The 115,343-nt window shown below is 44.9% G+C and carries 109 protein-coding genes, 1 tRNA gene, 4 pseudogenes, 1 riboswitch and 3 other annotated features (2 of these 118 cut by a window edge); of the genes and pseudogenes, 20 read left to right on the top strand and 94 right to left on the bottom strand.

Features of this window, described 5'->3' with window-relative positions:
• From relA to comN, 7 genes are all read right to left on the bottom strand, one after another.
• On the bottom strand, positions 1-2,005 hold the 5' portion of the coding sequence (gene relA / locus ACMX2I_RS07645; RefSeq protein WP_289347787.1) for a GTP diphosphokinase. Its footprint begins 200 nt before the window's first position; 2,005 of the gene's 2,205 nt are visible here — the first part of the coding sequence; the start codon lies at positions 2,003-2,005; the stop codon falls past the left edge of the window.
• A 167-nt stretch (positions 2,006-2,172) separates the two neighbouring features.
• Positions 2,173-2,685, bottom strand: a complete 513-nt coding sequence (locus ACMX2I_RS07640; RefSeq protein WP_087992280.1) for an adenine phosphoribosyltransferase — start codon at positions 2,683-2,685, stop codon at positions 2,173-2,175.
• Between the two features lie 5 nt (positions 2,686-2,690).
• Positions 2,691-5,051 carry a single-stranded-DNA-specific exonuclease RecJ gene (gene recJ, locus ACMX2I_RS07635; RefSeq protein ID WP_414956614.1) on the bottom strand — a complete coding sequence of 787 codons (2,361 nt, stop codon included), beginning with the start codon at positions 5,049-5,051 and terminating at the stop codon, positions 2,691-2,693.
• Between the two features lie 66 nt (positions 5,052-5,117).
• Entirely contained in the window at positions 5,118-5,450 is a 333-nt protein-coding gene (locus ACMX2I_RS07630) for a LapA family protein (protein WP_414956613.1), read from the bottom strand.
• Positions 5,451-5,526: 76 nt separating this feature from the next.
• Positions 5,527-6,024, bottom strand: a complete 498-nt coding sequence (locus ACMX2I_RS07625; RefSeq protein WP_087992283.1) for a cation:proton antiporter regulatory subunit — start codon at positions 6,022-6,024, stop codon at positions 5,527-5,529.
• A 160-nt stretch (positions 6,025-6,184) separates the two neighbouring features.
• Positions 6,185-8,398: a protein translocase subunit SecDF gene (gene secDF / locus ACMX2I_RS07620; protein ID WP_414956612.1), complete on the bottom strand. Its 2,214-nt coding sequence runs from the start codon at positions 8,396-8,398 to the stop codon at positions 6,185-6,187.
• Positions 8,399-8,436: 38 nt separating this feature from the next.
• Positions 8,437-8,733: a post-transcriptional regulator ComN gene (gene comN, locus ACMX2I_RS07615; protein WP_087992285.1), complete on the bottom strand. Its 297-nt coding sequence runs from the start codon at positions 8,731-8,733 to the stop codon at positions 8,437-8,439.
• Positions 8,734-8,849: 116 nt separating this feature from the next.
• Between comN and spoVB the strand changes: the two genes are divergently transcribed.
• Positions 8,850-10,406, top strand: a complete 1,557-nt coding sequence (gene spoVB, locus ACMX2I_RS07610) for a stage V sporulation protein B (RefSeq protein ID WP_414956611.1) — start codon at positions 8,850-8,852, stop codon at positions 10,404-10,406.
• A gap of 3 nt (positions 10,407-10,409) precedes the next feature.
• On the opposite strand, the gene ACMX2I_RS07605 is transcribed toward spoVB, so the two are convergent.
• Entirely contained in the window at positions 10,410-11,066 is a 657-nt protein-coding gene (locus ACMX2I_RS07605) for a DUF421 domain-containing protein (RefSeq protein ID WP_414956610.1), read from the bottom strand.
• A 196-nt stretch (positions 11,067-11,262) separates the two neighbouring features.
• On the opposite strand from ACMX2I_RS07605, the gene ACMX2I_RS07600 reads away from it, so the two are divergent.
• Complete coding sequence (locus ACMX2I_RS07600; protein ID WP_202327061.1) at positions 11,263-11,652, top strand: TIGR04086 family membrane protein; 390 nt, start codon at positions 11,263-11,265, stop codon at positions 11,650-11,652.
• 68 nt (positions 11,653-11,720) lie between these two features.
• On the opposite strand, the gene yajC is transcribed toward ACMX2I_RS07600, so the two are convergent.
• The 9 genes from yajC to iolG all read right to left on the bottom strand — a co-directional run bounded on the left by yajC (position 11,721) and on the right by iolG (position 19,175).
• A complete protein-coding gene (yajC, locus tag ACMX2I_RS07595) occupies positions 11,721-11,987 on the bottom strand; it encodes a preprotein translocase subunit YajC (RefSeq protein ID WP_087992289.1) in 267 nt (88 codons plus the stop codon).
• A 40-nt stretch (positions 11,988-12,027) separates the two neighbouring features.
• Positions 12,028-13,173, bottom strand: a complete 1,146-nt coding sequence (tgt, locus tag ACMX2I_RS07590; RefSeq protein ID WP_414956609.1) for a tRNA guanosine(34) transglycosylase Tgt — start codon at positions 13,171-13,173, stop codon at positions 12,028-12,030.
• Between the two features lie 26 nt (positions 13,174-13,199).
• Positions 13,200-14,228 carry a tRNA preQ1(34) S-adenosylmethionine ribosyltransferase-isomerase QueA gene (gene queA / locus ACMX2I_RS07585; protein ID WP_202327060.1) on the bottom strand — a complete coding sequence of 343 codons (1,029 nt, stop codon included), beginning with the start codon at positions 14,226-14,228 and terminating at the stop codon, positions 13,200-13,202.
• Positions 14,229-14,257: 29 nt separating this feature from the next.
• A complete protein-coding gene (locus tag ACMX2I_RS07580; RefSeq protein WP_087992292.1) occupies positions 14,258-14,458 on the bottom strand; it encodes a DUF2905 domain-containing protein in 201 nt (66 codons plus the stop codon).
• Positions 14,451-15,455, bottom strand: coding sequence for a Holliday junction branch migration DNA helicase RuvB (gene ruvB / locus ACMX2I_RS07575; protein ID WP_072183425.1), 1,005 nt, complete (start codon positions 15,453-15,455; stop codon positions 14,451-14,453). The genes ACMX2I_RS07580 and ruvB overlap by 8 nt, the downstream gene beginning before the upstream one ends.
• Before the next feature lie 10 nt (positions 15,456-15,465).
• Positions 15,466-16,071 (bottom strand): Holliday junction branch migration protein RuvA, encoded by a 606-nt coding sequence (gene ruvA, locus ACMX2I_RS07570; protein ID WP_087992293.1) that lies wholly within the window; start codon positions 16,069-16,071, stop codon positions 15,466-15,468.
• Between the two features lie 138 nt (positions 16,072-16,209).
• Positions 16,210-16,722: an intercompartmental signaling factor BofC gene (locus ACMX2I_RS07565; RefSeq protein WP_087992294.1), complete on the bottom strand. Its 513-nt coding sequence runs from the start codon at positions 16,720-16,722 to the stop codon at positions 16,210-16,212.
• A gap of 47 nt (positions 16,723-16,769) precedes the next feature.
• Entirely contained in the window at positions 16,770-18,077 is a 1,308-nt protein-coding gene (locus tag ACMX2I_RS07560; protein ID WP_202327058.1) for an MFS transporter, read from the bottom strand.
• A gap of 72 nt (positions 18,078-18,149) precedes the next feature.
• Positions 18,150-19,175, bottom strand: coding sequence for an inositol 2-dehydrogenase (iolG, locus tag ACMX2I_RS07555; protein WP_414956608.1), 1,026 nt, complete (start codon positions 19,173-19,175; stop codon positions 18,150-18,152).
• Positions 19,176-19,411: 236 nt separating this feature from the next.
• Between iolG and ACMX2I_RS07550 the strand changes: the two genes are divergently transcribed.
• Positions 19,412-20,062, top strand: a complete 651-nt coding sequence (locus ACMX2I_RS07550) for a phosphotransferase (protein WP_414956607.1) — start codon at positions 19,412-19,414, stop codon at positions 20,060-20,062.
• 40 nt (positions 20,063-20,102) lie between these two features.
• Here ACMX2I_RS07550 and ACMX2I_RS07545 read toward each other — a convergent pair whose 3' ends face one another.
• Positions 20,103-20,225, bottom strand: a complete 123-nt coding sequence (locus ACMX2I_RS07545) for a hypothetical protein (protein ID WP_148962226.1) — start codon at positions 20,223-20,225, stop codon at positions 20,103-20,105.
• Between the two features lie 274 nt (positions 20,226-20,499).
• On the opposite strand from ACMX2I_RS07545, the pseudogene ACMX2I_RS07540 reads away from it, so the two are divergent.
• Positions 20,500-20,696, top strand: a pseudogene (locus ACMX2I_RS07540) (DUF5412 family protein); the annotation flags it as partial.
• A 295-nt stretch (positions 20,697-20,991) separates the two neighbouring features.
• Positions 20,992-22,446, top strand: a complete 1,455-nt coding sequence (locus ACMX2I_RS07535) for an alanine/glycine:cation symporter family protein (RefSeq protein ID WP_414956606.1) — start codon at positions 20,992-20,994, stop codon at positions 22,444-22,446.
• A gap of 40 nt (positions 22,447-22,486) precedes the next feature.
• Here the strand turns inward: ACMX2I_RS07535 and ACMX2I_RS07530 are convergent, their stop codons facing one another.
• The 6 genes from ACMX2I_RS07530 to nadB all read right to left on the bottom strand — a co-directional run bounded on the left by ACMX2I_RS07530 (position 22,487) and on the right by nadB (position 28,864).
• Positions 22,487-23,209, bottom strand: a complete 723-nt coding sequence (locus ACMX2I_RS07530; protein WP_414958308.1) for a YebC/PmpR family DNA-binding transcriptional regulator — start codon at positions 23,207-23,209, stop codon at positions 22,487-22,489.
• A 101-nt stretch (positions 23,210-23,310) separates the two neighbouring features.
• The gene (locus ACMX2I_RS07525; protein WP_414956605.1) at positions 23,311-23,907 is read right to left on the bottom strand and encodes a YhcN/YlaJ family sporulation lipoprotein; all 597 of its coding nucleotides are present in this window, start codon (positions 23,905-23,907) and stop codon (positions 23,311-23,313) included.
• Between the two features lie 146 nt (positions 23,908-24,053).
• The gene (gene safA, locus ACMX2I_RS07520) at positions 24,054-25,241 is read right to left on the bottom strand and encodes a spore coat assembly protein SafA (RefSeq protein WP_414956604.1); all 1,188 of its coding nucleotides are present in this window, start codon (positions 25,239-25,241) and stop codon (positions 24,054-24,056) included.
• 114 nt (positions 25,242-25,355) lie between these two features.
• On the bottom strand, positions 25,356-26,462 hold the full coding sequence (nadA, locus tag ACMX2I_RS07515; protein WP_333517225.1) for a quinolinate synthase NadA: 1,107 nt from the start codon (positions 26,460-26,462) through the stop codon (positions 25,356-25,358).
• Positions 26,449-27,318: a carboxylating nicotinate-nucleotide diphosphorylase gene (gene nadC / locus ACMX2I_RS07510; RefSeq protein ID WP_414956603.1), complete on the bottom strand. Its 870-nt coding sequence runs from the start codon at positions 27,316-27,318 to the stop codon at positions 26,449-26,451. Before nadC ends, nadA begins: the two co-directional genes overlap by 14 nt.
• Positions 27,272-28,864 (bottom strand): L-aspartate oxidase, encoded by a 1,593-nt coding sequence (gene nadB, locus ACMX2I_RS07505; RefSeq protein WP_414956602.1) that lies wholly within the window; start codon positions 28,862-28,864, stop codon positions 27,272-27,274. Before nadB ends, nadC begins: the two co-directional genes overlap by 47 nt.
• Positions 28,865-28,966: 102 nt before the next feature.
• Between nadB and ACMX2I_RS07500 the strand changes: the two genes are divergently transcribed.
• The gene (locus ACMX2I_RS07500) at positions 28,967-30,154 is read left to right on the top strand and encodes an IscS subfamily cysteine desulfurase (RefSeq protein WP_414956601.1); all 1,188 of its coding nucleotides are present in this window, start codon (positions 28,967-28,969) and stop codon (positions 30,152-30,154) included.
• Complete coding sequence (locus tag ACMX2I_RS07495; RefSeq protein ID WP_414956600.1) at positions 30,114-30,656, top strand: transcription repressor NadR; 543 nt, start codon at positions 30,114-30,116, stop codon at positions 30,654-30,656. The genes ACMX2I_RS07500 and ACMX2I_RS07495 overlap by 41 nt, the downstream gene beginning before the upstream one ends.
• A 24-nt stretch (positions 30,657-30,680) precedes the next feature.
• Here the strand turns inward: ACMX2I_RS07495 and pheA are convergent, their stop codons facing one another.
• Genes pheA through spo0B form a run of 4 tightly spaced genes read right to left on the bottom strand, consistent with a single transcriptional unit; the run spans position 30,681 to position 33,954 of the window.
• Entirely contained in the window at positions 30,681-31,538 is an 858-nt protein-coding gene (gene pheA / locus ACMX2I_RS07490; RefSeq protein WP_414956599.1) for a prephenate dehydratase, read from the bottom strand.
• 16 nt (positions 31,539-31,554) lie between these two features.
• Entirely contained in the window at positions 31,555-31,998 is a 444-nt protein-coding gene (thrR, locus tag ACMX2I_RS07485) for a transcriptional regulator ThrR (RefSeq protein WP_003222630.1), read from the bottom strand.
• A gap of 57 nt (positions 31,999-32,055) precedes the next feature.
• Positions 32,056-33,342: a GTPase ObgE gene (gene obgE / locus ACMX2I_RS07480; protein WP_414956598.1), complete on the bottom strand. Its 1,287-nt coding sequence runs from the start codon at positions 33,340-33,342 to the stop codon at positions 32,056-32,058.
• 33 nt (positions 33,343-33,375) lie between these two features.
• A complete protein-coding gene (gene spo0B / locus ACMX2I_RS07475; protein WP_414956597.1) occupies positions 33,376-33,954 on the bottom strand; it encodes a sporulation initiation phosphotransferase Sop0B in 579 nt (192 codons plus the stop codon).
• Between the two features lie 62 nt (positions 33,955-34,016).
• Between spo0B and ACMX2I_RS07470 the strand changes: the two are divergent.
• Positions 34,017-34,155 (top strand): annotated as a pseudogene (locus ACMX2I_RS07470) (hypothetical protein).
• Between the two features lie 118 nt (positions 34,156-34,273).
• Here the strand turns inward: ACMX2I_RS07470 and rpmA are convergent.
• The 16 genes from rpmA to valS form a co-directional block, all read right to left on the bottom strand.
• A complete protein-coding gene (gene rpmA, locus ACMX2I_RS07465) occupies positions 34,274-34,558 on the bottom strand; it encodes a 50S ribosomal protein L27 (RefSeq protein WP_003152662.1) in 285 nt (94 codons plus the stop codon).
• Positions 34,559-34,570: 12 nt separating this feature from the next.
• On the bottom strand, positions 34,571-34,909 hold the full coding sequence (locus tag ACMX2I_RS07460; RefSeq protein ID WP_003229669.1) for a ribosomal-processing cysteine protease Prp: 339 nt from the start codon (positions 34,907-34,909) through the stop codon (positions 34,571-34,573).
• A gap of 2 nt (positions 34,910-34,911) precedes the next feature.
• Complete coding sequence (gene rplU, locus ACMX2I_RS07455; protein WP_087992308.1) at positions 34,912-35,220, bottom strand: 50S ribosomal protein L21; 309 nt, start codon at positions 35,218-35,220, stop codon at positions 34,912-34,914.
• A 13-nt stretch (positions 35,221-35,233) separates the two neighbouring features.
• Positions 35,234-35,307: a sequence feature (ribosomal protein L21 leader region), on the bottom strand.
• Positions 35,308-35,364: 57 nt separating this feature from the next.
• The gene (gene spoIVFB / locus ACMX2I_RS07450; RefSeq protein ID WP_414956596.1) at positions 35,365-36,228 is read right to left on the bottom strand and encodes a stage IV sporulation intramembrane metalloprotease SpoIVFB; all 864 of its coding nucleotides are present in this window, start codon (positions 36,226-36,228) and stop codon (positions 35,365-35,367) included.
• Positions 36,221-37,015: a stage IV sporulation protein SpoIVFA gene (gene spoIVFA, locus ACMX2I_RS07445; protein WP_414956595.1), complete on the bottom strand. Its 795-nt coding sequence runs from the start codon at positions 37,013-37,015 to the stop codon at positions 36,221-36,223. Before spoIVFA ends, spoIVFB begins: the two co-directional genes overlap by 8 nt.
• A gap of 154 nt (positions 37,016-37,169) precedes the next feature.
• Positions 37,170-37,976, bottom strand: coding sequence for a septum site-determining protein MinD (minD, locus tag ACMX2I_RS07440; protein ID WP_087992312.1), 807 nt, complete (start codon positions 37,974-37,976; stop codon positions 37,170-37,172).
• A gap of 1 nt (position 37,977) precedes the next feature.
• Positions 37,978-38,658, bottom strand: coding sequence for a septum site-determining protein MinC (minC, locus tag ACMX2I_RS07435; protein ID WP_087992313.1), 681 nt, complete (start codon positions 38,656-38,658; stop codon positions 37,978-37,980).
• Between the two features lie 51 nt (positions 38,659-38,709).
• Positions 38,710-39,228: a rod shape-determining protein MreD gene (gene mreD, locus ACMX2I_RS07430; protein ID WP_414956594.1), complete on the bottom strand. Its 519-nt coding sequence runs from the start codon at positions 39,226-39,228 to the stop codon at positions 38,710-38,712.
• Positions 39,225-40,097 carry a rod shape-determining protein MreC gene (gene mreC / locus ACMX2I_RS07425; RefSeq protein ID WP_087992315.1) on the bottom strand — a complete coding sequence of 291 codons (873 nt, stop codon included), beginning with the start codon at positions 40,095-40,097 and terminating at the stop codon, positions 39,225-39,227. Before mreC ends, mreD begins: the two co-directional genes overlap by 4 nt.
• Positions 40,098-40,127: 30 nt before the next feature.
• Positions 40,128-41,141: a cell shape-determining protein MreB gene (gene mreB, locus ACMX2I_RS07420; RefSeq protein ID WP_087992316.1), complete on the bottom strand. Its 1,014-nt coding sequence runs from the start codon at positions 41,139-41,141 to the stop codon at positions 40,128-40,130.
• A 91-nt stretch (positions 41,142-41,232) separates the two neighbouring features.
• Positions 41,233-41,928 (bottom strand): RadC family protein, encoded by a 696-nt coding sequence (gene radC / locus ACMX2I_RS07415; protein WP_414956593.1) that lies wholly within the window; start codon positions 41,926-41,928, stop codon positions 41,233-41,235.
• 36 nt (positions 41,929-41,964) lie between these two features.
• Positions 41,965-42,534, bottom strand: coding sequence for a Maf family nucleotide pyrophosphatase (locus ACMX2I_RS07410; protein WP_289347808.1), 570 nt, complete (start codon positions 42,532-42,534; stop codon positions 41,965-41,967).
• A gap of 151 nt (positions 42,535-42,685) precedes the next feature.
• Positions 42,686-43,684 (bottom strand): SPOR domain-containing protein, encoded by a 999-nt coding sequence (locus ACMX2I_RS07405; RefSeq protein WP_414956592.1) that lies wholly within the window; start codon positions 43,682-43,684, stop codon positions 42,686-42,688.
• A 133-nt stretch (positions 43,685-43,817) separates the two neighbouring features.
• On the bottom strand, positions 43,818-44,564 hold the full coding sequence (locus ACMX2I_RS07400; protein ID WP_087992320.1) for a prepilin peptidase: 747 nt from the start codon (positions 44,562-44,564) through the stop codon (positions 43,818-43,820).
• A gap of 135 nt (positions 44,565-44,699) precedes the next feature.
• Positions 44,700-45,992, bottom strand: a complete 1,293-nt coding sequence (locus ACMX2I_RS07395; RefSeq protein ID WP_414956591.1) for a bifunctional folylpolyglutamate synthase/dihydrofolate synthase — start codon at positions 45,990-45,992, stop codon at positions 44,700-44,702.
• 59 nt (positions 45,993-46,051) lie between these two features.
• Entirely contained in the window at positions 46,052-48,694 is a 2,643-nt protein-coding gene (gene valS / locus ACMX2I_RS07390; RefSeq protein WP_414956590.1) for a valine--tRNA ligase, read from the bottom strand.
• 59 nt (positions 48,695-48,753) lie between these two features.
• Positions 48,754-48,976: a binding site (T-box leader), on the bottom strand.
• Positions 48,977-49,141: 165 nt separating this feature from the next.
• Between valS and ACMX2I_RS07385 the strand changes: the two genes are divergently transcribed.
• A complete protein-coding gene (locus ACMX2I_RS07385; protein ID WP_087992323.1) occupies positions 49,142-49,333 on the top strand; it encodes a hypothetical protein in 192 nt (63 codons plus the stop codon).
• Positions 49,334-49,351: 18 nt separating this feature from the next.
• Here the strand turns inward: ACMX2I_RS07385 and cotN are convergent, their stop codons facing one another.
• From cotN to hemA, 8 genes are all read right to left on the bottom strand, one after another.
• Positions 49,352-50,377, bottom strand: coding sequence for a spore coat protein CotN (gene cotN, locus ACMX2I_RS07380; protein ID WP_414956589.1), 1,026 nt, complete (start codon positions 50,375-50,377; stop codon positions 49,352-49,354).
• A gap of 32 nt (positions 50,378-50,409) precedes the next feature.
• Positions 50,410-52,317 (bottom strand): LysM peptidoglycan-binding domain-containing protein, encoded by a 1,908-nt coding sequence (locus tag ACMX2I_RS07375; RefSeq protein ID WP_414956588.1) that lies wholly within the window; start codon positions 52,315-52,317, stop codon positions 50,410-50,412.
• A gap of 132 nt (positions 52,318-52,449) precedes the next feature.
• Entirely contained in the window at positions 52,450-53,742 is a 1,293-nt protein-coding gene (gene hemL, locus ACMX2I_RS07370) for a glutamate-1-semialdehyde 2,1-aminomutase (RefSeq protein WP_414956587.1), read from the bottom strand.
• A gap of 29 nt (positions 53,743-53,771) precedes the next feature.
• A complete protein-coding gene (gene hemB, locus ACMX2I_RS07365; RefSeq protein ID WP_148962249.1) occupies positions 53,772-54,746 on the bottom strand; it encodes a porphobilinogen synthase in 975 nt (324 codons plus the stop codon).
• Positions 54,743-55,531: a uroporphyrinogen-III synthase gene (hemD, locus tag ACMX2I_RS07360; RefSeq protein WP_414956586.1), complete on the bottom strand. Its 789-nt coding sequence runs from the start codon at positions 55,529-55,531 to the stop codon at positions 54,743-54,745. Before hemD ends, hemB begins: the two co-directional genes overlap by 4 nt.
• On the bottom strand, positions 55,521-56,462 hold the full coding sequence (hemC, locus tag ACMX2I_RS07355; protein ID WP_414956585.1) for a hydroxymethylbilane synthase: 942 nt from the start codon (positions 56,460-56,462) through the stop codon (positions 55,521-55,523). The genes hemD and hemC overlap by 11 nt, the downstream gene beginning before the upstream one ends.
• Before the next feature lie 36 nt (positions 56,463-56,498).
• Positions 56,499-57,329, bottom strand: coding sequence for a cytochrome c biogenesis protein (locus ACMX2I_RS07350; RefSeq protein WP_087992330.1), 831 nt, complete (start codon positions 57,327-57,329; stop codon positions 56,499-56,501).
• Positions 57,330-57,336: 7 nt separating this feature from the next.
• Positions 57,337-58,704: a glutamyl-tRNA reductase gene (hemA, locus tag ACMX2I_RS07345; protein ID WP_414956584.1), complete on the bottom strand. Its 1,368-nt coding sequence runs from the start codon at positions 58,702-58,704 to the stop codon at positions 57,337-57,339.
• A 227-nt stretch (positions 58,705-58,931) separates the two neighbouring features.
• Between hemA and ACMX2I_RS07340 the strand changes: the two genes are divergently transcribed.
• Complete coding sequence (locus ACMX2I_RS07340; protein WP_414956583.1) at positions 58,932-59,426, top strand: hypothetical protein; 495 nt, start codon at positions 58,932-58,934, stop codon at positions 59,424-59,426.
• Between the two features lie 26 nt (positions 59,427-59,452).
• Here ACMX2I_RS07340 and yihA read toward each other — a convergent pair whose 3' ends face one another.
• From yihA to ilvB, 13 genes are all read right to left on the bottom strand, one after another.
• Entirely contained in the window at positions 59,453-60,040 is a 588-nt protein-coding gene (yihA, locus tag ACMX2I_RS07335; protein ID WP_087992333.1) for a ribosome biogenesis GTP-binding protein YihA/YsxC, read from the bottom strand.
• Positions 60,037-62,361, bottom strand: coding sequence for an endopeptidase La (gene lon / locus ACMX2I_RS07330; protein WP_394715807.1), 2,325 nt, complete (start codon positions 62,359-62,361; stop codon positions 60,037-60,039). The genes yihA and lon overlap by 4 nt, the downstream gene beginning before the upstream one ends.
• Positions 62,362-62,539: 178 nt before the next feature.
• Complete coding sequence (gene lonB / locus ACMX2I_RS07325; protein ID WP_414956582.1) at positions 62,540-64,198, bottom strand: ATP-dependent protease LonB; 1,659 nt, start codon at positions 64,196-64,198, stop codon at positions 62,540-62,542.
• A gap of 153 nt (positions 64,199-64,351) precedes the next feature.
• Positions 64,352-65,614, bottom strand: a complete 1,263-nt coding sequence (gene clpX, locus ACMX2I_RS07320; RefSeq protein ID WP_087992336.1) for an ATP-dependent protease ATP-binding subunit ClpX — start codon at positions 65,612-65,614, stop codon at positions 64,352-64,354.
• A 271-nt stretch (positions 65,615-65,885) separates the two neighbouring features.
• A complete protein-coding gene (tig, locus tag ACMX2I_RS07315) occupies positions 65,886-67,160 on the bottom strand; it encodes a trigger factor (protein ID WP_087992337.1) in 1,275 nt (424 codons plus the stop codon).
• Between the two features lie 226 nt (positions 67,161-67,386).
• Positions 67,387-68,391: a DNA damage checkpoint antagonist DdcA gene (gene ddcA, locus ACMX2I_RS07310; RefSeq protein ID WP_414956581.1), complete on the bottom strand. Its 1,005-nt coding sequence runs from the start codon at positions 68,389-68,391 to the stop codon at positions 67,387-67,389.
• A gap of 118 nt (positions 68,392-68,509) precedes the next feature.
• The gene (gene leuD, locus ACMX2I_RS07305) at positions 68,510-69,109 is read right to left on the bottom strand and encodes a 3-isopropylmalate dehydratase small subunit (protein WP_414956580.1); all 600 of its coding nucleotides are present in this window, start codon (positions 69,107-69,109) and stop codon (positions 68,510-68,512) included.
• Between the two features lie 12 nt (positions 69,110-69,121).
• Positions 69,122-70,540, bottom strand: a complete 1,419-nt coding sequence (gene leuC, locus ACMX2I_RS07300; protein ID WP_414956579.1) for a 3-isopropylmalate dehydratase large subunit — start codon at positions 70,538-70,540, stop codon at positions 69,122-69,124.
• Positions 70,541-70,590: 50 nt separating this feature from the next.
• The gene (gene leuB, locus ACMX2I_RS07295; RefSeq protein ID WP_414956578.1) at positions 70,591-71,688 is read right to left on the bottom strand and encodes a 3-isopropylmalate dehydrogenase; all 1,098 of its coding nucleotides are present in this window, start codon (positions 71,686-71,688) and stop codon (positions 70,591-70,593) included.
• 20 nt (positions 71,689-71,708) lie between these two features.
• The gene (locus tag ACMX2I_RS07290; RefSeq protein WP_289347822.1) at positions 71,709-73,265 is read right to left on the bottom strand and encodes a 2-isopropylmalate synthase; all 1,557 of its coding nucleotides are present in this window, start codon (positions 73,263-73,265) and stop codon (positions 71,709-71,711) included.
• Positions 73,252-74,280 (bottom strand): ketol-acid reductoisomerase, encoded by a 1,029-nt coding sequence (gene ilvC, locus ACMX2I_RS07285; RefSeq protein WP_087992343.1) that lies wholly within the window; start codon positions 74,278-74,280, stop codon positions 73,252-73,254. The genes ACMX2I_RS07290 and ilvC overlap by 14 nt, the downstream gene beginning before the upstream one ends.
• Positions 74,281-74,303: 23 nt before the next feature.
• The gene (ilvN, locus tag ACMX2I_RS07280) at positions 74,304-74,822 is read right to left on the bottom strand and encodes an acetolactate synthase small subunit (RefSeq protein WP_003222543.1); all 519 of its coding nucleotides are present in this window, start codon (positions 74,820-74,822) and stop codon (positions 74,304-74,306) included.
• Entirely contained in the window at positions 74,819-76,543 is a 1,725-nt protein-coding gene (ilvB, locus tag ACMX2I_RS07275; RefSeq protein ID WP_414956577.1) for an acetolactate synthase large subunit, read from the bottom strand. Before ilvB ends, ilvN begins: the two co-directional genes overlap by 4 nt.
• A 121-nt stretch (positions 76,544-76,664) precedes the next feature.
• Positions 76,665-76,912: a binding site (T-box leader), on the bottom strand.
• A 425-nt stretch (positions 76,913-77,337) separates the two neighbouring features.
• Here ilvB and ACMX2I_RS07270 point away from each other — a divergent pair.
• The 3 genes and pseudogenes from ACMX2I_RS07270 to ACMX2I_RS07260 all read left to right on the top strand — a co-directional run bounded on the left by ACMX2I_RS07270 (position 77,338) and on the right by ACMX2I_RS07260 (position 79,290).
• A complete protein-coding gene (locus tag ACMX2I_RS07270; protein ID WP_087992345.1) occupies positions 77,338-77,664 on the top strand; it encodes a hypothetical protein in 327 nt (108 codons plus the stop codon).
• A 181-nt stretch (positions 77,665-77,845) separates the two neighbouring features.
• On the top strand, positions 77,846-78,301 hold the full coding sequence (locus tag ACMX2I_RS07265) for a GNAT family N-acetyltransferase (protein WP_414956576.1): 456 nt from the start codon (positions 77,846-77,848) through the stop codon (positions 78,299-78,301).
• Positions 78,302-78,465: 164 nt separating this feature from the next.
• Positions 78,466-79,290 (top strand): annotated as a pseudogene (locus ACMX2I_RS07260) (YsnF/AvaK domain-containing protein).
• Positions 79,291-79,354: 64 nt separating this feature from the next.
• Here ACMX2I_RS07260 and ACMX2I_RS07255 read toward each other — a convergent pair.
• From ACMX2I_RS07255 to sdhC, 12 genes are all read right to left on the bottom strand, one after another.
• Positions 79,355-79,428: transfer RNA gene (locus ACMX2I_RS07255), tRNA-Arg, on the bottom strand.
• 130 nt (positions 79,429-79,558) lie between these two features.
• Positions 79,559-80,068: a YfcE family phosphodiesterase gene (locus ACMX2I_RS07250; RefSeq protein WP_414956575.1), complete on the bottom strand. Its 510-nt coding sequence runs from the start codon at positions 80,066-80,068 to the stop codon at positions 79,559-79,561.
• A 15-nt stretch (positions 80,069-80,083) separates the two neighbouring features.
• Positions 80,084-80,680 carry an XTP/dITP diphosphatase gene (locus ACMX2I_RS07245; RefSeq protein ID WP_414956574.1) on the bottom strand — a complete coding sequence of 199 codons (597 nt, stop codon included), beginning with the start codon at positions 80,678-80,680 and terminating at the stop codon, positions 80,084-80,086.
• Between the two features lie 12 nt (positions 80,681-80,692).
• Entirely contained in the window at positions 80,693-81,430 is a 738-nt protein-coding gene (gene rph / locus ACMX2I_RS07240) for a ribonuclease PH (RefSeq protein WP_414956573.1), read from the bottom strand.
• A gap of 110 nt (positions 81,431-81,540) precedes the next feature.
• Positions 81,541-82,641 carry a spore germination protein GerM gene (gene gerM, locus ACMX2I_RS07235; protein ID WP_414956572.1) on the bottom strand — a complete coding sequence of 367 codons (1,101 nt, stop codon included), beginning with the start codon at positions 82,639-82,641 and terminating at the stop codon, positions 81,541-81,543.
• Between the two features lie 115 nt (positions 82,642-82,756).
• Positions 82,757-83,575 (bottom strand): glutamate racemase, encoded by an 819-nt coding sequence (gene racE, locus ACMX2I_RS07230; protein WP_289347829.1) that lies wholly within the window; start codon positions 83,573-83,575, stop codon positions 82,757-82,759.
• A 7-nt stretch (positions 83,576-83,582) separates the two neighbouring features.
• Positions 83,583-84,023 (bottom strand): MarR family winged helix-turn-helix transcriptional regulator, encoded by a 441-nt coding sequence (locus tag ACMX2I_RS07225; RefSeq protein ID WP_003222521.1) that lies wholly within the window; start codon positions 84,021-84,023, stop codon positions 83,583-83,585.
• A gap of 247 nt (positions 84,024-84,270) precedes the next feature.
• Positions 84,271-84,495 carry a spore germination transcription factor GerE gene (gene gerE / locus ACMX2I_RS07220; protein WP_003184172.1) on the bottom strand — a complete coding sequence of 75 codons (225 nt, stop codon included), beginning with the start codon at positions 84,493-84,495 and terminating at the stop codon, positions 84,271-84,273.
• Positions 84,496-84,610: 115 nt separating this feature from the next.
• The gene (locus ACMX2I_RS07215) at positions 84,611-85,054 is read right to left on the bottom strand and encodes an acyl-CoA thioesterase (protein WP_414956571.1); all 444 of its coding nucleotides are present in this window, start codon (positions 85,052-85,054) and stop codon (positions 84,611-84,613) included.
• A gap of 59 nt (positions 85,055-85,113) precedes the next feature.
• Positions 85,114-85,875, bottom strand: a complete 762-nt coding sequence (gene sdhB / locus ACMX2I_RS07210; RefSeq protein WP_087992358.1) for a succinate dehydrogenase iron-sulfur subunit — start codon at positions 85,873-85,875, stop codon at positions 85,114-85,116.
• 2 nt (positions 85,876-85,877) lie between these two features.
• Positions 85,878-87,638, bottom strand: a complete 1,761-nt coding sequence (gene sdhA, locus ACMX2I_RS07205; protein WP_087992359.1) for a succinate dehydrogenase flavoprotein subunit — start codon at positions 87,636-87,638, stop codon at positions 85,878-85,880.
• Between the two features lie 33 nt (positions 87,639-87,671).
• The gene (sdhC, locus tag ACMX2I_RS07200; protein ID WP_003222512.1) at positions 87,672-88,280 is read right to left on the bottom strand and encodes a succinate dehydrogenase cytochrome B558; all 609 of its coding nucleotides are present in this window, start codon (positions 88,278-88,280) and stop codon (positions 87,672-87,674) included.
• 292 nt (positions 88,281-88,572) lie between these two features.
• Between sdhC and ACMX2I_RS07195 the strand changes: the two genes are divergently transcribed.
• Positions 88,573-89,019, top strand: coding sequence for a YslB family protein (locus ACMX2I_RS07195; RefSeq protein ID WP_087992360.1), 447 nt, complete (start codon positions 88,573-88,575; stop codon positions 89,017-89,019).
• Positions 89,020-89,057: 38 nt separating this feature from the next.
• Here the strand turns inward: ACMX2I_RS07195 and ACMX2I_RS07190 are convergent, their stop codons facing one another.
• The 14 genes from ACMX2I_RS07190 to zapA form a co-directional block, all read right to left on the bottom strand.
• Positions 89,058-90,287 (bottom strand): aspartate kinase, encoded by a 1,230-nt coding sequence (locus tag ACMX2I_RS07190; protein ID WP_414956570.1) that lies wholly within the window; start codon positions 90,285-90,287, stop codon positions 89,058-89,060.
• Between the two features lie 127 nt (positions 90,288-90,414).
• A riboswitch (Lysine riboswitch) is annotated at positions 90,415-90,593 on the bottom strand.
• Positions 90,594-90,657: 64 nt separating this feature from the next.
• Positions 90,658-92,430: an excinuclease ABC subunit UvrC gene (gene uvrC, locus ACMX2I_RS07185; protein WP_202326997.1), complete on the bottom strand. Its 1,773-nt coding sequence runs from the start codon at positions 92,428-92,430 to the stop codon at positions 90,658-90,660.
• A gap of 135 nt (positions 92,431-92,565) precedes the next feature.
• Entirely contained in the window at positions 92,566-92,880 is a 315-nt protein-coding gene (trxA, locus tag ACMX2I_RS07180) for a thioredoxin (RefSeq protein WP_087992363.1), read from the bottom strand.
• A 324-nt stretch (positions 92,881-93,204) separates the two neighbouring features.
• Complete coding sequence (gene abfB, locus ACMX2I_RS07175; RefSeq protein ID WP_414956569.1) at positions 93,205-94,692, bottom strand: alpha-L-arabinofuranosidase AbfB; 1,488 nt, start codon at positions 94,690-94,692, stop codon at positions 93,205-93,207.
• Between the two features lie 213 nt (positions 94,693-94,905).
• Positions 94,906-95,883, bottom strand: coding sequence for an electron transfer flavoprotein subunit alpha (gene etfA / locus ACMX2I_RS07170; RefSeq protein ID WP_087992365.1), 978 nt, complete (start codon positions 95,881-95,883; stop codon positions 94,906-94,908).
• A gap of 35 nt (positions 95,884-95,918) precedes the next feature.
• The gene (gene etfB / locus ACMX2I_RS07165; RefSeq protein WP_148962274.1) at positions 95,919-96,692 is read right to left on the bottom strand and encodes an electron transfer flavoprotein subunit beta; all 774 of its coding nucleotides are present in this window, start codon (positions 96,690-96,692) and stop codon (positions 95,919-95,921) included.
• Between the two features lie 14 nt (positions 96,693-96,706).
• Positions 96,707-97,483, bottom strand: coding sequence for an enoyl-CoA hydratase (locus ACMX2I_RS07160; protein ID WP_394715787.1), 777 nt, complete (start codon positions 97,481-97,483; stop codon positions 96,707-96,709).
• Between the two features lie 14 nt (positions 97,484-97,497).
• Entirely contained in the window at positions 97,498-98,082 is a 585-nt protein-coding gene (gene fadR, locus ACMX2I_RS07155) for a fatty acid metabolism transcriptional regulator FadR (protein ID WP_087992368.1), read from the bottom strand.
• 110 nt (positions 98,083-98,192) lie between these two features.
• A complete protein-coding gene (gene lcfA, locus ACMX2I_RS07150; RefSeq protein ID WP_414956568.1) occupies positions 98,193-99,881 on the bottom strand; it encodes a long-chain-fatty-acid--CoA ligase LcfA in 1,689 nt (562 codons plus the stop codon).
• A 188-nt stretch (positions 99,882-100,069) separates the two neighbouring features.
• Positions 100,070-100,474 carry a DUF350 domain-containing protein gene (locus ACMX2I_RS07145; RefSeq protein ID WP_003222485.1) on the bottom strand — a complete coding sequence of 135 codons (405 nt, stop codon included), beginning with the start codon at positions 100,472-100,474 and terminating at the stop codon, positions 100,070-100,072.
• Positions 100,475-100,488: 14 nt separating this feature from the next.
• A complete protein-coding gene (locus tag ACMX2I_RS07140; RefSeq protein WP_414956567.1) occupies positions 100,489-102,846 on the bottom strand; it encodes an endonuclease MutS2 in 2,358 nt (785 codons plus the stop codon).
• 20 nt (positions 102,847-102,866) lie between these two features.
• Entirely contained in the window at positions 102,867-104,579 is a 1,713-nt protein-coding gene (polX, locus tag ACMX2I_RS07135) for a DNA polymerase/3'-5' exonuclease PolX (RefSeq protein WP_414956566.1), read from the bottom strand.
• Between the two features lie 72 nt (positions 104,580-104,651).
• Complete coding sequence (locus ACMX2I_RS07130) at positions 104,652-105,185, bottom strand: CvpA family protein (RefSeq protein ID WP_087992373.1); 534 nt, start codon at positions 105,183-105,185, stop codon at positions 104,652-104,654.
• 6 nt (positions 105,186-105,191) lie between these two features.
• Positions 105,192-105,449 carry a cell division protein ZapA gene (zapA, locus tag ACMX2I_RS07125; protein ID WP_087992374.1) on the bottom strand — a complete coding sequence of 86 codons (258 nt, stop codon included), beginning with the start codon at positions 105,447-105,449 and terminating at the stop codon, positions 105,192-105,194.
• A gap of 133 nt (positions 105,450-105,582) precedes the next feature.
• Between zapA and rnhC the strand changes: the two genes are divergently transcribed.
• Positions 105,583-106,524: a ribonuclease HIII gene (gene rnhC / locus ACMX2I_RS07120; RefSeq protein WP_414956565.1), complete on the top strand. Its 942-nt coding sequence runs from the start codon at positions 105,583-105,585 to the stop codon at positions 106,522-106,524.
• 34 nt (positions 106,525-106,558) lie between these two features.
• Here rnhC and pheT read toward each other — a convergent pair whose 3' ends face one another.
• Entirely contained in the window at positions 106,559-108,973 is a 2,415-nt protein-coding gene (gene pheT / locus ACMX2I_RS07115; protein ID WP_414956563.1) for a phenylalanine--tRNA ligase subunit beta, read from the bottom strand.
• 15 nt (positions 108,974-108,988) lie between these two features.
• Complete coding sequence (gene pheS / locus ACMX2I_RS07110; RefSeq protein ID WP_394715779.1) at positions 108,989-110,023, bottom strand: phenylalanine--tRNA ligase subunit alpha; 1,035 nt, start codon at positions 110,021-110,023, stop codon at positions 108,989-108,991.
• Between the two features lie 80 nt (positions 110,024-110,103).
• Between pheS and ACMX2I_RS07105 the strand changes: the two are divergent.
• Positions 110,104-110,311 (top strand): annotated as a pseudogene (locus ACMX2I_RS07105) (hypothetical protein).
• A gap of 66 nt (positions 110,312-110,377) precedes the next feature.
• On the opposite strand, the gene ACMX2I_RS07100 reads toward ACMX2I_RS07105, so the two are convergent.
• Positions 110,378-111,124 (bottom strand): TrmH family RNA methyltransferase, encoded by a 747-nt coding sequence (locus tag ACMX2I_RS07100; protein WP_414956562.1) that lies wholly within the window; start codon positions 111,122-111,124, stop codon positions 110,378-110,380.
• Positions 111,125-111,242: 118 nt separating this feature from the next.
• Between ACMX2I_RS07100 and sspI the strand changes: the two genes are divergently transcribed.
• The 4 genes from sspI to ACMX2I_RS07080 form a co-directional block, all read left to right on the top strand.
• Positions 111,243-111,458 (top strand): small acid-soluble spore protein SspI, encoded by a 216-nt coding sequence (sspI, locus tag ACMX2I_RS07095; protein ID WP_148962284.1) that lies wholly within the window; start codon positions 111,243-111,245, stop codon positions 111,456-111,458.
• 70 nt (positions 111,459-111,528) lie between these two features.
• Complete coding sequence (locus tag ACMX2I_RS07090) at positions 111,529-112,632, top strand: CdaR family transcriptional regulator (protein ID WP_414956561.1); 1,104 nt, start codon at positions 111,529-111,531, stop codon at positions 112,630-112,632.
• A 100-nt stretch (positions 112,633-112,732) separates the two neighbouring features.
• Positions 112,733-114,145 carry a glycolate oxidase subunit GlcD gene (gene glcD / locus ACMX2I_RS07085; protein ID WP_414956560.1) on the top strand — a complete coding sequence of 471 codons (1,413 nt, stop codon included), beginning with the start codon at positions 112,733-112,735 and terminating at the stop codon, positions 114,143-114,145.
• Positions 114,142-115,343, top strand: partial view of a (Fe-S)-binding protein gene (locus ACMX2I_RS07080; protein ID WP_414956559.1) — the 5' portion only. Its footprint extends 133 nt past the window's final position; the window shows 1,202 of its 1,335 coding nt (coding positions 1-1,202); its start codon is at positions 114,142-114,144; its stop codon lies beyond the right edge, outside the window. The genes glcD and ACMX2I_RS07080 overlap by 4 nt, the downstream gene beginning before the upstream one ends.

Raw genomic sequence — 115,343 nt, 5'->3', positions numbered from 1 at the left:
GGCGGTCATACCCAAGAATCTCTATCTCAACATTATATTCCTTGCGCTTTTGAACCTGCGACTCATGTTCCCACTCTACCGGAATCAGCCGCTCCAGGGCTTCATTCGTTTTGACATTCGGGCAATCTTCACGATGGACCGAAACCCCTCTGCCTTTTGTGATAAATCCGACAATATCGTCACCCGGTACAGGATTGCAGCATTTTGATAAACGGACAAGAAGATTGTCGATCCCCTTGACGCGAACGCCCGCTTCCCGTTTCCTGCCTTGCGGGTACGGCTTAGATTCCGCAGTGACTTCCTGAACGCTCTTTTCCTGTTCTTCCTGATCGCGCTGCTTTCTCTCTTTTTCCGTCAGGCGGTTTGCGACCTGCAAGGCTGTAATGCCGTTATAGCCGACCGCTGCGTACATATCCTCTTCATTTGAGAAATTAAACTTGTCAGCAACCTTCTGGATATTCTCCGGCGTTAAGACATCCTTCACTTCAAAATCCAGATTCTTAATTTCTTTTTCTACCAGCTCACGGCCTTTTTCGACATTTTCTTCGCGCCGCTGTTTCTTAAAGAATTGACGGATCTTATGCTTCGCCTGGGAGGTTTGGGCAAGCTTCACCCAATCCTGGCTCGGACCATAGGAGTGCTTAGACGTCAGAATTTCTACGATATCACCTGTCCGAAGCTTATGATCCAGCGTTACCATTTTTCCGTTTACTTTGGCACCGATTGTTTTATTGCCGATTTCAGAGTGAATCCGGTAAGAAAAATCAATCGGAACAGAACCGGACGGAAGCTCGATTACATCTCCTTTCGGTGTAAAGACATACACCATGTCAGAAAACAAATCGATTTTGAGCGATTCCATAAATTCTTCAGCATCTGTTGATTCATTTTGGAATTCTAAAATTTCACGGAACCAAGAAAGCTTTTTCTCAAAGGTTGCGCCTTCGGTGGCCGCTTTCCCTTCTTTATAAGCCCAGTGAGCCGCAACTCCGTATTCCGCAATTTCATGCATTTCAAAGGTGCGGATCTGCACCTCCAGCGGATCGCCTTTAGGCCCGATAACCGTTGTATGAAGCGATTGATACATATTCGGCTTCGGCATTGCGATATAATCTTTGAATCTGCCGGGCATCGGTTTCCAGCATGTGTGAATGATGCCGAGCACCGCGTAGCAGTCCTTTATGCTATTCACAAGAATGCGGACAGCCAATAAATCGTAAATTTCGTTAAATTGCTTATTTTGCAGCACCATTTTGCGATAAATGCTGTAAATATGTTTCGGACGTCCCGAGAAGTCAGCTTTGATGTGCACTTCTTCGACACGATTCTTCACTTCATCGACTACCTCTTCGACATAAAGCTCACGTTCTGCGCGTTTCTTCTTCATGAGGTTGACAATTCTGTAATATTGCTGAGGATTCAAATAACGGAGCGCCGTGTCTTCCAATTCCCACTTAATTTTGGAAATCCCGAGTCGATGCGCCAAAGGCGCAAAAATCTCCAGCGTTTCATTGGAAATTCTCCGCTGTTTTTCCTGAGGGAGATGTTTCAGCGTCCGCATATTGTGAAGACGATCCGCCAGCTTGATCAGTATGACCCGGATATCTTGAGCCATAGCGACAAACATTTTGCGATGATTTTCCGCCTGCTGTTCCTCTTGAGATTTATATTTAATTTTGCCGAGCTTCGTTACGCCGTCCACAAGCATTGCCACTTCTTCGGAAAATGCTTCTTTCAGGTCATCAAGCGTCACATCTGTATCTTCCACGACATCGTGAAGAAATCCGCCCGCGATTGTGGAAGGATCCATTTCAAGATCCACGAGAATTCCCGCAACCTGAATCGGATGAATAATATATGGCTCGCCCGATTTGCGGTATTGCTCGCGATGAGCATCCTCAGCGTACAGATATGCTTTTTCGACAAATGCGATATGCTCATCAGATAAATAGCTGCGCGCTTTATCAATAACTTGCTCGGCAGTCAATACTTGTTCGTTCGCCATGGAATCACCTTTTTTAGAATGTAAACTGTATTGTAGTTTATTATCAAGAAAAAAACGAAAGATGTAAAGAGCAGAAGTTCAAATCGCCAAATATTATATAAAATAAATGCAAAACAATAGGAAAAAAGCACCCTGACATGGAGTGCTTTTTCGTTATGCGATTATCCTTAGTATTTCATCAATGTTAACATGTCATAATCTTTAAGCTTTTCTCTGCCGTCAAGGTAAGAAAGCTCGATTAAGAAAGCGATACCAGCAACCACGCCGCCAAGTTCTTCAACAAGTTTGATTGTGGCTTCAATTGTGCCGCCTGTCGCAAGCAGGTCATCTGTAATGAGCACACGCTGACCCGGTTTAATCGCATCTTTATGGATCGTTAATACGTCTTTTCCGTATTCCAAGCCGTAATCCACTTTAACCACTTCACGAGGCAACTTGCCTTCTTTGCGGACCGGCGCAAAACCTACGCCAAGCACGTAAGCAACGGGACAGCCGATAATAAAGCCGCGCGCTTCAGGGCCGACGACCAAATCAATTTGTTTTTCTTTCGCATATTCAACAATTTGGTCTGTGGCATAGCGGTATACATCGCCTTTATCCATCAATGTCGTAATATCTTTAAATTGCACGCCCTCTTTCGGGTAATCCGGTACAATTGTTACGTATTGTTTTAAATCCATCTGTTTTATGTCCTCCTCGTACTTTCATAAGCCTCTGAATCTTGTTTCATCAGCTTATTCAGCCATTCCTTCAGCTCTTCAGCAGAAGAATAATTCAGCTTTTGATCCAATTCCATCAGCTGCTTCTTCGCCTGATAGGTTTGTGAGTCTGTTAAGTCGCGTTTCTTGACTCCGCTAATCACAGACAGCACACCATTCTCTATTTTAACAAAACCGAGATCAAAAAACACCTTTGTCATGAAATTGATTGTTTCAACGGACCAGCCCTTATGTCTCGCAAGCTCTGAGCCGTGTTGTTTCACGTCAAAAGAACCTCTTTTCAGAAGAAACCCATAATACCATTTAAAGTGGTCTCTTGCTGGAAAAGCTGATAAAAAGTGATCCTCTTGATTAAGAAAAATAAAATATATCCGCTCAGGCATCTTGCCTTCCAGCAAATGTGCGAGCATGTCCAACGAAGGCGGCGGATCCAGCAGTACAATATAAGCACCATCTAGATCTAACGCCTTCGCCTGATCTTCAGAACTGATGACGCGCACTTCGCGGCGAAGATCTTCAGTCTGAAGAAGTGTTGTTGAGTCTTCTTTGAAAGAGACAATGGCCCGTTTAGCAGATGGAAGGGCAGAAACTGTGTCTTCCCACATCCGTTTCCCCCTTAAATCAAACAGCTGCCATTCAGAAACAGCGGCATCCTTAATCATAAGCTGCGGTTTTTTTCTATTGTTCCATTCGTTGATAGACATCTCACCGACAATTGAAATTCTTGAGCCGCGGACGATGCCTTCTTCAAGCTCACCTTTATTAAAACCGACGCAATCAAGCTGAGATGACTCGTTTCTGACCGTCATTTTGACATGATTTTTATTTGCTCCAATCTTCCGGACGTCTTCCAGCACAGCGTTTTCTACGAGAACGTGCGGTTTCGGGTTCAGCATGCCAAAGGGGGACAGCAGGTTCATTTCTGTAATGCTATCAACCGAAATGTCCTCGACACCGCAGACGAGATCTACTTCCTGTACAGGAATGAAATCCTCTTCCGTAAGCGTATTGTCCGCTATTTGATTCAGCCTGTTTCGCAAATCCGGCACATCTTCGGCATTCAGCGTCATCCCCGCCGCCATTGGATGGCCGCCGAAATGAGGAAGAATATCTCTGCATTCAGAAAGGCTTTCGAATAAATTAAAACCCCTGATGCTCCGGGCCGAACCTTTAGCGATCCCTTTTTCTTCATCAATGCCAAGCACAATGGCCGGGCGGTAGAAACGGTCCACAAGCTTTGAAGCCACAATTCCGACGACTCCCGGATTCCATCCGGCTTTGGCCACGACGATTGCAGTTTGATCGAGGCTTTGCTGTTCAACCATTTCAATCGCTTCATCCGTCATTTTGCTGACCATCTTTTGGCGCTCTTTGTTCAGCTGGTCAATTTCAGCGGCAAGCTCTCCCGCTTCAAACGAATCCTCTGTCATGAGCAAATGAACAGCGGGATCCGCCTGTTCAATTCTTCCGACGGCATTCAGCCTTGGTGCAAGCTGGAATCCGACTGTTTCTTCGTTCGCTTCTCCGATGTCTCCGCCTGACAGCTTGATCAGCTCTTTTAAGCCCAGCCGATTCGTCTGACGAAGCCTTTCAAGTCCCAGTGTTGCAATTAATCTGTTTTCGTCATGCAACGGGACAAGATCGGCAATGGTGCCGATTGCCGCCAGGTCAAGCAATTCATCTGGGAGTTCGCCCAATAAAGCGTGGGCAAGCTTAAACGCGACTCCGACTCCGGCCAGTTCTTTAAACGGGTAGGTGCAGCCCGGCTGCTTCGGGTGGACGATCGCGTAAACATCCGGAAGTTCCGGTCCCGGCTCATGGTGATCTGTAATGATGACATCCAGTCCGAGTTCCTTTGCCACCTTTGCTTCATATACAGCGGCAATTCCTGTATCAACCGTAATAATCAGAGAGAAGCCCCTTTCCTTAATCGAACGAAATGCCTGTTCATTAGGGCCGTAGCCTTCTTTAAAGCGGTCAGGTATATAAAAATCAACTTGAGCCGACAGCTTTTGCAGTGTGTGCAACATCACTGACGTACTGGTAACTCCATCGGCATCATAATCGCCATATATCATAATCTGTTCTTGTTGTGAAATCGCCTGTTTTATTCGCTCTGCCGCTTCTTTCATGCCCTTCATTTCAAAAGGATCATTAAAATCGGCATCCTTTGTATGTAAAAACAGCCTTGCGCTTTCTGCTGTATCAAAGCCTCTTTTTACAAGCAGGGACGCAACAAGAGGTGTTATATGCAATTGTTCTGTGAGTGATTTGACCTTATCCTGATCTGGTCGCTGGATTTCCCATCGCATTTTTGACGCTAACATAAATTCACCCCTCAACCACCCTATTATACTAGAGCAGGCTGAGGGGTTTCAAATATTATTCGAAAACTAGTCTTTTTTCTCAAGTCTGGCTGATGCATCCTGTGTGTCATTCAGGTCAGCTTGCAACGTATCCTCTTGTTTATGTATCGTTCCTTGTACAGTTTTCTTTTCTTTCCGCAGCGCTTTTATTTCCCGCTTTAGTTTCATCACCTGAAAAACGCCGGCAGAAAATACGATCAGCGCGCCCATTAAAACTGAGCCCAAAATAACTAAAATAAGCGGCCACTCCGATCTGCCAAACAGGTAATCAACTTCTACCGATTTTACATTAATCACTGCAAAAATAGCGACAATTAAGGTAAAAATAAGTGCGAAAATAATGGTCCATTGTTTATTCATTCTCTTCCTCCAAAACTTCAGAATATTAGGCAACTTTCCCTGTCAAGGCTTGTTTTAAACATGGCTTGACACTAGGTCAAGCCTCATTTGCGGTTAATTTTTCCCGGATCAACCTCTTCAATCCGTTTCCCTCACCGGAAATCACAAGGGTATCTCCCTCATCAATAACTATTTCCGATCCCGGATTCAATTGTTTTTCCTGATTCTTCTTAATGATCGCAATGACAGTCACATGATATTCCTGTCCTGCGTTCAAATCACCAATTGTATGATGAATGGCAGGCGCTCCCGCCTCTGCTTTACACCACTCTATGATTAAATCATTAAGGGCTGCCTCGACGCTTTCTAATGCTTTCGGTTTATATGCCATTCCGCCGAGAATGGCAGAAATTTGCCTGGCTTCAGCATCGTCAAATTGGACGGAGGCCACACATTCTTCATGATCATTTTCGTCAAAATAGTACAACTCTCTCCGGCCGTCATGATGAATGATAATTGAAATTTTATCGCAGTTTCTAGTGATGATTTCAACTTTATGCCCTATGCCCGGCAGCACTGATTCACGAACCCTCATAGATAAACCCTCCCACATATCTGAAAACCAGCCACAAATACTCTTTAACACCATTTATATGTTTAAATGTAAGCGCATGTCATTATAGCAAATGTCTATTTTAAGTTCAATGAAACTTCAAAAAAACAAGCTGCCCTGCAAAGGACAGCCTGACATTTTTTTATTGCACCGAATCTTTTTTCAGTTCTTTCCCTTTCCATACAAGCCAAATTTGTGCGGCGATATAGAGGGATGAATATACACCTGTTAACAGCCCGATTAACAGTGCGACTGAGAAGTTTGTAATAGAGGCCGCTCCAAAGATCAACAGCGCCACTACAACAATAACTACAGTCAGTACAGTATTAACTGAACGCGTAAAGGTTTGCTGCAGGCTTAGATTTACGATATGGTTCAGGTCAGCAAACGTTTTCGGCTTACGTTTTTTCATATGCTCGCGAATCCTGTCAAATGTAACAATTGTATCGTTTATCGAATAACCGATAATCGTCAGGACGGCGGCAATAAACGTCACATCTACTTCCAGCCTTGTAATGCTGAAAATGGTGAGGATGAAGAAAGCGTCGTATAACAGTGAAGCAATAGCAGCAATCGCCATTTTGTATTCAAACCGGATCGAAACGTAAATAATGATACCGATAGAAGCGATCGCGACTGCGTACAGAGCACTTCTTGCCAGCTCTTTACCGACTGTCGGTGAAACTGTGCTGACATTCGGCTCTGTTCCGTATTTGTCTTTGAAATACGTTTTTACTTTGGCAATCGTTTCTTTATCTGGGACCCCGACAAAACGTGCAACCCCAATATTGCTCTTGTCACCAGAAAGAACAACTGTATCAGGGTCCATGCCAAGTGATGCAAAATCTTTCTCCACCTGCTCTGTCGTCAGCTTATGGTCGCTTTGCACTTCAATTCGTGCGCCGCTTGCAAAATCAATGCCCAGATTCAGCTTAAACACAAGCAGAATGATAATCCCTATAACAGTGATGGCACTGGATAATAAGAGGAAAAATTTACGTTTGCTTGTGAAATCCCATTTTTGGAACGGCGTATACGGCTCGGTATTTTCATCTGTATGCTGAATATCCATGATATGTTTCTTTTTGACGCCGAACCAGCCTTTTTTCCGATCAAACCATCTGCTCTCCACAAGAAGCGACAGCAAAAATCTAGATAAGAAAACCGCTGTGATAAAGCTTGTTAAAATCGACAAAATCAGCATTGTCGCAAACCCTTTTACAGAGCTTGTCCCAAAGATGAAAAGCACAACGGCGGCAATAATTGTTGTAATATTCGCGTCAAGAATCGTCGCGAATGACCGTCTGTTTCCTGAACGGAAGGCAGAGCGGACTGACTTTCCTAGCTTAAGTTCCTCTTTAATCCGTTCATAGGTGATGATATTCGCATCAACAGCCATCCCGACACCTAATATCAGCGCGGCAATTCCCGGAAGTGTGAGTACAGCGTTCATCCAGTCAAAGACCTGGAGAGTAATATAGATGTAAACTGACAGCGTAATCACCGCAATAAATCCAGGCAGACGATAATAGAAAAGCATAAATAAGAAAATAATTGCGATTCCGATAATGCCTGCAAACACGGTATCCTGCAGCGCCTGCTGTCCAAATTGCGCGCCTACTGATGTTGAATATTTTTCAGTCAGTTTTACAGGAAGCGCGCCGGCGTTTAAAATGCTGGCTAAATCTTTCGCTTCTTGAGCTGTGAAATGCCCTTCAATTTTTACATTAGTTGTATTTAGCTCCTGACTTACATTTGGAGCGGATACATATTTAGGATGCTCTTTTTGAACTTCTTTCTTAAAAGAATCGCCTTTTTCGTAATCCAGCCAAATGACAAGCTGGTTATTGGGCGCCATGTTCATGACCTTTTTGGTCACTTCGCCAAATTTGTCAGCATCTTTCAGTTTGATGGTGACAATCGGCTCATTTGTTGTGCCGTCATATGTTTGTTTAGCCCCGTTTTCGACGAGGTCAGCACCGTTCAGCAGTTCCTTATCATTTGCATCTCTGAAAGAAAGCTGCGCTTCAGTGGCCAAGATTTCACGTGCTCTGTTTTGGTTTGTCACCCCAGCGAGCTGAACGCGAATCCGGTTATTTCCTTCAATTTGAATGTTCGGTTCACTGACACCGAGAACATTTGCCCTCCGGTTCAACGCCTCTACTGTGCTGACCAGAACGTCTTTTGTGATTTTGTCACCTTTTTTTACGGGCTGTACATCATACAGCACCTCAAATCCGCCTTGCAAATCCAATCCTAACGTAATATTGTTAGCGGCAGGCTTCGTAAAGTAGCCCAAGCCCGTGCCGATCAATAAAACGAGAAGGAAAAACGCAATCAAGCGTCCTTTTTTCATTATGTATATCCTCCCTTAAACCTATGTGAATCAGCCTGCTATCTCAGCAGTTCTTCCAATGCTTCCTGGCCTTCTTCACTTCCCAGCCAATTAGACGTTTTAAATGACTCAACGGTTGCATAGTTCATAAATTCGCCAATTTTCACTGATAAAATATCGCTCGTCAGTTCATAAATGTGCAGTTCCGTTTTCTTTTTCCACTTCTTATGTGTTAAGTAAGACCACAAACTTTCGAGTTCAACATCATCATACCCGAGAATCTTAAACTCTTCCAGTTTGCTGTAAAGAAACGGCCTGACGTGGTCTTTATATAGATCGGCGGGATGCTTCTCCATGAATTCCACGCTCCTTTTTTTATTGTTTTTCAAGAAGACTTGTCATGCTTGGACGATATATACGCATATCTTTATTGTATATGATTACAGGTAGTTTGAGAAGGCAGGGGGTAAAAATGGCGAAACAGACGTTTTTAAGGGGCACTCTTATCCTGATCGCAGCAGGAATGGTTACAAGAATGCTCGGGTTTGTCAACCGGGTGGTTATCGCCCGTTTTATCGGTGAAGAAGGAGTCGGGCTTTACATGATGGCGGCGCCTACCTTCTTCTTGGCCACTACATTAACTCAATTCGGTCTGCCGGTCGCGATCAGCAAGCTTGTCGCTGAAGCAAGCGCGCGCGGGGATCATCAAAAAACAAAAAATATTTTAGTCATGTCTCTGACCATCACAGGAGTGCTCAGCCTGATCTTTACACCGCTGTTTCTGTTTTTCGCCCCGGTTATGGCGGAAACGATGCTGACAGATAAGAGAACACTGTATCCGCTCCTGGCCATTACACCGGTTGTGCCGATTATTGCCATATCGAGTGTGTTGAGGGGATACTTTCAAGGAAAACAGAATATGAACCCGCTTGCCGTGTCACAAGTTCTTGAACAGGTCGTCCGCATTTCACTTGTCGCTGTATGCACGACGATTTTTCTCCCTTACGGAATTGAATATGCGGCAGCGGGAGCAATGATATCCTCCGTCGCAGGTGAACTGGCATCACTTCTTTATTTGTTCATTTGCTTTAAGTATAAAAAGACAATTAAAATCAGAAAGCATTTTTTCCAGTCAATTAAAAACGGAACACAAACCTTTACCCAATTAATGAGCGTGTCCCTTCCAACGACCGGAAGCCGGTTTATCGGCAACCTCTCTTGGTTCTTCGAGCCGATTGTCGTCGCTCAAAGTCTTGCCATCGCCGGTGTGGCAACAGTTGCCGCCACGAAGCAATACGGGGAACTGACCGGCTTTGCCATGACGCTGCTGACCCTGCCCAGCTTTATTACATATTCTTTGTCGACTGCACTTGTTCCTGCGATCAGTGAAGGAATGGAACAGAAAAAACTGCAGGTGGTGGAATACCGGCTGGAACAGGCTATGCGTCTATGCCTGCTCAGCGGAGGCATTGCAGTTGTCATTTTATATGTTTTTGCGGATGAGCTGATGAGGGTGATGTATGGTTCCTCAGGCGCAGCTGTATTTATCAAAGTCATGGCTCCGTTTTTTTTGCTGTATTATTTTCAAGGCCCTCTTCAAGCTGTCCTGCAGGCGCTTAATTTAGCGGGTGCCGCGATGATGAACAGCTTAATCGGGGCACTTGTCAAAACAGGCCTTATTTTCGTCCTTGCCACCAGACCGTCCCTCGGCATCATGGGCGCGGCATTAGCCATCGTAACAGGCATGGTGCTCGTTACGCTTTTGCATGCGGCAACAGTGAGCAAGGTGCTGCCAATCAGTATCAAAATCAAGGAGTACGCGCTCAGTTTCGCTGTGATTGTGGTATGCGGATTCATCAGCTCCGCTATCAAACAATATGTCACCTTTGGAGCGTCCGAGGTTGTGAATGTCGCCGGATGGATTTCGATGAGCGCTGCCGTCTATATCATCCTCCTGCTTGTTTTCCGTTTAATTAAAAAAGATGAGCTTCGCCGCATTCCCATTATCAGACGGCTGATCGTCCGATAATGGTCACGTGGGAGGCCCATCTTTTTCATCAATAAATAATTCTCCGTCAGTAAACGAGCAAAATGAAATCTCTGAAGGATTTGTATATCCGTGTTTTCTTAATTTTTCAAGCAGCCATTGCTTATCTTTACCGATTCTGGATAGGTTTTCTGTTTGGATATCTCCGTCTATAATGAGCGGCATTTCGAGCTGCCGATGCTCGCCGCTCTTTTCTTTTTTGACAACTGTCAGTTTGCCTGACGGCTCCAAAATGGCAAATGATACATCAGCTACTCTGTCGATATTATTTTCTCTGAGCTGAACCATTAAATCATCAAAATTATAACGCTGTGATTTCATTGCGTCTTCATCAATTTTTCCATATTTAATAATAATCGTCGGTTTTCCGTCCAGAAGCTGGCGGATTTTTCGGTTTTTTAAAGAAAAGTATGCGAATGTCACTTGAATAATCATTAAGACAAGCATTGGCAAAATGGTGTGAAATAGATGATCTTCTACGTTTTCTATCGCTAAAACGGCAATTTCAGCCATCATGATAAAGACAACGAGGTCTAAAATGCTAAGCTCCCCGATCTCCCGTTTGCCCATAAAACGAAAAATGACCAATATCACAAAATACAATATGATTGTGCGAATCGTAATAGTGAGAAGCTCTTCCATATTACACCTCCAACTCATCATAGGATGCAACAAAACGAACAAATTATGTAAGATGAACAAGTTGATTTCATAAAGCTTTTACGTCTAATTATCGGGTTAAGGGAATACATTTTTACAAAGACGAGCCATCAGCATGTCTGACGGCTTTGTTCAAAAAGAACAGAGGCCTTTACATACAGGCAGAGAGGAGACATTCATGGAGGAAACGAAACAAGTTGGAAAAGGCATTCTTTACGGCTTAATCGCCATTTTCTCAGCCATGCTTCTGACGAGCTTAGCCGTTTCACTTTTACTGACGGCAACCTCGCTGGAAGAGTCATCATTCAACTGGCTGATCACTGCCATCTCATTTCTTTCTTTATTCATCGGCGGGTTTATTTCAGGAGGAAAAGGGAAGGAAAGAGGCTGGATGATCGGGGCATTAACCGCCTTAAGTTTTTCAGTGATTATTTTATTGTTTCAGTATTTAGGGTTCGGAAAAACATTTACAGCGGAGCAACTGCTCTATCATCTTGGATTTTTAGGGGTGTGCATGCTGGGCGGGATTTTCGGCGTGAACATGAGGGGAAACAGGTCTTCAACATAAAAAAGACGACAAAAAAAAGAGCGGGATCATCCGCTCTTTTTTTTGTTTGCTATGTACAGCTCCTGCTGTTATTCAGCAGCAGAAACTTCTCTGATCGCGCGGCGGTCGAACGTAAGACGTGTGTTTTCACCAGTCTTAACGACGACTTTGCTTTCGTCGATAGAGTCAACAGTACCGTGCAATCCCCCGATTGTCACTACTGAATCGCCTTTTTTCAGTTCCTCCTGCATTCGGCGTACTGCCTTTTGCTGTTTTTGCTGAGGACGAATCAGCAAGAAGTAAAGGACCGCAAACATTAAAATAATAGGAACCAATGTGCCTAAAGTGCCTGTCATGATTTTCACCCCTTTCTGTAAGCCTGTGATTTATTTTTATTTAGAAGCTTTTCGCATTTGGCTTGTTGTAGCCGTAACGCTCAAAGAACTCTTCTCTGAAATCACCCAGACGATCCTCACGAATAGCCTGTCTTACCTGCACCATTAAGTGTAACAGAAAATGAAGGTTATGGTAAGTTGTTAATCGAAGGCCAAATGTTTCGTTGCAGCGGATCAAATGTCTGATATACGCACGAGTGTAGTTTTTACATGTATAGCAATCACAGTCTTCATCAATCGGACGGAAATCTCTTTCGAATTTCGCATTTTTCATATTGAGACGGCCTTCAGCTGTAAACACCGTACCGTTTCTAGCAATCCGCGTAGGCAGCACACAGTCAAACATGTCGACCCCGCGGATCGCTCCGTCGATCAGCGCGTCCGGAGAACCGACTCCCATCAGATATCTCGGTTTATCCTTCGGCAAGAGCGGTGTTGTAAACTCAAGCACACGATTCATGACATCCTTCGGTTCACCGACAGATAATCCGCCTATAGCATATCCCGGGAAATCAAGAGAAATCAAGTCCTTCGCGCTTTGCGTGCGCAAATCTTCATATTCTCCGCCTTGCACAATGCCAAACAGCCCCTGTTCATCCTGACGGGTGTGGGCATTGAGGCAGCGTTCCGCCCAGCGGCTTGTCCGCTCAACTGAGCGCTTCATATAATCGTACTCTGCCGGATATGGCGGGCATTCGTCAAACGCCATCATAATATCAGAGCCGAGTGCGTTTTGGATCTCCATCGCTTTTTCCGGAGATAAAAACAGCTTGTCTCCATTTAAGTGATTGCGGAAATGGACGCCCTCTTCCTCTATATTACGAAACTTGCTTAAAGAAAAGACCTGAAAACCGCCTGAATCTGTTAAAATCGCGCGGTCCCAGTTCATAAATTTATGGAGCCCGCCCGCTTCTTTGACAATATCTTGACCCGGGCGGAGCCATAGGTGATACGTGTTGCTTAAAATGATGCCCGCATCCATTGCTTTAAGCTCTTCAGGCGACATCGTTTTGACTGTCGCCAGTGTGCCGACCGGCATAAAAACAGGCGTTTCAAAGGAGCCATGAGGCGTATGCACTTTGCCCAGCCGCGCCCCTGTTTGTTTGCATTCTTTTATAAATTCATAGCGTATTGGTTGTTCAGCCACTTTTGATGAGGCCTCCTGTTCTCGAATTATAGGATCAGCATCGCGTCTCCGAAGCTGAAGAAACGGTATTCCTCTTCCACCGCATGGTTATAGGCGCGCAAAACGTTTTCTCTTCCCGCAAGCGCGCTGACCAGCATAATCAATGATGATTTCGGCAAATGGAAGTTTGTAATCATTCCGTCAATGGCTTTAAATTCATAGCCCGGATAAATGAAGATAGATGTCCAGCCGCTTGATGCTTTAAATTGCCCATCATGCTCCCCGGCAATCGTTTCAAGCGTGCGGGTCGAAGTCGTACCGACAGAAATGATCCGGCCGCCATTTCCCCTTACTTTGTTTAAGACCGCAGCCGTGTCTTCTGACATTTGATAAAACTCCGCATGCATATTATGCTCTTCCACGTCATCGGCACTCACAGGGCGAAACGTTCCAAGGCCTACGTGCAGTGTGATGAACTCAATTTGCACACCTTTGTCTTTCAATTGCTGTAAGATTTCTTCGGTGAAGTGAAGGCCTGCTGTAGGCGCAGCGGCAGAGCCAATTTCTTTTGAAAACACTGTTTGGTAGCGCTCTCTGTCATCAAGCTGTTCTTTGATATATGGCGGGAGCGGCATCTCTCCAAGAGATTCCAGCACCTCGTAGAAAATGCCTTCATAGTGAAATTCCACTTTTCTGCCGCCATGCTCAAGCTCTTCCGTGCAGACTGCCTTTAACCTTCCGTCTCCAAACGTCACTACGGTTCCTTTTTTCACCCGTTTCGCCGGTTTGACAAGCGTCTCCCACTTGTCACCAGCTTCTTGTTTGAGCAAAAGAAGTTCCACTTTCGCGCCGGTATCCTCTTTTGTTCCGAATAACCGCGCCGGCAGCACACGGGTATTGTTCAGCACAAGACAATCTCCTTCTTTAAAGAAGCTGATAATGTGTTTAAACGAGCTGTCAGTCAGCTCTCCTGTATGTTTATCAAGCACCATAAGCCTTGAAGCATCGCGCTGCTCCAACGGCACTTGTGCAATTAAACGTTCCGGTAGTTCAAAATCAAATAAATCGACTTTCATGATGATTTCACCTTTATTCTAGTCTTTTGTTATTTCATTCTGCCGAAAAGATTAAGCAAAATTGATAATACCACACTTATGATGATACAAGTGACAACCGGGAAGAAAAACGTGACATTTCCCTTTTTCACAAAAATATCTCCCGGCATCTTGCCGACAAAATGCAATACTGCTCCGATGATAAGCAAAACAGCACCAAGAATCATAATGATCTTAGGGAATTCAATCATATCGTGGAGCCTCCATTTGGAAATGATGATACACGGCCGGTGTCACGATCCTTCCACGCGGCGTTCTTTGGATAAAACCGATTTGCAGCAGATACGGTTCGTATACGTCTTCAATCGTATGAGGTTCTTCACCGATAGTGGCTGAAATGGTGTCAAGACCCACCGGGCCTCCATTAAACTTTTCGATCATACCCATTAGCAGCTTGTGATCAATATGATCCAAACCGAGGCGGTCAACCTGGAGCCGCTCCAGCGCATCCTGTGAAATCTCTTCCGTGATCCGGCTGTCACCCAGCACCTGGGCGAAATCGCGGACCCTCCTCAGCAGGCGGTTCGCTACGCGGGGCGTACCTCTCGATCTCCTCGCAATTTCAAGAGCTGACGGATTATCAATTTCAACCTCGAATACATCAGCGGTTCTTGTGACGATATCCGCCAGCTCTTCTTGCGTATAGTATTCAAGGCGCGACATCACGCCGAACCGATCTCTTAACGGCGCCGTCAAAAGCCCTACCCTCGTCGTTGCGCCTACCAGCGTAAAAGGCGGCAAGTCGAGCCGAACCGAGCGGGCAGAGGGGCCTTTTCCAATCACAATATCCAGACAAAAGTCCTCCATCGCCGGATAAAGCACCTCTTCTATCGATCTGTGCAGCCTATGTATTTCATCAATAAATAATACATCACCCGGTTCCAGCGCCGTTAATATGGCAGCCAAATCACCAGGTCTTTCAATCGCGGGCCCTGATGTCGTCCGCAATTCCACTCCCATTTCATTGGCAACGATGGAAGCAAGCGTTGTTTTCCCAAGTCCGGGCGGCCCGTACAGAAGAACATGATCCAGCGTCTCCTGTCTCATTTTCGCCGCATCTATAAACACACGCAAATTTTCTTTCACCTTATGCTGTCCGATATACTGCGCCAGATTTTGCGGCCTCAAACTTTGCTCTATCACTGATTCATGGTTGTCTGCTTCACTTGAGACGAGCCGTTCATCCATGAACATCACCTTACTTCAATAGTTTTTGTAATGCTTTTTTTACATATTGGTCTGTTGTCAGCCCTACTTCTTCTTTTAAGTGAGGAAGCACCTTTTTGATTTCTTTTTCAGCATATCCTAGAACCCTGAGGGCCTCAAGCGCTTCTTCGAGAGCAGTTTCTGCTGTTTGCTTTTCAAGCCTTTCTTCATGATTAAACAGATTTTCAATCATTTCAGGCACAACATCAGCGAGCTTTCCTTTTAAATCAAGAATAATCTGGCGCGCAGTTTTCTTTCCTACACCAGGAAACTTGACCAAAAAGGCTTCATCCTCACTTTCAATTGCTTGGATAACCGCTCCCGGATCACCTGAGCCTAAAATAGCGAGTGCCCCTTTTGGACCGATTCCGGTCACGTTTAACAGCTTTGTAAAGAGCGCCTTCTCCTCCCTTGTTGAAAAACCGTAGAGCGAAAAAGCATCCTCTCTGATATGGTGGTACGTAAAAATCGTTTCTTGGTTTCTCTCCTTATATATAAACGGATTCGGCGTGAAAATCTGATAGCCAATGCCGCCGTTCTCTATCACAATATATTGGGGAGATACATAATCAATCGTCCCTTTAACAAATTCAATCACGCAAATTCACCTCTTTGACTGTTCTTCATTGTACCATAAAAACAGCCAAAGTCTTATAGAAAAGTTAACATACGTTCGCTTCTCTCTCATTCTCCCACGAAAAAAAAGACATGAATACATGTCTTCAATCAGCGGACGTCACCCGCTGTATGTCTTCATATGTTCTATGACGTCCTCAAACTCCGCTTTTGTCCGAAATGGAATGCCTCTCAGCAGATTTTTTTGCATATGGCTTTCCAGCCTTTCTAAATCAATTTGAAAAAAAGACTGAATCGGTTCGGAAGCTGACTCAGGCCGCCCATGAAAAGTGGAAATCACGCCATTATCCGATACACCGATATACCCGTTCACCTTGCTGAGCGGAGAAATATCGTCCATTTGCTTCCGGAAGAGCACATATCCCTTACTTTGTTCGACAAGCGTCCAGCCGGTATAAGCTGCCCAAAACTCATCCATAGAAAGCACTTTTTCACGCTTATGCTCAATGCTGACATCTCCGTCCAAATACACTTTTTCAAGCTGCACATGCACCTGCAGCGGTTCATAGTGCTCCACTTCCGCCCCTAGCGCGTGGGGAGGAGCACCTAATAGAAATGCTGCGGCTGAGCAAAGAATGCCCAGCAAAAGATACGCCGTGCTGAATCGTTTCACCCTCTACACCTCTTTGCACACGTTTATGACTAGTTTGACCAAAGAGGCTACTGCTTAACCGTTTTCTCGAAATTTGTTTGCATGTTTTCCGTGACAAGCCTTTCCTCCGTATACATATCAGCGTTTTGCTCAGAAATCGTCAAAAATTGTGTCAGAAAAGCGCTGAAAAAATACAATGCCGCAAAGATCCAAATGACACCGCCAGCACCGAGCGGTCCAATGAAAAGACTGACGATGCCCGGCGCGATAAACGCACATAAACCGGACCCTAAGTTCAAGACTGACATGGCAGCGCCTTTATTATCAGGTGCAAGTGTCGGCAAAAGCGCGCTCAATGGCACGTAGCCGGCCAATGCTGCACCGTAGCAGCAGGCGATAATCATCAGCACCCAATACTGATGCCCGATCAACTGAGGCGTGTAATAAAGCGCCAGCGTAAAAATACCGCACCCGACACCGCCAAACCACATCACGGTATTGCGCCAGCCAAGTTTATCTCCGACTGCACCGAAAATGATATTAAACACAATATTCACGAAAAACAGCGTTCCCCATATTTGCAGCCATTCTGAAACGGAATACCCGTAACGCGCTAAATAAGTTGGGAGAAAAATCGCAAATCCAAATTGTCCTATGGCATTAATTGTCTTGACCACACCGCCGATGCCGACTTTAGGGTTTTCAAACATAATTGTAAATGCCTTCGATAGTTCTTTCCATTTCGGCTGATCTTGTTGTTGTACCGGTGTGAATTGATCTTTGTTAACAAATAGGGCGAGGAATCCGCCTGCCGCGACAAACAGCAAAGCGCTCCAAAGCGTATTGATTTCTCCAAAGGCCGGAACCGCATAGCTGGAATAGAACGGACCGAGCACATTTAAGCCGCACGTAAACATAAACCAAAACCAGCCGACGGCTTTTCCGAGAATATGATGAGAAGTGCTGTATGACACCCACACGAGAAAAGAATATGCAAACAGCGGATATCCCAAGCCTCTAAGTGCATAGCTGCCCAGGAGAGCCGGATAATGCATATGAGGAATTGCCCAGCCGATAAAAGCCGCCGAACCGAGGATAAATGCAAGCAAGCCGACAATCATCGTTTTTCTCGGCCCCCAAGTTTGGACAAACGTGCCTGAAAGCCAAGCCGAGATGGTGACAGCAATGCCGTACATGGTAAATAACGAAGCGGATTGCTGCATGCTGAGACCATGTTCAACGAGAAAAGGAGACAGCCATCCTTGTTCGAGTCCGTCTCCAACCATAAAGATCACAACGCCAATATAACCCCAAATCATGTGAGAAGGAATTCCGATTTTATTCAAAAAATTTCCTTTATCTTGTGCTGTATCCATTTTCTCCACCGCCTACTTAAAGTATCAATGGAGGTTATATACCCAAGCTTTCTGAATTGTAATCCTGCTTGATCAAAAAGCGATTTTTTCATTGTGCTCGACACTGACAGGCATGCCGATAGCGAGCGACTGCTGAGCCGCTCTGGCGATCCGTTCCGCCTGAAAACCGTCGTTTCCGGTGCACGCAGTTTCCCGGTTTGTGCAGATCGCTTCCGCAAACCGAATCATCTCCTCCTCATACGCATCCTTATAGCGTTCAAGGAAAAAGAAATGCGGTTTATCTTTCATCACAAAATCAGCAGTTGACACTTCGACTGTCGTCGGCCTGCTGTTGTCCGCCGCTGCCGAGCCTTTCGTCCCGAAAACCTCGACTCGCTGGTCATATCCGTAAACAGCTTGGCGGCTGTTGTCAATCACAGCCATGGCACCGTTTTCAAAAGTCAGCGTAATGACAGCCGTATCAATATCCCCCAGCTCTGCAAAGGAAGGATTCGCCAAAGCCGCCCCTTTTGCATACACTTCCGCCACTTCGCTTCCCATAATATATCTGGCCATATCAAAATCATGGATCGACATATCCATAAACAAACCGCCAGAAGTGCGGACATAATCTATATTCGGGGGTTCTGGGTCCCGCGATGTGATTTTTAATAAGTGGGGCGTTCCGATTTCACCTTTTTCAACAATGGTTTTGATTCTTTTAAAATGAGGATCAAAACGGCGGTTAAAACCGACTTGAAGTGCAACCCCGTGTTTCCGTACGGCCGCAAGCGCTTCTTTTGTTTCATCTAAAGAAAAACTGATGGGCTTCTCACAAAAAATATGCTTTTTCGCCTCAGCCGCTTCTCTGATCATCTGTGCATGTGCGGCTGTCGGTGAGCAAATAAAAACAGCGTCAATATCAGAGTCATGCAATAAATCACGATAGTCAGAGGTTATGTATTCAATTTGATGACTGTCAGCCCAGCTTTTTATACGGCTTGCCTGAATATCAGAGACCGCCTTTATTTTCATATGAGGAATCCGGCGTATATTTTGAACATGAAGTTTGCCGATGCGACCTGCACCGATAATCCCTGTTACAATCTGTTTTGTCATAGCTTGTTCCCCCTTGAACATTTACGAAAGCGCTTTATTTTAAATTAATACTATCCCATTTGTAAGCGCTTTTCAAGAATGGAAATGATCGCTTTATGTCTCTTTTATCACAATCGAGGTTTATAGGTAGCCTTCTTCTTCAAGACCAGATACACTAGATATAGGCTCTTTTTCCTGAACAGTTTATGATTTTCCTATAAACAGCTGCATAAAATAGAGCAAAGAAGGTGAATGAAATGCTGACAAAAGCAGAGGCACTGGCCCATTCAGTCATATACCACAAAAACAGCAGATTTGATAAAGTGAAAGAAAAGCCCGGGGAATTGACACTCATCGGCAAGGGAAGAAGTGCTTATGTGTTTGCCTTAACAGAGGGCGATCGAAAATTGGCGCTAAAAGTATTTTTCCCAGAGTATCAAGCGACAGCCGTCAAAGAAGCCGCGATCTATGAAAAGTTAGCCGGGTCCGCGTTCTACCCTGACATCTACGAAACTGGTGATTCATTTATTCTCATGGAATATATTAAAGGTGAAACCTTTTATAACTGTCTGAAGAAAGGCATCGCGATCAGTGATGACATGATTCAGCAGGTTGAGGAAGCACTTTCTGACGCCCGGGCCGCCGCTCTGAACCCGTCAGACATTCATTTGCGGAATCTGATTCTGACAGAAACCGGGGCAGTGCGGGTGATTGATGTTGCAAGATTCGAACAGACCAAAACGTGCACCCAGTGGGACGATTTAAAATCAGCGTATCATGCACTCTACAAAAAACCGATATTCCCCAAAAAGATTCCGGGTTTTTGGCTGGAGGTTATCGCATTTTTATATAAGAAAGATTGGTTCCAAAAGCATTTCGCACAACGGAAAAAAATATTCTTAAAATGAAAAGGCAGCCGCACAAGCGGCTGCCTTTGTTGGTTTATATTTACTTTCTGACAGCAGAAATCAGTTTCATTTGTTCAGGTGACAGCTTAATTCGATAGCCTCTCACAGTTAAGTAAACCGCTTCTGAGTCTTTCTCCCAGGAATGACAAAATATTTTCTCCATTTCTGTCTCCCCCACCCTTTATTTGATTAGTCCATCATACCACCGCTTTATTGAGTGAATTTTAAGGAAATGTAAAGATCGTATGAACATGAGAGAAAAAAAGGGGAGCATTACATGTTACACGCAGTAAAATCCCACTCATCCTATTTGCACTTCTGATATTCTTCGGCCCGCCGTCTATTGAATGTTATTTTCACTGAAGAGCGTTCCGAAAGGCCATTTCGAACAATCGGTTGAATCGCCGGATGGCAGTTATACGTTACACACTTATGTATCCCGCAATACCTTTAGCTTAGATGCGGCCCGAGGAACTTGTGAATGAAAAAACACTTGTCAAGGAAACAACTTACTGGAATGATCCGGACAGCAGCCCAAGTCACATGGATCAATCACAATACAATGAAAATCGACAATCAGACTTTACACCTTGCTATTGATGAAACGTATGATTGGCGAAAGGTTGATCATTAGTTACGTGAAGAACTGCCGCAGGCGCCATTGAGATGATGAAATATGAATGATATGAACTGAACTAGTGAAAAACGAATCAACAACTGACAGAGCTGGGCCATTTGCTGCTAAAGAATCTTATGACAATCCCTCTCAGTTTGCCTCTATAAGACAAACGTGGCGTTTTCTTTTTTTCCTTCCTCTTCTTATTGATAATTACCCGTCATATAATGTGACAAACCAATTGTAGAAATAGTTCGATTAGCCCAAAATCCTTTTTATACATGTATTCGAAATGAAGTGAGGAGGAAGCTTGATGGAAGATTTTGTAACGAGCTTAAATGCTGTCTTATGGAGTACGCCCGTTATTTATATTTTATTGGGAATTGGATTGATTTTTTCTATTATGACTCGTTTTTTACAAGTCAGACATTTGAAAGAAATGATTGTTCTGATGTTCAAAGGTAAGAGCTCTGAAGCCGGCGTTTCTTCTTTTCAAGCATTATCGATTGCGCTGTCCGGCCGAGTGGGAACAGGAAACATCGCGGGTGTGGCGACAGCAATCGCCTTCGGCGGACCCGGTGCGGTGTTCTGGATGTGGACGATTGCCTTTATTGGTGCGGCGAGCGCCTTTGTTGAATCAACTCTTGCCCAAATTTACAAAGTGAAACAAGACGGCCAATATCGAGGAGGCCCCGCTTATTATATAGAAAAAGGATTAGGCATTAAGTGGTTTGCCGTCTTATTTGCCGCTGCTGCCCTTATCGCAATGGCCCTTCTGATGCCGGGCGTCCAGTCCAACTCCATTGCGGTCGGCGTCAAAAATGCATTCGGCATCTCTCCTGTCATTACAGGCGGTGTTCTCGTTTTATTGTTAGGATTTATCATTTTTGGCGGCGTCAAACGTATTGCCAATGCCGCGCAAATGATTGTTCCGTTTATGGCCATTGGCTATATCCTGCTGTCTTTGATCATTATTGTCATGAATGTTTCTGAATTGCCTGCTGTGATCTTATTAATTTTCAAAAGCGCTTTTGCATTGGATTCCGCTTTTGGCGGCCTGATCGGCATGGCGATTTCTTGGGGTGTCAAACGAGGCATTTACTCAAACGAAGCCGGCCAGGGAACAGGCCCGCATCCGGCGGCCGCCGCAGAAGTTTCCCATCCGGTCAAGCAGGGGCTGGTTCAAGCATTTTCGGTTTATATTGACACCTTATTTGTATGTTCGGCTACAGCTTTCATGATCTTATTTACCGGCATGTACAATACCCAGACTGCAGATGGTTCTTTTATCGTACATCACCTTAAAGGCGTAGAGGCTGGACCTGGTTACACTCAAGCGGCCATTGACAATGTCCTTCCCGGATTTGGCGCTGGTTTTGTTGCCATCGCTTTATTCTTCTTCGCATTTACAACGATTATGGCATATTACTACATCGCAGAAACAAATATCGCCTATTTAGCCCGAGGCAGAAAAAGCAAATGGGCAATGTTTGGTTTAAAACTGATTATTTTAGCCGCGACGTTCTACGGAACTGTAAAAACCGCTTCACTTGCTTGGGCATTAGGTGATGCAGGGCTTGGCATTATGGTATGGCTGAACGTCATCGCGATTGTGCTGCTTGCCAGACCGGCGCTTCTCGCTTTAAAGGATTATGAGCGCCAAAAGAAGCGGGGCTTAGACCCCGTCTTTGATCCGAAAGCGCTGGGCATCAAAAACGCTGATTTCTGGGAGAAAGAATACACACAAGAAAATGAGCGTGTCTCTTGAATACACCAAAACGGGCCCGATATGACATCGGTCCCGTTTTTTATGAGCGGTAATTTGTATATACTTCTTGAACATCATCGTCATCTTCAAGAATGTCGATCAATTTTCCCAGCTTCTCAACAGCCTGATCATCGGCATCCGTATAGGTTTTCGGAAGCATGGTCACCTCTGCCGAAGAAATTGGATATGTCGATTCAAGGGCTGTTTTTACGTCTTCAAAATGCTCGGGCTCCGTTAATACCACATATTGATCTTCTTCTGCCTGCATCTCTTCTCCCCCTGCTTCCAGCACATCAAGCATGAGTTCATCTTCATCTATTTGATGTTCTGTACAGTCAATTGTCATAAATCCCTTCCTTTCAAATAAAAAGGACACACATCCACTTTCCCCCAGACTCCCGCCATTTTTATTAAATGCTGTCCGCACATTTGATGCCGTACGATTTTTGTTATCTGTTACACATTCAACCATAACAGCAATCCCTGATGGGCCGTAGCCTTCATAGGTGATTTCCTCATAGCTGCTTCCGTCTTGGTTCCCCGCGGCTTTTTTAATGACGCGGTCAATATTTTCATTCGGCATATTGGCGCCTTTAGCTTTTTCGATGACAAGACGCAATGCTGAATTCACTTCAGGATCAGCTCCACCTTCTTTTGCTGCCACATAAATTTCTTTCGCAAGCTTCATAAATATTTTCCCGCGCTTTGCATCCTGCGCATTTTTCCTTTTTTGTATGTTTTTCCATTTGGAATGGCCTGCCATGCTTTCACCTTCTTTTGACATTTTCTATGTACACTTTAATAGGTATTTTTCGCTGATGCAAAGAAAAAGGCTGCCGAATATTTTCCGGCAGCCTGTCACTCCTAGCGGGTGTTCATTTTATGCAGTCTTTTGAACAGCCCTTTATCTGTGGACACTTGAACGTCACGGTCATTCGCATAGTTGCGTGCGGCTTTTGTAACGTTATCCCTGTCGGACTTTGTGAATTCTCTGTGGCTTCTGATTGCGACAACTACTTTTTCATCCGTTACCATTACTTGTGTGTCATTGACGTTTTTTACTTGTTTCACACGGTTGGCAATCTTCGCAGCTAGTCTTCTGTTTTCTTGGTTGTCATATCCGTTGTTTGTCACGTTCCGATTCATGTTTCTGTTATTCGTGTTATTATATGTTCCATCAGTTGCCAAAGGAACGCGATCATCAGCAGTAACACCGTTACGGTTATTCACATTAGCAGTGTTTCGGTTACCGTCGTTCTGGTCCTCCATTAATTCAGTAACAGGACCATCGTTGTCGATTCCTTCTCCCTGTCTGTCAGCATCATTTTCATTTGTATAATATCCAATTGGACGGGTATTGCCGTTATTACGCGTATCATTCTGAGCATTATCGTTTGCTCCGCATGCTGTTAAGCCGGCTGTCATTAGAATCAAGCTCGCGATCGTCATTTTTTTACCCAATGGAAAAACCCCCCGTGGACGAATTGAGCATGTTTGCTCTGTTTTATCATGTGCGTTCGAGGGACATGTTAAGCTTGTCAGTTCTGTCCATTTGGCGGAGATCTGCGCAAAACAAAAAAAGGAACGATTTGCATCGTTCCGAATCATCACTCATTTTCTTCTTCCGGCCGGCCAAACATTTGGTTGACAGAAGGCTGATTCGACATTGGCATAGAAGCTCCGGCCGCATATGGATTTGGGTTTGGATTTGGGTTTGGATTTGGGTTTGGGTTAGCTGCGCCGTAAGGCATATAAGGGCTTCCATAAGCTCCAAGTCCCGAATAGTCAGGTGCAGAGAAATATGGCTGATGATCATCGTCACAGCCGCAGTCGTCAGGATCTTTGTACGGCATGTAGCCAGGGGCCGCAGCCGGCTGGTATGCTCCCATCACTTGAGGAGTGCCATAATGAGGGCCATACGGCATTTGTCCATACGGAGATCCATAAGCGGGAGATGCGTATTGAGGCGCTCCGTATGAACCGTAATGTCCGTGGTGGCTGTTTTCATGGTGCTGGTTTTCATATTGACCCGGATCATACTGAGGCGATACAAAGCTTGGCTGGTACCCGTAAGGCTGGACCATTGGGTAAGCTTGAGCCGGATAGTACGGGTAGCATAATCCTGATCCTGGAAGGACCGGTGAAATAGGGACCGGACACGGTACGAAATGAGCTGGATAATGATAATAAGGTTGAGCAGCCGGCATATTCGGAACTGTGTGATGAATATTTTCTTCTTCCATACCGCCTACCTCTGGCGCCTTTGGCATATTAGGCATATTCGGATAATTTGCATTTTCCATATTACTCATAGCCTCCTGTTGTGGAAATTGATCTTGCATGTGATGCATATGATCCATATTTCCATCATGATGTTTTTTCGGCTCCTCCGGTTTAGGAGGCGACCACGGCTGGAAAAGCTGTTTCGTATCATAATAATCGTTCACATCAGCTTCAGGATACACATCTTCCTGCAAATTAGGCATCGGCGGGACATACGGCACAGACTTCTTTTCTTTCGGCTTTGTGTCTTCTACGTCAACAACGGATTTAGGTTTTTCTTTCGCATATGGATGCTCTTGCTTCATACTCCCGGCCGAAGCCGGACTTTTGCCTGCTTTCGGCTCTTTTCTGACCGGGACAGCTTCAGACGGCACTTTTATTTTCATTCCAGGCATGATTAAGTCTGGATTGCTAAGCTGCGTATTGAGTTTCTTCACTTCCTCAATATCAACTCCGTACTTTTCAGCTATTTTCCAGAGCGAATCGCCTTTTTGAACGATATGGATTTTCAACGTTTTCCCCTCCTATGCAAAACGTGAACAGTTCAGCTGAGATTACAATATGTTTCTTCACAACATATGCCCGAACAAAAGAAGTTATGAGTCAGGAGGAGAAATATTTCTGATTTACGTAATCAAAAGCATACGATTCAAGGCAAGGAGGGCATCTTGCTGAATGGCTTTTGGCACTTTAATCACGCCTGAAGGTTCTCCTTTTTCTATTTGTTCTAAAGACCATAGCAAGTGCGGCAAATCGATTCGGTTCATTGTCAAGCACGGGCACATGTTCGGATTGAGTGATTCGACTTGTTTATCAGGGTGCTCGTGAATGATCCGCTGAACAAGATTCATTTCTGTGCCGATTGCCCACTTGCTTCCCGCCGGAGCCTGATTGATCGTATCAATAATATATTTCGTTGATCCGCTGTCGTCACTTAGCGTCACGACTTCATGTGAGCATTCCGGATGCACAATGATCCGAATGTCAGGGTCACGTTCTTTCACATCATGGATATTTTTTACGGTGAATTTTTCGTGAACAGAACAATGCCCTTTCCACAAAATCACTTTCACATTCTTATGCTCAGATTCAGCCGCTAATTCATCTTTTATCGGATCCCACACAGCCATATCCTCAAGCGCGATGCCCAGATCATAAGCCGTATTTCTCCCTAAATGCTGATCAGGCAAAAATAAAATTCGTTTTTTCTGTGTAAACGCCCATTCAAGCACCTTTTTCGCATTCGAAGAAGTCACAGTCGCTCCGCCATGCTTACCGACGAAAGCCTTGATCTCCGCAGTGGAGTTTACATAAGTTAAAGGTATGATCGTATCTCCGAATGTATGCTGAAGTTTCTCCCACGCCCTATTGGTCTGCTGCATGTCAGCCATGTCAGCCATAGAACACCCCGCTCTCATATCAGGCAGGATGACCGTTTGTTCCTCGCCTGTCAGCATATCAGCGGTCTCTGCCATAAAGTGCACACCGCAAAAAACAATATAATCCGCTTCTTTGTTTTTTTCCGCTATTTGGGCCAGCTGAAGGGAATCGCCTGTTTGGTCAGCAAATTGCACCACTTCGTCTTTTTGATAATGATGGCCTGGTATAAAGAGCCTGCTCCCAAATTTTTTCTTAATGGCTGCAACCCGCGTTTCCATATCCTTTCTTGACATTCCTTTATAACCTTCAGGCATCATATCATTCGATTGTTTGATCACATCAAGAATTGACATAAAGGCATTCCTCCATAGATTCATTTGATAATGTAACATCCATGCTGATATCTAAACTTTTGACGGAATGCGTCAGGAATCCTAATGAAATATAATCCACACCCGTCCCCTTAAAAGCAGCCAAAGATTCTAACGTAATTCCGCCTGAAGCTTCAGTTTTTATATGGTCCGGTGTGAGATTTGCAAAATGGCGGACCGTATCAGGCGGACAGTTGTCAAACATAATAACATCTGCTCCTGCTTCAATCGCTTCTCGCAGCTGTTCCTCCGTTTCAATTTCCACTTCGATATTTACCATATGCCCGGCGGCCTGACGCGCTTTTTGGCACGCCTCTTCAATAGAGCCGCATGCTGCAATATGATTATCTTTAATCATGATGCCGTCATACAATCCGAATCGATGATTATATCCGCCCCCGGCTCTGACAGCGTGTTTTTCCAGCATTCTCAGCCCCGGTGTTGTTTTTCTCGTGTCACAGATTTTTATCTGTTCGTCATCCAGCCGCCGTACAGCCCCGCTTGTCATCGTCGCAATTCCAGACAGCCTCTGAATAAGATTTAATACAACCCGCTCTCCTGAAAGAAGTACAGCCGCCGGACCGCGTAAAACGGCAATCACTTCCCCTTTTCGCAACATGTCCCCATCTGTTTTATGTACATGGATTTGAACATTTTCGTCTAATAAAGCAAAGCCTTCTTTTATCACCGCAGCTCCGGCAAAGATGCCGTCTGACTTTGCAACAATCTCCGCTTCACAGCTCTGTTCTCCAAAGATAGCCTGCGATGTTAAATCCCCCGTACCTATATCCTCAAGAAAAAAGTGATTCAGCAATTTTTTCAGCTGTAAATGATTCATTTCTCCAAATCCCCCCGTTTTTTCTAATCTTCGTTCCTTTTTTTGTGTGGACAATTTGTCTTCCTTGCCAGCGCTCATCAGCTTGAGGAAAATCGGTGCGAAAATGCGCCCCTCTGCTTTCCTCCCGCAAAAGCGCAGAAAACGTCATCAGCTTTGCAGTTTGCCATAAATGAGAAAGTTCCAGCTGCGGTATTGTGATATCCTTCACATTCACTTTTTGAAAAGGCAGCGTATGGAGCCAGATGCTCAGCTCAATCAGACTGCCTTTTTCTCGTAAGATAGACATGTGGCTTGTCATTCTGCTTTTCAATTCATACACCTCTGTATTCGGCACCTCGTAGACGACGGTTTCTGGAGATGATTGATATTGGCAGTTATAAACCGGTTTTTGCATAATATGCTCTGCTGTTCTTTTTCCAAATACCAGCGCCTCCAACAATGAATTGCTCGCAAGCCGATTGGCTCCGTGCAAACCGGTGCATGAGGTCTCGCCAATTGCATAAAGCCCCGGCACTGTTGTTTCTCCCCATCGATTAACAAAAATACCTCCCATCAAGAAGTGCATTCCCGGGGCAACAGGTATTTTCCCGCTTTGAATATCAACCCCTGCTTTTTCACATATAGCGGTGATGGTAGGGAAACGCCCTTCGAAATCAGAAATCGCACTGCAGTCGATAAAAACGCGGTTTCCTTTTGTCATTTCTTCGTGAATAATCCGTGAGACGATATCTCTTGGAGCCAGGTCACCCAAAGGATGCCGCCCAGCCATAACCCGGCGGTCGCGTTCATCAACTAAACATCCGCCTTCCCCTCTTACAGCTTCTGAAACAAGCCCATAGGAAACACCGTTTTTCACAAGCAGTGTCGGATGAAATTGAGTAAACTCTAAATCAGTTAATTCCGCTCCGGCCCGGTAAGCTAAAGAAAGGCCGTCACCGGTGACGGATGGATCGTTCGTATGGTGAAGAAACAGGCTTCCGCATCCGCCGGCCGCCAGCACCACTTCATCCGCATGCCTTACCTTGATCCGCCCCTGGCTGTCTTTTGTCATGACGCCGATACAGCGTCCGTTCTCCATAAGCAAATCTGCCGCTGTTTCATGCTCGATTAACTCGATTTTGCTGTTGATCTGTTTCAGCAAATACTCGACAAGCAGCCTTCCTGTTGCGTCTCCGCCTGCATGAAAAATGCGGTTGTACGAGTGAGCCCCTTCTCTGCCAAGACAAAGATCGCCTTGCTCATTTCGATCGAATGGAAATTCACTCTCCAATAAGTTTTGAATCATAATTTTTCCATCTTGCAAAACGTCTGCTGCAATAGCTAGATCGTTATGTCCGCAACCTGCATATAACGTATCTTCCAGATGGGCTTCAATCGAGTCACTCTTTGCATAAGCCGCAGCAATTCCGCCTTGTGCATAGACTGAATTACTGTTTTTGGCGCTTTTCTTTGTGATGACAGTCACTTCATATGAGGGCGGGAACGCTGACGCTAAGGAAAGTGCCGCCGCCCCTGAACCGATGACTACAACCGTCTTTTTAGACATATGCCACCCTCCTGTTGTTTACACCTGTCTTGACACCTATATTTACACAAGGATAAAATAAACTCAAGAGTTTTTTATGGAGAACGGATGGAGGACGACCGGATGATTTATTTAGATTATGCAGCGACAACGCCTATTTGTGAGGAAGCCCTTAACGTATATCAAAAGCTCAGTATGGATATGTACGGAAATGCAAGCAGCCTACATGACGCAGGAGGAAAAGCAAAGCACATACTGGAGTACTGCCGTGAAAAAATCGCTGACATCATTGGCGGAGATGCAAGTGGCATCTATTTTACCAGCGGCGGCACGGAATCCAATTTTCTGGCCATTCAATCATTGCTAAACGGCCTGCCAAAAACAAAAAGACATTTTATTACGACTGCCATGGAACATCAGTCCATTCACAACTGTGCCGCTTTTCTGAAACAGCACGGATTCGATGTAACAATCATTGAACCGAATGAATACGGTCTTATTACCGAGGAAATATTAGCAGCTCATATCCGCCCGGAAACAGGCCTAGTTTCTATTCAGCATGCCAATTCTGAAACCGGGATTATTCAGCCTATTCAACGACTGTCTTCCTATCTGCACGAAAAGGACATTCTTCTCCATTGCGACGCTGTGCAAACGTTTGGAAAAATCCCGATTCATACAGAACAACTGGGGGTGGCTGCACTCTCAGTGTCCAGCCATAAAGTCCATGGACCTAAAGGAGTGGGTGCGGTCTATATTCGGCCAGGAGTGCCTTGGAAACCCGTTTACCCTCTTAGCGCTCACGAACAAGGATTTAGAGCCGGCACGGTGAATGTTCCCGGGATCGGAGCCTTCACTGCCGCTGCAGAGCTGATTATAAGCGAAATGGATAAACAGATATCCCGCAATGAGACACTAAGAACATACTTTTTAGACCAAATCAGTACTCGGTCTCTCCCTGTAACCCTTGCGGCTGACACTTCACAAACGGAATGTCTTCCCCATATTGTCGGGTGTTTTTTTCACTCATTTGAAGGACAATATGTTATGTTAGAATGTAATCGGAGTAATATTTGCATTTCAACGGGCAGCGCTTGTTCTGCCGGTTATCACGGGCCGTCTGAAGCGATGAAAGCATTAAGAAAAACAGAACAAGAAGCCTTGCAATTTATCCGCATCTCTTTTGGAAGGCATACAACGGCTGAACAGCTGGATAAGTTATTACATACGTTTACAGCGCTTTGGGAACAAAAGAAAGGAGAATTTGATATTGACCGAAGAATTAAAGCTCATGGGCGCCAACAGGCGTGAACAGCTTCTTCTGTGGCTGAAGGAATCCGTATCACCACTGACAGGAGGAGAACTCGCAAAAAAAGCGAACGTTTCAAGACAGGTAATTGTTCAGGATATATCGCTCTTGAAAGCGAAAAATGAACCAATTATCGCCACAAGTCAGGGATATGTGTACATGGATGCAGCCGCTCAGCAACATCAGCAGGCAGAAAGAATCATAGCTTGTCTGCACGGTCCTGAACGGACAGAAGAGGAACTGCAGATCATCGTGGACGAAGGTGTTGCCGTAAAAGACGTAAAAATCGAACATCCAGTATATGGAGATTTAACTGCAGCCATCCAAGTAGGCACTCGGAAGGAAGTTAGCCATTTCATTAAAAAAATCAATTCTACGAATGCCGCCTATTTATCACAGCTGACTGACGGCGTGCATCTTCATACACTGACAGCACCCGATGAATATCGTATCGACCAAGCCTGCCAAGCACTCGAGGAGGCCGGCATTTTAATTAAAGATTAAAAAAAGCCCTTTACTGGGCTTTTTTTATAATTGGTAAGACTGATATGCACCAAGAAGCTTCACTTTACAGCCGAGCGCTTCGAGCTCCTGCATGGCACCTGGAATCAATACCTCATCAAACGCTTTCTCAATATCAACAATAAAGAAATAATGGCCTAATCCGGTTTTCGTCGGACGTGACTCAATCTTTGACAAGTTTAAGTTTCTCCAAGAAAATGCAGACAGCACTCTGTGCAGCGCCCCAGATTGATCATCCTGCGGAAGCATTACCATCAGTGTCGTTTTGGGCCTTGAACTCAATTTTGAATTCACTTCAAATGATATGTTTTCATCAGGAGACAGGATAACAAATCTTGTATGATTATCCTTGTAATCCTGTATATCTCGTTTCACGATTTTCAATTCGTATGTAGAAGCGGCCATGTCATTGGCAATTACCCCGATATTCAGCTCGGGATGGTCACTGACAAATTTCGCTGCCGCTCCGGTTGAATTAGCGTATTCATAAGGTACGGAAGGAAATTGACGATGGAGAAATTTATGGCATTGCGCGATCGCGTGTGAGTGCGAGTAAATTCTGTCGAGCTCTTTCCATGCATTTTCTCTTGAAGGATGGACGAGCAAGTGCTGATGAATCGGCAACGTCATTTCACCCACGATTGGCAAGGGCTGTTCATGTATTAAATAGTCTATCGTTAAATTGACCGATCCTTCTAATGCATTCTCTAAAGGAACAAAAGCGAAATCAACTTCGCCTGCAACTGCCGCATCTATACACTCCGGTATGGTGCGGTAGGCAACATGTTCGGCGCCGTTTTGAAAACAAGAACTAACTGCTAGATGTGTGAATGTTGCTGCTGGACCTAAATAACCGACTTTCATGACGATATTCTCTCCCTTATGCCCCTGAACCTAATATTTCAACCTTTTCTACAAAATCAAACTTCCTGAGTTTATTCATTAACGTATGAATGTCCTCTTCCATTGCAGACGTACTGATAGACAGTGTCACATTCGCCCTGCCTTGAAGCGGTATGGTCTGGTGAATGGAAAGAACGTTGCTTCCAGAATCAGCTACCGCCTGCAGGAGCTGAGATAACGCGCCTGACCTATCCTCCAAATGAAAGAAAAGTGTGATAATTTGTTCTTTAACCATAGTGTAGAACGGAAAAACAGCATCTCTGTATTTATAAAACGCACTTCTGCTTAAATCCACCTTTTGAACGGCATCTGCCACTGAATCTGCTTTTTTTCGATCAAGCAGCTTTTTGACTTCCAATGTTTTTCTCATCGCATCGGGCAATACATCTTCACGGACAAGATAAAATGTCTCCTCTTTCATTTGCATCCCCCCTTTAAAATAGAGAGCCTGACATCCAGGCTCTCCTCTCAGTCATCATTAATCAATAAATTCAAATTCGAATTCCAGAAGCCTGATAATATCTCCATCCTTGGCTCCGCGTTCTCTGAGCGCTTCATCAACACCCATTCCGCGCATCTGTCTTGCAAACCGTTTAACCGATTCATCACGGGAGAAATCAGTCATCTTGAATAACCTCTCAAGACTGTCTCCTGAAAGCACAAATACACCGTCTGGATCCCGTGTAATGTTAAATGGCACTTCTTCATTCTCCATCGTGTACATGACACGGTTTTGTGTAAGCTCTTCCTCGTCATACAGCGGGAATTCCGGCGTGTTCTCCAGCTGATTGGCGACTTCAAACAGAAGCTCGCGAAGACCTTCTCTTGTCACCGCACTGATTGGGAATACCGGGTAATCATCCGTCAGCTTTTCTTTAAAGGCTTCCAGATTTTCCGCAGCCTGCGGCATGTCCATTTTATTTGCAACGATAATTTGCGGACGTTCAGTGAGACGCAGATTGTACTCGCTCAGTTCCTGGTTAATCGTGACATAATCCTCATACGGATCGCGGCCTTCCAATCCGGACATATCAATAACGTGAACAATAACCCGCGTCCGTTCAATATGGCGCAAAAACTGGTGACCGAGTCCGACGCCTTGGTGTGCGCCTTCAATCAGTCCAGGCAAATCGGCTATAACAAAGCTGCGTCCGTCATCCGTTTCAACCATGCCGAGATTCGGGACAAGCGTTGTAAAGTGATAGTCCGCAATTTTCGGTTTTGCAGATGAGACAACAGACAGCAAAGTGGATTTTCCCACACTCGGGAACCCGACAAGGCCGACATCCGCTAGCACTTTTAATTCAAGAACAATATAACGCTCTTTTCCCGGCTCGCCGTTTTCTGAAAGCTGAGGCGCGGGATTAGCCGGCGTAGCAAAGCGGGTATTCCCTCTTCCTCCTCTTCCGCCTCTTGCGATGACAGCCTGCTGTCCGTGCTCTGTTAAATCAGCAATGACCTGCTTTGTATCATCATCTGTCACAACGGTGCCTGGCGGAACTTTAATAACCATATCATCGGCATTTCGCCCATGCTGGTTTTTGGACATGCCGTGCTCGCCGCGAATCGCTTTAAAGTGTTTTTTGTACCTAAAGTCCATCAGGGTGCGGAGACCTTCGTCCACTTCAAAAACAACGTCTCCTCCATTTCCTCCATCACCGCCGGCAGGGCCGCCCTTCGGCACATATTTTTCACGGCGAAACGCAACCATTCCGTTGCCGCCGTCGCCACCTTTTACATAAACTTTCACCTGATCTATAAACATAATGTCCTCCGTTCTAAACCGTTAAAAACTCCGCTAGTCCAACCCAATTTCAACCATACATTCGTGACTTGTGATTTCAAAACGCATGATATCAATGTCCACATATTCATTTTGCCGAATATCGTCAAAAGCAGATGAATCGGCAAAAGCGCCGTGAAAATCAAGATACAGAATGAGCTGTCTGTCAGGATGATCCGTTTGCAGTGAAACCGTTAAATGATTTTCGCTCTCTCTGCTGACTGCTTGATCAAACAGATAGAACAGCTTTCTCATCAGTTTCGTCAGCTTTTGATCATAAGCCGATAAATCCTTAATTTCTCCAAGAACTTCATATTCAAGCGTCATATAATGGGTTTTCCAATTAAACGTAAGAAAATCAAACGCCAAGTGCGGTGTTTTCAGGTTTGAGAGCTTTGATTCGTGCTTTGCGTCTATAACCATTTCTTCAATCATTTCAAAGACGCGGTCATACTTCTGCAAGCTTAAGTTTCCTTTAATCAGCTGCAGCTTATTCATCCAATCATGCCGGGAATGGGCAAGCAGATGAATCAGTTCATTTGTTAATGCCGTGTCGTTTATATTTTCTTCTTGTTTTTTTGAAACATCCTTCATTTTCGCACTCCCAATCATTTAATTTCTTATTTAGGAGTCTGTATAAGTGTGTATTATGAATTATAACAGAGAAGGCTTTATTAGAAAAACAATTGTTTTTCCCAGAAATATCATGTTCCTTTTTTTCTGGCTAAGGTTGATTTGCAGCCAGGCAGAACATTTTATGTATTACTGCTTGGGGAACATATCCAGTGGGTTTGAGACGTTTATTCTCATTCTTGGCGGGGTCTGCTCGCACATACTCTGCATTTCATTCTTGGTGTTTACTCCGCATTATTGCAAAAAAAACTCCAGTCATCGACCGGAGTTTTTTGAATCATTATTGAGCTACAGGATATACGCTCACTTTTTTGCGGTCACGGCCGAAACGTTCGAATTTAACAGTTCCGTCGATTTTCGCAAATAGAGTGTCATCTCCGCCGCGGCCCACGTTTTCACCTGGGTAAATTTTTGTTCCGCGTTGACGGTAAAGGATAGAACCGCCTGTTACGAATTGACCGTCAGCACGTTTAGCACCTAAACGTTTAGACTCAGAGTCACGTCCGTTCTTTGTAGAACCTACTCCTTTTTTAGAAGCGAAAAACTGAAGATCTAATCTAAGCATGTAGCTCACCTCCTATATTATGTTTGTGGTCACACGCAAGTTATCTTTGTAATCCCGTTCAATTGTCTCCAACGAAACAATCATGCCTTCAATCAACAGCTGAGCTTTTTGGCGCGCCTCCGGATCAAGTGATTCAGGGAATTCAAAGTAAAAATAACCCCCGTCCTCCCCTATATCAAGAAGCGGCTCGAAGCCCGCGAGCACAATGACTGCGTTAACAGCTCCAAACACAACGGCTGTTACTCCGGCACAAACAAGATCTTGTCCATGTTCAGCAAAATTCGCATGGCCTGTCATTTCAAAAGACAATATGCCTTTATCATGAGACCTTCTGATTGTTGCCTGAATCATGCTTACGCGTTGATTTTTTCGATCGTCACTTTAGTGTAAGGCTGACGATGACCTTGTTTTTTATGAACGTTTTTCTTTGCTTTGTATCTGAAAACAGTGATTTTTTTCGCGCGGCCTTGTTTTTCAACTTTAGCCGTTACTGTCGCGCCTTCAACTGTAGGGTTGCCGACTTTCACGTTGTCTCCGCCAACAAACAAAACGTCTTCAAAAGTAACTGTTTCACCTGCTTCAACAGCAAGTTTTTCGATGAAAACAGTTTGGCCTTCTTCAACTTTGATTTGTTTACCGCCTGTTTTAATGATTGCGTACATTCTCTGCACCTCCTATTAGACTAAGACTCGCCAGATACCAGGGGGCTTTAAGCTCTTAACACCTGTACTGAGCGGTTGTAGCAATGGTGCTACATCCATAACATTAAAAAATATACCAAAACACAAGACGTTTGTCAATCCATTTTAGTAAAGCAGCAGTTCTTCCATGGAGGAATTCGTCCGCTTATCGGCAAAATAAGCATGCAGCACTTCATTCTCGTCAAGCTGACTTAGTTTCTGCCCTGATTTCTCTATAATAATCGGATGTTTGCAGCCGCGCTTGAACTCGGCCATCACATGATAGACTTTGTCCTCTGCCTTTACATTGAGCGGCAGCAGTTTTTCGAGCTCACGGTTTTTTCCGTAATACCGTTCAAGCAGAAATCTCACATGGATATAGTGCCTTTGCCTGTATTCCTCAAACAAAGAAACAGCCAGAAAGACAAACAAAATCCATGCACTGATTTGCAGAGGAACCACAAATAAAACCCAACACCCAAGCAGCAGGCAGAAGCAGAGCGATGTTTTTAAATTCAGCCTGTGAGCTCTTTGAAAGGGAAGCTGCTTGGAAAACAACAAAAATAACAGCTTTCCGCCATCAAGAGGCCAGATCGGCAGCAGATTAACAAATAAAATAGAAAGGTTATAAAAGGTGAAGAGTTCAAAGGTATGCTGATGAATCAATGAGAATTCTGCAAACATCCAGGCTGCAAGCTGAAGCCAGATGTGCTGAAGAGGACCGGCAATAATCACCGCAAACTCTTCCTTTAACGGCCGATTCCCGTGCTCTTCCACTTCAACCGTCCCGCCAAACGGCAGCAAAAAAACTCGTTTGATTCTCCAAGAAAAAAACACGGCCAGAGCAGCATGCCCCAGCTCATGGATCAGCACAATCAGAAGCAGGCATAACAATGCTTTCATATGGCCTGTGACTAGCCCCAGCGCAGCGATAATCCAAAGAAAAGGATGCACATGTATTTTCAAGATAAGGTCGAGCCATTTATTCAAATGAAATCACCTGAATCGGATCAATAAATTTATCGCCGTCTTTCATGGCGAAATAATAGACCCCTTTATTATGATCATCCAGTTTAATCGAACCGAGCTTTTTGCCTTTATCTACAAAATCATATAACGCAACTTCGACATCTTTGAGCTTGCCATAAATACTATAGGTGTTGTCAGCATGCTGCACCTTAACTGTCAGTCCCGTCTGGCTGTCTTTGCTGACTTCAACTACATAGCCTTCTTTTATGCTATCAATTGTATCGCTGCTTGTTTCAACTTTAATCCCTTCCCCATTGTCCTGAAAATCCTGCTGCACTTTCCCGGATGCAGGCGCGATCAGATCTTGACCCACTGTGATCTGCTGTTCCTTATTTTTATGTTCAGGAGCCAGAAAAGCAAGCGGATTGCCAAATTTCGTTTCAAACCAATGGCTTGCTGAGGCAAATTGAAATTCAGTTTCGAAGGTTTTGGCAACGACGGGTTTAATCTGGCTGACGGGTCCAATATTCGTTTTATAGACTATGGCGGAAACGAGAACAAGGCAGGCTGACAGAAGACATTTTAGGATAATTGAATCTGTTTTAACCAAAGGGTGTTTTCCGTTGAATTTCGAAATATTATCTTCATAGACCGGAAGAGTTCCATGCTTTTCCTGATCCGTTACCATCACCCAAGACGGGGGTTTCTGCTTTTCAGAAACTGTCTGAGTAGAGAAACGTTTTGAGCCGGAATGCTGTTTTCTTCTTTTCTCTAATCGTTTTCTGATTTCATCTGCTCTGTGACTCATTGCCATCATCCTTTGCATTCGTTGGGTTTGTACATCATATGTCTTGTCCATGGCAAATATTCATTTTACTCTTACTCAAGCACAAAGCAGACAAAAACAAAAAAATCTGACACAGCATTTGCTTTGTCAGATTCTTCTCTTTGATTCTATCACATTAAGATCTTACTCCGAAAAACGACTTAATCTTAGCCATCATTCCTTTGTTTTGCTCTTCAAGCACCTGCAAAGGAACAGATTCGCCTAAAATGCGGCGGGCAATATTGCGATATGCAATGGAAGCGCGGTTTTTCGGGTCCATTGCAATCGGTTCGCCATGGTTGGAAGCTTTAATGACTTCATCATCATCAGCCACGATTCCGAGCAAATCGATCGACAAATGCTGTGCAATTTCGTCGATATCCATCGTGTCACCGTTTTTCATCAGGTGATTTCTGATTCTGTTTACAACGAGCCGCGGTGGTTCAATGTTTTCCTCTTGCTCCAGCAGCCCTATAATACGGTCAGCATCACGAACAGCTGAGATTTCAGGCGTTGTGACCACAATTGCTTTATCAGCTCCGGAAACGGCATTTTTGTATCCTTGTTCAATTCCGGCAGGACAGTCTATGATGACATAATCAAATTCCTGTTTGAGCTGTTGGACCATATTTTTAATTTGTTCAGGAGCAACAGCCGTCTTATCGCTCGTTTGAGCAGCAGGCATTAAATAGAGCAGATCATCGAAACGTTTGTCTTTTACGAGCGCCTGATGCATTTTGCATCTTTCCTCTACAACGTCTACAAGATCGTAAATAATTCTATTTTCAAGCCCCATTACAACATCTAGGTTGCGCAGCCCTATATCAGTATCTACTAAGCATACACGCTTCCCTAAAATGGCTAAGGCGGTACCGAGATTCGCAGATGTTGTCGTTTTACCTACTCCGCCTTTTCCCGAAGTTATTACGATAGCCTCACCCAATTCACATTCCTCCCTCAAGCCTTGTTAGATCAGGTCTTAAATGAGCCAAATGTTGAAGGCGTTCAATGACCATATTTCCGTCTGTATCTAAGTAAGCACATTCCATTTCGTTCCCTTTTTGAATGTGGTCTGGGGAGCGATTTAACACGTGATTGATTCTTAATTGTGTCGGCAGCATTTCAGAGGCGGCGATGACCGCTTGATTATTTCCGTTAAATCCCGCGTGCGCGACACCTTTCAATGAGCCCAGAACAAAAATGTTCCCTCCGGCCCTGACTGTTCCGCCGGGATTCACATCACCGATCAGAAGCAAGTCGCCTTTCACCTGCAGCACTTGGCCTGATCGGACAATTTTTGAAACAGAAATAATTTCAGCTTCCTCTTTCATACGCTGTGCTTCTTTTTTAGTAATGACTTCACTGTCAATAGAATGAACAAACAAATCCTTCTTTGACGCGATCAACTCGGTCAGCTGTTCCTCTTGCTCTTTATATAAAAAGCGATTTCCCAGCTTAACATGGACGCTGATTTTCTGGCCTTTACCATCCGTATATTGTTCAATTGACAGCATATTCTGAAGACCATCGAGAAGCTCATCAAAAGAACACGCATCATCCAGATGCAATGTTAACCCGTTCTTTGTTCCTTTTATTGTTACATATTGCTGCTTTTTGGTCTTCACAATATCACCTCAACAACATACTTATTTCGTCAAAAAAAGATAAAATCCTTTTTACTCATCTCTCAATTCTTTCTTTAGACTCATAAAAAATAATCTAAATGGCAGAACCAGAATAAGAGCGGCTGCAATATTTAATAAAACTGTCGGTATAAACCGGTCAAGCACAAATCCGTTAAACGTCATGATGTCTTTATGAATCAAAGACTGGATGCCGAACACGAAAAACTCGAGCACGCAGACAGCGAGAACAGCTATTAATATTACCACAAATGCGTTTGTATGCAGTACTTTAAACGCTTTTGAAGCCAAATAGCATAACCCGGCAAACCCAAACATATAAACGCCTAATAGACTTGTATAGTTCATGTCATATAGAAGGCCAAAAATAAATCCGTAAATCATCGCGTGTTTTTGATTGATGAAAGCCGACATGAATATCAATACTAGCATCAGAAAACGCGGGACAAGCACCTGATCATCTGTAACGAACGGAAAATGCACCATATCTGTAAAAATGCTTTCCGCAGAAAAAACAAGCATCATAACGAAAGGGAGAAGGAAACGTTTCACGATCCTTCCTCCTCTGTATCGACTGTCGGCACATCACGGTTAACAACGATCACATTATTTAAATCTGTAAGATCAGCCGCAGGTTTTACATAAGCAACTTTCGTTAATCCATAGGAATCTGACTCAATATCCGTCACTTCACCGATTGTCAGCCCCTCTGGGAAAACTCCGCCTGTTCCAGATGTTTCAATAAGATCGCCTTTTTTCACGTCTTGTTTATCCTTGCGCTCAATAATTGACATCTTAAGCCGTTTCTTGTCTCTGTCATAGCCTTCGATCAATCCGTAGCCTTTGCCGCCTTTTTTTCCGGAAATTTTCGTCGCGACTCTGTTATTGCGGTCAGTATCGCTTAAAAGCTGAACAGCAGACGTAAAATTGTTAAGTCCGGAGCTTTTGATCTTGCCGATTAATGCGCCTTTTTCGTTTGTAACAGCCATATCTTTCGCTACGTTTTGCTGAGTCCCCTTATTAATGGTGACCTGTTTCGCCCAATTGTCTGGGCTTCTGGCAATGACCGTCGCTAAAATCGGCTTGTAATCTTTAATCGAATTGACATGGCCAAGCTCGTCACGCAAGGATTTGTTTTCTTCTTCAAGTTCTTGAAGTTTGGCTTCATATTGTGTCTGTCCGTCAAGCTTCTCTCTCAGACGCTCGTTTTCTTTGTATGTGTTTTTTAAATCATTAATGTTCTCAAATATCCCTGCAAAAAATTCGGCAGGCGTATGAAAAATATTTTGAAATACTCCCGTCGTATCGCCGATCACTTTCTCAGGCCAGGTGGTATTGCGGCCGCCCTTCAGCGAAAATCCAATCATAGCCACCAATATGATAATACACAGAAGTAATAGCATTAACCGTTTATTCGGCATCGTGTTACACCTCTTCTATTGAACTCCCGATTATCTAGTTTTCCCTTTGAAAAGATGGATGTGCTCCAGTGCTTTTCCTGTTCCGATCGCTACACAATCAAGCGGGTCTTCGGCGATAAGGACCGGCATTTTTGTTTCTTCGCTGATGACTTTGTCCAAGTTGCGAAGAAGCGCTCCGCCGCCGGTTAACACAATGCCTCTGTCCATAATATCAGCTGCAAGCTCAGGCGGTGTTTTTTCAAGTGTGCTCTTCACCGCTTCCACAATTGTAGATACAGTGTCGCGCAGAGCACCAGAAATTTCTTTTCCTGTAATTTCGATTGTTTTCGGCAGACCTGTCAATAAATCGCGGCCGCGGATTTCCATTTTATCGGATTCTTCAGGAGCTTCTGCAGATCCGATCTCCATTTTAATCGCTTCAGCCGTACGGTCACCGATCATCAGGTTGTACGTTTTTCTGATGTAGTTGATAATCGCATCATCCATCTCATCACCGGCTACGCGGATTGACTGTGACGTTACAATGCCGCCAAGGGAAATAATCGCAACCTCTGTCGTACCGCCTCCGATATCAACTACCATGCTTCCAGTCGGTTCCCAAACCGGCAGATTGGCTCCGATTGCTGCGGCAAACGGCTCTTCAATCGGATACGCGTCACGCGCTCCGGCCTGTCTTGTCGCATCGATGACAGCGCGTTCTTCAACAGCTGTAATGCCTGATGGGACACAAACCATGACATATGGTTTTCTGGCAAACATGCCTTTATTTTTAATGGCTTGATTGATGTAATATTTCATCATTGTAGCCGTTGTTTCATAATCAGCGATAACGCCGTCTTTCATCGGGCGAAGGGCCACCACGTTGCCCGGTGTCCGTCCGATCATATTTTTTGCATCATTTCCGACAGCAACAATCGACTTCGTATCCGTTTGCAAAGCGACTACTGACGGCTCTCTCACGACAATTCCTTTTCCTTTTACAAAAACAAGCGTATTCGCAGTTCCAAGATCTATACCAAGGTCTCTTGCACCAATTCCAAACATATGTATGTATCTTCCTTTCTTAAAGCAAAAATACCCTAAAGGGAAAAACTCATAAACTCTATTATAGCTTAATTCGACGAAAAAAAAAGTGTTACAAATATCCTTTTTCCTTTAAACTCACAAATTTTTTATCCCCGATCACCAAATGGTCAAGCAGCTCGATGCCAATCAGGTTTCCGCATTCAAACAGGCGTCTTGTCACTTCAATATCTTCCCTGCTCGGCGTCGGATCTCCAGAAGGATGATTATGAACACAGATAAAGGAAGCGGCAGATCGTTTAAACGCTTCTTTAAACACCTCCCGCGGGTGGACAATAGATGAATTCAGGCTTCCGATAAATACGGTGCGTTTATGGATGACTTGGTTTTTTGTATTTAAGTATAAACAGACAAAATGCTCCTGGGTTAAAAAGCGCAAATCCTCCATGACAAGATTTGCGCCGTCTTCCGGGGAGCGAATGACGAAATGTTCTTCGTTGGCTAATTTATGAATACGGCTTCCAAGCTCAACTGCCGCCAGTATTTGAACCGCTTTTACCATACCGATTCCCGGGATGCTCGACAGCTCTTCAACTGATGCTTCTTTCAGCAGACGCAGTCCGTCAAAAGTGAGCAGGAGCCGGTTTGACAGGTCCATAACAGATTCGTGTTTCGTGCCTGTCCGTAATAATATAGCCAAAAGTTCATGATTGGCTAAGTTCTCGGCTCCGACTTTCAGAAGCCGTTCTCTTGGCTTATCTTTCGTTGGGAAATCTCTAAGTTTTAATGGCAGATCGTGTATGATCAAGCACTCCTTTTCTTTCCCTTCCCGTTTATAGAACCGTCATGCCTTTATATCAAAATGGCGAAGAGCTCTCATCGTTTTTGATATAGGCAGTCCCATGACTGAATAATAATCTCCGTCTATTTTCTTTACAAAAAGCGCGCCTCTTCCTTGGATGCCGTATGCACCTGCTTTATCCATCGGCTCTTTCGTTTCAATATAAGTCCAAACCTCTTCTTCACTGAGGGGCCAAAACGCAACTTCTGTCTTATCATAAAACGTCTCGCTGTGATTTTCAGCTTGTATACTGACCGCGGTGATTACTGAATGACTTCGGCCTGAAAGCCTCCGCAGCATAGAAGCAGCTTCTTCTTGATCTTGCGGTTTGCCGAGACATTCGCCGTCTAGGCATACCATTGTATCAGCGCCGATAACGATTGCATGCGGGTGGAGATCAGATACAGCCTTAGCTTTTTGTTTTGCCAACCATTGGACGTTTTCTTCTGGTGAAAAGTTTCGATTTAATTTTTCCTCTACTTCACTGACAATAATGGAGTAGGGCAGCTGGAGAAGATCGAGGAGTTCTTTCCTGCGTGGAGATTGTGAAGCAAGTATTAGCGGCTTTGTCATGTTCGTCATCCTTTCAGGGTTTGCTTAAGAAAAAAAGATACTCGTTTATCCTATCAAATCATGAGGCTTGTCACAATTTCAGAAAAATAACTTTTTCATGACAAAATAAAAAAAGCCTGTCGCTAAAGGACGAAGGCTCAGGTACTTTCTCTTATTTAATGACGGCTAATAGCTGCTGCTGAGCCTTCCACCCGGCTTCAGCACTTGGGTCCTCTAATTCCTTTAATGCCTGCAAAATCGCTTTTTTCTCTCCTTCTCCTGATGCTTCTGTTTTACCAAGCGACTTTTCTATTTTTTCTACACTCGCTTTTGTAATGTCTTCGCCGAGAATCGCCTTTGCTGCAAGCTCAGCTGTTTCCTTGAAAGAATCTGTCATATCTGACTCTATTGATAAGGAAAGCTCCTTGCCTCCCCAGGCTTCAAAATCACTGTCGATTAAAAGCTGCCCTAATTGCTGTGACACGTCCTTATCACTGGCTAAACCTGCGATGACATACGTATACCCGTCATCCTTTGACAGTGACACTGCGGAATAACCTTTTTCGGTCAGTTGTTCTGTTAACGTTTCGGCACCCTTTTCATTTGAGAATTTTCCGGCTTGTACAGCGTATGTTTCATATGTACCTTCAGCTGGTGCCGTCTGTTTTTCTGCGCCTGAGCTTTGTTTATCAGCAGAAGCATCTCCGGCTTTTGCCGTTTGGCTGCCTAGTGAATCATCTAAAGAGGCCGGGGCTGCCGCTTCTTTATTGCCCGAGATGTTCAACGCGAATAAGCCTAATCCGGTGCCTATAACAGCTGCAAAGGCAATCGTCGCCGCCACTCTTTTTACGGGTTTGGCCGTCCCCGCTTTTCCTTTTGCATACAGCTTTGTTTTCTTCTTTTGATAGGGCGGAACGACTTTTGGATCCTCTTTAAACACCTTGTCCTCTTCGGAGTTCCAGTTAAATTCATCTTCATCAGGATGTTCATGGGATGCCGCGACCTCTTGTTCTGCCTTTCTCTTTTCCTCCCAATTTGAAAACGTCATGTTTTTTTCCATCTCAGTTTCAGGCGTTTCTTGTTCGTAAACCGTCTCTTCTTTTCCATTAATCGTCACCTTGAGGGCTTTTTCTGCGGCTTTATTGTTTTTTTTATTCTTCCTTTTTTTCAATTCCGCTTCCTCCCTTCGTTTGCTTGACCGTTCTTGTCGGCTTTTCATGCTACACACTTTAGCACAGGCGAAAAAAAAAAGAACAAGACTTTTGTCGTCTTGTCCAAAAAACGTTCGTCAAATTTTTCAGCGGTCAGCCCAATGCCACCTTCATATAAAAAGAAATAATAGAGTCGCCGTATAAATAGGCTAAAATGCTCCCTGCCGCAATTGCGGGGGCAAAGGGAAGCGGCTGCCCTTTGGCGAGTCTTCCAGTCAGGACGGCGGCTGCTCCGTACAATGCACCTATCAAAATAGAAAAGAAAAAGGCAGCTGCTAGCACTTTCACACCAAGCACGAAGCCAATCACCGCAAATAATTTAATATCTCCTCCCCCTATTCCCCCATGGGTGAGTAAGGCAATTAAGCCCAGGAAAAGAAATCCGGCTGCCGCACCTAACAGGCCGGCATACCAGGAATCAAGCGGAGAAATCAATCTGGCTGCCGCTAAAAAGGGGAGAAAGAAAATCAATATTCGATTTGGAATCAGCATAAAATGAATATCTGTCACTGCAACAATGATAAGAAGAGAGGTAAACACAGCAGCGGGAAACAGCTCCGGAGACGGGCCAAAGCGTATTCCTGCAGCGGCAAATAAACACGCTGTCACAAGCTCTGCCGCGGGGTACATAAAAGAAATCCTATGCCCGCAGCTTTTACATTTGCCTTTTTGGAAAAGGAATGACAGGATGGGAATTAATTCTGCGGGAGTTAATGTCCGCCGGCAAAATGAGCATGCCGAACGAGGCTTGACAATAGATATACGCAAGGGGATACGGCACCCGGCCGTATAATAAAACGAACCAAGGATCAGCCCGAGGATAAATAGAATGGGAAGCATAGACAACACACCTTTACAAGATACTGGCATGGATTGTAGCAGAATGAGCGCCTAAACTCTAATCAGGAATTTTCGATTTTATGCGTAAAAAACCCCGGCAAAATCTCATTTTCGATACTGCCGGGGCTAGACCTATTATTTTAACCTTTTGCGAATGTCAGAAATAAAATAGAGCGATCCGGTAATCAGCACAATTTCATTTGAGCCCTTTTTGCTTTCTATGAATTCGATCACATTGTCCGGATCTTCATCCCAGCTTTTATTGCTGATTTCACTAACCTCATACAGATCTTTTGCAAGAGAAGCACGTGGGAAATCAAAAGAAGTAAAATGAATCGCATGCGCTATGGTTTCCAATTTCTTAATCATATCGTGATACGGTTTGTCCTTTAACGCGCTAAACACCACAGAAATGCGGGAATCGGGGAAACGCTGTTTCATCGTTTCCGCCAGCTTTTCAACGCCTTCTTTGTTATGTGCACCGTCTAAATATACAGGCGGATGTTCTCGAACAAGCTCTAACCGTCCCGGCCAAACAGCCTTTACCAGCCCGCTTCTTAACGCTCCATCACTGATATAAACAATCTTCTCCCTATTGAGGCACTCAACAGCCAAAATGGACAAAGCCGCATTTTGTCTTTGATGGGTGCCGATCAGAGATGTCCGAATATCGTCATAGCACTTCTCGCCCGTTTTAAATGAAAACTGTTCTCCGGCAGGCAGAGCCAGTTCATTGAAAATAACACATGTATCATGTAATGACTGAAACGGCGCAGCATGTCGTTCAGCTTCATGACGAATGACCTGTAAGGCTTCCGGCTGGGTAACAGCTGTAACGATTGGAATACCTTCTTTAATAATTCCGGCCTTTTCTCCTGCAATTTCTTCAATGGTGTTTCCCAAAATGTTCATATGATCGTGCCCGATGCTTGTAATCACTGTTAAAAGCGGCTCAACCACATTCGTAGAATCGAATCTACCGCCTAGACCTGTTTCAAAAATAACAAAGTCGACCTTATGAAACTCAGCAAAATATAAAAACGCACACGCCGTCATAATTTCAAATTCGGTCGGCTGTCCGTATTTCGTTTGATCAAGCGCTTCAACGTGCGGTTTCATCTGATTGACAAGTGCTGTCCATTCCTCATCTGAAATCGGTGTCCCGTTAACGCTGATCCGTTCATTAAACGTAATGATATAAGGTGACGTAAACGTTCCAACCGTATATCCGGCTTCTTGCAGTATAGAACGGATAAAAGCGACAGTTGATCCTTTACCGTTTGTTCCTGCGATGTGGAACGCGCGGATTTTCTTTTCAGGATGCCCTAACCGCGCCATCAGCTGCTCCATTCGGCCGAGTCCGGGCTTCACACCGAATTTCAGCCGCCCGTGAATCCAGCTGCGCGCTTCTTCATATGCACTAAACAATGATAATCCCCTCTTTTATAAGACAAGGCGGTTTCTCTAGAAACCGCCCCGGCTTTTCATTAGCCCTTCAGCTCGGCCATTCGTTTTTGAACAGCGTCACGCTTTGCCACATAATCTTTTTCTTTTTCACGCTCTTCATCAATTACGTGCGCAGGCGCTTTTTTCATAAATCCTTCATTTCCAAGTTTCTTTTGGACGCGCTCGACTTCTTTTGTCAGCTTATCGAATTCTTTTTGCAGACGAGCAATTTCTTCATCAATATTAATTAAGCCTTCAAGCGGAAGAATAACCTCTGCTCCTGAAACAACAGCCGTCATCGCCTTATCAACGGCCTCGATATCCGTGCCGATTTTAAGTACACTCGGATTCGTAAAGCGTTCAACGTATGAACGGTTCGCTTCGAGACGGGCTGCTATTTCGTCTGTGCTTGTTTTAATATACAGTTCAACCTGCTTGCTCATTGGCGTATTGACTTCACTGCGGATATTGCGCACAGAACGAATCAGCTCAACAAGAAGCTTCATGTCAGCTGCCGCTTCAGTATAGGTATGCTCCGGTACTGCAACAGGCCATTGGCTTACTGTAATGGATTCGCCTTGGTGAGGAAGGTGCTGCCAAATTTCCTCCGTTAAGAACGGCATAAACGGATGGAGCAGGCGCATCGTTTGATCCAGTACGTAAGCAAGGATGGAACGGGTTGTTTTCTTAGCCGCTTCGTCTTCTCCGTAAAGAGGAAGCTTCGCCATTTCAATATACCAATCACAGAAATCGTCCCAAATAAAGTTGTATAAATGGCGGCCGACTTCACCGAATTCATATCGATCAGCAAGCTGCGTCACGTGCTCGATCGTTTCATTTAATCGCGTTAAAATCCACTTGTCAGCAACTGATTTTTCGCCTGACAGATCAAGCTCATCGTATGTCATGCCATCCATGTTCATTAATGCAAAACGGGAGGCATTCCAAATTTTATTGGCAAAATTCCAAGTCGATTCCACTTTTTCATAGCTGAAGCGCAGATCCTGGCCAGGAGAGCTTCCAGTCGCAAGGAAATAACGCAGAGAATCGGCTCCGTACTTGTCAATGACATCCATCGGATCGACACCGTTGCCAAGAGATTTACTCATTTTCCGGCCTTGCTCGTCACGGATTAAGCCGTGGATTAAAACATCTTTGAACGGGCGCTCGCCTGTAAATTCAATGCCTTGGAAAATCATGCGTGACACCCAGAAGAAAATGATATCGTACCCTGTCACGAGTACGTCTGTCGGGTAGTAGCGTTTAAAGTCTTCAGCTGTTACATCAGGCCAGCCCATCGTGGAGAAAGGCCAGAGTGCAGAACTGAACCATGTATCCAGTACGTCTGTATCCTGTTCCCAATTTTCGCTGTCCTCAGGCGCTTCAAGCCCGACATATAACTCGCCCGTTTCTTTATGATACCAAGCCGGAATGCGGTGGCCCCACCACAGCTGACGGGAAATACACCAGTCGCGGATATTTTCCATCCAGTGTAAATACGTTTTTTCGAAACGGTCAGGCACAAAGTTGACTTTTTCTTCTTTCTTTTGCAGCTCAATCGCTTCATCAGCAAGCGGCTGCATGCGCACAAACCATTGTGTAGAAAGATATGGCTCAACAACAACCCCGCTTCGTTCACTATGGCCGACAGAGTGCATATGATCCTCGATTTTGAAGAGAACTCCTGCCTCCTGTAAATCTTTTACGAGCTTTTTGCGGCATTCAAAACGATCCATACCTTGATATTGCAAGGCATTTTCATTCATCGTTCCGTCTTCATTCATGACAAGAATGCGTTCTAAATTGTGGCGGTTGCCAAGCTCGAAATCGTTCGGATCATGAGCAGGCGTAATTTTCACAGCACCTGAACCAAATTCCATATCAACGTAGTCATCACCGACAATCGGGATTTCACGATTTGCAATTGGCAGGATCACCGTTTTTCCGATCAGGTGCTTATAGCGCTCATCTTCAGGGTGAACGGCAACGGCTGTATCACCGAGCATCGTTTCAGGACGTGTCGTCGCAATTTCAATTGAGCCTGAACCGTCAGCGAGCGGATAGCTCATATGATAGAACGCGCCCTGAACATCCTTGTAAATGACCTCAATGTCGGATAGGGCTGTTTTTGTCGCAGGGTCCCAGTTAATAATATATTCGCCTCTGTAGATCAAGCCTTTTTTATAAAGCTTAATGAAAACTTCACGAACCGCTTTGCTCAGGCCTTCATCCAGCGTGAAACGTTCACGGGAATAATCAAGGCCAAGGCCTAATTTCGCCCACTGGCTGCGAATAAAGTCAGCATACTCTTCCTTCCACTTCCACGTTTCTTCGAGGAATTTCTCGCGGCCCAAATCGTAGCGGGATGTGCCTTCTTCACGAAGTTTCGCTTCCACTTTAGCCTGTGTCGCGATGCCGGCATGGTCCATACCCGGAAGCCACAGCACATCATAGCCCTGCATGCGTTTCATTCTTGTTACAATGTCTTGCAGCGTTGTGTCCCACGCGTGGCCAAGGTGAAGTCTTCCTGTTACGTTCGGCGGCGGAATGACAACAGAATATGGCTCTTTTGTCTGGTCACTGCCCGCTTCAAAAAATTTGCCTTTCAGCCAAAAATCATATCGGTCTTTTTCAATCGCTGCCGGATCGTATTTCGTCGGCATTGTTTGTTCATTCGTTTCCATGATAACCCTCCAGCATGTTTAAAAATGACTGAGAACGAAAAAAGAGCTCTTCATCCCTGTAAAAGGACGAAAAGCTCTTTCGCGGTACCACCTTTTTTCATGAACTCTATCAGTTCATGCACTTACAACGGATAACGGGTGTTTCCCGAATTTCTCTACTCTTCTTTCAAGAAATTATGCTCCCGGGCGACCTTCCAATCAGACAACATAAGAAGCCTTTCAGCAAACGGCTTCTCTCTCTGCATGCGCCTTTTTTGTACTCTTCCCGTTCTAAGCAGGTGTATTTATCAGCTCATTATATACATTATTTATGTTCTTTATTATAGTAAAAGTGTTTTTGATTCGTCAATCATCTTTTCCAAAAACGCCGCTTTCTATACAGATAGGCAGGCACCTATTGCCCAAGTTTACATATGATGCTTGTAAATGCGTAGAGGAGGATGCACCGTGAAGAAACGTTTTAGCTCTTATTCGCTGCCGCCGTGGGTCAAGCAAATTCGGCTTGTATCCGCGCAAGTGATTATCCCCATTACAATTTTTCAAGGAATCAGAACCATTTTCTTTCCGACAACCTTTGATGTTTTGCTGCTCGCAATCCTAATCTTTTTAGCTTGCGCCCTTCATTTAGAATGGATATAAACAAACAAGTCCGCGCCATTAAGACGTGGACTCGTTTTCAGCCTGGAATTTTTTCTCTTGTTCAATCTGATGAATTTTCATCACAAAAGGCTCTATATTTTTCATTTGCCAGTAAGCCTTTAATAATTGCGTACATTCATTTTTTTCAAGTTGTCTTTTCCCTGTTTGATAACGGTTGAGCACCTTGTACATGGCTGCCGGGTATGCCATATAGCTAAGAAAAAGGCTGACTTCCGCTTCACGCAAAGGGAATGATTTCGTATATGCATAAAACCATTCGGCGCATTCCGGACAAGCTTTTGGAAAGCCCCTGAACATTTTTGTATAAAAACCGAGCAAATCGTTTTGCGGCGGGCCGACAGACGCTCTTTCAAAGTTTGTCAAATACCCTGTCCCGGCATCATTATATAGAAAATGGTGAATAGACAGACTGCCGTGGTTCATGACAACCCTTGAGACACCATTTTCTTTAGCCGACTCATACCAGTCCTCTATCCGCTCCAGTGCAAAGTTCACCGCGGAAATGGTTTCTGAAAAATAGGTTGCGGTCTGCAGTTCAAAAGGGGAAAGGTACCATTCCTTCTCAGCTCTGTCTACAAACTGTTCATAGAAAATTTTATCATGTTCCCACTTTTTTTTCGTTTGTCCGTAATAACGTTCAATATCATCACGTCTGACCTTCATTTCCTGCGCGGTTCTCTCGTGAAGACGGGCTGTTTCTCTAAATAAATAATCATGTTTCTGATCCCGTTCTTCCTCCTGGTCAAATTGAAGCCAAGGCATTAAATAATAGGAATCTCCTGATTGTAAGCCGGCTGAGAAAAACTCTCCGCTATTTGTTCTGTAAACGGGTACAAATGAACGAAAACCTTTTTCCTCTATCGCCACCATGTGATCTGTAAACTGTTTGCCGCGAACCGATTTCAATTTTTTCAGGGCAAATACGCCGTAGTCTGTATACACTTTCCACACAAGAGGACTGACAGGCTCAATAAATTGAGCAGTCAGTCCGTACTCCTGAAGAACCGATTGGGTATCTTCCATTCCATTCACCACATTTTCCGATCGCTTACAGCTTACGCATGGCTGTTGTTATATTGCGGAATATAGAGGATCTGTCCTGCTTTCAATTCATCGTCCAAGGCTAATGAATTCATTCTGATCAGCTGCTGGGAAGTAATTTCATACCGTTCGCATAAACGTTCGATCGTATCTTCCTGCTGAACAATGCATATTTTCATTCTCGAAAACTCATCCTCTTCTCTCGTAAAGAGTTTTGTTAAATAAAGAGAATTATCACTTTCCTTTGTTTGAGGTTCCTTTGTTTTAGCAGAAGGAGCAACTTTAGGAACATCATCTGCTTCCTTCCTTTCTGTCTCAGAGGTCTCAGGCAGCTGGAAGGAATGAAAAGGTGTTTCTTTCTCAGGCTCTTCAGCCGGAGGTGTTTTTCTCACTTCAATTTCAAAGCTTTCTTCCTCTTGTTCTTCCTTTTCCAGCAGTTTTGGCGCTGAATAAAAAGAATCTTCCTCTTCTTGTTCGGGCAGGAAGGTACGGTATACTGGTGTAAGCTCTTCTTGAGGTGTCTCCTCCGAGCTGTCTTTTTGATTGAAATGAAGGTGTGAAACGGATTCGTCATTCTCCACATATGCAGCTGACGCTGGTTCCTTCGTTCTGCTTTCTTCTATGGACAGAACGGTCTCAGACACAGTCTCCGGAGCTTTTTCCGTTTCTTGACGAAGTACAGGTTCAGTGTACTCCGCTTGGTCTGCTTCTTCCGGTTCTTGACGAAGTACAGGTTCAGTGTACTCCGCTTGATCTGCTTTTTCCGGTTCTTGACGAAGTGCAGACTCGTCGTGCTCCGCTTGGTCTGCTTCTTCTGTTTCTTGACGGAATGCGGACTCAGCGTGCTCCGGTTGGTCTGCTTCTTCCGGTTCTTGACGGAGTGCGGGCTCAGCGTGCTCCGGTTGGTCTGCTATTTCATTTTGAGCCTCTTGACGCAACGCATATTCAAGAATAGGAGCCACTGGTGTTTCTGCTTTTTCCTCAGCAATCACAGTCTCTTTATGTTGCTCAGCTTGCAAAGCCGGTGATTCTTCCGCTCCAGAATGTTCACGAAGCTGAGCCTCCGCTGGAGAGACCGCTTCTTTACGAACATCTGCTATTGCAGCTGCTGGCTCTGGCGTTTCTTTTTTGGCATTAACACTCTCTTGAACCTCTTTTCCCGATGCATCAGATTCTGGCTCAGCTTCTTCTGTTTCCAATTCCGCACGAGTCGCTGCTTCCGGCACCACAAGCTCTGGATCGTCTTCCCCTTTCACATCTTCTCGCGCCTCTGGTTCTAAAGCAACTGATTCCGGCGGTGCAGATTCTGCTTTTTCTGTTTCCAGCTCTTCACGGAGTCCCGCTTTCGAGACAAAAAGTTCTGGCGGTTCATCCTTTACAACGGCTTCCCCTGCCGGAGGTGCATCCGTTTCTAATACACTTTGAATCGGCGGTTCAGAAAGCTCTTCCTCCCTGAATGCCGCAGGAGCTTCATATAGAGGAATCTCCGGCTCTTTATCTGCCGTATCATCCAAAAGCCCTTCGATCGCTAAATCAGCCTGAATCGTTAAAATGCGCGAATCCGTTAATTGATAGTCAAATGCGTCAATAAAGACGAAGACATCCTGTAAATGGCTCACTTTATTTTTAGGAATGGTAATATCCACAGGAAAACAGTGAGTCAGTTCCGCGCTCCCATCCTCTCTCTTTCTGACTTCTTCAACAAACCGCTTATCGGTATAAAACTCTTCGGTATGTTTGTTTTGATCTATGTTGTACTCACCTGTAAGTTCAAGCGATCCTCTGATTGATACATAATCATTGACTTCCTGAACCCTAATATCAGGATCTAATGAAATAGAAAGCAGTTCAGAAACTTCCTGTCCTTTTTGGAAATAGATCGATTCTTCTACAGAAAATTGCAATCGATGATTTTGCGGCAAGTTCATATCCTCCTTTCATCTAATCCTTAAAATTAGATGTCACTAAAGGTGTATGTATGAACTGGGGGAAATATGAGTGGGCGAGCACAGAAAAAAACCGGTACAAGGATGTCCTTGATACCGGTTTTCACTTTATCCGCGGCTGATCTCAGAGAATACTTTCTCAGCTGCCTCGATTGTTTTTTCAATATCTTCATCAGTATGGGCCGTTGAGAGGAAAAGGCCTTCAAATTGTGAAGGCGGAAGAAATACACCTGCATTTGCCATCCCTTTATAATAGTTAGCAAACAGCTTCAAATCAGATGATTTGGCTGTTTCATAATTGATAACAGGTTCGTTTGTAAAGAAGAAACCGATCATTGAACCTGCGCGGTTAAAGGTATGCGGAATGCCATGAGCCTCGGCGGCTTTAGAAATACCTTCTTCCAGCCTGTCGCCTTTTTTGATGAAATTCTTGTAGGATTCAGGTGTCAGCTGCTTCAATGTTTCTAAGCCAGCCGTCATCGCAAGCGGGTTGCCTGACAATGTGCCGGCCTGATAAATCGGACCGCTCGGAGCGATCTGTTCCATGATTTCAGCCTTGCCGCCATAAGCGCCGACAGGAAGCCCGCCCCCGATCACTTTTCCTAAACAAGTCAGATCAGGCGTTACCCCAAAATAACCTTGAGCACAGTTATAATCAACCCGGAAGCCTGTCATCACTTCATCAAAAATCAGCAGGGAACCGTATTCCTCAGTGATATTACGCAGACCCTGCAAGAAACCTTCTTGCGGCGGAACAACTCCCATATTTCCGGCAACCGGCTCAACAATAACACCTGCAATGTCTTCACCGAATTGCTGGAAAGCAAGCTTTACACTTTCTAAATCATTGTACGGGACAGTAACGGTGTTTTTCGCAATGCCTTCAGGCACACCTGGGCTGTCAGGCAGACCGAGAGTGGCCACTCCTGAACCCGCTTTAATCAAAAGGGAATCGCCGTGGCCGTGGTAGCAGCCCTCAAATTTCACAATCTTGTTGCGGCCCGTATAGCCTCTTGCCAAACGGAGAGCGCTCATTGTGGCCTCCGTTCCGGAGCTGACCATTCGCACAATTTCTACAGATGGCACACGATCAATGACGAGCTTTGCCAGTTCATTTTCAACTTCAGTCGGAGCACCGAAGCTTGTCCCGTATTCAGCCACTTTTTTGAGGCTCTCTACGACGCGGTCATTTGTATGGCCTAAAATTAAAGGCCCCCATGACAAGACGTAATCAATATATTCATTTCCGTCAATATCGAAGATTTTTGAGCCTTTTCCGCGCTCCATAAAAATCGGGTCCATGTCTACCGATTTAAATGCGCGAACAGGACTGTTCACACCGCCCGGCATGAGTTTTTGCGCTTCTTTAAAAGCCGCTTTAGATTTTTCATAGCTTCTCATCTGCCTCAACTCCTGTCAACTGAATAAAATTACTCCGCAAGCCATTTCGCTGCGTCTTTCGCATGATACGTAATAATCAGATCGGCGCCTGCACGCTTCATGCTTGTTAAAATTTCTAACACAATTTCTTTTTCTTTGATCCAGCCGTTCTGCGCTGCAGCCTTCACCATTGAATACTCTCCGCTTACATTATAAGCGACGAGCGGCAAAGTAAATTCATTTTTCACATCACGCATGATATCCATATATGAAAGCGAAGGTTTGACAATCAAAAAGTCCGCGCCTTCCTCGACATCTGATTGGGCTTCGCGAAGGGCTTCCATACGGTTGGCAGGATCCATCTGATATGTTTTGCGGTCCCCAAATTGCGGCGTGCTGTTTGCTGCGTCACGGAACGGGCCGTAAAACTCACTTGAATATTTCACGGCGTAAGACATAATCGGAATATTGACAAACCCTTCTTTATCAAGCGCTTCTCTGATAACCGTAACAAATCCGTCCATCATGTTTGACGGCGCAATGATATCCGCACCTGCTTTCGCTTGACTGACAGCTGTCTGCGCCAAAAGTTCCAGCGATTCATCATTGAGGATGACTCCGTCTTTGACAAGTCCGCAATGGCCGTGATCTGTATATTCACATAAGCATGTATCAGCGACAACAACCATCTCAGGGAAGTGTTTTTTAATTTCTGTGATGGCTTCTTGGACGATGCCGTGATCATGGTACGCTTGTGTACCGCAATCATCTTTTTCTTCCGGGATGCCGAACACGATAACAGATTGGATGCCCAGTTTGACCAGCTCTGCCACTTCATCCTTCAATACATCCAATGATACATGGTAAACATCAGGCATTGACGGAACAGCTTTTTCACCTTCGAGCCCTTCAACGACAAAAATCGGATAAATAAAATCGGATGGATGCAAGCGTGTTTCCTTTACCATCTCTCTCATTGCTTTTGAAGACCGCAGGCGACGGTGTCTGTTAAATGATTGACTCATATTCTCTCTTCCTCTCTTGACATGCTGCACATTAACTCAAGCATGCCATCTATTGTAAATGTATCAGGCGTATGCGATGTGATGCCGTACGTCATCAGGGCGTCCCTTGTTAAAGGTCCGATGCTGATACAGGCCGTCCTGTTCATCTGCCACTTTTTCAATTCTTCTTTTAAGACATGCATAAACGTATGTACGGTTGATGAACTCGTAAAAGTCACATAATCAAATGAGTATTGACTCGCAGCCTCTTTCAGTGCCTTGATGCCTTCTTCATCCGGAATCGTTTCGTAGACAACCCATTCCTTCACTTCAAAACCAAGCGGGATAAGCTCTTTTTTCACCACATCACGTGACAAATTACCTTTAATTACAGTAATCCGTTCCTCGGGTTCAGCGTGCTGCTTAAGGGTCTCTGCCAATTGTTCAGCGATATAATCCTTAGGCATCACATCAACCGATACGTTATGCGTTTCCAACCGGCGGGCCGTTTTTTCACCGACTGCCGCAATGTTTTTATGCGCAGGAAGAATAAGCTGATTTTCCTTTAGGTAAGAAAAAAAGAAGTCCACTCCGTTCACGCTTGTAAAAACAAGCCAGCCAGGCGCGGCAAGATCCTCTTGCACCTGTTTCGCAACATCGTTTGGCAAAGCGCGGCGAAACGTAATTAAAGAGGTCAAAACCGCTTTTCCGCCAAGCGCCTCCACTTTTTGCTGAAACGATTTTGCCTGCGCCTTATTCCGGGTGACTAGCACTGTTTTTCCCTTCAGCGGAAAATCATTTTTCATCCTCATCAAGCTCCCGTTTTACACGATCAATTAATTCTTTGGCTCCTTTGGCAGCCATAAGAGCGGCACAGCGTTTTCCGACTTCTTCCGGATCGTTTCCTGTAACGGTTTCTTTATAAATGATTTTGCCGTCCGGAGAAGCGACAAGACCTGTCAATTCAATTTCATCCTGCTCGTTTAAGACGGAGTAGCCTGCGATCGGAACCTGGCAGCCGCCCTCCAACGCGTTTAAATAAGCACGTTCCGCCAACACAGTCCGTTTTGTATATTCATCTGTAAACTGTGAAAACAATGCCAATAGTTCGTCATCCGTTTCTCGGCACTCAATCGCCAGTGCCCCCTGGCCCACTGCAGGCAAACAGCGTCCAGGCTCGAGGAATTCGGTTACAACGTCTTGCTTCCAGCCCATTCTGGAAAGTCCGGCAGCGGCTAATATAATCGCATCATAATCCTCAGTTTCCAGCTTTTGAAGTCTCGTATCTATATTACCTCTAATCCATTTAATTGTAATGTCAGGACGCTCAATCAAAAGCTGCGCGCTTCTTCTTAAACTGCTCGTGCCGATGACAGCGCCTTCCTTCATTTCTGAAAGCTTTACGCGATTCTTTGAAATAAGGGCATCACGAGGGTCTTCTCGTTCAGGAATACAGCCGATCACAAGGCCTTCAGGCAAAACAGCAGGCATGTCCTTCATGCTGTGTACCGCCATATCAATCTCTTCGTTTAAAAGCGCTTGTTCAATCTCTTTGACAAACAGCCCTTTTCCGCCCACTTTTGATAGTGTAACATCGACGATTCGGTCGCCCTTTGTCACAATTTCTTTAATTTCAAAAGCAAATGAAGGATTGATTTCCTCCAGTTTTTGAATGACCCATTTGGTTTGAGTCATAGCGAGTTTGCTCCGTCTGGAACCTACTTTAATCGTTCTCATATTTTTCTTTCCTCCCGAATCTGCTTGGGACATCATTTAACTGAACCAATGGAATTGCGACAGGCTTCCAAGCAGGAAATAATTGATCATCAGCACAAGAAAACAAGCCGTATTCCACAGTGCAGCGACCTTTCCTTGCAGCTCTTTAATCAGCCTGATATAAAGATAATAGCTGTACAGCAGCAGGACGACAAACGAACCAAGCACTTTGGCGTCGAACCAATACAGCGTTTCTAGTGAGACATACGCCCAAATGACGCCGAGAATCAAACTCAGCAACAGCATCGGGACCCCGATGACATTCAGAACATACGCCATATAATCAAGCTTAGACAAATCTTCTATTCTCAACAGCCATTTCCCCCATTTTTTCTTTTTCAGCAGACGATATTGAAACAGATATAATACTGAAAAAACGAACGAAAGGGAAAAAGCGCCGTATGAAAGAATCGCCATTGTAATATGAATCACCAACAGCTCGGATACAAGCTGCCCGGAAAAAGCGGCTGACTGCTGCTCTGTCGGTGAAAATGTGTGAATGGCGATCATAGAAAATCCTATAACATTTGTGAAAAACACAATAAAGTCAACTCGTAAAAGCTTTGTCAGTACAAGTGACAGCGTGACAAGAACCCAGGCATAAAAATAAAGCGCCTCCGTCACATTTAATACCGGAAACCGCCCCGTCACCCACATAAAGTAGGCCAAATACACAGTTTGCAGAGTCCAGACAATAGAAAGCAACCAGAAGGCCATTTTTCCAGCCTTCCGGTTGTGTTGAAGAAAATCTATAAAATAAAAGAGTACACTTAATGCGTAAATGACGATTGTCCCCTCATTAAGTCTTGCCATTGCAGTATCAATCATTCAGCTTTCACTCACTTACAAGTGGGGCAAAGCCCGCTTTTGATTCAGCCTTTTTAAAAGAATGGACCTTTTGGCTGCTTTCAACAGTATTCATCATTTGACGGCCCGCAGCTTCCTCAATGTCAAAAATCTGCATAAACAAGGCCAGCTTTTCTTCAGAATCAGCATCTGCCGCAAGCTCTTTCACCTTTAATATCGGATCTCGAAGCATTTGGTTAATGATACTTTTGGTATGTTTGTTCAACAGTTTTTTCTCTCTCGTACTCAAGTGAGGCAGCTTCCGCTCGATGCTGTCCATCGTTTCTGACTGGATGGCAAGCGCCTTTTCGCGCAATGCGGAAATAACCGGAACGACACCAAGTGTATTCAGCCATTGTTTAAACTCCACAATGGTTTCTTCAATTAACAGTTCAACTTTTTCAGCGGTTTCTCTGCGCTCTTTCATGTTCGCCTCTACAATGCCTTCCAGATCGTCGATATCATAAAGGAAAACACCTTCTAGATCATTCAGCGCCGGATCAAGATCTCTAGGAACGGCAATGTCCACCATAAACAGCGGACGCCCCTTACGAAACTTATTCGCATTTTCCATCATCTCTTTGGACACGACAAAATCACTTGCACCGGTTGAACTGATTAAAATATCGGCCTCTGCCAGCGCGCTTTCAAGCTGATTTAAGCTTCTCGCCTCACCAGAGAAACGGTCTGCAAGCTCCTTTGCTTTCAAGTACGTTCGGTTAATGACAGTGACCTTGCCAATTCCCTGTCCGTGCAAGTTTTCCGCAGCAAGCTCGCCCATTTTTCCTGCACCAAGAATCAATATGTGCCTGCTTGAAAGGTTTCCGAAGATTTTTTTCGCAAGCTCAACGGCCGCATAGCTAACAGACACTGCATTAGAGCCAATGTCTGTTTCGGCGTGAGTCCGTTTACCCACTGTAACCGCCTGCTTAAACAACTCATTAAAAATCGTGCCGATCGTTTTTTCTTGCTGAGCTGTTTTAAAGCTGTCGCGCACCTGGCCGAGAATTTGCGTTTCACCGATAACCATAGAATCCAATCCGCAGACTACACGGAACAAATGCTCAACAGCCGCATCGCTTTCGTAAAATCTTAAAAACGGTGAAAGGTCTTCTTTGCTTAATTGAAACCAGTCAGCTAAAAACTTCTTTATATAATAACGGCCGGTATGGAGCTGGTCGACGACCGCATAAATTTCAGTGCGGTTGCAGGTTGAGACAATGATGTTTTCAAGAATGCTTTTCTCCGCTTTCAGCTGCATCATCGCTTCTGCCAGCTCTTCCTGCTGAAAGCTTACTTTTTCACGTATCTCAATAGGGGCGGATTTATAATCTACTCCCACAACAAGTATATGCATAGCTTAATTACACCCCCAACACCCAATCTTTATTTATAATCATTCTAACATAGAATTCATTATTTATAATAATTATAACATAGTTTCTTTCGCAAAATGTGAACAGATTTTAAAATTCTTATGCTATATTAGAAAAAGCTTCACGTGCAATAAGCATTCCTATTGACAATACCAAAAACAGCAGAAATTTACTACACATCAGCTCTAAAAATAAGAAGGTGATATGCATGAAACAAAAATCAATTTTATTCCCTTGTCTGCTGCTTGCCGCTTCTGTATATGCATGGCTTGAAAGCGGCCAAGCCGAACTGTTTTCAGGGCAGGATCAATGGCCTGTTCTCCTCATGCTGTTAGGCGCAGCCTTTATATATCAAGGAAAAAAAGAAGCCGTCACACCCCATTTTTTTATAGGTTTGCTTCTTTTGGGGATCGGTTTGCACTTTTTCGCCAAGCCGAAATGGGTATGGTGGCCGGATGATTTTGAAATGCTTCTATTTATGATCGGCTTCTCGCTCTTCGTTTCAGCCCAGAAAAAAGAATATGTATATGAAGCTGTATCAATGATTTGTTTTTCCCTGTTTTTGTACTTTTTCAAACACATTATGGCGTGGCTTGAGTCTGCACATATTCCGACAGCGCTTTTGAAAGAGTATTGGCCGTTTGTCTTTATTGGAATCAGTGTATTGTTATTATTGATAAAACGAAAAAAATCTATGCGATAAAACAAAAAACCGGCAGAGAAAACTCTCTACCGGTTTATCATTTTTTTGATCGCTCCCCAAGCCTCGTCTTTCCCCTTTTTCGTTTCTGAGGAGTAGAGAATCAGCTCATCTTCAGGATCAATATTTAATGTCTGGCGGACAACTTTTGCGTGTTTGTCCCATTTTCCTTTCGGGATCTTATCCGCCTTTGTAGCGATAATAATGACAGGGATGCCGTAATACTTTAAGAATTCATACATCTGCACATCATCATTAGACGGCGCATGCCGCAAATCAACGATCTGCACCACTGCTTTCAATTCCTCGCGTGACGTAATATAAGTTTCAATCATTCTGCCCCAAGCTTCACGCTCAGACTTTGACACTTTGGCAAAACCGTAACCCGGTACATCCACAAAATGCAAAACATCATTGATAATATAAAAATTCAGCGTTTGTGTTTTTCCCGGTTTTGATGATGTTCTCGCAAGATTTTTGCGATTGATTAACGAATTGATAAATGACGATTTTCCCACGTTCGATCTTCCGGCCAGTGCAATTTCCGGAAGTCCCCCCCCAGGGTACTGTTCCGGCTTAACCGCACTGATCACGATTTCTGACTTTGTGACTTTCATTTCTTCTCTCCTACTAAGGCATGTTCCAAAACTTCGTCTAAGTGGGACGCCAATATAAATGTCAGGCCCTCTCTGACGCTTTCCGGAATATCCTCTATATCTTTTTCATTCTCTTTAGGCGCAATAATGGTCGTTAATCCCGCTCTATGCGCGCCTAGCGCTTTTTCCTTTAATCCGCCGATCGGCAGCACGCGTCCGCGAAGCGTGATTTCCCCAGTCATGCCGACTTCACGTGAAACTGCCCGTCCAGTTAAAGCAGAAACAAGAGCTGTCGCCATCGTAATCCCGGCTGACGGACCATCTTTAGGCACCGCACCCTCAGGTACATGTATATGAATATCATACTTCTCATGAAAGTCAGGTTCAATGCCAAGTTCTTCTGTTTTTGAACGCACATAGCTGAATGCAGCCTGAGCTGACTCTCTCATGACATCTCCGAGCTTTCCTGTCAGGATCAATTTCCCTTTCCCCGGAGAAAGCGATACTTCAATCGACAGCGTATCTCCGCCGACGGTTGTATAAGCAAGCCCTGTAACTACACCTATTTGATCTTCTGTTTCAGCTTGTCCATATCTGAAAATGCGCTTTCCGATAAAGTCCTGAAGGTTCTTCTCAGTAACCGTAATCCGTTTTCGCTCTTCAGCAACAATGGTTCTTGCGGCCTTACGGCAAATCGCGGCAAGCTGGCGTTCAAGGCTTCTCACACCCGCTTCTCTCGTATAGTAGCGGATGATATCGAGAATCGCCTGATCACGCAGCTGCAGGTTGCTTTTCTTAAGCCCGTGTTCCTTGATCTGCTTCGGAAGCAGGTGGTCTTTCACGATTTCGAGTTTTTCTACTTCTGTGTAACCTGCAATATTAATAATTTCCATTCTGTCTCTGAGCGGACCCGGAATCGTCGCCAAATTGTTTGCCGTTGCGATAAACAGCACTTTTGATAAATCAAAGGTTTCTTCAATATAGTGATCACTGAAGGTACTGTTTTGCTCTGGATCAAGCACTTCAAGCATAGCAGATGACGGGTCGCCTCTAAAATCAGATGACATTTTGTCAATTTCGTCTAATAAGAAGACCGGATTCAGCTTGCCGGCTTTTTTCATTCCTTGAATGATGCGCCCAGGCATTGCTCCGACATAAGTTCGTCTGTGTCCGCGGATCTCTGATTCGTCACGCACTCCGCCGAGTGAAACTCTGACAAATTTCCGCTCCAAGCTTTTTGCAATTGATTTCGCTAAAGACGTTTTCCCGACACCTGGAGGTCCCGCCAAGCAGAGAATCGGGCCTTTTAGGGATTTTGTCAGCTTCTGGACAGCCAAATATTCTAAGATACGCTCTTTCACTTTTTCTAGTCCGTGATGCTCTTCGTCCAAGAGGCGTCCTGCCTCTTTCAAATCAAGCTTATCATCTGTCTCATCCGTCCACGGGAGAGCGATCAGCCAGTCGATATAATTGCGGATCACAGAGCTTTCCGCGGAACTTGACGGAATTTTTTCGTATCTGTTCAATTCCTTTAGCGCGGTTTCCTTCACATGGTCAGGCATGCCCGCTTCTTCGATTTTTTCCGTCAGCGTTTGTACTTCACCTGTTTTGCCTTCTTTATCGCCAAGCTCTTTTTGGATTGCTTTCATTTGCTCACGCAAGTAGTATTCCTTTTGCGTACGCTCCATCGAACGTTTAACGCGCTGGCCGATTTTTTTCTCGATCTCCAGCACTTCTTTTTCATTATTAATAAAATCAATAACTTTGTTCAGTCTGTCTTTGACGTCAGACGTTTCTAAAATATCCTGCTTATCCTTTAGTTTAAGGGGCAGGTGAGAAGCAACGATGTCTGCCATTCTCCCTGGCTCTTCGATATCTGTAACCGCGGCGTATGTTTCGGCAGAGATTTTTTTAGAAATTTTTATGTACTGATCAAAGTGGTCTAACAAAGTCCGCATCAATGCTTCGTCTTCTGTATCTTTTGATTCATCTTCATGAATCAGCTGAATGTCGACCGACGTGTAATCCTCATACTCATTGTATTTGACGATTTGAGCGCGTTTGAGGCCCTCAACCAACACACGAATCGTACCGTTCGGAAGTTTCAGCATTTGCTTAATTTTTGTATAGGTGCCGACAGTGAAAATCTCGTCTTCACCCGGTTCGTCTATCGAAATATCCTGCTGAGTGGCTAAAAATATCATATGATCATGCATCATTGCCTGTTCAAGGGCTTGAACCGACTTGTCACGTCCTACATCTAAGTGTAAAACCATCGTCGGGTACACTAATAAACCTCTTAAAGGGAGGAGCGGGATGCTGCGTTTTATTTCTTCTGCCATATGACTGACACCTCCGTGACTTTAGTATGAACCATTATAATACAACTTTTTCATCCTTGTACAATAAACGGCATGTTCTATTTTCTATAATACAGTCTCCTCGTAGTATACCCTTTCTTTCCGATATGAAAAAGGAAAAGATGTCCTTCATAGAAAAAACCCTATTTTACAAATAGGGTCAGACGGATTCCTTATTGATTTGCATATTAAACGGTTTTTGTTCTGTTGGCGGATTCACTAAAATTTCATCAAGCACTTCCTGGAACGTCTTCACTGCAATAATTGTGATTCCGTCAATCTGCTTTAGGATCGTCTGCTGATTTTCATACGGGATGATCACTTTTTTCGCACCGGATTGCTTAGCTGCTTTTATTTTCGGAATCACGCCCCCAATGGGTTTTACAAGACCATTCAGGCTGATTTCGCCCGTCATGGCAACAGTATTGTCAATTGGGATTTTGTGAATCGCCGAGAAAATTCCTGCTGCCATGGCGATGCCTGCCGACGGCCCGTCAATCGGAATCCCTCCTGGGAAATTAACGTGTATATCATAATCAGACGGCTTCATTCCCATTGTCCGGAGGACGGTTAACACGTTTTCAACCGACCCCTTTGCCATGCTTTTTCGCCGGATTGATTTTGATTGGCTGCCGATACTCTCTTCTTCAGCTATTCCTGTGATATTAATGGATCCTTTGTCCTGAGCCGGGCTTACACTCACTTCGATTTCCAGCAGCGATCCGCTATTAGGTCCGTATACTGCAAGCCCATTTACGATGCCGATTTGCGGTTCAGCGCCGATTTTCTGCTCGTGCTTCGGAATAAGCTGGCTGGAATGAATAACCCATTCAATATCCTCAATCGTAATGTCTTTCCGATTCTCTGTTACCGCCATTCCCGCCGCGATTTGAATCATGTTAACAGCTTCCCGCCCGTTTCGCGTAAAGCTGGTCAGCAGATCCAGACCTTCAGCAGAAATGTTTTTTTCAATTTTATCTGCTGCTGTTTTGGCAACTGTTTTCAATTCATCCTTTTCAAGCTCACGGAAAAATACCTCTAAACAGCGGGATCGGATAGCTGGCGGAATTTCGTTCGGCATTCTTGTCGTTGCACCAATCAGGCGAAAATCAGCTGGCAGCCCATTTTGAAAAATGTCGTGAATATGATTCGGGATTTGTGTGTTTTCCTCGCTGTAATACGCGCTATCTAAAAAGACTTTTCTGTCCTCAAGCACCTTCAGCATTTTATTCATTTGAATAGGATGCAGCTCACCTATTTCATCAATAAACAGCACACCGCCATGGGCATGGGTAACAGCACCCTGCTTCGGCTGCGGAATCCCCGCCTGTCCCATCGCTCCTGCCCCTTGGTATATGGGATCATGGACAGAGCCGATGAGCGGATCGGCAATTCCTCTTTCATCAAAACGAGCTGTTGTCGCATCAAGTTCCACAAATACAGCCTGCTCTTTAAACGGCGATTGTTTATGTTTTTTCGCTTCTTCTAACACAAGCCGTGCAGCAGCTGTTTTTCCGACGCCCGGAGGCCCGTAGACAATGACATGCTGAGGATTGGGCCCGCACAAAGCGGCCTTTAATGCTTTAATGCCGTCTTCCTGCCCAACAATATCTTGAAAGCTTTTGGGGCGGACCTTTTCAGATAATGGCTCGGACAAGCTGATGGCACGCATTTTCCGAAGCTGCTCCATTTCCTTCTTCGATTCCTTATCTATCGTGACCTTTTGTGTCCTTTGATTTTTAAGCAAATTCCAAAAATACAAACCGATGATGATCCCAAAAAACAGCTGAATAAATAACGCGATCCCTGTCCAACTCATGATGGTCCCTCCTGAAAAAACAATTTATGTATCCAATTCATTCCTCTGAATGCTAGTATCTCCCACAGAAGACGGGAATAAACGTTTTTCCGGAAGAGTTTGCACGACAAAAAACCTCCTGAATGTCACCACTCAGGAGGTTTGTGCTTATCTTTATGCAGATGTTTTATCTTGGCTTACCTCAGTGCCGTCTTTTAATAAGAGGCGGGGAAGCTCTCCGTGTGTCACAGTTGCCCCGGTAATCACACATTTTTCAATGTCATCACGAGAAGGCAGATCAAACATCACATCAAGCATGATGCCTTCAATGATAGAACGGAGTCCACGCGCTCCAGTCTTACGTTCAATTGCTTTTTTAGCAATTTCAGAAAGCGCTCCTTCTTCAAACTCAAGCTCAACATTGTCAAGCTCAAGCATTTTCTTGAATTGCTTAACAAGAGCGTTTTTCGGTTTTGTTAAAATCGCAACCAATGCTTCTTCGTCAAGCTTTTCAAGGCTCGCAATAACCGGAAGACGTCCGATGAATTCAGGAATTAACCCGAAGCGGAGCAAGTCTTCAGGAAGCACTTTTGAAAGAAGATCTTCTTTCTCAAGATCAGCAGCTTTATTGTCCCCACCGAATCCAATCACTTTTTGACCTAAACGGCGTTTGATGATTTGCTCGATACCATCGAAAGCACCGCCGCAAATGAACAAAATGTTTGTTGTGTCAATTTGAATGAATTCTTGATGAGGGTGCTTACGTCCTCCTTGAGGCGGCACGCTTGCCACTGTACCCTCAAGAATTTTAAGCAATGCCTGCTGTACACCTTCACCTGACACGTCACGTGTAATAGACGGGTTTTCTGATTTTCTTGCCACTTTATCGATTTCATCAATATAAATAATGCCTTTTTCGGCTTTTTCTACATCATAATCAGCAGCTTGGATGAGCTTCAAGAGAATATTCTCTACATCTTCACCCACATATCCAGCTTCAGTCAAAGACGTAGCGTCCGCAATCGCAAACGGCACATTTAAAATGCGGGCCAATGTTTGCGCCAGAAGGGTTTTACCGCTTCCTGTTGGACCGATTAATGAAATATTACTTTTTGAAAGCTCAACATCATCAACTTTACTGTTGGAGTTAATACGCTTATAGTGGTTATACACAGCAACAGCGAGTGATTTCTTCGCTTGATCCTGTCCGATGACATATTCATTTAGAATTTCGCGAATTTCCTGAGGCTTCGGTACGTCTTTAAATTCTACTTCTTCTTCAGTTCCGAGTTCTTCCTCCACAATTTCAGTGCAGAGTTCGATACATTCGTCACATATATATACACCAGGTCCGGCTACAAGCTTACGAACCTGATCTTGTGTTTTTCCACAAAACGAGCATTTTAATTGTCCTTTTTCCTCGTTAAATTTAAACATTCTTTCACCCCTTAATCTTGTCTCACTTTTTCTTTTACCGGCAGAGCAAAAGAAAATGATTCTTGAAACGAACGAGTATGTATTGCATTTTACCATACTTTCCAAAAAGACGGTAACAATGTGTTTCTGACTTGCACATTCTATATGTATGACAAAAAACAGCCCTGCATTAACTATCTTGCCCCAAGAAAAAGAGATATATCATAATTGTACAAAACAAGGCACGAATGATTCGCGCCCTGTTTTATTATTACTATTATTATGCACCATATTAACGGTTTTCTACAAGAAAATCAATTGCTTTGCGAACTTTTAAATCTTCTTTCATCGCGTCAGTAGAACCGATGGCTTGTTTAATATTTTCAACAGGCATGTTGTATGCTTCAGCCATTTTAGAAAGCTCAGCATCAACTTCCTCATCTGATACTTCAAGGTTTTCCGCTTTCGCAATCCCCTCAAGAGTCAGGTTAGATTTAACGCGTTTTTCAGCATCTTCTTTCATTTGCTCTTTTAACGCAGCTTCATCTTGTCCAGAGAATTGAGTGTAAAGCTCAAGGTTCATGCCTTGCATTTGCAGACGCTGTTCGAATTCCTTCAGCATGCGGTCAAGCTCAGTGTCGACCATTGCTTGCGGTACATCGATTTCAGCATTTTCAGAAGCTTTCAGAACAAGCTCTTCACGCAATTTAGCGTCAGCTTCGTTTTCTTTCGCTTCTTCTAAACGTTTCTTTGTTTTTTCAGTTAATTCAGCAAGTGTTTCCACTTCTTCATCGATATCTTTTGCGAATTCATCGTCAAGCTCAGGAAGCTCTTTCGCTTTGATTTCGTGAATTTTCACTTTGAACACTGCTGGTTTGCCAGCAAGCTCTTCAGCGTGATACTCTTCAGGGAATGTCACTTCAACATCCTTCTCAGCGCCTGCTTCAAGGCCGACTACCTGCTCTTCGAAGCCAGGGATGAATGAACCAGAACCTACTTCAAGAGAGTAGTTTTCTGCTTTTCCGCCTTCGAACGCTTCGCCGTCAACGAAACCTTCGAAATCAAGAACAACTGTGTTTCCTTCTTCAACAGCGCCTTCTTCTTTTACAACAAGCTCAGCTTGACGCTCTTGAAGCGCTTTTAGTTCGTTTTGAACATCTTCGTCAGTTACAGTTGCATCGTCTTTTTCAACGCCCAGGCCTTTGTATTCGCCAAGCTTCACTTCAGGTTTCACCGTTACTTTCGCAGTGAAGATTAAGCTTTCGCCTTTTTCGATTTTTTCAACATCGATTTCAGGACGGTCTACAGGCTCGATTCCAGCTTCTTCAACCGCTTTAGGGTATTCTACAGGAAGAAGAATATCCAAAGCATCTTGGTAAAGAGCTTCTACGCCAAAGCGCTGTTCGAATAATCCGCGAGGAATTTTTCCTTTACGGAATCCAGGAATTGAAACTTGTTTTACTACTTTTTTAAATGCATCATCAAGTGCTGTTTTAAACGTTTCAGCATCAACTTCAACCGTTAAAACGCCTTCGTTGCCTTCTTGTTTTTCCCATTTTACAGACATGTGTTTCCCTCCAAAAATCTATTCAGGTTGTGTCGGTCTTCCATTCTAAAGCAATCATTCGGCTTCGTCCAACAAAAACAAAGCTGCCAAAGATCAGAATCATTATGTATAGATGTTAATAATGAACTCAAAGCCTGTCCAACCGTATTTCTTATAACCCGTTATACACAAATACAACCATTATATTATAACATAACACATACCGCTTTCAACTATATGGCGCGATTTACAAATAAGAAATTTCTTCAATATCTTTTATCATCGTGCACGCTTCATCGAGTTCTCTGTCGGTAAACTCATACATCATATGAAGTTCTTCTCTTTCAATTTCAATCCCATGCATCTCGTAACCGACTTTATGCAGGGCAGCCGCCCAAAGGTCAGCCGAAAGCAATTTCGGCTGGAACGGATATAAAACATATAAATGTCTTCTCCACAGTTCTTCAACTGCCGCATATAAGGTTGGATTTTCATTTCCAAGTGTCTCATCCAGCACCCGAAGAACACCGTGTAAAATCGGTGCGGCATCAGGCGGGACAATCTCAGACGGTTCAATTGTCAGCGACTCGCCAAATTTAGTAATGTGCACGGGTTTGCTATACTCATGCTCAGCCAACAGCATGACGATCATCGTTTTGATATTCGGGTGAGCTGAGGGGTCTTGAAGGATTGTTTTGAGCAGACCTGTATACTTCGCTACGTTCCGGTCTTTTAAAGAATGAATTAAATTCATTTGCTCCTCAGGGCTTGCCAGCACTTTCTCCGTGTCAATTGTATCCTCATATTCCTCGGCCCAAGCCTCGTCTTCACGTTCCGGATCGGTCATTTTCCGGCTGAAATCAAGCAGCTTATAAAATTGTTCGGCACTTTCCGCAGGCAGCTGGTTTTCTTCCAAAACAGCTTCAATCGTGCTTTTGACTTCTTCGTATTTTTTGAGCTGAATTAAGATGGTCATGTACACCTGTAAAACCGTAAAATAATGGCCGTAACCTTCTTTGAGCATCTTTTCGCATACGCTTTCTGCCTCTTCCAGTTCGCCCAGCTCTAAAAAGCAGATGGCCATCCCTAAGTGAAGATCGGATTCAGTATCATCATATTTCATCGCTTCTGAAAACAGATCAAGCGCTTCTTGATACTTTTTTTCCTTCAGTGATGACATCCCTTTTTCCACAAGACGGTCTTTCAGATGAGGAAAAGGAATAATTTTTGCGTTTTTCTTGTCATGCGTCATACCTATATTCCTTTCAGGCATTTATTTTGTTCAAGTGTATCAACACCTGCGAACAAAAACAAGGAATGAAAGGTTTCGCCAGGCGAAAAAAGCCGCCGGACAAATGCCGGCAGCTTTTTCAGGCTTGAAGCCAAGAGCTTCTTTGTGATTCAAACTGCTTGATTTCATCTTCCAGCAAAAGCGTTAATGAAATTTCATCATAGCCGTTGATGAGCATCTCTTTCCAATGCGGATCAACTTCGAATGAAATTTGATTGCCTTCACTATCACGAATAAGCTGATTTTCAAGGTCAACAGTCATTTGCAATGACTGGTTTTCATACTGACCGACAAGCGTTCTCCAATTGTCATGTGGCATACGAATCGGCAGCATACCGTTTTTAAAGCAGTTCTGGTGGAAAATATCAGCAAATGACGGCGCGATAATGATTTTAAACCCATAATCATCAAGCGCCCATGGAGCGTGTTCACGTGATGAGCCGCACCCGAAGTTTTCTCCTGCTATTAAAATGGAAGCCCCTTGATATGCAGGCTGGTTTAATTCAAATTCAGGGTTCGGGTCACCTTTCGCATCATATCTCCAATCAAAGAATGCAAATCGGCCGTAGCCTGTTCTTTCAATCCTCTTCAAAAATTGCTTAGGAATAATCTGGTCTGTGTCAACATTGATTCGATTTAATACGGCCGCTTTCCCCGTATGTGTTTTCAAAGGTTCCATCTCGCGCACTCCTTACACAACTGTTTTTTCCTGATAAAACTTTCTGACATCAACGAAGTGTCCGTGAATGGCAGCCATCGCAGCCATTGCCGGGCTGACGAGATGTGTTCTTGCACCTTTTCCTTGTCTGCCCTCGAAGTTGCGGTTAGAGGTTGACGCACAGCGCTCTCCCTCAGGAACAACGTCATTATTCATGCTTAAACACATACTGCAGCCTGACTCTCTCCATTCAAATCCAGCTTCCAAGAAAATCTGGTCAAGCCCTTCTTTTTCAGCCTGAAGCTTTACGCTTTGAGATCCGGGAACGACGATGGCTCTTACGCTGGCAGCTACCTTCTTCCCTTTGATCATATCAGCAGCCTGGCGAAGGTCAGTCATGCGGGAATTTGTGCAGGAACCGATAAATACGTGATCCACTTTGATGTCTTGAATTTTCTGATGGGGGGTCAGCCCCATATATTCATAAGCGCGAATCGCTTCTTTTTTGTCATCTTCTGCGGAAAAGCTTTCCGGCGCAGGAACTTCAGAATCGACAGGAAGAACCATTCCCGGGTTGATGCCCCATGTCACCATAGGAGAAATTTCGTTGCCGTCAAGGACGATAGATTTATCGTAAACAGCGCCAGAATCTGTGCGCAGCGCCTTCCATTCCTCTACGGCCTTGTCAAATTCTTCGCCTTTTGGCGTGTATTTGCGGTTTTGGCAATATTCAAATGTCACTTCGTCAGGTGCAATCAACCCTGCTCTTGCCCCTGCTTCAATTGACATGTTACACACGGTCATTCGTTCATCCATCGTCATATTTCTGAATACTTCCCCAGTGTATTCAATGACGTAGCCAGTGCCGAATTTCACCCCGTATTTACCAATGACAGCAAGAATGACATCCTTTGCCGTTACCCCTTTTTGAAGCGTTCCGTCTACGCGCACTTCAAGTGTTTTCGGACGCTGCTGCCAAAGTGTCTGTGTGGAAAGGACATGCTCAACTTCACTTGTCCCGATCCCGAATGCAAGGGCGCCGAATGCGCCATGGGTTGATGTATGGCTGTCGCCGCATACGATCGTTTTCCCCGGAAGCGTTAAGCCCAGTTCAGGACCGACGACATGGACAATCCCTTGATCCACACTGTGAAGATCGGCAAGGCGCACGCCAAATTCTTCACAGTTTCGTTCAAGCGCCGTCACTTGGCGTTTCGCAACTTCATCCTTTATCTCAAAACGATTGACGGTCGGGATGTTGTGGTCCATTGTCGCAAATGTGTTTTGGGGTCTTCTGACCTTTCTTCCCTTTTGTCTCAACCCTTCAAATGCCTGAGGAGACGTCACCTCATGAATAAGATGCAAATCAATATAGAGAAGATCCGGTTTCCCCTCACCACGTTTGACAATATGCTGATCCCAAATCTTTTCGATGATTGTTCGAGGCATCATCTTTTATTTCCTCCCTCTACCTATGAACTAAGACCGCTTAACGTAAGCTGTCACACATTAGAAATTGTATTTTCACTCATAATTAATGTCTTAACTTCCTTTGTAATGGCCTGAGTGCTGCTGAACTCTTCGCCTCGTGCCAAGTCTCTTGTTCTTTTTCCGGAAGCCAAGACTTTATTAACCGCATCTTCTACAGCTTTCGCTTCCTCTTCAAACCCGAAAGATGTCCTCAAAAGCATTGCCGCTGACAATATGGCCGCGAACGGATTTGCCATCCCTTTACCGGCTATGTCAGGCGCGGATCCATGAACAGGCTCAAAAAGATGAAGACCTGAACTTGACAGGCTGGCTGACGGGAGCATTCCGAGTGAGCCTGTAAGCATGGACGCTTCATCGCTTAAAATATCGCCGAACATGTTTTCAGTCACCACGACATCAAATTGATTCGGTGCATAAATCAGCTGCATGGCCGCGTTGTCCACAAGCATATGCTCCAGCTTCACATCAGGAAAGTCTTTTGCAACGTCCTCTGCCACTTCACGCCACAGCCTGCTTGATTCAAGAACGTTCGCTTTATCAACAGAGGTCACTTTGCCTTTTCTGGCTGCCGCCATTTTAAAGCCCTCTCTGATCACGCGCTCAATTTCCGTCCGCTTATAAAACAGTGTGTCTACAGCTTCCTGCTCACCTTCAGTGTTTACATAACGTTTGCTCGGCTGGCCGAAATACAAGCCGCCTGTCAGCTCACGGACGATAACGAAATCAACGTTATCAATATATTCTTTTTTCAAAGGTGAAGCGTCAGAAAGGCTTTCAAACACCTTCACAGGCCGCAAATTCGCAAATAAATCTAGCTGTTTTCTGATGCTGAGCAGCCCTTTTTCCGGTCTCAGCTCCGAAGGATTTTGATCCCATTTCGGTCCGCCCACAGCGCCAAGCAATATAGCGTCCGCATTTTTACAAGCCGAAACGGTTTCCTCCGGGAGGGGGTTGTTATGTTCATCAATCGCCGCCCCTCCGATCAGGCCATATTCAAATTCAAAATCATGTTTAAAGCGTTCGGCAACACTTTTCAGTACGTCTGTCGCTGATTCTAATACCTCAGGGCCGATCCCGTCTCCGGGCAATAGAGCAATACGTTTCTTCAAGTTAACCGTTCTCCTTTCTTTTATGACCCGACAGCTGTATGGTTTTTAAGTCCACTCATATTCGACTGGAAAACCAATTGACGGTTGACTGCGTTCAAATAGGCTTTCGCTGAAGCTTCTAATACGTCTTGCGCTATGCCCCGCCCTGCTGATTCTTTTCCGTTCAATAAAACTCTTACATACACCTGGGCAAATGCGTCTTCGCCTTTTCGATTGGACTGAATGCGGTAGTCCAAGAGCTCCACGTCTTTATCGATGCAGCGCTCAAGCGTGTTGTAGATCGCTTCCACGCTTCCTGCTCCAGTTGCCGCTTCCTGAATAAGCTCTGCGTTTTCTTGATTTTTCAAAGAAAGGGTTGCCGTAGGAACCTGGCTTGTTCCGTAATGCACTTGTAAGGAAAGAAATTCATACCCAATCTTGCGGTCTGTTACTTTTTCTTCTAAAATAAGAGAAACAAGATCCTCATCAGTGATTTCTTTTTTCTTCTCAGTCAACTCTTTGAACATCGCAAAGAATTTATTAATCTCTTCACTATCAAATTGGAATCCTAAAGCAGTCAGCCGGTCTTTAAATGCGTGGCGTCCGGAATGTTTACCCAGGACCAGCGCATCAGCTGTTACACCGACAAGCTCCGGTGAAATAATTTCATAAGTCGATTTTTCTTTTAAGAAGCCGTCCTGATGGATGCCTGATTCATGAGCAAATGCATTATCGCCCACAACCGCTTTATTGCGCGGAACAGCCATACCTGTCAGCTTGCTTACTAAATCGCTTGTTCGCTTAATCTCGTTCAATGTAATGCCTGTTTCAACTTGATAGAAATCTTTTCTGATATGGAGGGCAACGGCAATCTCCTCTAATGCCGCGTTTCCGGCTCTTTCACCGATCCCGTTCACAGCGCATTCGATTTGATCAGCGCCATTTTCAATCGCAGCAAGAGAGTTTGCGACTGCCATTCCCAAATCATCATGACAGTGGGCTGAAAGCTTTGCTTGATGAATGTTCGAAACGTTTTCCTTCATATATTTAAAGATATTTCCGTATTCCGCTGGAGCCAGGTAGCCGACCGTATCTGGAAGATTGATAACACTGGCGCCTGCGTCAATGACTTTCTCGACGATTTCCGCTAAAAACGGCAGTTCAGTTCGGCAGGCATCTTCAGCTGACCATTGCACAACCGGAAAACGCTCTTTTGCGTATTTCACCATTTCAACCGCTCTTTCGATGACTTGCTCACGAGTCATTTTCAGCTTGTGTTTCAAGTGAATGTCCGATGTGGCGATAAATACGTGAACTCTCGGGTAAGCACCGTCCTTTAACGCTTCCCAAGCAGCATCAATATCACCTTTTACACAACGGGCAAGACCAGTCACTGAACAATTTTTAATGGTTCTTGCAATTTCCTGAACAGCTAAAAAGTCACCTCGGGACGAAGCGGGAAACCCCGCTTCAATGATATCTGCCCCGAGTCTTTCGAGCTGCTTTGCTATGGCAAGTTTCTCCTGTGTATTTAAGTTCACGCCAGGGGACTGTTCACCATCACGAAGCGTCGTGTCGAAAAAATTAATTTTGCGCAACGGAGACCACCGCTTCCTTCTTCTTGCCTTGTTTCACAAACGGCATCATTTCACGAAGCTTTCTTCCCACCACTTCGATTTGATGTTCGTTTTCGCTCGCATTGATCGCGTTGAAACGAGGACGGTTTACTTGGTTTTCGACGATCCACTCTTTTGCAAATGTCCCGTTTTGGATATCTTTTAATACTTCTTTCATAGATTCTTTTACTTTAGCGTCCACAACGCGCGGCCCTGATACGAAATCTCCCCACTGTGCTGTGTCAGAGATTGAATATCTCATGCCTTCAAGTCCTTCTTCGTACATAAGGTCTACGATTAATTTCAACTCGTGCAGACACTCGAAGTACGCAAGCTCAGGCTGGTAACCTGCTTCAGTTAATGTTTCAAATCCAGCTTTTACAAGCGCGCTTAATCCTCCGCAAAGAACTGCTTGCTCACCGAACAAATCTGTTTCTGTTTCTTCTTTAAATGTCGTTTCCAAAACGCCCGCTCTAGCGCCGCCGATTCCTTTTGCATACGCAAGGGCTTTGTCTCTTGCTTCTCCAGTCACATCTTGGTAAATCGCGAACAATGCCGGCACGCCAGCTCCTTGCTCATATGTTCTTCTTACCAAGTGTCCCGGACCTTTAGGCGCTACCAAGAATACATCTACATCCGCAGGAGGAACAATTTGATGGAAATGAACGTTAAATCCGTGAGCGAACACCAATGATTTTCCAGCTGTCAATTCATCTTTGATTTCAGCTTCGTATACTTTTTGCTGCTGTTCATCCGGAAGCAGAACCATGATGATTTCAGCTTGGGCTGCCGCTTCTTTTACTGAAAATACTTTATGTCCGTCTTCTTGAGCTTGCGTGAAAGATTTCCCTTGTCTAACACCGACGATCACGTCAACTCCGCTTTCTTTAAGGTTCAGGGCATGCGCGTGACCCTGCGAACCGTACCCGATAACCGCTACTGTTCTCCCACTCAATACGTTTTCTTTGATATCACCGTTATAATATACTTTTACCATTTCAATCTCTCCCTTGTTATGTTTTATACAATAGATATTGTTTTATTGGATGACGCCTTTTGCTGGGTTCCCCTCGCAAAAGCCGTTGTACCTGTTCTCGCGATTTCTTTAATGCCATAAGGTTTTAACAATTCAATAAGCGCTTCAATTTTGTTAGATTCGCCTGTCACCTGAACAACGATGCTGTCTCTGCTGACATCAACGACAGAGGCTCTGAACGGTTCTATAATTCCATTAATCTCTGATCTCGTTGACGGTGCGGAAACGACCTTGATTAAGGCCAGCTCCCTCTGGACAATCGATTGATTCGTGATGTCTGTGACTTTCAGGACATCAATCTGTTTGTTGAGCTGTTTTGTCAGCTGTTCAACATCATTTTCTCCTTCTACGTGAACGACAAAGGTGATTCTGGAAACGCCGGTTGTTTCTGTGTGGCCAACTGTAATGCTTTCAATGTTGTAATGTCTTTTTGTAAATAGACCGGTGATCCGGTTTAATACGCCGGAACGATTCACCACAGTCAAAGTGATAATTCTTTTCAAGGTTTCACCCCCACCATTTCATGCAGCCCTTTCCCCGGAGCCACCATCGGGAATACTTTTTCTTCTCTGGCAACCCGCACGTCAATGACAACCGGCTCTTTTGATCTTAATGCCTCTTCCAGCTTTTCTTTCGCTTCCGCATCCGATGAAATTCTGATGCCTTTAATGCCGTATGCTTCTGACAATTTGACGAAGTCAGGCTGAGAAGCAAATTTAGATTCTGAATAGCGTTCTTCATAGAAAATTTCCTGCCACTGTCTGACCATTCCGAGACAAGCGTTATTTAAAATGATGACTTTGACCGGAAGATTCAATTCGCGAATGACATCGAGTTCTTGGAGCGTCATTTGAAAACCGCCGTCCCCGAGAACCGCCACTACAGTAGCATCTTTATCCGCCAGCTGTGCGCCAATCGCTGCCGGAAGGCCGAATCCCATCGTTCCAAGTCCGCCTGATGTGACCCATTTATCTGCTTTTTGGAACGGATAGAATTGCGCTGACCACATTTGATGCTGGCCGACATCCGTTGCGACTATAGCCTCGCCATTTGTAAATTGATGAATATATTCAATTAATTTCTGTGGTTTAAAGCCTTCTTCTTCATTATCTACATACCAGAGCGGGTACTCTTCTTTCCATTCGGCGAGCTGTTTTTTCCATTCGCCTGAATCGCTTTGTCTGCCGTCTTGTTTGATTAGCTCCTGCAGGACAATTTTGCTGTCTCCGACTACAGGAATCTGTGTTTTCATGATTTTTCCGATTTCAGCCGGATCAATATCGATGTGGGCAATCTTTGCGTTTTTTGCAAAGTGCTTCAGGTTTCCTGTGACGCGGTCATCAAAACGGGCACCGATACTGATTAAAAGATCACAATCATGAAGGGCCATATTGGCTGTATACGTTCCGTGCATTCCCGCCATCCCTAGGAAAAGCGGGTGGTCAGCCGGGAAGCCTCCGAGCCCCAAAAGGGTGTGTGCCACTGGGATTTGCTGCTGTTCTGCATAATTTTTTAATTCTTCTGACGCTTTTCCGTGCAGTACGCCCGCCCCCGCCAAGATCACCGGTTTCTTTGCGCCGCTTACGGCTTCCACAAGCTTGCGGACCTGCAAATAATTCGGCTCGATAGTCGGCTGGTATCCCGGGAGATTCATCTCATGATCATAGTTGAATTCTCCTTCAATTGTTGCTACATCTTTCGGAATATCAATCAATACAGGTCCGGGTCTTCCAGTTGTTGCAATATGGAACGCTTCTTTAATGATGCGCGGCAGATCTTCCGGCTGGCGAACCTGATAGCTGTGTTTTGTCACCGGCATGGTAATTCCTAAAATGTCCGCTTCCTGAAATGCATCACTCCCGATAACGGATGTGGCTACCTGCCCTGTAAAGACGACTAATGGCAATGAATCAATCATGGCATCCGCCAGGCCTGTAACAAGGTTTGTCGCTCCCGGGCCTGACGTGGCAATGACGACACCCGGTTTTCCGGAGACTCTTGCGTATCCTTCCGCTGCATGGATCGCACCTTGTTCGTGACGGGGAAGGATATGTACCAACCCTGAATTGTAAAGCTTATCGTAGATCGGAAGCACAGCCCCGCCCGGATAACCGAATATCATGTCTACTTTCTCTTTTTTCAATGATTCAATCAGCATTAATGCTCCGCTCATCGTCTGTGTACATTTGGCAGACGCCGAATCCACCTGTACATTAGTCCCCATTTTAGTTCCTCCTTTTGGATTTTCATCCTCTAAAGATCAATCGTTTTATTAGTTTGATAGCTGACTATTCAATAAAAAGAGCCTTTCCACCCACAATCAGCCGCGCAGTGATGCGATAGCTAAAAGGGGCGAAAAGGCTCTTCTTTCCGCGGTACCACCCTTGTTTACGGCCTATTGAATTAGCCGTCTCATGGATATTTCTATCCGCTTTAATAACGAGTGAATCAAGTTCACCCGGCCAAGTCCTACTATGGTTTCAGACTGGCACTCTGAGGCGAGTTCACCTTGTAAAGCTTTGCCGGTTCTCAGCTAACCCGGTTCTCTGTGGAAAGCTTTATCAAGGCTACTTATCCTCATCTGCGCTTTTCATATTCAGTCTCCGGAACAGCTTTTCAGCTGTTCAAGAAGGTCGTTTGTTTTTTCATTTTTCAGCATCACATTGCGATCATTTTCGCTTGTGAAGCTTGCGTTTATCTTTTGTTGAACTCATATTACGCCGCTTTGGACGCAGTGTCAACAGCATTTTTTAAAATTATTAGACAATTTTGATTAATCAATCTATATTGTATACGCTTTCATTATTGGCGCATAAGGAATTGTAACTATTAAAAGTTTTTATAATTTTTTTATTAATCTAATAAGAATACAACAGAATTTTTCAATCTGATAGAAAACTGTCATAAAATATGACGCGCTATCGTTTTTGATGGAATATATGTATGAAAGATCGGATAGGCACTTCCATTATTCCTCCGGCATACATTGGTGGTATCTTGTAAAGAAAAGGTGATACGATGAATAAATCATTAGCTGACATGCAAGGGTTCCCAGCGGGCTTTCCCACCTTTCCGCAGCCATATTATCCGACAGCTCCTTCCTTTTATCAGCAAAACGATCAGCCTTTTGGAGGCTATGGATACGGACAGCCGTACAGTCAGGCGTACAGCCCGATAAGCACCCCCTCTGCCATGTACTCCTCATTCCCATACGCATCCGGATTTTATGGGCAGCCATTTGCAGGCGCAGGCTATAGCGGCCACGGGGTAGGTTTCAGTATCCCGGCGACGCACGCCGGCGGATTCAGCAGAGCACCTGGCGCTCACGGAGGGTTTCGATATTAAAGCCGAATATTGTTTTCGGCCTCTTTTTTTTGCCTTGAAACGCCTTTCACAAATCAAATCATTCCAAAAATGATTCATACCGGCAGATTTTCTGTCTTTCTATTTGGAAAAAAGACGGAATATGATTATGATGAAATGAAATATGTTCTGATAACCTGCAAGTTTTTGAGGAGGAATAGAATTGCTTATAAAAATAGATAATGTAACTGGACACGAAGTGATCTCATTTGTGAATGAGCATTTACATAGCATGACGCTCATGTCCCCGCCAGAAAGCATCCATGCCTTAGATGCAGAAAGGCTGAGAGGGCCTGAAATGACATTTTGGAGCGCATGGGAGGGCAATGAACTAGCCGGCTGCGGAGCGCTTAAAGAACTGGACAGCCGGAATGGAGAAATTAAGTCGATGCGGACCGCTGCATCCCATTTAAGAAAAGGCGTTGCCAAACAAGTTCTCAAGCACATTCTGAGTGAAGCTAGGAAGCGAGACTATGAGCGGGTAAGCTTAGAAACGGGCTCAATGGCCTCATTTGAGCCTGCAAGAAAATTGTATGAAAGCTTTGGTTTTCAGTACTGTGAACCGTTTGCTGACTATGTTGAAGATCCAAACAGTGTGTTTATGACGAAGAAGCTGTGAACATTTTTACAGGATAGGTAAGTGCAGAGGAGGATCTGACTTATCTATCCTTTTTTGTCCCTTGAAACTCCCCAATGCTTTCAATTTTGTTTATTTCAAAGTTCAGCGGGAATTAAAAACGACATGAACGATAAAATGCAAAATTGATAAAGGAGGAGATTAATATGAAAAGCATAGTTGGTGTATACGAAACGCCGCAGGAAACCATTGCAGCGATTGAAGGCTTAATAACAAAAGGTTTTGATTCTGACGATATTTCGGTTGTGACAAGCCGGTGAGATACAGATTATCTTGAGTCACGCACAGGAACAGAAGTCAATCAAGCCGTCGATGCACATGAGGATGAATCCGAATCATTTTTTGATAAGCTGAAAGATTATTTTACAATGGATGATACTGCCGCACACAGCAAGACATTATCAGATTTGGATATTACGACTGGCGAAATAGAAAATTATCAAGAGGATCTGGATGATGGGAAACTCCTTGTGGCTGTTGATACAGATGCAGAAGTCAATCCACCTATTGATAACGGCAATGCTCTTTCAGGCGGCTTTTCAAGCACAAACGACATGGCGGATTATACAACGAAAGAAGAAAAAACAATGCCGCTGAGGGAAGAACAACTGAAAGTCGATAAGGAAGACGTTCAAACTGGAGAAGTAGAGATTGGAAAAGAAGTGAAAACAGAACAAAGAGATATGGACATCCCGGTGAGACGCGATGAAATTTATGTTGAACGCCGCCCAGTGGATGAAAATACAGCGGACGCTTCTCCCGTCAATGATTCAGAAACGGTTAGAGTTCCAATCGTTGAGGAGAAGCTGGAAGTGACTAAAAAACCGGTCGTCACTGATGAAGTGGTTGTCGGAAAACGGACTGTCGAAGAGAATGAGCACATTTCCGACACCGTGAAAAAAGAAGAGCCTCGTCTCAATAAAGAAGGAAAAGTTGACAGCTTGGATAATGATACGTTAAATAACAAATAAAAGATCATCAACCGACAACAAAAAACCTCAAATCCTTAAAGGATTTGAGGTTTTTCTTTTGGTACGTCCCAGGAGAGATTCGAACTCCCGACCGACGGCTTAGAAGGCCGTTGCTCTATCCAGCTGAGCTACTGGGACACGGTTTGTGTTTTCGTTTTTCGCTTTAACTATCAGCGACAAGATTTATTATATATGGGATGAAGCAATAAGTCAACGGTTTTTTAGTATTTTTTTCATGAGGAAGAAATATTTCTTCCTCATGACATTTTCATAGTGGGACACGGTTTTGCAGATCGTCAATTTCATGACCTGCTTGGTCGTAAAAACGCACTGTTTCGGCGTCATTTTCTAAAGTCAGTATAGCATAGCTTTCTGTCCTGCGCACCCTTGGAAGCCGGATGCTGCCTGGATTAATCATTAGTTTTCCGCGCAGCACTTCGCTTCCCGCGATGTGCGAATGCCCGAAACAGATAATATCCGCTCCGAGCTCCTCTGCACGATAGTATACGTTTAACAAGGTCTGTTTTATACCGTGAAGGTGGCCGTGTGTGACCAGTATTTTTTTTGAACCGGCATTCAGAAGAAGCTCGTTCTTAAAATCGCCTGTAAAATCGCAATTTCCTTTTACAACCTTATAAGGATCCAATGCCGGATGCCCGGTCTCGAGTTCAGAGTCTCCGCAATGAATCATGAGATCAACTTCCGCTTCATGCCGTTTCGCGATGGTTTGGAGTTCTTCTTCAAGCCCATGGCTGTCACTGATAATCAGCACGTTCATGTACAAGCTTCCTCCTTATGCCTCTAAAAGCTTCGACAGCTTTTTAAGCGCGTCAGCCCTGTGGCTGATTTTATTTTTTTCATCACTTGTCAGTTCGGCCATTGTCTGATCTTTATCTTTTACGATAAAGATCGGGTCATAGCCAAAACCGTATTCTCCTCTCGGCTCTTCAGCGATATACCCCTCAACATGACCTTCGACTGTTTTTGTTTCCTCACCGGGGTTACTCACAGCCAGCGCGCATCGGAAACGGGCCGTACGCTGTTCTTTTTCAATTCCTTTCAGTTCGCCGAGCACTTTAACGATATTTGCCTGGTCGTCTTTCTGTTCCCCCGCATAGCGCGCGGAATAAACGCCGGGGCTGCCGCCAAGATTATCGATGGACAGGCCGGAGTCATCCGCAATCACCATTTTATTCACTGCTTTTGCAACAGCTTCCGCTTTCAAAACGGCATTTTCTTCAAACGTATGGCCTGTTTCCTCGATCTCCTCTGTGTATCCGATGTCAGCTAACGATTTGACATCATAGTCTTTTGGTTCAAGGATTTCTTTAAATTCCTTCACTTTTCCCGGATTATGTGTCGCAATGATTGCCTCTTTCATGATGATCAAGCCTTTCTATCATTATTTCAAATCTGGCAGAGAATCACCTAACACTTCTTTTTGTTTATCAATCAGTTCCTGAATGCCTTTTTCTGCAAGACCGAGAAGACCGTTTAGATCATCTCGTGAAAACGTCGCCTCTTCTCCTGTTCCCTGCAGCTCTACAAAACGGCCGCCGCCTGTCATAATGACATTCATATCCACTTCAGCGGAAGAATCTTCTTCATAATTTAAATCTAACAAAATTCCCTGTTCCTTATCAATTCCGACAGAGATCGCAGCAAGAAAATCAGTAATCGGATTTGCCTTGATCGTTCCCGCTTTGAGCAGCTTGCCAATCGCAATTGCCATTGCTAGAAATGCTCCTGTAATAGAAGCAGTTCTTGTTCCGCCATCAGCCTGTATGACATCGCAGTCAATCCAAATCGTCCGTTCACCGAGCTTTTCTAAATCAACGACTGCCCGAAGCGCGCGGCCGATCAGGCGCTGGATCTCCATTGTTCTGCCGGTAATTTTCCCCTTAGAAGACTCTCTGATTGTTCTTTGGTTTGTTGCCCGCGGCAGCATGCTGTATTCAGCTGTAATCCAGCCTTTTCCCCCACCCCGCAAAAACGGCGGCACGCGATCCTCAACAGACGCGTTGCAGATTACTTTTGTATTTCCCGCTGTTATTAGAACAGAACCTTCCGGATGGCTGATAAAATCCAACTCAAATGTGATTGGACGCAGCTCATCATGTTGTCTTCCGTCATGTCTCATGTTTTACCTCCGATTGTATGTACATAAACCATTTTTGTTCCGGAATTGAATAAAGAAAGAGGCAGCCGGAACGCTAACCTCTTTCTTTCTAGTATATCAAAAATTTCAATTTAAAAACTACCCGTATTCACTTGAGATGGTCTGGAGACCGGTTCAGTGAGCTTTTCGCCTTTTTCATTTACAAGCTCTGATTTCCCGTTTACTTTGACGGAAACGCTTTTTACATTCGGCTGCTCCGTTAACGTCAGTACAATGCTGTTCAGCACTTCTGAAGAAATCATTTTTGTCTTTTCATCAGCGCTGCCAAATATGGATTGATTGAAATCTAACGTCACGCGTCCGTCTTTGATTTTCGGCTTGCTGACCAGCTTTACGTCATCACTGAAATCTGTTAACAGCCCGCTCACTTTGCTTGGGCCTTTAGCCAATTCGTTGATCGCTGCAGAAATATCATCTTTTTCAGTATTGTCGATCCGTTTCGTCACAGGCACATAGTACTCACTGTCTTCGTTTTCCGCCAAATAATAAACGGTGAGCGGATGTGTTGCGGTAAGATCATTTACGCCTGATGTTTCCATATTAATCCCGTCTTTACGGCTTAAATCATCCGAGATCGGCGTGCCGCCTACAGGCATTTCCTTCAATTCATGGCCGTTTATTCTCAGCTTCACTTTATCTATCGAACTGAATTGCGTAAGCGTCCACGTCACGGATTGAACAATTTTCTGTTCGTCTTCTTTCTTATAATTTTTAAATTCATTAGAGAAGTCGGCGATTGCAGTTCCATCTTTTTTGATGTCAACGTTAACGGTTGTGTCAGCCGGCAATACGGCTCTGAAGCCATTCGGAAGAATTTCTGACACAGGTCCGCCCTGAACGAGGTATTCAAGCGCCTGCTTAGCCGTGCCTTCACTTTTTGGAAGAGGCAGCGTTTGCGCAACGACATACCCGTTTTTATCAATGAGATAAAGCTCCCTCATGATTGTAGATGCGGCTTGATCCGCTTTGGCGGTATCGTTTTTTTCACTTTCTGTTTTTTCGGCTGCTGTTGTATTTGAATCGGCCCCCGCTTCATCGTTCACGTATGCAACGTCTTGAGGCGGATCAATTTCCTCGGCTGCCTTATCAGATTGAAACAAACCGCATCCGGATAAAAGCAGGGCAGAGGTGAGACAAGTGGCACCAATGACTGCAGGTCCTTTTTTCAGCATACTTTTCCCTCCTAAGGCTGTTTGTACTATTATGTATACGAGCCCTTATCAGGAAATAGACCGAAGAATTCCGGCAAAACAGAAAAAACCCGCAACATAACGTTGCGGGGCAAAGCTATTTTCTAATCGGTTCTTGCAGTGAAGTGCATTCTACATGGCCCACCTCATGGCCAAACCAGTCATTTGCGATTTTCGCAAACTGATCACGTGCTCCTGTTGTCAGGAACTGATGATCCGGAATAATCGGAGACTGGTTCAGCAGCCCTTTATATGAGAGAATCGTGCTGACTTCCCTTGCTGTTTCATCGCCGGACGAAATAATGTTTACGTGCTCTCCCATATATCTCTGAATGGATTCTTTTAAAATAGGATAGTGGGTGCAGCCTAAAATCAGTGAATCAATCGATGTGTCTTTTAACGGATACAGGGATGTTTTGACAATCTCGTCTGCTGTCTTGTCAAGAAACTTTCCGCTTTCTACAAAAGGCACAAGCAGCGGGCAGGCAAGGTTCTCAACCTTCAGGTCAGAATTTAATGCCAAAAGCGCCTCTTCGTACGCATTGCTCTTAATTGTATTCTCTGTGCCGATGACTCCGATATGCTGATTTTCCGTCACTTTTATCGCTGCTCTCGCACCCGGCTGGATCACTCCGACCACCGGTATACCGACGTTTCGCTGGATGTCTTCCAATGCGATCGCTGTTGCTGTGTTGCAGGCGATCACGAGCATTTTAATGTGGTGGTTTTCGAGTAAATAATTCGTCAGCTCCCACGTATATTGAAGCACTTCTTCTTCAGGACGCGGCCCGTATGGACACCGTTTCGTATCCCCGACGTAGATAATATTTTCTTTTGGTAGCTGTCTCATGATTTCCTTTGCAACGGTTAAACCGCCAACCCCGGAATCAATGACTCCTATTGGTTGCCCCAACAAAATCGCCTCATTTTCTCTTCATTTCATGCTGCAGTTTCATCAATGATTTTTCGAAGATGGCTATTTCTTCATCTGTAAACGTTTCGAACATATCACGCAGATATTCCTGCCTTTTTGTAATGACCTCTTGAATAATCCGTTCTCCTTCAGGCAGCAGATGTATCCGGACCACACGTCTGTCCGCCGGGTCCTTGACCCGCTCGACAAGCTCATTTTTTTGCATGCGGTCGATTAAATCCGTTGTCGTGCTGCATGCCAGATACATTTTGCCCGATAGTTCGCCGATTGTCATATCTCCTAGTTCATAAAGCCATTGCAGGCCGACAAATTGCGGCGGCGTAATTGCATATTGGTTAAGGATTTCTCGTCCTTTTTGCTTAATGATCGCGGCAATGTGGCGGAGTGACTTTTCAATATCCGCAACATGCTCCAAAGGTTTTGATGTCATTTGTCCATCCCTCACTCAAGGATCTCTTACGCACAAAAGCGTTCCGTGTCTATTTTCCTTCTTTTTTGAAGAAAATGCAAGACTCGCGCGAGAGAATTAGAGGACTTTAGGCAAACAACATCAAATAGCAAAAACTGTTTTAAGCTTGCCATCCAAGTTTTGCATAGCATTCCAAATATGGTTTCAAACGTTCCAAACAAACAGCAATAACCGGCTCCTTCCTGAAAAGAAGGAATACCGGCAAGGATTAAAGCTCTAGCTCACCCATTCTAAGAAGCTCAACAACGGCTTGCGAACGCCCTTTCACACCCAATTTCTGCATGGCATTTGAAATATGGTTTCGAACGGTTTTCTCACTGATAAATAGCTCGCTTGCAATCTCCTTTGTTGTCTTATCTTGAACGAGCAATTCGAACACTTCTCTTTCTCTTTTCGTTAGCAGCGGCTTCGATTGAAATTCTTTCTCCTTCAAGTATTGTAACCCTCCTTGCTAAGGTGAGAGCGAATCAGAAACGAATGGGTTTTGATATAGTCAAGATATCTTATGTAAGAAGGGCACAGGAGGTGACGTTTACAAGAGAATTAGTTTATGGTGTATGGAGGAGCATTTCTTTCTCCTCATCCGTCCAGCTGACAGTCTTGCCGCTTTCCTTTGAAACTTGGACCATCACAACTGCTCCGGTGAAGCAGGGCTCGCCTTCCCGATTTTCTCCGAGATAATGCAAGGTAAGGGATGAGCTGCCGACGGCGCTTGTTTTCACATAGATACGCAGCTCTTCATAAGGCATGACTTGCCGCAGATAATCGCATTGCTGGCTTGCCACGACCGTCATAGTCTGTTTGTTTTGATTCATCATATTCAGCTTTTTAAAATAAGAAATCCGCGCCTCCTCAAAGTATATAAAAGGCGTTACATTATTCATATGTCCAAACATGTCCGTCTCGGAAAATCGCACGGATACTTCATTAAAAAAAGAAAAGGACGCTTTCCATTGTTGAAACGGCATATCAATATAAGCGGGAAGCTTCATCTTTACTCATCTCCTTATGGTTAAAAAAACCTCTCCCATGCGGAAGAGGTTTTTTCTTCTTATACTCTGTCGCTTCCGAAGAAATTGCGGAATGCTTGTAAGTTTGTATCTCTGTTTAAGGCTGCAATCGAAGTGGTGAGCGGGATGCCTTTCGGGCAAGATTGAACGCAGTTTTGCGAGTTGCCGCAATCTCCAAGGCCGCCTTCATCCATCAGTGCGTCTAACCGCTCAGATTTATTCATGGCGCCTGTCGGATGTGCGTTAAACAGGCGGACTTGAGACATCGGTGCCGGCCCCATGAACTTCGATTTGCTGTTCACATTCGGGCAGGCTTCGAGGCAGACGCCGCACGTCATGCATTTTGATAATTCATATGCCCATTGACGGCGTTTTTCCGGCATTCTCGGCCCTGGTCCCAAATCGTGCGTACCGTCAATCGGTATCCACGCTTTTACTTTTTTCAATGAATCAAACATTCTGCTCCGGTCAACCTGCAAATCACGCACGACCGGGAACGTTTTCATTGGTTTTAAGCGGATCGGCTGTTCAAGCTGGTCGATAAGCGCCGTACAAGACTGGCGTGGCTTTCCGTTTATGACCATTGAACATGCGCCGCACACTTCTTCAAGACAGTTCATGTCCCATGTAACAGGGGTTGTCTTTTCACCTTTAACGTTAACCGGATTCCTGCGTATTTCCATCAGAGCGGAAATGACGTTTAGGTTCGGGCGGTATGGAACCTCAAATTCTTCATCGTAAGGCGTGCTGTCGGTTGTATCTTGCCGTGTGATAATAAATCGTATGGTTTTTTGTTCACTCATGATTATTTCGCCACCTTCTTCTTCGAGTAATCCCGTTTCCGAGGCGTTATCAGTGATACATCGACATCCTGATACTCAAATTCTGGCGCTTCATACGGGCTTACATGTTTAGCCATTGTTGTTTTGAGCCATTCATCATCATTACGTTCAGGATAATCCGGTTTATAATGGGCGCCCCTGCTTTCATTGCGGTTGTAAGCGCCAAGGGTAACCACCCTCGCAAGCTGAAGCATGTTCGAGAACTGGCGTGTGAACATCGCCCCCTGATTGCTCCATTTTGTCGTATCATTGATGTTAATCTTTTTAAACCGCTCCATTAATTCCTGAATTTTGTCATCCGTTTTCAAAAGCTTATCGTTATGGCGGACAACCGTTACGTTTGCCGTCATCCACTCACCGAGCTCTTTGTGAAGGACATAGGCATTTTCGGTTCCGTCCATGCTCATAATGTCAGCCCATTTTTCTTCTTCTTTTTTGACGTGAGCGTCGAATAAAGAGGAAGACATGTCTTCTGCTGAAGATTCTAAGCCATTTACATATTTCACGGCATTCGGTCCGGCCACCATTCCCCCGTATATCGCGGAGAGCAGGGAGTTCGCTCCCAAACGGTTGCCGCCGTGCATAGAGTAATCACATTCCCCAGCCGCAAACAGTCCCGGGATGTTTGTCATTTGATTGTAATCCACCCATAAACCGCCCATTGAGTAATGAACCGCCGGGAAGATTTTCATTGGAAGCTTCCGCGGGTCATCTCCCATGAACTTCTCATAAATTTCAATGATGCCGCCGAGCTTAATGTCAAGCTCTTTGGGATCTTTGTGGGACAGATCAAGATACACCATGTTTTCGCCATTAATGCCGAGCTTCTGGTTGACACACACATCAAATATTTCGCGTGTCGCAATATCACGCGGCACCAAATTTCCGTAAGCCGGGTATTTTTCTTCCAGGAAATACCACGGTTTCCCATCTTTATATGTCCACACGCGTCCGCCTTCACCGCGCGCCGATTCACTCATCAGTCTTAGTTTGTCATCGCCCGGTATGGCTGTCGGGTGAATTTGAATGAATTCTCCGTTTGCATAATACGCTCCCTGCTGATAAACGATCGACGCAGCAGATCCTGTATTAATCATGGAGTTAGTCGATTTTCCAAAAATGATTCCCGGTCCGCCCGTCGCCATGATGACAGCGTCTGAACGGAAGGATTCAATTTGCATGTTTGTCAGGTTTTGCGCAACAATTCCGCGGCAGGTTCTGTCATCATCCAATACAGCGCCAAGGAATTCCCAGCCTTCGTATTTTGTAACCAGACCCGCAACTTCGTATCTGCGCACTTGCTCGTCCAGTGCGTAAAGCAGCTGCTGTCCCGTTGTCGCACCCGCATAAGCTGTTCTGTGGTGCTGTGTACCCCCGAATCGGCGGAAATCCAGCAGGCCCTCAGGCGTCCGGTTAAACATGACGCCCATCCGGTCTAATAAGTGGATGATAGAAGGCGCCGCGTCACACATCGCTTTGACCGGCGGCTGGTTCGCAAGAAAGTCTCCCCCGTATACAGTGTCATCAAAATGCTCCCACGGAGAGTCGCCTTCCCCTTTTGTGTTGACCGCTCCGTTTATGCCGCCTTGCGCGCAAACCGAATGAGAACGTTTGACAGGAACGATGGAAAAAAGCTTAACCGCCATTCCTGATTCCGCTGCTTTAATTGTCGCCATGAGGCCGGCAAGACCCCCGCCGACTACGATAATGCTTGATTGACTCATGATAGCCCCTCTCCCTCTAGTAATCTAGTACTCTTATACAAATGCGAAAATCGCTTTTAAGCCTACGTATGACAGTGCAACAAAAATAATCAGCGTAACGTATGTCGAAATTCTTTGAGAACGAGGCGTTACCGTAATGCCCCATGTAACAGCGAAAGACCATAAACCGTTCGAGAAGTGGAAAATTGTTGATAAAACACCGACAATGTAGAAGCCAAGCATAGCCGGAGAGCTCAAAATATTCGCCATCATGTCGAAATTGACCTCAGCGCCCATTTGTGCTGCAATACGGGTTTCCCACACATGCCAACTGACGAAAATGAGGGTGATGATACCGGTTACACGCTGCAGGACGAAGAGCCAATTTCTCATATAGCTGTATTGACCTGCGTTATTTTTTGCAGTAAACGCTATGTACACACCATAAACTGCATGATAAATTAATGGTAAGAAGATAATAAAAATTTCCAATGCATACCTGAAAGGCAAACTATCCATAAAATGAGCAGCACTATTGAATGCTTCAGCGCCCCTTGCGGCAAACTGGTTGACGACTAAATGCTGAATGAGAAAGATGCCGACCGGTATGACGCCAAGCAAGGAATGCAATCTTCGAAAATAAAACTCTCTGTTCCCAGACATTACTTTACCCCCTGTTTGATAAGTGCGAAATGTGCTAAATCTCTTCCCCCACTTCTTTCAATTGTAAGCACTTTATTAAGATTTATTGACAATTTCATTTTACTCCTCCCTCAAAAGGGCGTCAAGAAAACGCGTACATAAATTACAATTTTCCGAATTAATTAGTTGATTTAAAAATTTTATTTTATCAATATATATTTCTCCCTTAATTTTTCATAAGAATTACAGGATCATTCTGTAATCCTCCCCCCTCTTTGGGCTATAATATACGAAGGAGAGAGGGGAGACAGCTATGAAGTCTAAATTTGAAGGATCTATTGACAATCTAAAAGAAATTGAAATGAACGCCTATGCCTACGAACTAATACGAGAGATCGTTCTCCCAGATATGCTTGGCCAAGATTACTCTTCCATGATGTATTGGGCAGGGAAACATCTCGCCCGTAAGTTTCCTCTTGAATCATGGGAGGAATTTCCGGCCTTCTTTGAAGAAGCGGGCTGGGGAACCCTCACTAACACAAGCGCTAAAAAACAGGAGCTTGAATTTGAACTTGAAGGGCCGATCATTTCCAACCGCCTTAAACATCAGAAAGAACCATGCTTTCAGCTTGAAGCTGGTTTTATCGCTGAACAAATTCAATTGATGAATGACCAGATTGCCGAATCATATGAACAAGTGAAAAAGAGAGCCGATAAAGTGGTTCTGACTGTGAAATGGGATATGAAAGACCCTGTGTAACCAAAAAGGCGGTGACTGCATAGTCCCGCCTTTTTTGATTACACAGCTGAAGGGTGTTTTGAAAGCTCAAATGCATCGTGCAGCGCTTCGACCGCTTTCACCATGTCATTTTCGCTTACGACTGTTGACACTTTGATTTCAGATGTGCTAACCATCTTGATTAAAATGTTTTTTTCCGCCAGTACAGCAAACATTTCAGCCGCTACACCAGGATTTGATACCATACCTGATCCGACAATGGATACTTTAGCCAGCTTGCTTTCTGTCTCGATTTTCTCAAATTCCAGCGCGCCTTTGTACTCTTCAAGCACCTCAACAGTCTGGTCCGCGTCTTCAGATTTAACAGAGAAGGAAATCCCGGCATCATGGTCTCCCGCCTGCGTTTGGATAATGATATCCACGTTAATATTTCTTTTGGCAAGCGTTGTAAAAATGGTAGACAAAGTGGTTAGGCCGCTTGTCAGCCCGTAGATTGTTACCCTTGTGATTTGATCTTCGAACGCAATGCCTCTGACAATTAAATTCTGCTCCATGGATGATTCCTCCTCAATTAATGTCCCCGCTTCTGTTTCTGTACTTGAACGCACTTCTAACGGCAATTGGTAATTTTTCGCGAATTCAACAGCTCTCGGATGAAGAACGCCGGCGCCTAAATTGGCAAGCTCAAGCATTTCATCGTATGAGATTCCGGCAAGCTTTCTCGCTGATTTCACATACCGCGGATCGGTTGTAAACACGCCGGGCACGTCGGTGTATATGTCACATTTATCCGCTTTTAATGCGGCAGCCAAAGCGACCGCTGTTGTGTCTGAACCGCCCCGGCCCAATGTCGTGATTTCACAATCCTCCGTCGTGCCTTGGAATCCCGCGACAATCACAACCTTTCCTTGCTCAAGCTGGTCTGCTAAAACTGTAGTGTCGATATCTGTAATTCTGGCGTTTCCGTGTACGGATTCCGTGCGGATTCCCGCCTGCCAGCCAGTATAGGACACCGCGTCATAGCCTTTTTCCTGCAGCGCCATTGAAAGCAGGGAAATCGTGACCTGTTCGCCTGTCGCCAGCAGCATATCCATTTCGCGTTTGCTCGGCTGATCGGTGATGTCTTTTGCAAGGCTGACCAATGCGTCAGTCGATTTCCCCATAGCTGAAACGACTACGACGACTTGATGGCCTTTCTGTTTTTCCGCGATGACGCGGTTTGCCGCATTATTAATTTTTTCGACTGAGCCGACGGAAGTACCTCCGAATTTTTGTACGATTAGACCCATGAATGACCACCCTTTACATTTTGGTTCGTGCGGGTGAGGAGAAAGAGCGCTTTGTCCATAATAAAAAAAGCAATGAGAGGAATTTGCTCTCATTGCTTATCAATTAATCATCATGAATGATTATGAACAACGAGATAGCCCTCCAAGAAAATGATTTCTTGACAGCCTTACATTTATTCAATGCACGGCCAGCAAATAACACCGATGGGATTTTATTTGCTTCGGCGACCTCCCCTTTCAGCCTTTTTCACGGAATCCATCTTTCTCCAAAGGCTTACTCTTGAAGTTCGCACCTCTATCTTCACCATATAACACGATCTAACTATGAAATTAGTTCACATTTTATCAGATCTTTTTTAAAAGGACAACATTATTTTTGCAATTTGTCGTAAAGGAGCTGAGCCGCCGCTGCGGGAACACCCGCTTTTTTGAGGTCCTCAAGACTTGCTTCCTTCATTTTTTTAACAGAACCGAAATGCTTTAACAGCATTTTCTTTCTTTTCTCTCCGATACCCGGGATGTCGTCCAATACGGATTGAAACGCGCTTTTACCGCGGATTTGCCTGTGAAAGCTGATCGCGAACCGGTGCACCTCGTCCTGGATGCGCTGCAGAAGATAAAATTCCTGGCTGTTTCGTTCCAGATACACCGCCTCCAGCGGATCCCCGATGAGTAAATTTGAGGTTCTGTGTTTTTCGTCTTTCGCTAAACCGGCGATGGGAATATCCAGACCGAGTTCATTTTCAATGACATCCCTTGCAGCGTTGATCTGCCCTTTTCCTCCGTCAATGATGATCAGATCAGGCAGCGGCAGGTTTTCACGAAGCACTCTTGAATAACGCCTTCTGACGACCTCTCTCATTGAGCCGTAATCATCAGGGCCTGTAACGGTTTTGATTTTATATTTGCGGTATTCCCTTTTGTTCGGTTTGCCGTCGATAAACACGATCATCGCGGAAACCGGGTTTGTCCCCTGTATGTTTGAGTTATCAAACGCTTCGATTCTGTGAGGCGTATAAATATTCAAGGCTTCACCGAGTTTCTGCACAGCCCCGATTGAGCGCTCCTCATCCCGTTCGATTAAGGAGAATTTTTCTTTCAGCGCGATTTTCGCATTTTTATGGGCCAGCATGAGCAGTTCTTTTTTCGGGCCTTTTTTCGGCTGGTGGACGTTTGTTTCCAGCAGCTGCTCAATCATGGATTGATCTACGCTGTCCGGAACTAAAATTTCCTTTGGAAGGAAGTGGTTGTTTTTTGAATAGAACTGCCCGATGAACGTAAGGAACTCTTCATCAGCTTCCTGATAGAGCGGGAACATGCTGACATCGCGTTCAATGAGCTTTCCTTGCCGGATGAAAAAGACCTGTACGCACATCCAGCCCTTATCGTATGCGTAAGCGAATACGTCACGGTCGACTAAATCGTTCATCGTCATTTTTTGTTTTTCCATCGTTGAGTCAATATGGGCCATTTGGTCGCGAAGCTCTTTTGCCCTTTCAAACTCAAGATTCTCCGCAGCCTCATGCATTTTCTCTTCAAGCTCTTTTTTGACATCATTATAGCCGCCCTTTAAGAATCGAGTGATGCTCTCAACCAGCTCTCTGTTCGTCTCTTCGGAAATATCCTTTACGCAAGGAGCGAGACATTGGCCCAGATGATAGTAAAGGCACACTCTGTCCGGCAGTTTGGAGCATTTTCTGAGAGGATACAGACGGTCGAGCAGTTTTTTTGTTTCCCTTGCTGCTTGCACATTCGGGTACGGTCCGAAATAGCGCCCTTTGTCTTTTTTGACATTGCGGGTGACAACCAGCCTTGGATGGCGTTCATGGGTGAGTTTTATAAAAGGGTAGGTTTTATCGTCTTTCAGCATGACATTGTATTTCGGATCATGCTTTTTGATCAAATTCATTTCTAAAATAAGCGCTTCGAGATTAGAGGACGTCACGATATATTCAAAATCCTCGATTTCCGTCACAAGCCTTTGTGTTTTCGCATCGTGAGAACCGGTGAAGTAGGAGCGCACTCTGTTTTTCAGCACTTTCGCTTTTCCTACGTAGATCACAGTCTGCTGTCGGTCCTTCATCAGATAACATCCGGGCTGATCAGGAAGGAGGGCGAGTTTTTCTTTCAGTTGTTTGTTCATATGTTACCCTTCCTTATATTTAGTCCTTTGTTTCCAGTTTAACACGAACGTTTGTTTTTCTCTATGGTTCACAATTGGCGAATAAAAAAAGCGATCCCTCAATCGGAATCGCTCTGGCATGTAAGCAGCCGTAAATTAAAGATGTTTGTTCACAAGCTCTTGAAGCGCTTCTTTCGGTTTGAAGCCGACAGAAGTTTCAACAACTTCTCCGTCTTTTAACACAAGAAGTGTCGGGATGCTCATAACGCCGTATTTTCCGGCTGTTTCTTGGTTTTCATCCACATCGATTTTTACGATTTTCAGTTTGTCTCCCATTTCTTGATCCAGTTCTTCAAGAACAGGCGCAATCATTTTACAAGGTCCGCACCAAGGAGCCCAGAAGTCAGCCAGTACGACGCCTTCGCTTGTTTCAGCTGGGAAAGATTGATCAGTTGCTTTTACGATAGCCATTATTGAATTCCTCCAATTGTGAATGATGATTTTTAGTATAGCATCTCCCATTCGTTCACGCTATTTTAATGCTTACAAATTATTTTTTCCTGATCACAATCGGTTTACTCATTTTTATCTGGATTGAATGGGATATGTCACTTTTATTAAAACACGAATCTGATAATTGCCCCGATCACTACAATAGCCCCGATGATCATTAGAATTGTACGAAGCATAAGCTAACATCTCCTCTTCACTGTCATGTACTTTACCATGCCCTCCCGGAGCTGTTTTAAAACCTGAAAAAGAGCGCCGGCATGAAGCTCCGGCGCTCTTGCGCGATTAAGAATCCGCACGCAGCGTGAGTAAGACGACCGACATGGGCGGCAGTTTTACTTTCAGTTTGTTTTTGTTGAGGGTATATCGGCTGAAAGATTTCGGTTTGACGTGATGAGGATCGTCAAACGTGTTATGCGCATTCATTTTTTCTGCCGTGAGAATGACTCCGGAATGGTCCGCAGCCTTGTTAAGACCTCTCAGCTCAATTTCGGCCTCCGCTTTGTTTTGATGGTCGATGTTGCAAATCGTGATATTGATATCACCTTCCGCATGTTTCGATGCTGAAATACTGATTTGCGGCAGCGTTTCCCCCTTCCATTCATAGTCAGCAGAGATTGTTTCAGTGTCTAAAAGAGAAGCATTCTGGTGTACCTTGAACATATCAAATACATGGTACGTCGGTGTCAAAAGCATCCGCTCTCCCTCAGTCAAAATCATCGCTTGAAGAACGTTTACCGTTTGGGCGATGTTGGTCATTTGCACCCTGCGGCAATGCTGATGGAAAATGTGGAAATGAGAAGCCGCGACCAGTGCATCACGAATGGTGTTTTGCTGATAAAGGAATCCAGGGTTCGTGCCTGGCTCAGGATCAAACCACGTGCCCCATTCGTCAATAATCAGCCCGACCCGCTGCTCCGGGTCGTACCGGTCCATAATTGTACCGTGTTTTTGAATCAATTCATCGATGTATTTGGCTTTTTTCATCGTAATGAACCATTCATCCTCCGTGAATTCTGTCGCTGATCCTTTGCCCTTCCAGAAATCACCTGGAATCGTGTAATAATGAAGGCTCAATCCGTCCATCAGGCCGGCGGCTTTTTTCATGAGCACGTCCGTCCAATTAAAGTCATCTACATTTGCACCGCCTGCAATTTTATAGATTTCATTGCCGCTGTAATTGCGGACATAGGTTTGAAAACGCCGGTACAGATCAGCATAGTATTCAGGGTGCATGTTTCCGCCGCAACCCCAGTTTTCATTGCCCACACCGAAATATTTCAGCTTCCAGGGCTCCTCTCTTCCATTTTGTATTCTCCAGTCTGACATCGGCGTGCCTGCATCAAACGTCATATACTCGATCCATTCCGCCATTTCCTGAACGGTTCCGCTTCCGACATTGCCGCAAATATAAGGCTCGCATTCAAGCAGCTCGCAAAGCATCATAAATTCATGCGTTCCGAATTCATTTGATTCAACTGTTCCGCCCCAGTGCGTGTTAAGCATCGTCTTTCGGTCACCGACACCGTTTGCCCAATGGTATTCGTCCGCAAAACACCCGCCCGGCCATCTGAGGATGGGAATATGAAGCTGCTTGAGCGCTTCCAGCACATCCTTTCGTATTCCGTTTATATTGGGAATGCTTGAGTCCGATCCGACCCAAATCCCCTCATAAATCCCTCTTCCTAAATGCTCCGCAAAATGACCGTATATATTTTTGTTAATGGTTCCTTTTACAATATCTGTCTGGATCACTACTTGATGTTTAGACATGCCTGATCATTCCTTTCATACGAATATGAAAAGCACCACAGTCAAATATGTGATCTGTCTTTTGCCTGAGGAGTCAGCATGAATGTAAGCGCTTTTAAAGTAACCATATTATATATGTTCGTACATGTCAACACTGTTTTTCATTATATATTTATTTGTACGTACGTATTTAAACATATAAAAACCCCGAACTTCAGCAGTCCGGGGTTTCCTTTACGAGTGAATATTTAATTGTTTGAATTCCTCAGTTAATAATGGAACCACTTCAAATAAATCGCCTATGATGCCATAATCCGCTATTTTAAAAATATCGGCTTCAGGATCTTTATTGATGGCGACAATGACCTTGCTGTTTGACATGCCGGCTAAATGCTGGATGGCGCCGGAAATGCCGCAGGCGATGTACAAATCCGGGGTGACGACTTTCCCGGTCTGTCCGATCTGGAGAGCGTAATCGCAATAGTCAGCGTCGCACGCTCCGCGAGAAGCTCCGACTGCGGCTCCCAGCACCTCGGCAAGCTCCTGCAGCGGCTGAAATCCTTCCTTGCTTTTGACTCCGCGGCCGCCCGCAACGATAATTTTGGCTTCGGAGAGATCAACGCCGTCCGCTGTTTTTTTCACGATCTCTTGGATAACGGTGCGGAGGTCAGTAAGAGAAACATCAACGCTTTCGATACTCCCCGACCTGCCGGCGTCTATTTCTGAAGCTTGAATGTTATTGGGACGAATCGTTGCAAAAATCATGGGATCGGTTGAAATCACACGTTCAAATGCTTTTCCCGAGTAAATCGGCCTTGTGAATACGACATTTTCTCCGGTAACGCTTACATCTGTAGCATCAGAAATTAAGCTTGTTTGCAGCCGGGCCGCAAGCTTTGGTGAGAGGTCCTTGCCCATTGCCGTGTGCCCGCATATGACCGAATCGGGCTTTTCTTGGTCAATAATGACCCTCATGACCTGGCTGTATCCGTCTGCCGTATAGGCTTTCAACTTCGGATCCTCGGCTGTGAGAACTTTATCCGCTCCGTAATGGATAAGCTCCTGTGCAATGTTTTGTACATTTTCTCCGATGAGAACACCGATGACTTCTCCATCGCCTGAAATGGTTCTTCCTGCAGCTAATGCTTCAAAGGTGACATTCCGCAATTCTCCATCGCGAATTTCTCCGAGTACGATCACTTTTTTTCCCATTCTAACATCCCCCTGTTTCTTTGAATGTCTAAGCTTTAAATGACTTTAGCTTCGCTGCGGAGCAATGAGACGAGCTCTTTTGCCTGTTCGGCAGGATCACCTTGGAGAAGCTTCCCGGCTTCTTTTTTCGGCGGCAGAAAACGTTCAATGGTTTTCATTTTTGGTTCGGCATCCTCTTCGTCAAGATCAAGATCATCAAGCTCTAGCTCTTCAAGTGGTTTTTTCTTGGCCTTCATGATTCCCGGAAGCGATGGGTAACGCGGTTCGTTTAAACCCTGCTGAGCTGTGACAAGCAATGGAAGTGTGGTTTTGATTTTCTCAACATCCCCTTCGACGTCCCTTTCTGCTTCTGCATCAGTGCCATTGATTTCGAGTTTGGTGATCGTAGTGATGCACGGAATATCCAGCAGCTCGGCAAGCCGAGGCGCGACTTGTCCTGATCCTCCGTCAATGGCAACATTTCCGCCGAGAATTAAATCAAACTCTTGATCCTTCATATAGTGGTATAAAACTTGAGAAATGGAATATTGGTCGGGTTCTTCGAGATCATCTTCTATGTTGATTAAAACGGCTTGGTCACATCCCATGGCAAGCGCCGTACGCAATTCCTTTTCCGCTTCTTCACCGCCGACAGTGACGGCGGTGATCGTGCCGCCGTGCTTTTCCTTCAGCTGGATGGCTTCTTCTATCGCGTACTCGTCGTATGGATTAATGATCCATTCCGCTCCGTCATCCTGAATCTTTCCTGCTTCAATGACGATTTTTTCTTCTGTGTCAAACGTCCGTTTCATCAGTACAAATAGATTCATGATCATATCCCCTTTTATTCGCCTTTGAACTGAGGCTTTCTTTTTTCGAGAAATGCCTGGATGCCTTCTTTGGCGTCCTCTGACTCAAATGCTTCTCCAAACCGCTTTGCTTCAAGCTTTAAGCTGCCATCATAGGAATACACCTTGTTTGAATAAAGAAGCTCAAGCAGTGATGCCAGCGTTTGCGGGCTTTTTTGCGCAAACTTAGCGGCAAGCGCATTTGCTTTTTCAAGCACTTCCGCTTCATCCTTTGCTCCAATTGAAACAAGTCCGAGATCAAGCGCTTCTTTTCCGGATATCGGTTCTCCTGATCCAATGAGCTCTAATGCTTTGGCTATACCTATATATCTCGGAAGACGCTGTGTTCCCGCAAAACCCGGAATGATACCGAGGTTAAGTTCCGGGAGCCCCAGCTTGGCATCTTCTGCGGCGATTCTGATATGACACGCCATCGCAAGCTCAAGACCGCCGCCAAGTGCCGCACCGTGAATCGCTGCGATAATCGGTTTAGAGAAGCCTTCAATTCTTTCCATCAGCTGCTGGCCGCGCTCAGCCAGCTGTGAGGAATCCTCATTGCCTTTTAGCGATGTAAATTCTTTAATATCAGCGCCCGCTGAGAAAAATCTTCCCTCACCGTGAATGATAATGCTTCGTACGCCTGCATCTGTCTCACACTGATCTAGACAGGAGGAGAGCTCTTCTAAAATCCGGCTGGAAAGCGCATTTGCCGGCGGATTGTGAATCGTCAAAACTGCCACAAATTGATCAACTGCCAGTGATATTGCATTCATAGGACAGAACTCCTTTACTTATTGTGAATTCCGGACACCAACAATTCTAAAACGCTGTCTGATAAGGCAGCTATATCGTACTTTTGGTCATTCATAACCCAAGTTGTCACGGTTTCGTCAATCGTTCCAAAAATCATCTGCCGGGCGAGGCGGACATCGAGGCCGTTTTTTAATTCGCCTGATTGTATGCCTTCCGTCAAAATGCCCTCTAAAATAGTTAAGTAGCCCTTTAATATTTCATTGATCTTCTGGCGCAGCTCCAAGTTGGACTGGCGGAGCTCAAGCTGAGTGACAATCGCGAGATTATGGTCATCCGCCAAAAGGGAAAAATGCTTTGAAATCACAAGCGCTAATTTCTCTTTGGCTGTCTCCTTGTCTTTTATGTCCTCTTCCATCCGCTCAATAAATTGGCCCATTTTTTCTTTAAAAAGAGAAATTAAAATGTCTTCTTTGTTTTTGAAATAGAGATAGATGGTGCCGTCCGCTACTCCGGCTTGTTTGGCGATTTTGGATACCTGTGACTGGTGGTAGCCGTTTTCCGCAATGACTTCTACTGCTGCATCAATAATCTGCATATACTTTGGCCGTTTTTGCTTCAAAGTTCATCGTTCCTTCCTATTGAAATGAATGACTATTCATTCATAATTTCATGATAAGGAGGATTTTCGACTTTGTCAAGTTTATTCATAGGTGTTCTCTTTTTCTTATGTCATGAGTTATTGATATGATGATTTTCGGCATCTTCTTCAAGTAAACGCCTTCTTAAAATTTTTCCTACCGCCGTTTTCGGCAGCTCTTTTCTGAATTCATAGGCCTTCGGCACCTTGTAGGGAGCGAGGCGGGATCTGGCAAAAGCGTCCAGTTCTTCTGCATCGGCTTTTGCGTCTTTCTTCAACACGACAAATGCTTTTACTGTTTCCCCTCTGTAGGAATCCGGCACACCTGCAACGACAATTTCCCGGACGGCTTCATGTTCATAAAGCGCTTCTTCTACTTCACGCGGGTAAATATTATAGCCGCCGGCGATGATGATGTCCTTCTTCCTGTCGGCAATATAGAAAAAGCCCTCTTCATCCATATAGCCCATGTCTCCGGTGAACAGCCATCCATCTCTCAGTACAGCGGCGGTTTCCTCCGGTTTGTTCCAATATCCTTTCATGACCTGCGGACCTTTTACAATGATTTCTCCATGCTCATACGGAGCGGCAAGCTCACCCGTCTCTTCAGAATAGATCGCGGCGTCCGTACTCGGCCAAGGACAGCCGATACTGCCCGGCTTGTTCTTCCCCCAGATAAAATTGGCATGCGTCACAGGGGATGCCTCAGACAAACCATAGCCTTCCACAAGCTTTCCCTCAGTCACCTTTTCAAATTTCTGCTTTACCTCAACAGGGAGTGCGGCTGATCCGCTAAGACAGCTTTTAATGGATGACAGATCATATTGCTGTAATTCGGGGTGATGCAAAAGGCCAATGTAAATCGTCGGTGCGCCTGGAAAGAGCGTCGGTTTTTGTTTGTCGATGATTTTAAGCGTTTCGAGCGGGTCGAACTTAGGAAGAAGAATCATTTCGAAGCCTTGCTTCATCGAATAATTCATCACTGCCGTCAGTCCGTAAACGTGAAAAAACGGTACGATGGCAAGCACTTTTTCAGCACCTTCCTTTACATCGTACATCCAAGCCGCGCACATTTCGGTATTGGCCAAGATATTCCGGTGCGTGAGCATGACCCCTTTTGGAGCCCCCGTTGTTCCTCCGGTATACTGGAGAACAGCGATATCATGCTCAGGCTCGATCTTTGGGATTGTCAGGAGCTCCATTTTTTCCTGTTTCACGCTGGAGGCGAACGTGTGAATGTGATCTTTTTTGTCAAAATCAATTTGTACTTTTTGTTTTTGCGTCAGTGGATAAAGAATATTTTTCGGAAAAGGCAAATAGTCTTTTATGCTGGTTACTAAAATCTGATCCACTATTGATAACGTTTTCATTTTTATCGCCTTCGGAAAAAGCAAATCTAAGGTGATGATCACGCTTGCCTTAGCATCTCTCAGCTGGTATTCAAGCTCGCGCTCGGTATAGAGCGGATTCGTCTGGACCACGATACCGCCGGCAAACAAGACGCCATAATAAGAAATGACTGATTGCGGGCAATTGGGCAGCATGACAGCCACTCTGTCTCCTTTTTGCAGGCCATTGGACTGTAAAAAAGCTGCGAGTTTAAGCGCATCCGTCAGAATGTCATGAAAGGTGAGTTTTTTTCCATAAAAAGATACGGCGGTTTTGTCAGGGAATCGTGCGGCGGAGTCTGTCAGGATGGATTGCAGGGTTTGGTTCGGTAACGGAAGCTCATGCGGGATATTGTCAGGATACTCGGCAAGCCACGGCTTTTGAGACTGCATAAAACCTCCCCTTTCGGTTTTAGAGTTCCACCCTATCATTATAGCAGATGGACGGCAAAAAAAAGAAAAAGAAAGGTAAATCTTTCTTTTTCTCATGATACGAACAGATATATAAGACCGATTAACAAAAAGATTCCCGCCGCGGCGAGCAGTACCTTTGCAAGCTTTTCCATCGATTCTCCGTCCCCTTATATTCCGGCTGCCACCACAAATGAAAGCCCGACAGAAATGACAAATGAAATAAAACCGACAGCCCGGTTATCATTTTCAATTTCTTTATCAATTTTAAACCGCGGAGTCAAAAACTCAAAAATAAAGTAGCTGAGCAGAAGCATAACAAACCCGTACACGCCCCAGCCGATCATTTGCAGCAGAGAATTGTGCTGGGAGATGGAATGCTGAAATACGTTTGCGATCCCCAAAATTTTTCCGCCGGTCGCCATTGCCACCGCAAGATTTCCTTTTTGAATTTCTTCCCAGTTTTTATAAGCCGTCACCAGTTCAAACACAGTCAAAAAGAGGACGAGGCAGAGAACCGCGACACTGTAATACGCCGCGATTTCCACAAGCTCGTTTTCCCAAAAATCACTCATGGCCATACTCCCTTTTATTTTAGTTCAACAACCGTAACGCCTGATCCTCCCTCACCTGCTTCACCGAAACGGGAGCTTTTGACGCTGCGGTGGTTTTTCAGAAGATCCTGCACGCCTTTTCTCAAAGCGCCGGTTCCTTTTCCGTGGATAATTGACACTCTTGGATATCCGGCTAACACTGCATCATCCAAGTATTTTTCAACACGGCTAAGGGCATTTTCATAGCGTTCACCCCGAAGATCAAGTTCAAGCGATACGTGGTAATCCTTCCCCTTGACCGCCGTAATGATTTTTTCTATTTTTGGTTCCGGAGCTGATTTGATAAACTCCAAATCTTTTTCTTTTACTTTCATTTTTAATATGCCGATTTGAACATTCCATTCATTGCCGCCGGTTTTTTCGAGCAGTGTTCCTTTTTGCCCGAAGGTGAGGACTTTCACCTCATCACCAGGCTTGAAATCACGTTTTTGCGTTTTCGGTTTTTCTGGTTTTTTGGACTTTTCAAAAGTAGGAACTGCGCCTTCTAACCTTTTCTTCGCGTTGATCAGCTCGTGATCCTTGAAGGATTTGTGTTCTTCTTTGATTGAGCGCAATTCATGAATAATGTCTTCGGCTTCTTCCGTTGCAGCTTTTACTTTTTCAGCCGCTTGCTGTTCAGCCTCCTCGAGCATTTTGTCTTTTTTGCTGTTGAGCTCGATGATTTGCTGCTGGAGCTCTTTATGCAGCTTTTCTGCTTCTTTTCTGATTGATTCTGTCTCAGATAGCTCTTCTTCAGCGCGTTTTTTGCTATGTTCGAGCGACGCAATCATCGTATCGACTTCGTTATGCTCGGCTGTCATTTCTGACTTCGCCTGCCCGATAATATGAGCTGGAAGTCCAAGGCGTTTTGAAATTTCGAAGGCGTTGCTTCGTCCCGGCACACCAATTAAAAGTTTATAAGTCGGTGATAGCGTTTCGATGTCAAATTCGACGCTGGCGTTCATGACGCCTTCTCTGTTATAGCCGTACGCCTTCAATTCCGGATAATGCGTCGTGGCTAACACTCTAGCATTAGTGCGATGCACGTCATCCAGGATGCTCATGGCGAGGGCCGCCCCTTCTTGAGGGTCTGTCCCTGCGCCCAGTTCATCGAAGAGCACCAGGCTGTTTTCATTGACCTGCTCTAAAATGCCGACAATGTTCACCATATGGGATGAGAACGTACTTAAGCTTTGCTCAATCGACTGTTCATCACCGATATCAGCGAATACATTCTCAAATACCGCCGCTTCTGATCCTTCATCTGCCGGGATATGCAGACCGGATTGCGCCATCAAGGTTAATAGCCCTAACGTTTTGAGGGTTACTGTCTTACCCCCGGTGTTTGGCCCTGTAATGACAATGGTTGAAAAATCACCGCCAAGCTCGATGTCATTGGCAACAACCTGATCAGCCGGAAGTAATGGGTGGCGGGCTTTTTTCAAACGGACAAAGCCGCTGTCGTTCATGATCGGTTTTGTCGCTTTGACCGCTTTTGAGTATCTTGCTTTTGCAAAGATAAAATCAAGCGTCTGCAGCACTTGCAAATCTTGAAAGAGTTCTTCTGTATGCTCCGCCGTATGCTCTGTCAGCACGCGTAAGATCCGTTCAATTTCTTGCTTTTCTTTCACTTTCGCCTGCTGAAGCGAGTTGTTCATATCTACAATCGCCTGCGGTTCAATGAACAACGTCGCGCCTGAGGAAGAGGTGTCGTGCACGATTCCTCCGTAGCTCGATCTGTACTCTTGTTTGACCGGAATAACAAAACGGTCATTCCGGATCGTAACGATCGTATCGGACAGCATTTTTGAAGCGGAAGAGGAGCGCAGCATTGACTCTAATCGGTCTCTGATTCTCGATTCGAGTGTTCTGAGCTGTGTCCGGATTCCTCTTAATGTTTCTGACGCATGATCAAGCACTTCTCCGTGATCATCGATGCAGGAATTAATGTCCCGCTCTAAATCCGACAGCGTAATAAGCTGTTCAGCATGCTGATGAATCAGCGGGATGTCGACGCCATCTTCAGCCATTTGGCTGATAAAATGTTTCATTTGTTTAACTGCGTAAAGCAGGCCTGAGATTTCAGTGAATTCTGAGGGACTGAGTACGCTGCCGATTTCCGCCCGTCTTAACGCTCCTCTGATATCAACAAGGCCGCCAAATGGCGCCCGGCCTCTTAGCCGGATAATGGCAGAAGCTTCATCTACTTCATCCAGCTGTTTTTTGATTTCGTCTATAGAAGCAGAAGGCTTAAGCTGGAGAAGCATTTCTTTTCCGAGCGATGATGCGGCGTGCTCAATAACCTGTTCTTTCACTTTATGAAATTCAAGTGATGATAATACTTTTTGCTGCACGATTGTGTGAGCCTCCTTACTTAATCGTTGCGCTTCAGGAATGCCTCTACGTCTTCAAGCGACCGGGCATTCAGAACGTTTTTCGTTTCCGTCCATCCTTTGCGCGCGGCAGTAACGCCGATTTTCATATCGTCTAACATCTCACTATTATGGGCATCGGTATTAATCACCAATGTAACCCCTTGTTCGTTTGCTTTGATTAAATGCTCTGTGCGCAGATCGAGGCGCGCAGGGTTGGCGTTAAGCTCAAGCGCCGTATTTGTTTTCTTCGCTAGCTCAATCAGCTTGTCAATATCGATTTCGTAACCGGCCCGTCTGCCGATCAGGCGTCCGGTCGGATGTGCGATAATGTCAACATGCTTGTTGGCCAGTGCCGTCTCAAGACGTTTCATAATGACGTGTTCCGGCTGATTAAAGCTGGAATGAATCGATGCAATGACAATATCCATTTCCGCCAGTACGTCGTCATCATAATCGAGTGTACCGTCAGGCAGGATATCCATCTCGACACCCTTCAAGATCCGGAAATTCTCGAATTCCGCATTAAGCGTGTCAATTTCTTTTGCCTGCTGCTTAAGCCTTTCTGCAGTCAGTCCGTTGGCGACCTTTAAATATTGCGAGTGATCAGTGATAGCCATGTATTGATAGCCCTTTTTCATGCATGCTTCAGCCATCTCTCTGATCGAAAACGCGCCATCGCTCCACGTTGAGTGCATGTGGAGATCTCCTTTGATTTGCTCGGGCTCTATCAGTTCAATGCTGTCGCTGTAGGTTTCCACTTCTTGCCCGCTTTCACGGAGCTCCGGCGGAATCAGCGGCAGGCCGAAATGCGCATAAAATTCACGTTCACTAGGAAATGTTTTAATGGCTCCGGTTTCAACTGTCTCGACGCCGTATTCACTGATCCGCTCGCCTCGTTCTTTAGCGATCTGGCGCATCTTAATATTGTGATCTTTTGATCCCGTAAAATGATGGAGTGTTGTCGGAAACTGCTCTTCCGTCACAAGGCGGAAATCTACGCTTGTCTCATATTCAAAAGAAAGGATGACAGATACCTTCGTATCTCCGCTCGCAATGACGCTTTTGATGTTTGGCAGTGCAAGAAGCTGCTCCCTTATTTCAGCCGGATGATCTGTGGCAATAATATAATCCAGATCCTTCACCGTTTCCCGGGCTCTGCGGAGACTTCCGGCACGAGAAAATTTGATGATATCCGTAAATTGACCAAGATGCTCTTCAATATCCCGGGCAATCCGGAGGGCGTAGCCGATCGGGAACCGTTCAGGCTGTTTTCCGGCTTCTCCGAGCGCCTGTAATATTTTTTCTTCTGATTTTTTGCCAAAACCCGCAAGGCCTTGTACTTTTTGCTGTTCACAGGCTTCCTTCAGAGATTCTGCATCATGTACGCCGAGCTCCTTATACAGCTTTGCGATTTTTTTGCCGCCGAGCCCCGGCAGTTTCAATAAAGGCACGAGCCCTTCCGGCACTTCTTTCTGCAGCGATTCGAGCGTGCTTGACTTTCCCTCATCTATATACTCTTTAATGACGCTGTACGTTCCTTTTCCGATGCCGGACAGCGACATCATATCGTCCATTTCTGATAAACTGCGGTCGTCCTGTTCCAGGGCTGCCGCTGCTTTTCGGAAGGCAGATATTTTAAACGGATTGTCCCCTTTGAGTTCCATGTAGACTGCAATGGTTTCAAGCAGCCTGATAATATCTTTTTTATGCATAAAATAACCCCCAGACGTTCACATATGTTTCCATCATACTCGAAAAAAACTTCTCCGGACAAGAGAAGTTTTTTATGCCCCGTACTGTGTCCACAGCTCTTGCAGGAGCCCTGACAAATACGGTGTATGGTTAATGATCACATTTGCGAGAGACGATTGCCCCATCATTTGCTGTAAAGCATCTACCGGAAGCACGGATGCGACATACAGCAGCACAAATGTAAATAAATAGACTTCTAGAAAACCGAGAACGGCGCCCAGCACCTGGTTAATTTGTTTGATCACCGGAATGCCGGCGACAATACTCAGAAAGGACCCGAGGGTTCTCAGTAAGATTTTAGCGATGATAAATAAAACGATAAACGCAATCGCATTATAGTAGGCCGCTTCCAAATTTCCCGTAAAAAAAGAAAGTGCCGGCTGTCCTGCTGAGAAGTCGGGTGCAGGAATCCACTTTAAATGCGGCGCCACATTTTTATAGAATAAAGCCGCAAAGGCGATCGATAAAATAAAGCTCGTCAGGCGGATAAACTGCAGAATAAAACCGCGTTTTAACCCCAGTAAAGTCCCCATCAGGAGCAAGATTAAGATGATGATATCCAGCATAGTTGTTCAATCCTTTTCTTTAAGCTGACGCTCCAGTTCCTCATATTTCTCTTGTAATTTGACATAATCGTGCACCACATTTACCGCTGTCAGCACTGCAAGTTTATTTATATCAAGGTATGGATTTTGTTTATTGATTTCTCTCATTTTATCATCAACAATTCCGGCGACATACCTCATATGGGCTTTGCTTTCTTCACCGATCATCGTGAAGTGCTGGCCGTAAATGTCAACGGTTGTTTTTGTTTTTTTGCCGTCAGACAACGTTTCTCCTCCATTCCGTGAGAATCCTAGTACTTATCATAACACGTTTATTAAATGAATGGAAAGACGAGCCTCCCGCTGTTATGATACACTGGTAGATACAGCGAAAAGTGTAAAAAAAGGAGATTATTACGTGTCCCATTCTGTGATAAAAGTATCATTGTCTGCGATTAATCAAATGAAAATGACGTACAGCGGTTCGCTTACTGCCTCTGTTCCGCAGGGAGCCGTTTTTCAGGCGAAACCGCCAGGCTGTACCATTACAGCATATCAATCCGGCAAGGTCTTGTTTCAAGGCAAAAACGCAGCGGCAGAATCCGCGCGCTGGGGAACAGCGGAGCCGCAGGAAAAGAAGAAAACGGCCAAAAAGCCGGCCGATCCCCGTTATGCCCCTCCGGCAAATATCGCCGGGATGTCTGTTATCGGCTCTGACGAGGTGGGAACCGGAGATTACTTTGGCCCGATGACGGTTGTTTGCGCGTACATTGACAAAACAATGCTCCCTTTAATGAAGGAACTCGGTGTTAAGGATTCAAAAGACTTAAAGGATCCGCAAATCATTGAGATCGCCCGAAATCTAATCAAAACCATTCCGTACAGCCTGCTGGTGTTAAAGAATGAAAAGTACAACAGCATGCAGGAAAAAGGGATGAGCCAAGGGAAAATGAAAGCTTTGCTGCACAATCAAGCCATCACCCATTTGTTAAGAAAAATGGACGGGGTAAAGCCAGAAGCCATTTTGATTGACCAATTTGCTGAGCCCGGTGTCTACTTCAATCATTTAAAGGGCAGAGACATTGTGAAGGAGCGGACCTATTTCAGCACGAAGGCTGAAGGCATTCACTTGTCAGTTGCAGCCGCTTCCATCATTGCGAGATATTCGTTTTTAATGGAAATGGATAAACTGTCACGCGAGGCAGGAATGACACTTCCAAAAGGGGCCGGTCCGCATGTCGATGAAGCGGCTGCCAAGCTGATCCTCAAAAAAGGGGCACCCGCTCTCAGAACCTTTACAAAATTCCATTTTGCCAATACACAGAAAGCGCAGCGCCTTGCTGATAAAAAACGTTCATAGAAAAAAGCTTGCAGAGAAATCTGCAAGCTTTTTATTAGCCTCTCAAAACAGCCTGATACGTGTCTTCCAACGCTTTCAGCACTTTGCTGTGCGCCTTTGTCACTTCTTCTTCTGTCAGCGTTTGTTCAGGATTTACATATTGGAGTGAGAAAGCGACTGACTTTTTCCCTTCCTCCATATGCTCGCCTTCGTATACATCAAAGACGGATACGTCTTTCAGAAGCTTGCCGCCAGCCTCTTTAATGACGCTCTCGAGCTGGCCGCTTGTGACGGATTTTTCTGTGACAAGCGCGATATCACGTGTCACAGACGGATATTTTGGAATCGCTGTGTAGATAAGCGGCGCTGTTTCCGCTGCAAGCAGCGCATGTAGATCAAGCTCAAAGACGTATGTCTCTTTGATATCAAGTTCTTTTTCCAATGAAGGATGGACTTGGCCGATGAAGCCGATAAGAGAACCATTCAATAGAATGTTCGCTGTTCTGCCCGGGTGCAGCTGTTTGCGTTCAGATTGAACAAATTCAATGCAGTCCAGGACGTTCAGTTTGTCTAACAGTCCTTCCACAATTCCTTTGACGACGAAGAAATCAACCGGTTTTTTCTCGCCTTGCCACAGATGCCTGCGCCATAATCCGGTAACAGCTCCCGCCACGCGTTCTGTTTCAACAGGTTTTGTGTCCTCTTCTTTTGTCAGGAAAACGGAGCCGACTTCGTACAGCGCGACTGAGTCAGTCTGTCTCGCCAAGTTATAAGAAACAGAGTCAAGCAGATTCGGAACAAGGCTGTGTCTGAGAATGCTTCTTTCTTCACTCATCGGAAGCGCAAGCACAGTGTTCAATGATTTTTCAATCGCAAACGCTGCCGCTTTCTTCTCATTTGTCAGTGAGTAAGTGATGGCTTGTGATAAGCCCGCTCCTTCAAGGAAACGTCTGACTTTACGGCGTTTTACTTGATATGGCGTTAACCCGCCTGTTGTTCCCTCTGTCTCAGGAAGCGCAGAAGGAATGTTATCGTAGCCGTACAGTCTTGCCGCTTCTTCGATTAAATCCTCTTCGATTTTAATGTCGCCGCGACGTGATGGAACTGTCACAACGAGCAGTTCATTCGCTTCACCGACAGTAAAGCCCAGACGGTTGTAAATGCTGATCAGTTCTTCTTTGCTGATTGTCATGCCGAGAACGCTGCTCACTTTGTCGGCTGATATGTGAATGTTATTTGCTTCGATTGTCAGATGATCTTCCTCAACCGTTCCAGCGAGCACTTCACCGCCGGCATATAAATGGATCAGCTGTGCAGCCCGTTCTGCCGCAAGACGTACGCGCGCAGGATCAATGCCTTTTTCAAATCTTACGCTTGATTCACTTCTCAATCCAAGGTCTTTGGAAGCCTTGCGAACCGTCTGTCCGTTGAAATACGCAGCCTCAAGCAAAATCGTTTTTGTATCTTCCTGAACCTCTGACTCTGCTCCTCCCATCACACCGGCAACGGCCTGCGCTTTCGTTCCGTTTGTAATGACAAGGTGATCAGCAGACAGCTTACGTTCTTGATCATCAAGGGTTACGATTGTTTCATTTTCAGCTGCTTTTCTTACTACGACTTCCTTGGACCCGAATTTGTCATAATCAAACGCGTGAAGCGGCTGGCCGTATTCAAGCAGGACAAAGTTTGTGATGTCAACGACGTTGTTGTGCGGGCGAATGCCTGCGTTCATCAGCTTCGTCTGCATCCAAAGCGGTGACGGAGCAATCGTGACGTTTTTAATGATTTTTGCAGTGTACATCGGGTTCTCTTCTTGATCTTCGACTTTGACAGCGATGTAATCAGACGCTTGTTCTGCAGCAGCCGGATAATCCGTTTGCGGAAGTTTTACCTCTGTGTCTAAAATTGCCGCAACCTCGTAAGCAACACCAAGCATGTTCATTGCATCCGCGCGGTTTGGCGTTAAACCAAGCTCAAGAATCGCATCATCAAGCTGTAACGCCGCTAAGGCATCGCTTCCTGTTTGTGCGTCATTCGGGAATACGAAAATGCCTTCAGCATACTCCTGTGCCACAAGTTTGCTTTCAATACCAAGCTCCTGCAAAGAACAGATCATGCCGTTAGATTCTTCACCGCGAAGCTTTGCTTTTTTGATTTTGAAATTTCCCGGCAGCATCGCTCCGACTGTTGCAACTGCGACTTTTTGTCCTTTATCGACATTCGGCGCGCCGCAAATGATCTGTACAGGTGCTTCCGCTCCGATATCCACAAGGCACTTATTCAGCTTATCAGCATTCGGATGCTGCTCGCGCTCCAGCACATGGCCGATGACAACGCCTTTGACGCCTTCTCCTTTGTATTCAATTCCTTCAACCTCAATACCGGCTCTTGTAATTTTCTCAGCAAGAACAGCCGGGTCCATGCCTTTTATATCAACATAATCCTCTAACCATTTATAAGAAACAAACATCCTAGCATCCTCCTCTTACGCCTGTTTAAACTGCGAAATAAATCTGACATCGTTTGTATAGAAGTGGCGGATATCATCAATGCCGTATTTCAGCATCGCGATGCGCTCAACCCCCATTCCGAATGCGAAGCCCTGATATTCCTTCGGATCAAAGCCAGCCATTCTCAGCACGTTCGGGTGAACCATGCCGGCGCCGAGGATTTCGATCCAGCCAGTTCCTTTACAGACTGAGCAGCCGTTTCCTCCGCATTTAAAGCATGTCACGTCCACTTCTACTGAAGGCTCAGTAAACGGGAAGAAGCTTGGGCGGAGTCTGATTTCACGGTCTTGCCCGAACATTTTTTTCGCAACGAGTTCAAGCGTTCCTTTTAAATCACTCATGCTGATGTTTTTGTCAACGACAAGCCCTTCAATTTGCATAAATTGGTGGGAGTGCGTCGCATCATCATTATCACGGCGGTATACTTTACCCGGACAAATGATTTTAACCGGCCCTTTGCCTTCATGCTTTTCCATCGTCCGTGTTTGCACAGGAGACGTTTGCGTTCTCATCAGCATTTCCTCTGTGATGTAAAAGCTGTCCTGCATATCGCGCGCAGGGTGTTCTTTCGGAAGGTTGAGCGATTCAAAGTTGTAGTAATCCGTTTCAACCTCAGGTCCTTCTTCGACTGTGTAGCCCATGCCGATAAATAAATCTTCTATTTCTTCTATGACAACAGTGAGCGGATGGCGGCCGCCGACTGCGACAGGGTTGCCCGGCAGCGTGACGTCGATTGTCTGTCCTGCGAGCTTCTGCTTCATTTCCTCTTCTTCAAGCTTCTCGTTTTTGACAGCAATCGCATTGGCGATACGCTCTCTTACTTCGTTCGCGAGCGCGCCCATTTTCGGACGTTCCTCAGCAGAAAGTTTGCCCATTCCGCGCAGCACTTCTGTGATCGGCCCTTTTTTTCCGAGATATTGCACCCGAATATCATTGACAACCTTTAATGAGCTTGCCGCTTCTACTTGTTCTAAAGCTTCTTGTTCCAGCTGTTTCAGCTTTTCTTCCATTTTGCATCCTCCTTTTATGTAAACAAACCGTCATATGTCTTTGGAAAACAAAAAAACCCGCCCCTTATACAAGGGACGAGTTGTGGCCGCGGTACCACCCTTATTTCAGACAGACTGATGCTGTCGTCAGCTTCATTGACATAACGGAATCAGATTCCGGTTCACCTTTACGCGCAGTGTACGCGGTCCCGGCGACAACTCAAGAGGTGAAGCCCATTTCCGGCTGCGTTTAAAAATGCTCTCAGTCAGCGGCATTTTCTCCCTGGAAAGCAGTTGATCAGAAATTGAGGTCCTCTGTCACGGTTTTTCAAATATTATGTTCTATTATAGATAAATCCATCGCTTGGCGCAACACTATCCTCGCAAGTGGTACACAAGGATGGCAGCCGCAATCGCAACGTTCAGTGATTCAGCTTGTCCATAAAGCGGCACGTACAGGTTCAAGTCCGTTTTTTCCAGCAGGGCGGCATCGACCCCTGCTCCTTCATTTCCTACAAGAAGCGCGAAGGATTCAGACTGATGTATTTCCCGGTAAGGCGCCCCGTTTTGCAGCGCTGTGCCGTACACTTTTACGCCCTTTGCCTTCAACTCATCCACGTATGTATGCAGATTTCTTCTTATAACAGGAATATGAAAATGAGACCCTTGCGCGGATCGAAGCGTTTTGCCGTTAAATGCGTCTGCCGTGCCGTCACCAAGCACAACCGCATCTAAACCGGCCGCATCAGCCGTCCGAATCATTGTTCCGAGGTTTCCCGGATCTTGAACAGCATCAATCAGCAGCACACGCTGAGGCAACCCCAGTTTTTCATCAGGCATATGGCACACAGCGACAATCTGCTGCGGCGTTTCTGTTTCAGTAACAGCTGCAAACGCATCTTCACTCAGCACATAGCACTGGATGCTCACATCAAGAGCTGACGGAATTTTCGTTTCATCCTTTACAAGAATTTCTTTCACCGTGCCCTCGCTCTTCAGCGCCTCTTCAACAAGATGTTCTCCCTCTATGAGGAATGTATTCGTTTTTGTCCGTTCTTTTTTTGTGTGAAGCTTTTTCCAATCCTTCACTTTTTGGTTTTTTGCCGATTCTATTTGTTTCACTGTCTGTGTGGCTCTCCTTTTTTTAACATGATGTTATTATATCGCAAGAACAGCACATAATAAACCAGGTGCAGGGTTAGAATATGCGTATCACATTTTAGAAAAAGGAGCGTTTCACATGGATCTTAATTTACGTCATGCCGTCATTGCCAATGTTACCGGCAATAATCAGGATCAGCTTGAGCATACAATTGTGGATGCGATTCAAAGCGGTGAAGAAAAAATGCTTCCGGGGCTCGGCGTTTTATTCGAAGTCATTTGGCAGCACGCATCCGAAAGTGAGAAAAACGAAATGCTAAAAACGCTTGAAGGCGGATTAAAACCCGCCCAATAAGAGAGATGAAACCGGGTGACAGCGCCCGGTTTTTTTCTTATATAATAAAAACATGATGAGGGGGATCGCCATGTTTCTACAGCCGTTATTAGCGAAAAAAATTATTGCTGAAGTTAAGAAAATGTATGAACGTGAAGTCATTATTGTGAATACAGACGGACTCATTATGGCAAGCACAAATGATGAGCGTGTGGGACGGTTTCATGAAGGAGCGCTCATCTGCGCAAAAGAGAAACGGAATGTCATTATTACAGTAGAAGATGAAAAAAAATTAAAAGGAGTAAAGGCAGGCCTGAATCTTCCTGTATTTTCCGACCGGGATGTAATCGCCGTCTTCGGGCTTACAGGTGAGCCTGCTGAGATTCAGCCTTACGGGGAGCTGCTTCGAAAAATGACAGAGCTGTTCATTAAGGAATCGCGGCATTTAGAGCAATCCCAGTGGCGGGAGAGAATGCTGGAGTCCTTTACGGTCGATTGGCTGCAATTAAAAGAGTGGTCTCCCGGTTTTCTTGAGAAAGCCCAGCTTCTCGGTGTTGATCTTTCCTCCCGGCGCCAAATGATTCTCATTCAAGGATATGAGTGGTCATCTTATGACATTGAGCAAATGGAACATATCTGGAAATCCGCGTACTCTTCTGATTTGTTCATCAGGTGGGGAAATGAACGGATTCTGATTAATCACGAAGTGCCAAAGCATGAACAAAGGGATCGGCTTTTGCGGCAGCTCCTTCACATTTGTTCATTTGTTCATACTGCAAACAGCCGTGTTGCAGTTGGCGCCGGAAGGGCTGTCGCAAGCTCCAGCCTGACAGACTCCTACGGGCAGGCTGAAAAAGCGCTGGCTGTCAGCCTTAAGCGAAAAACACCCATATTCGAAGAGGATCTGAAGCTTGATATGTGCCTGACGGAGATCAGCCAGGGCACCCGAAATGAATTTCCGCAAAGAGTATTCCAAGAGGCGCTTCAGCATCATGAGCTTATGAATACGATACGGACTTTCTTTCATCACGATTTGTCTTTAAAACAAACCGCTGAAGACATGCATATTCACATCAATACATTGCGCTATCGTTTGTCTAAGGCTGAACAGCTGACGGGTTTGCGTTTTGACTGCACAGAGGATATCGTCACGATGTATGTTGCACTCTATTTTTTAGATCAAGATATAAAATAGAGAGTGTTTTAGTTTCATTTTTTGTATGTTCCTCCATAGAAAACATTGCTTTTTTTCTTTTACAATAGATTGAAAGCGTTTTGACAGGGGGATGGGTGAAATGATCACCAAAGATGTAAAAGAACAGCTGGTCCAAATCGTCGGCAAAGAAAACTATGATGACTCGAATGCCGGCCGTCTCGTCTATTCGTATGATGCGACGCCGCAGTTTCAGTCTATGCCTGATGCCGTGATTGCTCCGAGGAGTACAAATGAAGTATCACGAATTTTAATGATTTGCAGCGGTCATCGAGTGCCGATCGTTCCAAGAGGATCAGGGACAAACCTATGCGGCGGCACGTGCCCGACTGAAGGCGGACTTGTTCTTCTCTTTAAGCATATGAACCGGATTCTTGAGATTGATGAAGAAAATTTGACCGCCACAGTCCAGCCGGGCGTCATTACATTAGATATGACCCGCGCGGTTGAAAGCAAAGGTTTGTTTTATCCGCCTGATCCGAGTTCTATGAAAATATCAACAATGGGCGGAAACATCAATGAAAATTCCGGCGGGCTCCGCGGATTAAAATACGGCGTCACCCGCGACTATGTCATTGGACTGGAGGCGGTGCTCGCAAATGGAGACATCATCCGCACCGGCGGAAAGCTCGCAAAGGATGTGGCCGGATACGATCTCACACGTCTTTTTGTCGGTTCAGAAGGAACACTTGGCATTGTGACAGAGGCAATCGTCAAACTTGTTCCAAAGCCGGAAACGAAGAAGACGCTGCTTGCCCTTTATGAAAATATCGATGCCGCTGCTCAAACAGTATCAGATATCATTGCCGCCAAAATCATACCCGCCACGCTTGAATTTCTCGACCAGCCCACACTTTTAGTCATTGAGGATTATGCTAAAATCGGACTTCCGACAAATGCAAAGGCGGTTCTGTTAATTGAGCAAGACGGACCGCTTGAAACCGTTGCACGGGATATGGAAAAGATTGAGGCGATCTGCAAAAAAGGCGACGCCGTTTCCGTTCAGACCGCCCAAACCGAGGAGGAAGCATTTGCCCTGACTGAAGCCCGGCGTTCTGCACTTTCTGCCCTTGCCCGCCTCAAGCCGACGACGATTTTAGAGGACGCGACCGTTCCTCGCTCAGAAATCGCCAATATGGTAAAAGCCATTAATGATATTGCCGCTAAATACGGGCTTTCTATTTGCACCTTCGGCCACGCGGGAGATGGAAACCTTCACCCGACATGCACGACAGACATAAGAAATGAGGATGAGATGGAGCGTGTCGAACAGGCTTTTGCCGAGATTTTTGAGAAAGCGATTGAACTTGGCGGCACGATAACCGGAGAGCACGGGGTCGGGGCCATGAAAGCGCCTTACTTGGAGATGAAGCTGAAAAAAGAAGGCATTGCCGCGATGAAAGCGATGAAAGCGGCATTTGATCCCCGGAACATATTAAATCCGGGCAAAGTGTTCGCGAAAGACGCCAGAAAACGTGTGGTGACGAAAAGATGACAACAGAAAAAGAAATGAACCAGATCCAAGATGAATTCAAAGAGCGCATGGATGAAGGCGAGCTTTTGAATTGTATGCGCTGCGGCTTCTGTCTTCCTTCTTGCCCAACCTATATCGAATCGGGATTTCAGGAAACTCACTCTCCGCGCGGGCGCATCGCCTTAATGAAAGCTGTAGCTGACGGTATGATTGAACCAGATGAAGATGTCGAGCGTTCGCTGTCACTTTGCCTCGGCTGTCGCGCCTGTGAACCTGTATGCCCGTCAGGCGTGAAATACGGACAGCTGCTTGAGGAAGCCAGAGATATTATCCACCAAAATAAAAAACACTCGCTCGGCGCTCGTGTCATGCGAAAAGCCGCTTTTCATGAGCTGTTTCCGCATCAAAACCGCATGCGCTCAGCTGTAAGCCTTATCGGTTTGTATCAGCGGTCTGGACTGCAAACCGCTGTTCGCAAAACCGGTATGCTTCGCGTCCTGCCTGAGCATTTGCGGACGATGGAAGCCGTTCTTCCTGATATTCCTAAAAACAAAGAAATGAAGCATCGGAAGCGTTTGCTACCGTCAATTGGCCCCATGAAAAAACGGGTCGCCTTTTTTTCGGGCTGCTTAATGGATACCATGTTTTTACCGACCAACAATGCCACACTGAAGCTGCTGCAGCTGGCGGGCTGCGACATTGTCATCCCGCCTGACCAGGCTTGCTGCGGGGCGCTGCATGGGCACAGCGGGGAAAAAAACGCGGGGAAAGAGCTCGCGAAACAAAATATCGCTGCTTTCGAAGCGTTAGACGTCGATGCTGTCATTACAAACGCAGGGGGATGCGGAGCCTTTCTTACTGAATATGATCATTTGCTGAAGGATGACCCCGAGTGGTCGGAGCGGTCTGCTGCATTTGTTCAGAAACTAAAAGATTTTTCGTCCATTTTGGTTGAACTTGATTTTCATCAAATGGACTTAGCGCTCGAGATGCCGCAGGTCATTACCTATCAAGATTCATGCCATCTAAGAAATGTGATGCATACGTCGCTTGAGCCCCGCCAGCTTCTTCAAAGCATCAAGGGGACCGAATTCAGAGAAATGGATAAAGCGGATAGCTGCTGCGGATCAGCGGGAATTTATAACATCGTGGAAGCTGAGATGTCTATGAAAATACTGGACAGTAAAATGGCTGCCGTCAAAGCGAGCGAAGCGATCGT

This window comes from Bacillus sp. SW14, from assembly GCF_047608225.1.
Classification (GTDB): domain Bacteria; phylum Bacillota; class Bacilli; order Bacillales; family Bacillaceae; genus Bacillus; species Bacillus subtilis_G.
The sequence above is the reverse complement of the archived record's forward strand: the minus strand, read 5'-3'. Positions and strand labels throughout refer to the sequence as shown.

Coding starts and splice junctions, on each gene's coding strand:
- nadC (WP_414956603.1), bottom strand. CDS start 27,318: ATGAATCATTTACAGCTGAAAAAATTGCTGAATCACTTTTTTCTTGAG.
- yajC (WP_087992289.1), bottom strand. CDS start 11,987: ATGACAGGCACTTTAGGCACATTGGTTCCTATTATTTTAATGTTTGCG.
- cotN (WP_414956589.1), bottom strand. CDS start 50,377: ATGGAAGATACCCAATCGGTTCTTCAGGAGTACGGACTGACTGCTCAA.
- ACMX2I_RS07145 (WP_003222485.1), bottom strand. CDS start 100,474: ATGAGTGATTTTTGGGAAAACGAGCTTGTGGAAATCGCGGCGTATTAC.
- ACMX2I_RS07350 (WP_087992330.1), bottom strand. CDS start 57,329: ATGATTGATACTGCAATGGCAAGACTTAATGAGGGGACAATCGTCATT.
- ACMX2I_RS07190 (WP_414956570.1), bottom strand. CDS start 90,287: ATGGGTCTAATCGTACAAAAATTCGGAGGTACTTCCGTCGGCTCAGTC.
- trxA (WP_087992363.1), bottom strand. CDS start 92,880: ATGGCTATCGTAAAAGCAACTGATCAATCTTTCCCAGCTGAAACAAGC.
- hemA (WP_414956584.1), bottom strand. CDS start 58,704: ATGCATATACTTGTTGTGGGAGTAGATTATAAATCCGCCCCTATTGAG.
- ACMX2I_RS07410 (WP_289347808.1), bottom strand. CDS start 42,534: ATGACAAAGCCGCTAATACTTGCTTCACAATCTCCACGCAGGAAAGAA.
- lon (WP_394715807.1), bottom strand. CDS start 62,361: ATGGCAGAAGAAATAAAACGCAGCATCCCGCTCCTCCCTTTAAGAGGT.
- ACMX2I_RS07340 (WP_414956583.1), top strand. CDS start 58,932: ATGAAACAAAAATCAATTTTATTCCCTTGTCTGCTGCTTGCCGCTTCT.
- uvrC (WP_202326997.1), bottom strand. CDS start 92,430: ATGAACAAACAACTGAAAGAAAAACTCGCCCTCCTTCCTGATCAGCCC.
- nadB (WP_414956602.1), bottom strand. CDS start 28,864: ATGTCTAAAAAGACGGTTGTAGTCATCGGTTCAGGGGCGGCGGCACTT.
- clpX (WP_087992336.1), bottom strand. CDS start 65,614: ATGTTTAAATTTAACGAGGAAAAAGGACAATTAAAATGCTCGTTTTGT.
- sdhB (WP_087992358.1), bottom strand. CDS start 85,875: ATGAGTGAACAAAAAACCATACGATTTATTATCACACGGCAAGATACA.
- sdhC (WP_003222512.1), bottom strand. CDS start 88,280: ATGTCTGGGAACAGAGAGTTTTATTTTCGAAGATTGCATTCCTTGCTT.
- ACMX2I_RS07215 (WP_414956571.1), bottom strand. CDS start 85,054: ATGAAGCTTCCCGCTTATATTGATATGCCGTTTCAACAATGGAAAGCG.
- ilvC (WP_087992343.1), bottom strand. CDS start 74,280: ATGGTAAAAGTATATTATAACGGTGATATCAAAGAAAACGTATTGAGT.
- ACMX2I_RS07580 (WP_087992292.1), bottom strand. CDS start 14,458: ATGATTGAATTCCCTAAGATCATTATGATTCTTGGTGCTGTTTTGCTT.
- ACMX2I_RS07160 (WP_394715787.1), bottom strand. CDS start 97,483: ATGAATGCAATATCACTGGCAGTTGATCAATTTGTGGCAGTTTTGACG.
- ACMX2I_RS07550 (WP_414956607.1), top strand. CDS start 19,412: ATGCTGACAAAAGCAGAGGCACTGGCCCATTCAGTCATATACCACAAA.
- iolG (WP_414956608.1), bottom strand. CDS start 19,175: ATGACAAAACAGATTGTAACAGGGATTATCGGTGCAGGTCGCATCGGC.
- ilvB (WP_414956577.1), bottom strand. CDS start 76,543: ATGGGGACTAATGTACAGGTGGATTCGGCGTCTGCCAAATGTACACAG.
- rpmA (WP_003152662.1), bottom strand. CDS start 34,558: ATGCTTAGATTAGATCTTCAGTTTTTCGCTTCTAAAAAAGGAGTAGGT.
- ACMX2I_RS07500 (WP_414956601.1), top strand. CDS start 28,967: ATGATTTATTTAGATTATGCAGCGACAACGCCTATTTGTGAGGAAGCC.
- obgE (WP_414956598.1), bottom strand. CDS start 33,342: ATGTTTATAGATCAGGTGAAAGTTTATGTAAAAGGTGGCGACGGCGGC.
- hemB (WP_148962249.1), bottom strand. CDS start 54,746: ATGAGTCAATCATTTAACAGACACCGTCGCCTGCGGTCTTCAAAAGCA.
- queA (WP_202327060.1), bottom strand. CDS start 14,228: ATGAAAGTCGATTTATTTGATTTTGAACTACCGGAACGTTTAATTGCA.
- sdhA (WP_087992359.1), bottom strand. CDS start 87,638: ATGAGTCAATCAAGCATTATCGTAGTCGGCGGGGGTCTTGCCGGCCTC.
- ACMX2I_RS07535 (WP_414956606.1), top strand. CDS start 20,992: ATGGAAGATTTTGTAACGAGCTTAAATGCTGTCTTATGGAGTACGCCC.
- spo0B (WP_414956597.1), bottom strand. CDS start 33,954: ATGAAGGATGTTTCAAAAAAACAAGAAGAAAATATAAACGACACGGCA.
- ACMX2I_RS07545 (WP_148962226.1), bottom strand. CDS start 20,225: ATGGAGAAAATATTTTGTCATTCCTGGGAGAAAGACTCAGAAGCGGTT.
- rph (WP_414956573.1), bottom strand. CDS start 81,430: ATGAGACATGACGGAAGACAACATGATGAGCTGCGTCCAATCACATTT.
- valS (WP_414956590.1), bottom strand. CDS start 48,694: ATGGAAACGAATGAACAAACAATGCCGACGAAATACGATCCGGCAGCG.
- ACMX2I_RS07460 (WP_003229669.1), bottom strand. CDS start 34,909: ATGATTCAGGCAACAATCAGAAGGTCTCATGATAAAGGCATATTGTCT.
- spoVB (WP_414956611.1), top strand. CDS start 8,850: ATGGCGAAACAGACGTTTTTAAGGGGCACTCTTATCCTGATCGCAGCA.
- abfB (WP_414956569.1), bottom strand. CDS start 94,692: ATGTCTAAACATCAAGTAGTGATCCAGACAGATATTGTAAAAGGAACC.
- lonB (WP_414956582.1), bottom strand. CDS start 64,198: ATGAGTTGGACAGGGATCGCGTTATTTATTCAGCTGTTTTTTGGGATC.
- ACMX2I_RS07400 (WP_087992320.1), bottom strand. CDS start 44,564: ATGCTTCCCATTCTATTTATCCTCGGGCTGATCCTTGGTTCGTTTTAT.
- spoIVFA (WP_414956595.1), bottom strand. CDS start 37,015: ATGAGTCACAGAGCAGATGAAATCAGAAAACGATTAGAGAAAAGAAGA.
- ACMX2I_RS07625 (WP_087992283.1), bottom strand. CDS start 6,024: ATGAGGGTTCGTGAATCAGTGCTGCCGGGCATAGGGCATAAAGTTGAA.
- ACMX2I_RS07630 (WP_414956613.1), bottom strand. CDS start 5,450: ATGAATAAACAATGGACCATTATTTTCGCACTTATTTTTACCTTAATT.
- ACMX2I_RS07130 (WP_087992373.1), bottom strand. CDS start 105,185: ATGCTGGATATCATCATCTTAATCTTGCTCCTGATGGGGACTTTACTG.
- ACMX2I_RS07225 (WP_003222521.1), bottom strand. CDS start 84,023: ATGACATCAAAACCTTTGGAGCATGTTGCGGATATTGAAAAGTCACTC.
- ACMX2I_RS07195 (WP_087992360.1), top strand. CDS start 88,573: ATGAAGTCTAAATTTGAAGGATCTATTGACAATCTAAAAGAAATTGAA.
- hemC (WP_414956585.1), bottom strand. CDS start 56,462: ATGAGAACGATTAAAGTAGGTTCCAGACGGAGCAAACTCGCTATGACT.
- glcD (WP_414956560.1), top strand. CDS start 112,733: ATGATCACCAAAGATGTAAAAGAACAGCTGGTCCAAATCGTCGGCAAA.
- thrR (WP_003222630.1), bottom strand. CDS start 31,998: ATGAAAGAGGAGACATTTTATCTTGTCCGTGAAGATGTATTGCCCGAT.
- etfB (WP_148962274.1), bottom strand. CDS start 96,692: ATGAATCTATTTGTACTGATGAAACGGACGTTTGACACAGAAGAAAAA.
- mreB (WP_087992316.1), bottom strand. CDS start 41,141: ATGTTTGGAATTGGTGCAAGAGACCTTGGTATAGATCTTGGAACTGCG.
- leuC (WP_414956579.1), bottom strand. CDS start 70,540: ATGATGCCTCGAACAATCATCGAAAAGATTTGGGATCAGCATATTGTC.
- ACMX2I_RS07605 (WP_414956610.1), bottom strand. CDS start 11,066: ATGGAAGAGCTTCTCACTATTACGATTCGCACAATCATATTGTATTTT.
- recJ (WP_414956614.1), bottom strand. CDS start 5,051: ATGTTAGCGTCAAAAATGCGATGGGAAATCCAGCGACCAGATCAGGAT.
- nadA (WP_333517225.1), bottom strand. CDS start 26,462: ATGTCAATTCTTGATGTGATCAAACAATCGAATGATATGATGCCTGAA.
- ddcA (WP_414956581.1), bottom strand. CDS start 68,391: ATGACGCATGACAAGAAAAACGCAAAAATTATTCCTTTTCCTCATCTG.
- ACMX2I_RS07560 (WP_202327058.1), bottom strand. CDS start 18,077: ATGGATACAGCACAAGATAAAGGAAATTTTTTGAATAAAATCGGAATT.
- tig (WP_087992337.1), bottom strand. CDS start 67,160: ATGTCTGTAAAATGGGAAAAACAAGAAGGCAACGAAGGCGTTTTAACG.
- ACMX2I_RS07250 (WP_414956575.1), bottom strand. CDS start 80,068: ATGAACGTGCTGATTATCAGTGACAGCCATGGGCTTGAAGAAGAACTC.
- gerM (WP_414956572.1), bottom strand. CDS start 82,641: ATGCTGAAAAAAGGACCTGCAGTCATTGGTGCCACTTGTCTCACCTCT.
- rplU (WP_087992308.1), bottom strand. CDS start 35,220: ATGTACGCAATCATTAAAACAGGCGGTAAACAAATCAAAGTTGAAGAA.
- comN (WP_087992285.1), bottom strand. CDS start 8,733: ATGGAGAAGCATCCCGCCGATCTATATAAAGACCACGTCAGGCCGTTT.
- hemL (WP_414956587.1), bottom strand. CDS start 53,742: ATGAGAAGCTATGAAAAATCTAAAGCGGCTTTTAAAGAAGCGCAAAAA.
- yihA (WP_087992333.1), bottom strand. CDS start 60,040: ATGAAAGTCACAAAGTCAGAAATCGTGATCAGTGCGGTTAAGCCGGAA.
- ACMX2I_RS07600 (WP_202327061.1), top strand. CDS start 11,263: ATGGAGGAAACGAAACAAGTTGGAAAAGGCATTCTTTACGGCTTAATC.
- ruvB (WP_072183425.1), bottom strand. CDS start 15,455: ATGGATGAACGGCTCGTCTCAAGTGAAGCAGACAACCATGAATCAGTG.
- pheT (WP_414956563.1), bottom strand. CDS start 108,973: ATGTTTGTTTCTTATAAATGGTTAGAGGATTATGTTGATATAAAAGGC.
- secDF (WP_414956612.1), bottom strand. CDS start 8,398: ATGAAAAAAGGACGCTTGATTGCGTTTTTCCTTCTCGTTTTATTGATC.
- pheA (WP_414956599.1), bottom strand. CDS start 31,538: ATGAAAGTCGGTTATTTAGGTCCAGCAGCAACATTCACACATCTAGCA.
- ACMX2I_RS07530 (WP_414958308.1), bottom strand. CDS start 23,209: ATGGCAGGCCATTCCAAATGGAAAAACATACAAAAAAGGAAAAATGCG.
- ACMX2I_RS07270 (WP_087992345.1), top strand. CDS start 77,338: ATGAATAAATCATTAGCTGACATGCAAGGGTTCCCAGCGGGCTTTCCC.
- mreC (WP_087992315.1), bottom strand. CDS start 40,097: ATGCCGAATAAACGGTTAATGCTATTACTTCTGTGTATTATCATATTG.
- sspI (WP_148962284.1), top strand. CDS start 111,243: ATGGATCTTAATTTACGTCATGCCGTCATTGCCAATGTTACCGGCAAT.
- leuD (WP_414956580.1), bottom strand. CDS start 69,109: ATGGAACCTTTGAAAACACATACGGGGAAAGCGGCCGTATTAAATCGA.
- ACMX2I_RS07640 (WP_087992280.1), bottom strand. CDS start 2,685: ATGGATTTAAAACAATACGTAACAATTGTACCGGATTACCCGAAAGAG.
- pheS (WP_394715779.1), bottom strand. CDS start 110,023: ATGGAAGAAAAGCTGAAACAGCTGGAACAAGAAGCTTTAGAACAAGTA.
- lcfA (WP_414956568.1), bottom strand. CDS start 99,881: ATGCAGTCTCAAAAGCCGTGGCTTGCCGAGTATCCTGACAATATCCCG.
- etfA (WP_087992365.1), bottom strand. CDS start 95,883: ATGGGAAAAAAAGTGATCGTACTCGGAGAAATTCGCGATGGAGAATTG.
- polX (WP_414956566.1), bottom strand. CDS start 104,579: ATGCATAAAAAAGATATTATCAGGCTGCTTGAAACCATTGCAGTCTAC.
- ACMX2I_RS07090 (WP_414956561.1), top strand. CDS start 111,529: ATGTTTCTACAGCCGTTATTAGCGAAAAAAATTATTGCTGAAGTTAAG.
- hemD (WP_414956586.1), bottom strand. CDS start 55,531: ATGAAAAATGATTTTCCGCTGAAGGGAAAAACAGTGCTAGTCACCCGG.